Source organism: Sinorhizobium chiapasense (assembly GCF_036488675.1).
Lineage (GTDB): Bacteria > Pseudomonadota > Alphaproteobacteria > Rhizobiales > Rhizobiaceae > Sinorhizobium > Sinorhizobium chiapasense.
The window spans coordinates 513325-628321 of the sequence record NZ_CP133148.1; the positions used below are offsets into that span (position 1 = coordinate 513325).

The following is a 114997-nucleotide window of genomic DNA, read 5'->3' on the forward strand; positions in this document are numbered from 1 at the left end:
GATTTGAGGAAACATGCAGTAGGCAGGCAACAATCCGGATCAACGATAGAGGTATCGGAGAAAGACAATGGGAAGTTTTTCAATCTGGCACTGGGCGATCGTACTCGCTGTCGTCCTACTTCTGTTCGGCCGCGGCAAGATTCCCGAGCTCATGGGCGACGTTGCAAAGGGTATCAGGAACTTTAGGAACGGCATGGCCGACGAAGAGCAGCAAGGGGAGGCGGTCCATGCGATCCGATCGGCCAGGCCCTGAAAATCGTCGCCTCGGGAGAAATTCGCCGGCAACTCGGCCAGGCCTGAAGGAGGCCGAACTGGAAGAGAGTGGCGCCGCGGCAAGGAGGCTCGGCCTGCGTCCGGAAGTGCTGAAAACGTTCGATCCGGTCAGGATGCCTGCGGCGCCGGGCAGGCGGTTATTTCAGCAAACAAAAGGGGCCTGAAGCGCGTCGCGTTCAAGCGAGTGCCAGGGAGAGAAGGCGCGGCAGCCGCGTGCCGAACCGTTGCGCCCCGCGCGACGCGGCGTTCGCCAAGTTTGTGGCTGCCTCAAATAAACGTGGTTTGCCTCGGGAGCAGGTTGGAAGCAGCGGGCTTGTGAGGACGTCGCCAAAGGGTGAAATGCCGAAGTCGCACGACCGGAGCTGAATGGGCATGATGCGCCATGAGCGGTCAATTACGGGCTTCTTGAAAGCAGACGTTGCTGGAGCGGATGCTCTCAGAAAGCTGGTGACGTTCGTATCATCCCGCCGGCAATCCCATGGAGTTGTTCGAGCCGATCACTGGGATCCCTTGGATGGCGCGAAACTCATTGGCGGAAGACACCGCCTCCGCTAGACGTTCCCTGTGCGGACCGAGGACCGCCGCCCAGATGCTTGGCTGCTAAAGCGGAGATTGTCAGGAGTCTTGCCAAAAACTTCGACGTCACGGCATGGAGTCCAGCTTGACGATGATCGACGCCGTTTGACATAATAATCAGTTTGTACTAATCATAAGTCATGGCTGTTGATAGCGCTCAACTGACCGCCCTTGGCGACCCGACTCGCCGCACGATCTTCGAGCTGATCGCGGAGCGTCCGCGCTCGGTGGCCGAGATCACCCGGCAGGTTCCGGTCTCGCAGTCGGCCGTTTCGCAGCATCTGAGGGTGCTGCGCGAATCGCGGCTCGTTCGTTCCGAGCCGAAGGGTGCGAGCAACGTCTACCACATCGATCCGCACGGGCTTGGCCAGATGCGTGCCTGGCTCGACCGGTACTGGAGCAAAACGCTTGCGGCCTACAAAGTCGCCGTCGAGCAACCGCCAGAGGAGTCACGATGAACACCCGTGTACCACCCGCGCCGGTGAAGCAATCCATCGTAGTCGAGGCATCAATCGAGCGCGCCTTCAAGGTCTTCACCGAAGAATTCGGCAGTTTCAAACCCCCGGAGCACAACATGCTCGGCGTGGCGATCGCTGAGACGGTGTTCGAACCTTGGGTCGGCGGGCACATCTATGACCGGGGCACCGACGGCAGCGAATGCCGCTGGGCGCGCGTGCTGGCCTACCAGCCGCCGGACCGGGTGCTACTCAGTTGGGACATCAGCCCGCAATGGCAGATCGAGACCGATCCGGAAAAGACCAGCGAGTGGGAGGTACGGTTCACCGCCGAAACGCCGAACCGGACGCGCGTCGAGCTAGAGCACCGCAAGCTCGAACGTCACGGCGACGGCTGGGAAGGCGTGCGCGACGGTGTCGCCGGTGATCAAGGCTGGCCGCTGTATCTGCAGCGCTATGCCGACCTGGTTGCCCGTACGGTCTGACGGTCGCTCGCTGGGATTAGAGAGATATCACCTTCTGGGATGCCCTGTCCCGCTGTCATCGTGAGACCAAGCAGCGGAGATCACATGGAAGCCTACACCCTCAGCATCATCGGGCTGCTCGCGCTCTGTCTCCTGTCCATCCTTTTAGCGGTCTATTCGGGAGCGTCCAAAGGCCGTGCCGGGGCACTCTCAGGCCCAGTGCTCCCGGCCGACGACGGGAACCTGCTCTACCGTATAGACCGTGTGCACCTGAACTCCGTGGAGGCGCTGGCACCCTTCGTCGTGCCGGCCGTGCTGGCTATGATGATGGGTGTCGGGCCGACCACGCTGGCGGTGCTGGTATGGGTCCATGTCGCGATCCGGCTGATTCACATGGCGGTCTATTTGCGGGGCGGCAAAGCGGCCAAAGGCGGTAGCGTCAGAACCGTTCTCTATGTCTCAGGGGCGCTGGTCACCCTGGTTCTTATTGTGGTGACCGGTTGGGCAGCCGTCTACTGAGACTCGGACGGCACACTCGAATCCGCCTTCGGCCACCGCTTAGCAGTTGACCATCAGCTCGACACGGTCACTGCCGGCCCTCGGGTTGGTCATGTCCCTTGAGGCCGTCGCGACACTGGCGGCTGTCGCGCCCTGGCGTCTCGATGAAGGGCATGCCCCGAATGGACGGCGGCCGGGCGGTGGCTCCCTATTTGGTCAAACCAAAGGCCGTCTTGGACCATAAACTAACGGGTTACTCTTAGTGCCGGCTTCCGAGAAGCAGGTCGGATACGGACGCTGTGCAGAAGGGTCGAATCCGGATTGTCACACACCCCGCTTGTTAGGCGATCGGGAACAGGATGGGATGGGCTTTGATGAGCGAGCGCGAACTCAATCGGATTGTGGTTTTGTCGAAGGTCAACGACTGTCGTCATCGCCCGACGCGGCTCGATGGAAAGCCTTCCAAGCCCAGTTCATCGGATGTTATAGTCGGCCGAGCAACTCCGACTTCTTGGCCTCGAATTCCTGATCCGTGAGAATGCCTTTCGCGTGAAGTGCCGCGAGGCGTTCGATCTTGTCGAAGATGTCCTCATCCGACCGAACCGCCTCCGGCGCTGGATGTGCCCCTTGTTGCGGCTCGGCGGATCCCGGTGCGAATATCGACGGCGCAGCCGTGGCGGCGGATGTTCCCGTAGCCGGCGTGTCCGCCGGTTCCTTGCCGCCCTGCGGTACCACATCCAGTTCCGAAACTTTCACCAGCCCATGCTGAGAGGTAAAGCTCAGCGACTGGTCGCCGCTTTGCTGCTGCGAGAACCCGCCAATGCGATGGTCCTTCGTGTCATAGACCGTAACCCGGCCGCCGATATCGATCGCCAGCCGTCGGGTTGTCGGAAAAAAGGCATAGCGCAGGTCATTCTGCGCCCCGGTCGAGGCAGGATGGCCTAACTCCTCGGGCCACCAGTTCCCAGCCGTCAGCGCGCCAGGCACGAACAGGCTGACGCCGCCGCCCTGACCTTGATATTGGGACTGGCGCGACGTCTGCGGGCCTAGCAAATCCATGCCGCGCACCAAGGCCGCAAGCTCGGAACAAATCCCGGCCACCTTCGCCTTCAGCGCATTGTTGAACATGTCGCCGACCATGATCATGCCGCCCTGCGACCATTGCCCCATCCCACCCAGATCGGGATGGTTGAACTGGGCCTGTGTCGCCTGCCCGGCGATAATCGCCATCAGAAGGTGCTCCACCGCGTCGAAGCTGACCCCGTGCCGCTCTGCAATCCCTCCCAGGGTCCGTCGGCCCTCTTCACTGAGTTGTCTCATCGCGATCGCTTCCTTACTCCTCTCCGCTGAGGACGCATGTCTGTCCCGTTTCGTCTTTAGATGGAGACTCCGGCGTCGCGGAGTCCGTCCATCAGTCGATCGAGCAGATTGGGATCCCGGTAGGGTAAAGCCCGCTTGAGGTGATCGACAGAAAAGTTCGGGTTAACCTCCAGTACCTCACGCCAATAGCGCCGCGCTTCGTCGTGGCGCCCGATTCGACCATAGAGACAGGCGAGATAAAAGCGCGTCATGTCTGATCGCGGCGCAAGCGTTAGTCGACGCTTGAAGGCGATCTCGGCCTCGTTAAAGCGCCCGAGGCTCAATAGCGCCCTCCCCAGGAAATGCAGCGACAGGTCGAATTGCGGGTCAAGCCGGTGAGCCCGTGTATGGAGCGCGACGGCGTCTTCGTACCGGCCCTGGAATTCCCTTATGTTGCCAAGCCCGGTATAGGCGTCGGCGAGATTGGCGTTGAGCGCGACGGCCCGCTCTGCAGCACGCTCCGCCTCGTCCAGGCGCCGCATCCAGGAAAGGGCAAGCGCCAGCGAGATATGGGCCTGCGGCTCGGTGTCGTCTGCGTCGATCGCCTTCTGCGCCAGTTGCAAGGCCTGCCCCAGACTTTCCGGCGTCGCGCCGTTCCACTGATTAACGTATTCGGCAAAGGCGATGATCGACAGCCGGGCATAGGCGGCCGCCAGCCCCGGATCGACCTCGATGACGCGCTCCAGCATGGCGCGCGCTTCCCTTGACGATATGGCGCTGAGCTGCAGCATGGTCTGGCGCGATCGGACGAGCAGGTCATAGGCTTCCGGATCCACCTTGCCGCGGCTCTCGCGCCGCTCCTCTTCGCCGGCTGTCAGCTTCACCTTGAGCGCGCTGACGATGGTGCGGGTGACCTCGTCCTGAACCGCGAAGATATCCTCTATGCCGCGATCGTAGCGCTCGGCCCAGAGATGGCCACCGGTCGTACCGTCGATCATCTGGGCGTTGATGCGGATGCGGTCGGCGGCCCGGCGCACGCTACCCTCCAGTATGTAGCGGACGCCGAGTTCCCGACTAACCTTGCGGATGTCCGGCGCCTTGTCCTTGTAGGCGAAGGAGGAATTGCGAGCGATGACGAAGAGGCCGGAAACCTTGGAAAGATCGGTGATGATGTCCTCGGTGATGCCGTCGGCGAAGTAACCCTGCTCCGGATCGCCGGACATGTTGTCGAACGGCAGGACGGCTATCGAAGGCTTCTCTGGAATCCGCGGCTGGGCTTCCATGACTGTGCTGACGGCATCGCTGGTGCCGTTCGGCGACCAGTTCCAGACATGCACCGGGCGCTCGATGTTCTTGACCTCGTGATAGCCGCTATCGACGAAATCGATGCCGACGCGGCCATGCACATATTCGTGGACGCCATCCGAAATCGCTACGCCGCCGGGATTGGCGAGCGTCTCGAGGCGGGCAGCCACGTTGACCCCATCGCCGTAGAGGTCGCTGTCCTCGACCATGATGTCGCCCAGGTTGACACCGACGCGGAGAACGATGGCCCGGTTTTCCGGCATGTCTCTGTTGGCGGCCGCCATCGCCTGCTGAAGGGCCGCGGCGCACTCGACGGCGTTGACGGCGCTAGCGAATTCGACAAACACGCCGTCGCCGGTCCGCTTGAAGACGCGGCCCTGATGGATTGCGACGAGCGGCTCCAGCACCTCTTTCCACCGCGCCATGAGCAGCGTGTGGGTGCCTTTCTCGTCCCGCCCCATGAGCCGGCTGTAACCGACCACGTCAGCGGCCAAAATGGCAGCAAGCCGGCGTTTGATGGATTCGTTGGCCATATCCACTGGCGCCTTCCTAGCACCCGTTGGTCAAATTTTACTGGCGTCTTGCTTCCATGTCTATTTGGCTTGAGGCTGGCCTTGGTCGGCAACCAACATTAGTGCACAAACGTCCGCTTGTGCGGCGCGCTATCCCCGTTGAAGGGACGGACGGGAACTTCCGCTCTCCAACCGAGCCGGTCCTTCGACGTGGTTCTAGTGAAGCTGAGCGGATGCGCTCGTCACCTCAAATGCGCCGGAACCAGACCCTGCGTCGAGCAGAGCTCAGCTTTGCGCCAAAAGTCCCTGCACCAACGCTTGCCATTCCTCATCAAGCGTTAAGATTGACGGCGGGGCGCCACAGCGGCGATACCAATATTCTGCGTTCGATTGATCGCCTTCCTTGCGATGGAGGTAGGCATGCACACGCATGTTCGCCGCATCGTCGTGCTCCTGCGCGCGCTCGTGCGCCTTTTTCCAATTGCCCTTCGCATCCCACCACAGCGCCTGCAGGGCAGAGCTTAAGCCGGCGGGCGGCTGTGGCTTCGCAATCGAATCTCTGAAGGTCTGCAAATCCAATTTAGCCACCGGGTGAAATCCAGGACGCCGATAATACCCGCGCCAGCGGCCGAGCGGTAGCGTGCATCGGGCGATATCCGGAATGACCGCATCGGTCGAGAGCGGAGGCTGGCCGTTTCCGGGATAACTCCCGCTTTTGGCGCAAAGCAGCAAGTCGGCCGACACGCGCTGGCGTTCTGATTGCAGTCATCAGGCCTACTGGACGTCGTGATCACGAGCGCTACGTTGATGCCGCATGTGTAACGATTATGAGCAGCACATCAGATATGCCGAATACTGCAAGATGATGCAGGACCTCGCGCTCGACATCCCTTCACATCAAACGGAACTCGACCTGCCACAGGCGGACGACATCCGGATTGGTGATACCGGACCTGTAATGAGAACCGCAGGTGAAAACACAGTCGAAGTCGTGCCGATGGCGTTCGGCTTCCCGCCGCCGGAAGGACGCAAGGGCGGACCGATCTTCAACTTCCGGAGCGAAAGGCGCAGCTTTGCCGAGAGCAGGCGATGCCTCACACCGGCGTCGGCCTTTTCGAATTTACCGGTGCAAAGTATCCGAAGGCCAAGCATCGGTTCACGCTGAACGACGCGCCTTTCATGGCGATTGCCGGAAGCCTCCACGTCGAGGAGGTCAGGTCAGGCAGCGATTGATGATCGACCGATTGACATTCCCGTCCGAAGAGGCAGCTTTCGCATATTTCGACAAGCTGCATCCGGTGCCCGCGGTCGACCTGGTCGGCCTTTGGAAGGGAAGCGAAATCTCGACAGGACATCCGTTCGATGGAGTGCTCGAGAATCTGGGATGGTATGGAAAGCGCTTCCGCGCCGACATGCGCGCCGACGCCCTGTTGTTCAAGAAGGATGGCAACCGTCTCGTGCCGATCGATCCGTCGCCGATTCCGCTTGGACTTGCCTTTCGCTTCCATCGACTGGGCCGTACCGAAGCTGCCAGGAATCTGTTCTCCCACCTGATCAAGCATCTGCGCGCGACCGGCCCAGTCGCCTCGTTGCGAATGACGCGCTTCCGCGGCGAGGTTGGTGCGGCGATGATCTATGACAGTAAGCCTGTTGCTGACTATTTCAGAAAGATCGACACCGACACATTGGTAGGAGTCATGAGTGTGCAGGGATACGACCGGCACTTCTTCTTCCAGCTTGAGCGTGTCAAAGTACCTGAGCCCTCGCGTCCGGAGGCCGCCTAGGTCGTCACAACCTGTGCTGCCTTAGCGCCGATGGCACCGCCGGGGCGTATAGGCGAACTCAATCACGATATGCACTGGTTGAAGCGACCCGGTGCCTATGCTGCTACTGGTCATCCTTTAAATCGGCACCACAGCCCAGAGCGATCGATGCTTATATGTGTGCTGGAGTCGGCGTGGAGCGACCTGCCCGGATGGCCAGTCCGCGCCAAACCTAGCCGTGAGGCCAGTTGGACGGCGTGGTGAAACAAACGAGATTCCTCAGATGGATTGAGGAGAAAGACCATGCCGAAAACCAGCCTTGCCGACTTCTCTCGAGAGATAGCCGGCCTTGTCACCGCCACCGCTCCGGGCATCGCCGCCGTCCATGCCAGCCGCCATAATTCTTCGAGCGCCGTCTATTGGCGTGAAGGATTGTTCGTGGCCGCGAGCGAGGCGATCGAGACCGAGGAAGGCATCACTTTGACTTTGCCGTCCGGCAACTCCGCGGCGGCTGAGTTCGTCGGGCGCGACCCAACGACCGGGATCACGGTGCTGAAATCGGAAGTGCCTGATGGCGCGCCGGCTCTGAAACCGGCCGGGCGGACGGAGGCAGGGAATCTTGTCGTCGCTGTCGGCCGGGGGGAAGCTTCTACGCTGGCCGGCTTCGGCATTGTCAGCGAGGCCGGACCCGCTTGGCGCAGCATGCGTGGCGGCCTGATCGACCGGCGCATCCGCCTTTCCGCGAGCATCGACCCGCGCGCCGAGGGCGGTGCGGCGATCGATGCCGAGGGTGGCTTCGTCGGACTCGTCCTGTTCGGCCCCCACCGGCGCGCTCTTGTCATTCCGGCCGAAACGGTTGACCGGGTTGCGGCAACGCTCGCCGAAAAGGGACATATGCCGCGCGGATATCTCGGAGCAGGGTTACACCGGGTGCATCAGGAGAAGGCGCGGGGCGCAATGGTGATGAGCCTCGAGGCGGGCGGTCCGGCGGAGAAGGCCGGGCTGGTCGTCGGCGACATCATCACATCCTGGAACGGCGAGACGGTGGAAGGCGTGCGGGACCTGATCCGCCAGATCGGTCCCGACAGTGTCGGCAAAACGGTGGCACTCGGAATATTGCGCGGTGGTGAGGCGCGAAACCTCGACGTCGTCGTCGGCGCACGCCCGCGCTCCTGAACGACAGTGAGGATGGATGGCTGAGCGCCCGCTGACAGTGATGATAGCCCTGTCCGATCCGGAGCAAACGGAGGAATTGGAACATGCTCTGGGGGAGCGCGGTCATGTGGTCGTAGCGACGTCTTTCGATCTCGAGCAGCCGGAGGCTTTCGATGTGGTTGTGACCGATGGCGAAGCTCTCGATGCAGCGACGCCGCATATCGTGCTTGGTACAGCAGCCTCGGGTGGCAACATCCATGCTGTCCTGCCGCATTCCGCGGATGCCGCGCTTATCGCTGCCGCGACGACGGTCGTCGCGGCAGGATATCGCCTGTCAGCCGTTGATGCTGGAGATGCAAACGAGACCGCTGATACGGAAGAGGCAGTGCTGCCGAGAGACGCGCCTCACAATCTTTCACTCAGCCCCCGCGAAATGGAAACGCTTGCGCTGCTTGCTGACGGCGCCTCGAATAAGGTGATCGCCCGCCAACTCAAAATCTCGGTGCATACCGCGAAATTCCACGTCGCTGCAGTGCTCGCCAAGCTTCATGCGCAGAACCGCGCCGACGCTGTGGCCATAGCGCTGAGGCAAGGGCTGCTTTACTTATAACGCTCAGCCAATAAGTGTGAAAACCGCGACGGCAGCACCAGGTGCCCTCGGGTCATAGGGGTCGCGCCGCTCAACTGCCCGGCAGCACGATCAACTCGCCCACCATCGACGGCTGGTGAGTCCCACACCGAAACTCGAACACACCCGCCTTATCAGCAGTGAAGGTTACGGTAGTGAGCTGGCCGCGCTTGACGGTGAAGTTGATATCGTAGCCGACGATCATGCTCGGATGCTCCGCGCCGTTGACACCAAGGATCTCGAGCATGACCTCGTCGCCCTGGTTGACGATAATCTGATTGGGCTCCCAGCGGTAGGTCGATACCTCCCACCGGCCCTCGGCATTGGGAGCTTCGAGTTCGTAGCCCTTACCTTCCGGTAGGGCGGCGCTCGGGAACGGCTCCTTGTCGACGGTCGTCCCGCCCTTGGCCTCAACCGCGACCATGGTGATAATGCGTCTCATGCTGGCCGCCTCCGCGGAACCGGTCAACCCTGCTGTAGTCAGCGCCGCAGCCAGAGCAAGCCGGACTGCCGCTCCGCCGGCCGCGATGCTATGCCTGAACATTTGAAATCTCCCTGGGTAAGTTTGGCACTCCTCCACGAGGGCTGTTCCACGAGGGCTGTGCCATCGCTCAGCCCTCGGGCTGAGCGTCGTACAAGGGAGACACGCGAACGCTCCCGATTATTCACTGTGCACGCCGAAAATTGGATTCGAACATAGCGGTGATGCAGGCCGCCGCGTCTAGCTTCTATATGTTGCGGCGACTGGCGCGCGCCTTGACTCTTGGCCTGTAAGAACTTCGACGGGTCAATGCGCTGTTATTGGGCTTGCATTCAAGACGACGATCGTCCTTCGACACTGGATTCACTGGTCGACATCGTACGAGGTGTCTTGGCGTTGGCACTCGACCGGAGCTCAGCCGAGATTTCCCTGCAGATACGCCAGACCTAGGTATGTCGGCTTTTACTCTTTGGCGCGTTGTTGGACTCTCGGCTGCTGCGTCCACCACATTTGACGCGGGGGTTCCCACACCTACATATTCGTTGGAGAGAGTGGAGGCGGAGGTCCACTTGGAGCGATCGTTTTTCCTCGCCAGACTCCTAGGACCGACATTCGTTGCGGTTGCGCTCGGCATGCTGGTCAACATCGGCATGTACGAGAGAATGATTGCGGAAGCGCTGCATTTTGGCGTCCTGTTCTATCTTTTCGGTTTACTGTCGCTTCTCGCTGGCCTCGCAATCGTCAATCTGCACAATCGATGGCAGATGGACTGGCGGGTGATCATCACGGTGTTGGGCTGGCTGATGACAATCGGTGGCATCATCCGCATCGTGTTGCCGCAGGTCGCAATCGCGGCAGGTTCGACCATTTATGGCGGCCGCGCATCGACCATCATCGTGGCGCTGTTAGTCGGTGCGCTGGGCGCTTTCTTGAGCCTCAAGGGTTACGTTCGACGTGCCTGACGGCACGGATTGCCAGTCCTTCACCGTGAAATCAAATCTCGAACACGAAGAGAACTGCGATCACAGCATCTGCAAAAAATCGCAGTGCGTCGTAGGGAGGCATCTCGAATGAGAAGCGAATATTCCGATTTCTTCGAACTTGGCGGCACGAACTGGATCAACACCGCACATCAGGGCGCGCTCCCCTTGTGTGGCCCCTACGGCACGGGATTTTGTTGGCTGTCGCCGGGCATGTTTCGGCCGTCGCAGAGCCCGGCGATGGCAGACACGCTGCAAGCACTGCCAAGGTCTTGAAAGGGCTCAATCGGGCCTTTCGTTGTGCGTGTCGTCAATGACTGCAACGGGCCGAATCGAGCCATGCGCCGGCCGGCCTGCTGATGACAGCTTTTGGTGCACAGCGGAAGAATTTGCCTCTGACAAATTGGGTCCCCAGCCAGGTTTCATGCGATCGTAGATTGCGACATCGGCGTAGCGCGAAGCTGCGGCTACCCGCGCTGGAAACGCTAGCATGTAGCTGTAAAACCTGCAGAATTTTTGGAGACGATCGTCAGATCAGAATGAGGCGCTACATGCGTAAATTGTGCCTGCCTAGGGACCTTGGATTCTCACATGATTTCAATGGCTTATCGAAATCGCCTTGAAATTGCCTCTGTTTTTCCGATCGCGGGCGACCGTGGATGCCACCTTTGTGCCCTGGCTTTGGGCCGCAGTCAACATAAGGGTTGAGCGGCAATAATTTCCGCTTTTCGCAAATGCAGCCTCTGCATAAACGCTGCTCGCCTTGGGTGGAGGCTGTGTGAAAACACCCGCGCATGATAGCCTACCTCGAGTTGAGCGGGAGATTCGGCATGGCGGGTTTCATCGAGGGGAAGGACCGCCGAGAACAGTCGTTCTTGCCGGAATGCCTCGATGACTATGTCGCCGAAGACAACCCAGTCCGCGTTGTCGATGTCTTCATTGACGAACTGGACTGGAGCGGATTGGGCTTTGCAGCGCCAGCGGCGACAGGGCGGCCGGGCTATAACCCCGCGACGATGCTGAAGCTCTACCTCTATGGCTACCTCAACCAGGTGCAGTCGAGCCGACGACTGGAGCGCGAGGCGGGCCGCAACATCGAGCTGATGTGGCTGACGGGCAAGCTGGCTCCCGACTTCAAGACGATCGCTGATTTCCGGCGTGATAACGGTGAGGCGATCCGCGCCATCTGCCGCCAGTTCGTCGTGCTCTGCCGGCAGATCGGCCTCCTTGCCGGTGGCACAGTTGCGGTGGACGGCAGTCGCTTCAAGGCCGTGAACACGCGCGATAAGAACTTTACGTCCGGCGCGATCCGCCGCCGCATGGAGCAGATCGATGCCAGCATCGAGCGCTACCTGGCCCTGCTTGACACGGCCGATCGTCAGGAGGACGAGGTGGCGGAGATGCGCAGGGATCGCCTGACGGAGCGCCTCGAACGCCTGCGCCAGCAAATGCGCGATCTGAAAGCGATGGAGCGCGCCATCGAGGCAGCACCCGACCGCCAGGTCTCGCTGACCGATCCCGATGCTCGCGCCATGGCCACCAACGGCAAGGGCACCGGCCTTGTCGGCTACAACCTCCAGGCGGCGGTGGACACGAAGCATCATCTGGTCGTGGCGCATGAGGTCACCAATGTCGGTCACGACCGCACCCAACTCGCCAGCATGGGCCAGCAAGCGAAGGAGGCGACCGGCGCGGATGAGCTGACCGTGCTGGCCGATCGCGGCTACTTCTCGGGCGAGGAAGTGCTGGCCTGCGATGCGGCGGGCATAAAGGCCATCGTGCCGAAGTCGCTCACCTCAAGCGGCCTGAAGCGTGGCTTCTTCGGCAAGCAGGACTTCGTCTTCGACGCCGACCGGGATCTGTATGTTTGTCCGGCCGGACAGGAACTGACCAGAGGCAGGATCCGATCGGATCGCGAGTGCGACGTCATCTTCTATCGCCATCTGACCGCCTGTTCGAGCTGCGAACTGAAGTCCCGCTGTACGCCCGAGAAGCTTCGGCGCATCCGGCGCTGGGAGCATGAGCAGGTGATCGACGCCATGCAGGCCAGGCTCGACCGCATGCCCGATGCCATGCGGGTGCGGCGGCAAACGGTCGAGCATGTCTTCGGGACCATCAAGGACTGGATGGGCCGAGGCCACTTCCTCACCCGGCGGCTCCCCAACGTCGGAACCGAGATGAGCCTCCATGTCCTCGCCTACAACCTCAAACGGGCGATCGCCATTCTCGGAGTACCGATGTTGATGAAGGCAATGAGGGCGTGAGCCCCTCAGACCGTCTGCGCGCCACCCAGATCCACGGCAGCAGGCGTTTCCACACAGCCTCGGTGGTGAGCGGTCATCCGCCACGGCTAGGACGAACGGCCACCATGCAGGGGAAAGCCGCCCTTAAGTCGCCGAGGCTAGCGAGCTAGATTGGGAGGCTGTCAGGCCAACTCAAGCTGAGAGTCTTTCGCCCCTTGCGCGATCAACGGCGCGGGAGACTTCCTTTGCAGGTGGGAAGCGTTAAGTCGGCGCGCCACGATATCGTGGTTGAGCCACTGGATGGGGCCGGAGGGATCTGAGGACTCGCCAAAAATTAGCTGCCCGGTCGCCTCCACCACGAGAGCACTCAGGAGGTCGCTGATCATCGCCTTGCTGTCCCGATGCATCTGCGTGATCTCGTTGGACGTGCCGATGGTCAGATCGGACTGTGCTTGGCTGTTTGCCATGGGCCACGCCGAGAAGTCGTAAAACGGACGCATGACCTTGTTGGCCTGCATATCGGTAATTTTTTGGAACACATCCTTCATCGTGAAGCCGTCTGCCAGAAGCTGCTGGCATGCCTGCCATTGGTCCTCTGCCCATTGGCCACCGTTCTCTTTCTTCAAGGCGAGTAGCAGCGGTATCAGGGGAAGTTCGATACCCGTGAACACGTCGGACGAATTGGTTCGGATTTCGGGACAGTTATAGACGGTTGCCTTGACACCTGCTGCCCAGGCTTCTTGCGCGATGCATTCGAGCCGCATCTTGGCGTAACCTTGGGTGTAGTTGGTGTAGGTCTGCCAACGATAGCTCCCGTCAATCAGGACTGCCGTTCCATGGTAACCGTAGGCCGTATACCGCACCTGACCACCCGATGCCTCTACGCGCTCACGGATCGCCGCGCTGAACTCGATAAGATGTCGAAAGGTGATTGCGGAAACTTCGTCGAAATTCTGCAGGATGAGCTTGCCCATATCGCTGTCGAGCAGGGCTTGTGACGACATGTGGCGGGGACCAACACCCTTGTAGATTCGATTGGCAACGACCAGGAATACCTTCGCTTTCGGGATGCCTCCGGCCATTGTATGGGCGAAAAAAACATTGCGGCCGTCGGCGATCATTCCGTCGAGAACGGCCATGACCTGTGAAAGTGAATTCGTGAACCGCGCGGTGGCGATGTCCCGGCACTGTTCAATGTAGTCCCAGTCGAGCCTGTCATGCTGCCAGCTCTCCAGCGTCATCGTCGCAAGGAGATCAGTCGGAGTGGGGCCGCCTGGCGGAGCGTCGAGATCGAAGCCAGCCATGAGAGGTATGTTGACAATCCTGCCGCCCAATCGGCCTTCGGCGGCAGAGAGTTCCTCGGCGTTCAGAGGCCGCAGTGCGTTGTTCTCGTCGCGCCGCCCCACCGTGATTCCCACGATCTCCATTCCAGCCCGCCGGGCTTCGTCGAGCAAGCCAGTCGCGTATCCGCGACCGAATAGTTCGCCGAAGAGGACGAAAACATCACCTTTACGAAAGACGTTGTTTTCGGCAAGGCGATTCAATGCGATCGGGTTTTCCATGCTGTCAGCTCTTTGGTCCGTTGGTCGTCGAGCGGTGGCTCAGACGAGCTTCGATAATCACATGACCGTACTGACCCGTAATGGGAAGTCATTTTAAGTGACCGTTCATTTCAAAGCGTGAAGCCCCTTGGGACTTCTCGGTATCTCAACCGGATAAAGCAGGTAAATGCAGAGGCCATTGGAGGACGGCGTGCCGATACCGAAATCGAGTTCGCCGGAAACGCTTCCTCTAGGATATTTGCGGAGGCAACCGGCGCTGTCAAAGGCCCGCTGGTCGTTACGACCAGTCTCTGGGCCGGAGCGCTGGCTCCTCCCGCCAGGGCGGCGCCCGGGGTTGTCCTCAATTTCAGTTGGCGACGCGGCGCGCTTCTGCTTCCCGCAGCGAAATCAACTGTTGTGATGCTTCGTCCCACAGAATGAGCTTCACGCAGTTGAGACTCTCCTTGATCGTGATGCGTCCCAAGTCTCCCAGTTCAGGATAATCACGCAGAACCTCTGGAAGCCTGTAGAAAGGAACACGGCTCGAGAGGTGGTGGATGTGATGAATCCCGATATTGCCGGTTAGCCAACGCAAAGGGCGGGGCAAGTCGTAGTGCGAGGCGCCATGCATGGCCGCGTACTGGAAAGTCCACTCCGGGGGCCTCGACCAATGGGTGTCTTCGAACTGGTGCTGGACGTAGAACAGCCAGACACCTGCCGCTCCGGCAATGAGCACGATCGGCAGATGGATCACGAGGAACGGAACAGGGCCGGCTATCCAGACAAGCAGGGCGGCGAGCGCGGCGATGGCGGCATTCGTTGCCATCGTTGAGATCCATGGCAGCGCTCCCGACCTCATCATGCCGAACGGCAGCCTTTGCTTGAAAATGAAGAGCCAGGCGGGGCCGATGCCGAACATGACGAGTGGGTGCCGATAGAGGCGGTAGCCGAGCCGTTGCCAGCGCGTCGACCTCTCATATTCCGCGACGGTGAGCGTCGTGATGTCACCGACACCCCGCTCGTTGAGATTGCCGGCCGAGGCGTGGTGTTCCGCATGGGCGCGACGCCAGTAGTCGTATGGTGTCAATGTCAGCACGCCGATTGCCCGGCCCGTCCAGTCATCCAAGCGGCGCCGGCCGAAGAAGGAGCCATGGCCGCAGTCATGTTGCAGCATGAAGAGGCGCAAGAGAAATCCCGCCGCAGGAATGACGAGGATCATGCCCAGCCAAAAACCGAAGTGCATCGAGGCCCATGCGCCGGCCCACAGGAGAGCAAACGGAACGAGGGTCACGGCCAGTTCGAACGTGCTTCGGCCAAGATGGGGCTTGCGATAGGCGGATAGGATCTTAAGCCAGGTTTTTTCACGATCGGCGCCGTTGGGGGCGATTGCGTTCATCGAGTTCATCGGCAGGTAGCGTCTTCCGGTAATGTCCCGAGCGGCTGGGGAACAAAGTTGGTGCGTTCGGAAAGGTAAGGTTTCTTGGCAGATTTCATGTCTACCTGTGAAACTACATTCGTCGAGCTTTCCGGTTGGCGTAGCGCAGATCGCGTGCGGCCTCTCGCGCCGCCTCGTCCTCGATCACGCGTGCCACACGCTCCTTTTCCGCCTTCTCGTGGGCTTCCGCTTCTGCCAGCGCCGCAGCATGCGCAGCCGCTTGTCGCTCGGCCGCTTCCACTTCGGCACGTGCCTGCTCCTCCGGTTTTACGCGCGCGCTCGAGGCGTCGTTCCTCTCGAGCTGCGGCAACAGATGCTCGGGCTGGCTCGTCGGATATCCGTGCAGCATGGTAGGCTTTCAGCAGAGCTGCTTTCGCATCGGCTGCGGCCGCGCGACGGTCGGAAAGCTGGTTGTCTCTAGAGTTCTTCAAATCGTCGTCCTGACTATGATGGTATTGAGATGGTCCTAGCGTCTGGTCGCCATCCACAATACATGGCGGGCACCACCGTTCTTGCGGTTGGCGCGCACGCTCACTTCGTCGGTGGCGAAGCCAACCTCACGCAATCGGCGCGTGAAAGCGCGATCCGGCGCGGATGACCAAACGGCAAGCACACCGTTCGGGCGGAGGGCAGTCTTGGCGGCCCGAAGACCGTCGTGGCTATATAAATTGTCGTTGGAGGCGCGCGTCAGCCCATCGGGGCCGTTGTCGACATCAAGCAGAATCGCATCATATGCGGCCGTCTTCGACCGGATGAGCACGCCGACGTCACCGAGATGGATATCGACCCGTGGATCGTCGAGTGTGCCGTCGTGGAGATCTGCCAAAGGTCCGCGCGCCCATTCGACGACAGCGGGAACGAGTTCGGCGACAACGACATGGGCGTCTTGAGGAAGCTCGTTCAGAGCGGCCCGCAATGTAAACCCCATGCCGAGGCCACCAACGAGCATGCTGGGGTTTTTCCGGCGCGCAATCCGCTCGCAGCTAAGCGCTGCCAGTGCCTCTTCCGAACCGCTTAGCCTACTGTTCATGAGCTCCGTCGAGCCGAGCATGATCGAAAATTCGCTACCGCGCTGCTTCAGGCGCAGCTCGCCGACATCACCGGGAATGGCCGCGCGATTAAGGTGAATCCAGGGAAGCATTGGGGCATCTCATTGCGTTGTTCAGAGGCCTCGTACCATGGCGGTCGTGCCGAAGACATCACATTATCGGTGAATAGTAGAATTGAATGCAAACCGGCCGTTCAGGACGGGGTTTCTCGTTCCTCTCAGATTTGCGAGGGGAAGCCGCAGCCGACGAACATTGCCTTCGGTTTCCCCATCTCCGCCGGCATGCCCGGCATCATGGCCAGGGATTACCCGCGGGCGGCGGCGCCTGATCGCGCTAATAGGTGCCAGGGTACCGTCCAGCAAAAGGGGAGTTCAAGGTTTCCGTCAGTCGCATGAAGTGACCGTGCAATTGGTATAGAAACCCTCTGCCTTGATGGAGGGGACGAAGTCGGCCGGGATGCCGGCCCGAATTGCTGACGTTGATGTCCGCGCCGCCCACGCAGGGCTTTTCACGGTACGATCGACCGTGGAGCGCTAGTCGAGAACGATGATGGTGCCGGCCTTAATCACACGCAGCCGGGACAATCTCGCCTACGACTGCGAGCCTCTGATAAACAGGGTCCGCGGTTCGACTCCCTTCAAGACCGTGATTTGAAGGGTTACCGCGGCGCTGAAGTCAGTTAGGACGCTAGATCGGCGTGATGAGGGAGATACGAGCGCCAGGGGTCCGCCAGGCGCTCGGAGAATGTGTTAAAGCACGCGGACGTTTTCTGCCTTGGATTTGCCGGTCTTGCGATCCTGACCCAAGTCGTAGCTGACGCGCTGGCCGTCGCTCAGAGCGCCACCCTGCACTGCGGAAATATGGACGAACACGTCGCTTCCACCATTCTCGGGCGTGATGAAGCCGAACCCCTTGTCGTTGTTGAAGAATTTGACTGTGCCGTTCGCCATGATTTGATCTCCAGAATTCAGCGATGAACGATGGGCCGAAAACCTATAGGCGCGAGGCGGTGGCCGCAATGCCTCCGTTTGCTCTCGCGTCACGTGCCGTGGTCAGCTCGCCCTGATAGTTCGCCCGGATGGCATCGACATGTGAGGCGGGCACGCCGTTCTTGAGCAGGTAGGTCAGCCCAGGGCAGTCGACTTCGAGGCTGAGATCGGAGCGGGTCCCGAATTTCGCGAGGAGCTGATAGGCCCAGCCCGCCTCGAGATCGAGTTCCATCTCGACGACGTCTCCACCCCGCCCGTTGCGCTTGGCCATGGTGCTGACGTCATCGAGCCTCTCGAGTTCCTTGTCCCGCTCATGCTCGAACAGGATCTGGAGCTGCTGCTTGGTGGTCATGGCGTCCTTCGAATTCATCTTCAGTTCGGCCAGCCGGGTATTGAGCCTCCGGCCGATGATCTGAGCCTTTCTATGGTCGGAACAATGAAGGCTGAGTGAAAGCCGACTGCCGGGACGACAATGGACGAAGGCGGCGGGAATGCGCGGCCGCCAGTAGAAGATGTTTCCGCGACGGATAAGATTCTCGACCTCGTGGCGCACGGCCATGACGCATTCCCTGTCTTCGCCCGAAGGGTCGGCTGCGGCGCGCTAGCGCCTGGGCATCACCTCTGGGCTACAGTTCTAAGCATCAGGTCGCCAATGATGCCAAAACGATATCCGGCACGACTGGAAAATCAAGGAATTAAGGGCTTTTAGGGAGAATTGGCTGGGGAACCTGGATTCGAACCAGGACTAACGGAGTCAGAGTCCGCTGGTCTACCGTTAACCTATTCCCCAAGGTTCGCTGGCGAAGCATCGCCGCCGCGTCGGTGTGGCGGGCTTATAAACAAAACAACGCCCGATGCAAATACCCTTTGGCAAAAAAATGCGACTGGCCTGTGGCCGGCCAACCTTTTCCACGCGCCAGGGCCGGGCAGTGCGCGGAAGGCCGGGAACCTGGCGGCGACCTGTCCGCCCGTGAGCCTCGGAGCGAGCTCGGTTTACCGGCCTACGGCGCCGCGCGTCTTATCAGAAGCGCAAAGGACGCCGTAGCGCTTGGAATCGTTGCATGTTTTTGTCCTCAAATCGGTCAGGATTTGACAAAACAAGCAGCAGCCGCGACGTCAAAAAAGGTTTGGCGAAAAGGGTCGGCGCTGGTACAGTCGCCGCAACGTAAAATCGAGAGAGCGCCTTGAGCGGCCGCAAGGTCTTCGCCCGGCGCGATGGTTGAGACAAGTGAGAGACCCCGATCACGGCGCAAAGCCGTCTGAATCCGGGGCGTCGGCAGCAGGCCGCGGCGAGGGGCACAAGCATGTGCCGCGCGGTGGAAAAGGCAAGCGGAAACGGCGCAGGCCGTCCGGTTCGCCGTCTGCAGTTGCCAGCCAATCCGGCCAGGCCGGAGAAGCAGGGCGTCCCGCAGGACTGGATGTGGCGGAGCCGGCGCGCAAGCGCAAACGGCGCCGGCGCTCGAAAGCAGCAGCAAGACCGCAGGGCCAGGTCGCTGCCGCCGTTCCCGGCGGAGGCGTTGAGCTTTTCGATGCGGCGATCACCGACAAGAAGGGCCACAAGCGCAGCAAGAAGGCGCGGCATCGGCGCGGGCTTCAGGGCCGGCCGCTGGCGTCGAACGGCAAGCCGCATGCCGGCGAGCGACCGGGCGATCCACGCGGCGCCGAGGCCGGTGCTGCTTCGCAGCCGGCACAGACACCCCGGGCGGAAAATCTGCGCGCACCCTTTGTTGTGGCAGGCGAACCGCCGGTACCGCTTTACGCGGCGCTTGACCTCGGCACCAACAATTGCCGCCTCCTGGTCGCACAGCCGACCCGTCCGGGTCAGTTTCGCGTGGTCGATGCCTTCTCCCGCATCGTTCGGCTCGGCGAGGGCCTAGGCGCGAGCGGCCGCTTGTCGGACGATGCCATGGAGCGGTCCGTCGAGGCGCTCAAGATTTGCGCCGCGAAGCTCAATGCCCGTTCGATCCGCCGTCGCCGGCTGATCGCCACGGAGGCGGCGCGGTCGGCCGCCAACGGCGAAACCTTTTTGAGGCGGGTGGCGGAGGAAACCGGGCTCGAGTTGGAGATCATCGATCGCGAGACCGAGGCGCGGCTGGCTGTTTCCGGCTGCTCGTCGCTGGTGGATCGCGAGACGAGATCCGTCGTCCTCTTCGATATCGGCGGCGGCTCGTCCGAGATCGCCATCATCCGCATCGGTGACAACCGGTCGAGCCGGCTTGCCAACCACATCACCCATTGGACGTCGCTTCCCGTCGGGGTCGTCACGCTTTCGGAACGCCATGGCGGCGAGCATGTGACGCCGCATAGCTTCGAGGCGATGGTGCGCGAGGTCGAGGGCATGCTTGCCTGCTTCGATAGTCCCCCGGTCGAGTCTCTTGCGAATGGCGGCAACGGTTTTCATCTGATCGGAACATCGGGAACGGTGACGACGCTTGCCGGTGTCCACCTCGACCTGCCGCGTTACGACCGGCGCAAGGTCGACGGGCTGTGGCTGTCCGACGACGAAGTTTCGGCGATGCAGTCCCGCCTGCTTTCCTGGGATTTCGCAGCTCGCGCCGCAAATCCCTGCATCGGGCCGGATCGTGCCGATCTGGTGCTTGCCGGTTGCGCGATCCTCGAGGCGATCCGCCGCCGCTGGCCGTCGACGCGCATGCGCGTGGCCGACCGTGGTCTGCGGGAAGGCCTGTTGACCGATATGATGGCTGACGACGGTGCCTGGCGCCGCGCGCGCCCGCGCCGGCACCAGCGCAACTTCAATGGCGGACCGGCGAACCCCGAAGGAAACAAAGCCCACGAAGGGAACAGGACCCGCGAGGGGAACAAGGCCCACGAGGGGAACAAGGCATGACGAAATCGCCGATCGGCGGCAACCGCAGCGGCCGTAAGCTCGGCCAGAAGGTGAAGAAGGGCAAGCTCAAGGCTTCCTCGCGCCGCTGGCTGGAACGCCATATCAACGATCCCTACGTCCAGCGGGCACAGCTCGAAGGCTATCGCGCCCGGGCGGCCTTCAAGCTTCTCGAAATCGACGAGAAGCACAAGATCCTTGCCGGTGCCAGGCGCATCATCGACCTTGGTGCCGCACCCGGAAGCTGGTCGCAGATTGCCGCCAAGGTGACGAATTCGACCGACGCCGACCCGCGCGTGGCGGCGATCGACTTTCTTGAAATGGACCCGATCCCCGGCGTCCGCTTCCTGCAGATGGATTTTCTCGACCCTGAGGCGCCGGACAGGCTGAAGGAAGCGATCGGTGGAACCCCCGACCTCGTGATCTCCGACATGGCGGCGCCGACGACCGGCCATCGCCAGACCGACCATCTGCGGACGATGCACCTTTGCGAGGTCGCGGCGCATTTTGCCGTCGATGTGCTCGCCGAAGGCGGCCACTTCCTGGCAAAGACGTTCCAGGGCGGCACGGAGCGTGAACTCCTGAACATGCTGAAGCAGAATTTCCGTCAGGTCATCCATGTCAAGCCGGCCTCGTCTCGCGCCGAGTCGGTCGAGATGTTCCTGCTCGCCAAGGGCTTCAAGGGACGGCGGGCGACCGAGCCAGGGGAGCCGGCGGAAGACGCCGCAACGGAGTAGAACATGCTGCTTTACGTGACGCTCGGCACGAACGATCTCGACCGCGCAGGCGCCTTTTACGACAAGACGCTCGCGACGCTTGGTCTTGAGCGCCGGAAGCAGGACGAAGTCGAGATCGGCTATGGCGCCGAAAGCGATGTCCGCTGCCGCCTCTGGGTGGTGACGCCGTTCAAGCGCAAGGCGGCAACGATCGGCAACGGTTCCATGGTTGCGCTCGAAGCGGAAAGCCGCACTGCCGTCGATGCCTTCTACGCCGCCGCACTCGCCAATGGCGGCACCGACGAGGGCGCTCCGGGCTTAAGGCCGTTCCATCCGAATTTCTATGCGGCTTATGTCCGCGATCCGGACGGCAACAAGCTGTCGGCCGTCTGCGAGCGGCCGGAATAGAGCGGGACTGCAACGTCCCTTGCGCGACTGATAAGACGCGCGGCGCTGTAGCTAGAGCAATTCCAGGAAAAGTGTGTAACGGTTTTCCGTCCGGAATTGCGTAATTTCAAATAGTTAGATCATTTCACTGTTTCAAAGAAACAGTGAAATGATCTAACGAGCCTTCCTTATTTGCCGGCCGTCGTTTCGGCTTCGCGCATCTGCAGGCGGTGACCGGAAACGGAAGCGCCGGCATTCTTCGCCATCGTCAGGAACGGGATCGCTGCCAGCAGATTGGCGCCGGCGATGATCATGAAGGCGGTATGGAAGTCTTCCAGACCCAGCGGGCCGCCGCTGATCGCCGTTTGGATTTCAAGGATCGCGCCGGCGACGGCAACCCCCAACGCGAGGCTGATCTGCTGCAGCACGGCGCTCATCGAGGTCGCCTTGCTGGCATCCGCATCCTCAATATCCGCGAAGGAAAGCGCGTTGATGCTGGTGAAGAAGAACGACCGGGCGAAGCCCGCAAGCAGCAGGATGGAGATCATCACCAGGTAGGGGGTCGCCGGCGTGAAGAAGCCGTTGGCGAAGGTCAACAACCCGCCGACGACGGCCGCCACGATCAGCGTGGTGCGGAAGCCGGCAAGGGCGAGCACGCGGCGCGCGAGGAATTTGGTGGTAATGGCGCCAATCGCGCCGACGAAGGTGATGAGGCCGGACTCGAACGGATTGAGGCCGAAGCCGATCTGCAGCATCAGCGGCATCAGGAAGGGGATCGCGCCGACCGAAATGCGGAAGATGGTGCCGCCGATCGAAGCCGCCCGGAAGGCGCCGTTCCTGAACAGTTTCAGATCCAGCACCGGCGCCGGATGCCGGCGGGCATGGACGATGTACAGGAATGTGGCGGCGATGCCGGCGGAAACGGATGCGAAGCCGATCGACGTCGGCAGCGCCGGCAGGCTGATGACCGACAGGCCGAAGACGATGCCCGAGGCGGCGATGCCGCCAAGCAGGAAGCCGAGAATGTCGACCGGCGGCGGGTTTCGCCGCTCCATCTCGGGCAGGTAGATGCCGGAAAGCACGTAGCCGGCAATGCCGACCGGCACGTTGATCAGGAAGATCCAGTGCCAGGAAAAATAGGTGGTGATGAAACCGCCGAGCGGTGGGCCGGCGAGCGGTCCGACGAGCGCCGGGATAGTCAGCAACGCCATGGCCGAGACGAGCTCGCTGCGCGGCGCGCCTCGGACGAGAACGAGGCGAGCGACGGGCGTCATCATTGCGCCGCCCATACCCTGCAGGAAGCGTGATAGGACGAAGGCGATGAGGCTGTTCGAGACGGCGCAGAGCACCGAGCCGACGATGAAGACGAGAATCGCCGCACGAAAAATGCGCTTGGCGCCAAAGCGGTCGGCCATCCAGCCGCTCAACGGTATGAAGATCGCGAGCGCCACCATGTAGGACGTCAGCGCCAGTTTCAGCGTGATCGGGCCGACGCCGATGTCGTGGGCGATCGCCGGCAGTGAAGTCGAAATAACCGTGGAATCCATCTGCTCCATGAAGAGAGCTATGGCAAGGATCAACGGGACGATACGATTCATGCTGAAATGCCCTGGGCGTAAGTGGCGCGGGCGGCGCGACGGTGATGGCCTATAGCATAGTTCCTGCTGCATGATTGCTTAAATCGGGATCGATTTCAGGAATCACGTGTCGGCTAAACGCTACCGCAATCTTTTGGGCGTCTAAGAACACGAAAGTCATCGAAGCGCAAACCAAACCTGCGATTGCAGATCAAAAGCCCGTGATCCCGCCTGTCCTTTTCCTTCGGCACCCTACTTCCTGCCTGTCATGGCATGCCGTGGCAACGGCTTACTGCAGTTGGAGGAGGGACGAAGATGACATTTTCGCTAACGCGGCGAACGCTGTTTGGAACCGGAGCAGCGGGCGCTCTGGCGGCCCCGACCCTGTTGACGGAGTTCGCCAGGGCTCAGGAGACGACCGAACCCCTGGAACGACGAGCGGCACGGCGTTCAAGACGCTCAAGCTTGGCACCGCCAAGATCACCGTGATCAGCGACGGCACGCGCATGTCGGGAAATCCGCACGAGACCTACGGGCTCAATCAGCCGGCTGATGCGGTTTCGGCCCTGCTGACGGAAAATTTCCTGCCCGCCGACGGCTTCGTCAACGGGTTCACGCCGGCGCTGGTCGATACCGGAACCGATGTCGTGCTTTTCGATACCGGCTTTGGTGAGGCCGGCCGGGAGATGGGAACCGGTAAGCTTGTCGATGGGCTGAAAGCCGCCGGCTACGCGCCCGACCAGATCTCGGTGGTGGTGATCACCCACATGCATGGCGACCATATCGGTGGTCTCATGACCGCCGGAAAGCCGACCTTTTCGAATGCGCGCTACGTCACCGGGCAGGTCGAGTACGATTTTTGGAAGGACGAGGCGCGTGTCGGCACGCCGGCCGAAAACGGCCACAAGGCCGTGCTCGAAAAGGTCGTTCCGCTTACGGAAAAGACCACCTTCATCGCCGACGGTGCAGAGGTTGTGCCGGGCATCACGGCGCTCGCCGCTTTCGGCCATTCCCCGGGGCACATGGTGTTCCGGCTCGATTCCGACAACAAGGCGCTGATGCTGACGGCGGACACGGCCAATCATTATGTCCTGTCGCTGCAGCGGCCCGATTGGGAGACTCGCTTCGACATGGACAAGGCGCAAGCGACCACTGCGCGCCGCAACGTCTTCGACATGATCGCCACGGATCGTTTGCCCTTCATCGGCTATCACATGCCGTTCCCGGCGGTCGGCTTCGTCGAGCGGAGCGATCTCGGCTACCGCTTCGTGCCGGTTACCTATCAGTTCGATATCTGAGCGGCGGAGAAATGTTGCTCTGCAACAACAATTTCCTGAGCCCGGGAGATTTCCGGGCCTTGACTATTTCCATTCCGACATATCCGTGTTACGAGCCCTCGCCAACTTCCAAGACAAGCTTTGAAGTCACCCGGTGGACAAATCGCTGACGTCCCCGGGGATTTTCGTTTATTGAAGAGGAACTGGCCATGGCGCGTATCATCGAAACGGCAACCGGTCTGGAGGCTTTGACCTTCGACGACGTTCTGCTTCAGCCGGGACATTCCGAGGTCATGCCGGGTCAGACCAACATCTCGACCCGCATCGCGCAGGACATCGATCTCAACCTCCCCATTCTGTCATCCGCAATGGATACGGTCACCGAAGGTCGCCTGGCGATTGCCATGGCCCAGGCCGGCGGCCTCGGCGTCATTCATCGCAACCTAACCCCGGCCGAACAGGCCGAAGAGGTTCGCCAGGTAAAGAAGTTCGAGAGCGGAATGGTCGTCAACCCGGTCACGATCGGCCCGGATGCGACGCTCGCAGATGCGCTGAGCCTGATGAAGGTTCATGGCATTTCCGGTATCCCGGTCGTTGAAAACGGCGGTGCAGGCGGGCAGAAGCAGGGGCGCCTCGTCGGCATCCTCACCAATCGCGACGTACGCTTCGCCTCCGATCCGGCTCAGAAGATCTACGAGCTGATGACCCGGGAGAACCTGATTACGGTCAAGGAAAGCGTCGACCAGCAGGAAGCCAAGCGTCTCCTCCACAAGCACCGGATCGAGAAGCTCCTGGTGGTGGATCCGGACGGCCGTTGCGTCGGTCTGATCACCGTCAAGGACATCGAGAAATCGCAGCTCAATCCCAACGCATCGAAGGACGCGCAGGGCCGGCTTCGTGCCGCCGCCGCCGTCAGCGTCGGTGACGACGGTTTCGAGCGCGCCGAGCGGCTGATCGACGCCGGCGTCGACCTGATCGTCGTCGATACCGCGCACGGTCATTCGCAGCGCGTGCTCGATGCCGTTGGGCGCATCAAGAAGCTGACGAACTCCGTTCGCATCATGGCGGGCAACGTGGCCACTGCGGATGGCACCAAGGCGCTTATCGATGCCGGTGCCGATGCCGTCAAGGTCGGTATCGGTCCCGGCTCCATCTGCACGACGCGTATCGTCGCCGGCGTCGGCGTACCGCAACTTGCGGCGATCATGGCGGCCGTTGAGGCCGCACAGGCGTCCGGGATCCCGGTGATCGCCGACGGCGGCATCAAATTTTCCGGTGACATGGCGAAGGCCATCGCGGCCGGTGCCTCCGCCGTCATGATCGGCTCGCTGTTGGCCGGCACCGACGAGAGCCCGGGCGAAGTCTTCCTCTATCAGGGACGCTCCTTCAAGGCCTATCGCGGCATGGGGTCGGTCGGCGCCATGGCGCGCGGCTCGGCCGATCGCTACTTCCAGGCCGAGGTGCGCGACACGCTGAAGCTTGTGCCGGAAGGCATCGAGGGTCAGGTCCCCTACAAGGGGCCGGTAGCGGGCGTGCTGCATCAGCTCGCCGGTGGCCTCAAGGCTTCCATGGGCTACGTCGGCGGTGCGACGATCAAGGACTATCAGGAACGCGCGACCTTCGTGCGTATCTCCGGCGCTGGTCTTCGCGAAAGCCACGCGCACGACGTGACGATCACCCGCGAGAGCCCGAACTATCCGGGCACCGTCTGATATCCTCCAGCGGGACGCCATCCGGCGTCCCGCTCCACCCGAATATTCCCATCCGATGCTTTGACGCGGAGCACCGATGACAGGCTTCGAGATCTTCTGGCCGATGGTCGCCCATGCCGCGCTGGTTTTTGCGCTCTATGTGCTGCTTTCGGCGCGTCGCGTTTCGCTCGTCCGGGCCGGCAAGGTTGAGGCGTCGCAGTTCCGCGAAAACCGCCACGAGCCGGCCGAAAGCCTCGTCGTCCGCAACAGCATCGCCAACCAATTCGAATTGCCGGTGCTTTTCCATGTCTGCTGCGTGCTGTTCTACATCACCGAAGCCGACAACCTTGTCTCCCTCGGTCTCGCCTGGCTCTTCGTCGTACTGCGCTACGTCCATGCCGCCGTTCACGTCACTGGCAATAGGCTCCGTTATCGCCGCCCGTCGTTCATCGCCGGTTTCGTGACACTCCTCGTCATGTGGATCTGGCTCTCCGTCTGGATGGCGATGAGCTGACCGCCGTTTGCCGGCGTGACTGTTTCATATCTGCGACGATTTCTCCACCGAACGACCCTCCTTGATGTGCGTCAAGGGACCGCGGCCTGCTCTACCGCTAAGCTTTCGTCTGTCAGCGCCACCGGAGGAGCGTGCGCGCGATGCCGGCTGCGCCGGCACCAACATCGAGCATCGGAGGACATTGATATGACCATGAAAGCCGCTGTGGTACGCGAGTTCGGCAAGCCGCTTGTCATCGAGGAAGTGCCGATACCGAGGCCCGGGCCCGGCCAGGTCCTCATCAAGTATGAGGCGACGGGCGTCTGCCACACCGATCTGCATGCCGCGAAGGGTGATTGGCCGGTGAAGCCGAACCCGCCCTTCATTCCAGGCCATGAAGGCGTGGGATACGTCGCCAAGCTCGGCGCCGGCGTCAAGCGGCTGAAGGAGGGCGACCGCGTCGGTGTGCCGTGGCTGCATACTGCCTGCGGCTGCTGCACGCCCTGCCGCACCGGCTGGGAGACACTTTGCGGCAGCCAGCAGAATACCGGCTACTCGGTCGATGGCACCTTCGCCCAATACGGCCTCGCCGATCCGGATTTCGTCGGGCGGCTACCCGCCAAGCTCGAATTCGGTCCGGCAGCGCCTGTGCTTTGCGCCGGGGTCACGGTCTACAAGGGGCTGAAGGAGACGGAAGTGAACCCAGGCGAGTGGGTTCTCGTCTCCGGCATCGGCGGCCTTGGCCACATGGCGGTGCAGTATGCCAAGGCCATGGGTATGCATGTCGCGGCGGCCGATATCTTCGCCGACAAGATCGCGCTTGCCGAGAAGCTCGGCGCCGACCTCGTCATCGATGCCAGGTCGCGCGACGCCGTGGAAGAGGTGCAGAAGCGGACCGGGGGCGTCCACGGCGCGCTGGTGACAGCGGTTTCACCGAAGGCGATGGAGCAGGCCTACAACATGCTGCGTTCCAAGGGCACGATGGCGCTCGTCGGCCTGCCGCCTGGCCAGATCTGCCTGCCGATCTTCGATACGGTCCTGAAGCGCATCACCGTGCGCGGCTCGATCGTCGGCACCCGCCAGGATCTGGAGGAAGCGCTGGAATTTGCCGGCGAGGGCAAGGTCGCTGCCCACTTTTCCTGGGACAAGATCGAAAACATCAATGCGATCTTCCAGCGCATGGAGGAGGGCAAGATCGATGGCCGCATCGTCCTAGATCTCAACGGCTAGAGCATCCCGCTTTCAAGTGGAATCACTGAAAGCGGATAAGATGCTCTAGAATCAAAGTGCTAGAGCGTCCTTTGTGCGTTCACTTGAACGCACGGCGCTCTAGGACGCGAAACGGGACGGGGCGTTTCTTCGCCCCGTCGCCTGATCCAGTGCCGTCGGTAACGCAGTTTTGTACGTCATGCGCGCGCCGGTTGACCTATCTTGTCGGCGGGCGGCTTTCCTTCCGGTACCGCCTGCGGAGAGGATAGCCGAAGGAGGGCGCTATGAACGAACCCGTCATCACCCAAGCGATGATCGATGCCTACGACGAATATACGCATCTGACACTGGACCGCCGCCGTTTCATGGAGACGCTGACGGCACTGGCCGGTTCTGCCGCGGCCGCTGCGGCGATTGCGCCGATGCTGGCCGCAAACAGCGCCAAGGCGGAGATGATTGCCGACACCGATGGGCGCATCAAGGGCGAGGACATTACCTATCCGGGCGCCGACGGCGAAATGAAGGGGTACCTCGTCAGGCCTGCCGACGCCTCCGGCAAGCTGCCTACAGTGATTGTCATCCATGAAAACCGCGGCCTCAATCCGCATATTCGCGACGTCGCCCGCCGCATGGCACTGGAGGGCTTTGTCGCCCTTGCGCCCGATTTCCTTTCTCCCGACGGCGGAACGCCGAGCGACGAGGACAAGGCCCGCGAGATGATCGGTGCGCTTGATGCTGGCGCAACCAGCGAGAATGCAGTTGCAACCGTAACCTTCCTGAAGGGCCATGAAGGAAGCACCGGTAACGTCGGCGCCATCGGATTTTGCTGGGGTGGCGGCCTCGTCAACCGCCTCGCCGTAAACGCACCCGACCTCAAGGCAGGGGTCGCCTACTACGGTGCTCAACCGAAGGCCGAGGATGTTCCGAAGATCAAGGCAGCAATGCTGCTGCACTATGCCGGGCTCGACGAGCGCATCAATGCCGGCATCGAAGACTATCGCAAGGCGCTGGCGGCGAACGGCAAGGACGCCACGATCTACGTCTACGACGGCGTCAATCATGCCTTCAACAACGACACGTCGGCCGCCCGCTACGACAAGGCCGCGGCCGATCTTGCCTGGGGCCGGACGGTCGAGTTCCTGAAGGCAAAGCTCGCCTGATAAACGACATGCCGACAGGCTGAAGCGGTTTCCTGATTCCGGCCGGTCCGGGCAACGATCCATCGATAAAGGAAAGCCACGCCCCGGAGGCGTGGCTTTTTGTTCGAGGATCTGGAGTGTGCCGCTTACCAGCCGGGCAGCATGTGGCTCTGCCTGAGGCGCGGATAGCGCGGATAGCCCTTTAGATCGCCGTCGAGATCGTCGTTGACCGTGATCGGCGTGATGTTGTCGAGGCAGGCCGTGATGTGGTTGGTGATCGCGTTCGAGAGCGATGGCGAAAGGCCGGGGCGCTTCATGATGCCGATCTGCACCGGTGCCAGGGCCGGGAAGCCATCGGCCAGCGTCAGCACCTTCATGCCGGGTCTCAACGCCGATTCCGGCAGCACCGAAACCGCCATGCCGGCGAGCACGGCGGCGGCGACGACGGTCGACGACCAACTCGTGAACAGGATCTGATATTCCTTGCCCGTCGCGTCGAGTGCCGCGCAGGCGGCCTGCCGCCACTGACAGTCACGCCGGCCGACCGCGAGCGGAATCGGCGCGTTTTCCGGCAGCGGATGGTTGATCGAGCTCACCCAGCAAAGCGGTTCCGTCCGCACTACGTCAGAGGCTCGCGCCCTTGGATTGTGGGTGACGAGCGCGATGTCGAGATCGCCCTTTGCCATCTTCTCGGCGAGGTCGACCGAGGGCTCACAGACGATGTAGAGCTCGACGTTCGGGTGGGTCTTGGCGAAACGGACGATGATCTCCGGCATGTAGCGATCGGCGTAATCGTCCGGTGTGCCGATCCTCAGCGTGCCCTCGAGGCGGTTGTCGTCGAAGGAAGCAATCGCCTCGTTGTTGAGGCGGATCATCCGGCGAGCGAAATTCAGGAGCCGGTCGCCTTCGACGGTCAGCCGGTTGCCGCGTCCGTCCTTCATGAAAAGCGCCTTGCCGATGCGCTCTTCCAGACGCCGCATCTGCATCGAGACAGCCGACTGGGTCTTGAACACGCGGTCGGCAGCCTTGGTGAAGCTGCCCGTGTCTGCGATGGCAACAAAAGTTTGCAACTGGTCAATATCGAGCGGTGCTGACATGGCCGTAGTACCCATAAGATTGTTTGATGAATATCATTAAAAACATTCGTTGGACTGATCAATAAGCATTTGCGACTAATAGCGTGCAAATCACATCAAGTCCTGTCCGCGAAATCCCTCGCTGACCTTAAAAATTGCCGCCTGCCCCTGCGTATGACCTCCCCGCAGGGAGTGGGCTTCTTCGTGCCTGAAGAAGGAGTACCGCCATGCGCACGACCCAACACGCCTTCGATCTCGACCTCGTTGCAGGAAAGCAGTCGCTTGCATCCCGTACCGCAGGCGTGACCGGCGTGCTGACGGCTGTCTGGCGCCTGTTCCGTAACCGCTGCCAGATCGCACGCCTGCAAGACCTTGATGACCGGCAGTTGCTCGACATGGGATTGAAACGCGAAGACTTGCACGAGGCTTTGACCTCCTCGTTCTTCGACAATCCGGGGAGCTACCTGACCCGCGCGTCCCGTAACCGGGCGAACCTCTTTTACCGAGGGGTACGCCACGATTGATCCTTTGGCGCATCCCGCCGCCTTGGATGCGCCGATACGGCATGATCCGCGACCGGTTGCCGCCTTCGCGGATCATGCCGTCAAAATCCGCTTCACGGTGCGCCCACCCGCACCGAAACGTTCCCCGCAGGGTATGAGCCAATAGACCCTGCCGCTTGCCCGGTGCGTGACCAAGACATGCGCCGGGCTTTTTTGCGCGGTTCTACAAGGATGCTGTCGAAGCCGTCGAACGACGTTTGAAAACGACGCGTTTCATAGCAATTCCAGGAAAAGTGTAATGGTTTTCCGTTCGGAATTGCGTATCTACGCCTTGTTGCCTGAACTTTTCTTGTAGCTCTCGAACAGAGCGTCGATGTTCTTCTGGTATTCCTTCTGCATTTCGAGCCCGCTGTCGAACATCGTGTTCATCATTTCAGAAAACTGCCTGAAGGCCGGGTTTTCCACGGGTGCTTTTTCGGGTGCGCTCGCACCTCGTTGCATCATGTCCTGAAACGCCTTGAAGAAGGGGTTATCGGCGAAGATATCCGGCGTCTTCGGCTTCTCTTCCGTCTTTGCCATGCCGAAGAACCCCTGCATTGCCTGAACGAAGGGATTGTCGAAGGCGGTTGGGGCCGGGTCGGGCTTCCTGGCCAGCCCTGTCGCCTCCATCCATTGCTGCATCATCGCCATCATGGGATTGTTGGCAAAGGCATCGCCGGCCGCGCCCGTCGTTTGCTTGAACAGGCCGCCCATCAGCGTGCTCGCCATCACCGGCAGCATCTGCTTGTAGATCTCCTGGCCAATGCCCGTCATTTGCGCGGCTTGCGCGGCGATCGCGCGCGACATCTCCTTCGAGCCAAACAGCTGGCCGAGTATGCCGTTGCCATCGGCCATTCCCTGCGGCGTGAAGGCCTGGCTCATGTCCTCGAAATATTTCGCGTAGTTGCCGGTCGAAAGCGCGCCCATCAGCGCACCGAAATCATAGGGATTGGTGGTGTTGCGCTTGAAGGCTGTGGAGAAGGCGGGCAGAAGCGCCGCCGTCGCCTTCGTCATCTGTTCCTGGGCAAGGCCGAATTGCTTGGCCATCAACTCGATGGCCTTGCCGTTCTGCGCCTGGGCGAACATGTCAAAAAGCGGTGCCATCCCATTTCCTTCCCGGACGAACGACGCATCTCGCTGCACTATAACGGGAATTGGGGGACTGCAAACCGCCTTTTTAAGCGAGCGAATATCTCCGCGCGCTCATTCCTGGAATTGCTCTAGTACTGATATTCGGCGAAGACTGGCTCGACAGAACCGTTCCAGCGGCCGTTGTAAAGTGCCAGCAGGTCCTCGGCGAGCGTCGCCTTCTTCGCCAGCACTTCATCGAGAGGCGCCAGGAACTGGCTTTCGTCTATTCCATCGCCGTTCAGTCGATTGCGCCGCTGCAGGCCAGCGCGTGAAATCGTCAGAACTTCACGCGCGATGTCGAAGAGGGACGTGGCGCCGAGCTTCGCCGAGAGCGCCTGGGCGGGCACGGCATCGCGCAGCACCTGCACGTCCTCGTAGCTCCAGCCGCGGGTCAGCGCCTCGGCTGCCGCGAGCGCCTCGTCATCGTAGAGCAGGCCGACCCAGAAGGCCGGCAGCGCGCAGATCCGACGCCAGGGGCCGCCATCGGCGCCGCGCATCTCGAGGAAGCGCTTCAGCCGGACATCGGGGAAAAGCGTCGACAGGTGATTGGTCCAGTCGCCCATATTGGGCTGCCATTCGGCGATCTCGCCCTTGAGCGCGCCCGCCATGAATTGCCGGAACGTCACATGGGTACAGTCATGGTAGTGCCCGTCGCGTACGACGAAATACATCGGTACGTCGAGCGCCCATTCGACATAATCGGCAAAGCCGAAATTCGGCTTGAAGGCAGCGGTCAGCTGGCCGGCGCGCTGATTATCCGTGTCGCGCCAGATGTCGCCCCGCCACGAAAGAAGGCCGTTCGGCTTGCCGTCGGTAAAGGGAGAGCTTGCGAAAAGGGCGGTCGCGAGCGGCTGCAGTTTCATCGACACCTGCATCTTGCGCCGCATGTCCTCCTCGGAGGAGAAGTCGAGATTCACCTGGATGGTACAGGTGCGATACATCATGTCGAGGCCCTTGGTGCCGACCTTCGGCATGTAACGCGTCATGATGCCGTATCGCGATTTCGGCATGCGCGGCGTCTCGGCAAATGTCCATTTCGGACTGCCGCCGATGCCAAGGAAGCGAATGCCGAGCGGTTCGGCAATTTCCCGAAGGACGGCCAGGTGCTGGTTGGATTCCTTGCAGGTCTGATGCAGGTTTTCAAGCGGTGCGCCGGAGAGCTCGAACTGCCCGCCCGGCTCCAGCGAAATCGCGCCATTGCCGGAATGCTCGGCGAGCCCGATGATGTTTCCCTCGTCGAGGATCGCTTCCCAGCCGCTTTTCTCGGCCATCCCGTGCAGAAGCGCCTGAATGCTGGCTTCGCCGAAATAGGGCACGGGGCTGTTGTCCGCCTTGAAGAAGGCGAATTTCTCATGCTCCGTCCCGATCCGAAACTTCTCCTTCGGCTTCGATCCGGACTCCAGGTAGGCGGTCAGGTCAGCGACAGAGGTAACCGGCGTCTGGTCGGTGGTATCTCGGGCCATATGCGTCTTCTTTGTTTGAGCGGCCCCCGCCGGGCAGCAGGAGCGATGGTGGGTGCTTGAACCGTAATTACGTGCGGCGCAAGTGAATTTCTTTCAAGATCTCCTCAAAAAAACTCCGTGCTGCACGATTCCTTAAACGGGAGCCGGCTCAAGGGCAAATCATGCAGCAATTCAAAGTGCTACAGCGTCCTTTGCGCGTCTGATTTGACGCGCAAAGGACGCTGTAGAGGGCGCGTGAAAGGGCGACGGATCATCGCCAGTCGCCGACTGCCGCCTGGATAACCGCCATCGCGGCGACCGCCGCCGTATCCGCGCGCAGGATCCGGGGTCCGAGCGGGACCGCAGTCACAAAGTCGAGGCCGCGCAGCAGCGTCCGCTCGGCTTCGGAAAAGCCGCCTTCGGGGCCGATCAGCAACGCGAGCTTACGCTCGGTAATTGCTTGCAGGATCGGCAGCGGATTCTGGCTCTCGTTGCCCTCGTCGCAGAAGATGATACGGCGATCCCGCGGCCAGGCCTGAAGAAGATCTTCGAGCCTTTTCGGGGTATCGACAGGCGGAATGCCAAGCACGCCGCATTGTTCGGCCGCTTCGATCACATTCGCGCGCACCCGGTCGAGGCTGCCGATCTTGCCCTGAACATGCTGCGTCATCACCGGCTGCAGTCGGCCGGCCCCCATTTCGACGGCCTTCTGGACGAGGTAATCGAGGCGGCCGACCTTGAGCGGTGCGAAGAGATAGACGAGGTCGCAAGGAACTGGCTGCGGACGCGTCTGTTCGATCGCGGTAAGGAGGAGGCGCTTTCTGGACGGCAGCGAGAGTTCGGCCCGCCACTCGCCGTCGCGGCCGTTGAAGACAAGCAGCGACGCGCCCTCGTCGAAGCGCAGCACGTTGACGAGGTAGTTGTATTGTTCCTTGCTGGCCTCGTGTATCGAACCGGCATGAAGCGGGCTTTCAATGAACAGGCGTTGCATACGGAAGTCGGCACGCACTTCGGTCACCTTCAGAGGAAAAGGCCGGACAGGACGAGATAGACGAATGCGGAGAGCAAGGCGGACGCCGGCACGGTGATGACCCAGGCCGCAACAATCGTCAGGAAATGGGAGCGGCGCACCAGCCGGCGGCGACGCACCTCGGCGAAATTGGTTTCCGCCGACCTCATGAAATCCTCGTGCCCGGTCTTTTTCCGGACAAATTCCAGTCGGCGTCTGGAGCGGCGCGTGTACCATTCGCGGAAGAAGCCGACGCCAAAGACCGCGCCGACCGCCGTGTGCGTGGAGCTGATCGGCAGGCCAAGGGCGGAAGCGAGCAGCACGGTGACCGCAGTGGCAAGCGCGACGCAGAAGGCGCGCATGGGATTGAGGCGCGTGATCTCTTCGCCGACGACCCGGATCAGAAGCGGCCCGTAGAGCAAGAGGCCGAGCGAGATGCCGAGCGCGCCGATAAGCAGGACCCAAAAGGGTGCTCTCGAACTCTCTGTCGATACGGCGCCATTGACGGCGGAAACGATCGCCGAAAGCGGACCAATCGCATTGGAAACGTCGTTTGCGCCGTGTGCAAAGGAAAGCAGTGCCGCGGAGAATATCAGCGGCATCCGGAACAGCTTGCGCAGCGACTGGTTGCGGTTGTCGAGCCCTTCCGACTGGCGGTGGATCCACGGCTTGCTCGACGCGTAACAGACGATCCCCGCGAACAGTCCGATCAGAAGGCCGGTCAAAAGCGAAATGGCGGCCACGTGAACGAGCGCGAAAACCGCCACATATGCTGTGAAGGCGCCCGCCGTCACACCCAGGATGATCGGCATCCAGCGCCGTGCGGCCTCGATCTTGTCCTCGCGATAGATGATGAGTTCCTTGAGGAAGGCCAGGAAAATCGCTGCGATCGCGCCGCCAAGCAACGGTGATATCGACCAGCTTACCGTAATGCCGGCGAGCGCCCACCATTTGACACTGGAAAGGCCGGCGGCAGTCATGCCGGCACCGACGATGCCACCGATGATCGAGTGGGTGGTCGAGACCGGCGCACGCGAATAGGTGGCGATGTTGATCCAGGCTGCTGACGAGATCAGCGCGGCCATCATCACCCAGGCGAGCGCCTCAGGATCGACGAGCCCGCCTTCGACGATGCCGGCCTCGATCGTAAGCGTGACCTTTCGGCCAGCGATCAAGGCGCCGGCGATTTCGAAGATGGCAGCGATCGCCAAGGCCGTCGCCATCGTCATCGCCTTCGCGCCGACGGCAGCGCCGACGTTGTTCGTCACGTCGTTGGCGCCGATGTTCATCGCCATGTAGCCGGCAATCGCCGCCGCTGCGACGACAATAGCGGCACCCGATGAGCCGATCACATAGGTTGCCGCGAACGCCATGCTGAGAAGGAGAAAGAGCAGGGCCAGGCCAGGCGCAGCCAACCGGCGCATCACATGATGCGAGGCTTCCTCGGCAAGGCTGAGCTTGTCGAGGTCCTTGTCCAGGGTCAGCTTTTCCAGGCGCGGACGCGGCACAGGTCGATCTCCATTGTCATAATCGCCAGTAGCGGTACGGGCGAGCGCGTTCAAGCGGAATTGAGGGGAGAACGGCCGCAATGGCCGATGGACGACTTGTCAAGTATGGGCTGATGCCGTCCGCCGACGTTCCGCGTCAGCCGTTTGCGCTCTTGGGAACGGATGCGGGCGCCGCCGCCATCCGTTCGCCGAATGCCAGGATAAGGCTTTTCAGCGAGGGTTCGGCAACACGGCTTGCCGCCTCCTTGTAGTCGACCCATTCAAGGCGCCGCGTGCCCTTTTCAGGGAAGTTCTTGCAGAAGTCATCGACCTCGAGCGCATGCACCTGGACCTTGCAGGAGATCTTCAGGCCGTGGTTCATGCGCTTCTGGTAGACATAGGCGCCGATTGCGGTCTTCTGCGCCTTGCCTTTCACCCCGGCCTCTTCATAGGCCTCGCGTTCCGCGACCTCATGGGCCCGCTTGCCTTGCATCGGCCAGCCTTTGGGAATGACCCAGCGGCCGGTATCGCGGCTGGTGATCAGGAGGATATCGAGCGCACCCGTCTTCTTGCGGATCCGGTAACACAGCGCGGCATATTGCATGCGCGCGGGGCGACGCAGCATCAGATGCACATCAGCGGCTAACCGGTTCAAGAAGTTCAAGGGGTTCAATACTCCTTACGCGAATCAAAAGGCATTAGCAGTTCTGCAAGTATGACTCGCTCAGCTTGCCTGTAAATGACGTTGTACAGCCCATAAACGGCGAGATGACGGTGAGGTTCCGACAGGGTCATCGCTCGTTGCGACTATACATAACGCAGGGGACCCGATCCCGTTCCCACCCGGTTAAAGCGTTTCGATGAAATTGTGATGACGGGCCTTCAAGATCCGGCACGGTCCCGCTGCTGAAGCCGCAGCCGCGCGATGCGCGCCCATTCGCCCGTGCGTTCCGCTTCGTATGCCGCGGCGGCGACGAAGTCGATATGGCTTTGCGCTGCGGCCTTGGCGGCCTCCGGGTCGCGGGCCATGATGGCGGCGTAGATGGCCTCATGTTGCGCGAGCAGCCGATCGCGCGCGCCCGGAGCGCCGAACACCGATGTGCGGTGAAAGAATATCCCCTGGGTCAGAAGCCGATAGCAGGCGCGCAGCGTATGCAGCAGGATAATGTTGTGCGCACTCTCGCCGATCGCGTTGTGCAGCTCAACGTCGGCCGTGAGCTCCTCGTCGAAGTCGCCGTTGCGGTGGGCGGCCCGCATCCGCTCGATGACGCGTGTGAGGATGTCGCGGTCGAAGTCGGTGGCGCGGCTTGCCGCCAGCTCCGCCGTCAGGCCCTCGAGCTCCCGCCTGTACTCCAGGTAGTCCTGCGTCGCCTTGTGGTGGCGTCCGATGAGCTCGATCAGCGGTTTCGAGAAGATCTGGCCAACCACATCTGCAACGAATGTGCCGCCGCCATGGCGGCTTTCCAAAAGTCCGCGTGTCTCCAGCTCCTTGAGGGCCTCGCGCAGGATCGGTCTCGACACGTCGAAACGCTTCGATAGTTCCCGCTCGCCCGGCAACCGGTCGCCGTCGCGCAACACGCCTTCGAGGATCAAGAGTTCGATCTGCTGCACGACCTCGTCCGCCGTCCGGCTGTGGCTGATGCGTGCATAGAGGTCGAGCTGGTCTTCGGTCACAGCAATGTCTCCCGATGGAGGACGACCCTTCACGCCTTCTCCTCCATGCCGGCTGCAATCTAGCAGGCTCGGAAAAGTGGTCAAATTGATTGTCCACTTCGTGATCATCGCGACTGACAAAAGTCAAACTGCGTCAATGCGTCCTGTTCATTTTGCTCGACCGGTTGATAAGAAAGTGGTGATGAACGCGTGAGGGGGATGAAGCGCTTCATGGCAAAGGGCAGTTTCGCATTTCCGTCCGCGCCGCTGCGTGCGCAGGTTCTCGGTGAGGTTCACTCACGGCCCTATGCACTGGTGACGACGCCTCGCGTCATTTTTCAGCTTGCCTTCATGACCGAAGGGGGCTCGATCGTCGACCATGCCGTATTGTCCGAGCTGTCGCGCTCGCGCGGCATCGCGCCGCCCGGCGGTGACGCCAACCACCATGCAATGGCTTGGGGACAGGGCACGCTGCGCTGGGAGCGGCATACGGAGTTCTCCACCTATTTCTGGGATGCCCCGGCGCCAGACCATTTCGGCGGCGAGGTGCCGATCCACCCTTTCGGCGACGGGTTTTCGCCGCCGGGAACGCTGATTTCCGGCATTCGCCTCGAAATCCGGCCGGATACGCCGGAAACGCGTGAGGCGATCAAGGCCTTCGACCCGACCAGCCTCTGTTACAGCGAAACCAAGAACGGCCAGGCCGTACTCGTCACGGATTTTCGCCAGAACGGCGACGGGCTGACCCAGATTCTCGTGATCGACCGCGGCCTGACGGAAGCGGGCACGGGTGCGCTGGTGCAGCGCCTGCTCGATATCGAGACCTATCGCACGCTCGCCATGTTCGGCTTGCCGCTTGCGCAATCGCTGTCGCCGGAAATCCGCCGGACGGAAGACGGCCTGACCGGAATAACGCAGCGGATGAAGGAGAACGTCCGCGAAGAGGCCGATGAGATGCTCTCCGAAATCACCCGACTTGCCGCCGACGTCGAGGCCGGTGCCGCCCTCAGCCTCTATCGCTTCGGTGCCAGCCGCGCCTATTACGGTATCGTGCAGGAGCGCATTCGCACGCTGTCCGAGACGCCCGTGCCCGGCTACGAGACGATCGGTACGTTTCTCGAACGCCGGCTCGCGCCGGCGATGCGAACCTGTCAGTCGGTCGAGGAGCGTCAGGCGAATCTGTCGCGCAAGCTCGCGCGCGCCACGGCGCTCCTCAGAAGCTGGATCGATGTCGAACTCGAAAAGCAGAACAGCGCTCTGCTGAATTCGATGGATCGTCGGGCCAAGCTGCAGTTGCGCCTTCAACAGACGGTCGAGGGCCTGTCGGTTGCCGCCATTTCCTATTATGTCGTCGGGCTATTCGGCTATCTCGCCAAGGCCGTGAGCCACGAACTGCCGGTCGATCCCAACCTTCTGACCGGCCTTGCGGTCCCTTTTGCCGTCATAGGCGTCTGGTTCGTTGTCCGGCGCATCCGTCGCCATCACGAGGAAAGCGCACAGAAATAGCCTTCGGGTCGTCGAGCGGTTATTGCTCCCAGTAGGGCACTGGTCCGTACAGCGCGGCCAGGTAATCGATAAAAAGACGGACCTTGGCGGGCAGGAATTGACGGCTTGGATAGACGGCCGAGAGCGTCAGGTTGCGGGAGCCTTCCCACTGCGGCAGCACCTGAACCAGCTGTCCGGCGCGCAATTCCTTACCGATGTCCCAAGTGGAGCGCAGCGCGATGCCGGCGCCGGCGATCACCGCCTCGCGGATGATCTCCGACGAATTGGTGACGAGCGGTCCCTCCGGGCGATAGGTCAGACTGCCGCCGGGACCCCCCAGCTTCCAGTTGTCGTTGTTGTGGGCCGGCAGGCAGACATGGTTCGCCAGATCGCCGATTTCGCGCGGAAGGCCGTGCCGCGCGACATAGCTCGGTGCGGCGCACAAGAGGCGGCGGACGGGCGCAAGTTTGCGGGCGACGAGGCTTGAATCGGTAAGTTCGCCGATCCGCACAGCGAGATCGAAGCCATCCGCGACGATATCGGCGAAATCGTCGCTGAGAACGATGTGGAGTTTAAGGTCCGGATGATCCTTCATGAAGCCGGTCAGATGCGGTGCGATGTGCATGCGTCCGAAGGACGTCGGAGCGCTGATCCGGAGCGTGCCCTGGGCCTGCGACGAGCGGCCGGAGGCGTAGGCCTCGGCATCCTCGATACCGGCGAGGATGCCGAGGACGCGGTCGTAAAACCCCTGTCCCGCCTCCGTCAGCGAAATTTGTCGTGTGGTGCGCTGGAGAAGCCGCGTGCCGAGCCTGTCCTCCAGTCGCTTGACGCGCTTGGAGATCACCGCCGGGGACAGGCTCAGCAGGCGTCCGGCGGCTGACATGCTGCCGGACGAGACGACGCGCGCAAAGATCTCGAGATCGCCGAGATTTGTCATCAATCTTGACCATTATTGCCAAAAACGAAAAGCTCATTAGCATTTGCGGGGTGTCAATCCTAGAGCATCCCGCCTTCAGAACGCGGGCAAGATGCTCTAGATCCAAAGTTCTAGAGCGTCCTTTACGCGTTCATTTGAACGCGTGGCGCTCTAGTGGTAAACAAAAAATACCACTCTGTGGCCGTATTGCTTGGGAGGATCCTATGCCGGAGATGATCGGGTTTCTGAAACCGAAACAAGCCGTGCTGGATCGCCGGCAGGAGATTGTCGCCGATCTCAAGGATCTCCTGCCCAAGGGCTGCCTGATCAGCGAGGAGCGCGAGCTGAAACCCTTCGAGACCGATGCATTCCTCGCCTACCGGCGGGTGCCGCTTGCCGTCGCTCTGCCGGAAACGACGGAACAGGTGGCTGCCGTACTCAAATATTGCAGCCACTATAGCGTTCCGGTCGTGCCGCGCGGTGCCGGCACGTCGCTCTCGGGCGGCGCCATCCCGCAGGAGGACGCCGTCGTCATTGGTCTTTCGAAAATGTCGCGCATTCTCGACATCGACCTCTTTAACAGGACGGCCACGGTTCAGGCGGGCGTCACCAACCTCAACATCTCCGAGGCGGTCTCCGCCGATGGCTTCTTCTACGCGCCCGACCCGAGTTCGCAGCTCGCCTGCACCATCGGCGGCAATATCGGCATGAACTCCGGCGGCGCCCATTGCCTGAAATACGGAGTCACCACCAACAACCTGCTCGGCGTGAAGATGGTGCTTTTCGACGGCACCGTGATCGAACTCGGCGGCAAGGCGCTGGATGCGGCCGGATACGACCTGCTGGGGCTCGTCTGCGGTTCAGAAGGCCAGCTCGGCATCGTCACGGAAGCAACGGTGCGCTTGATCGCCAAGCCGGAAGGTGCGCGGCCGGTGCTCTTCGGCTTCGCCTCGTCCGAGGCGGCCGGTGCCTGCGTTGCCGATGTCATCGGAGCGGGCATCATTCCTGTTGCCATGGAATTCATGGACAAGCCGGCGATCGAGATCTGCGAAGCCTTTGCGCATGCCGGTTATCCGCTCGACGTCGAGGCTCTGCTGATTGTCGAGGTCGAGGGATCCGAGGCGGAGATGGACGCGATGCTTCAACGCATCATCGAGGTCGCCCGCCGTCACGGCGTCACCACGATCCGGGAGTGCCAGTCCGCATTGGAGGCGGCGCTGATCTGGAAGGGCCGAAAGTCGGCTTTCGGCGCGACGGGCCGCATTGCGGACTATATCTGCATGGACGGTACCGTGCCGCTCAGCCAGCTTTCGCATGTGCTGCGCAAGACCGGCGAGATCGTCGCTGGCTACGGCCTGCGCGTGGCGAATGTCTTCCATGCCGGCGACGGCAACATGCATCCGCTGATCCTCTACAACATAAACGATCCGGAGGATGCGGCGCGAGCCGAAGCGGCCGGCAACGACATCCTCAAGCTCTGCGTCGATGCCGGCGGCTGCCTGACGGGCGAACATGGCGTTGGCATAGAGAAGCGCGATCTGATGCTGCACCAGTACAGCCGGGCCGATCTCGACCAGCAGATGGCCGCGCGCGCGGCCTTCGATCCCGAGTGGATTCTCAATCCATCGAAGGTCTTTCCGCTCGAAGGGCGGCCGGCAGCATGATCGTCCACTTCGAACCGGCCAGTGAGGAGGGGATCGCCTCTGTCGTGCGCTCTGCAGCAGCAGAGCGCGTCACTCTGGCAATCGTCGGCGGCGGCACACGCGCGGGACTCGGCAATCCAGTGCGGACCGATCGGACGCTCTCGACGCGCCGCCTCTCCGGCATCGTCAGCTACAATCCGGCGGAAATGACCATGAGCACGCTCGCCGGAACGCCGCTTGCCGAGGTCGAAGCCGCGCTCCGCGCCAAAGGCCAGATGCTTTCCTTCGAACCGATGGATCATCGACCGATCTTTGCCACGTCGGGCGAACCGACGATTGGCGGTGTATTCGCAGCGAATGTTTCCGGCCCGCGTCGCTACGTCGCCGGCGCCGCGCGCGACAGCCTGCTCGGCGTGCGCTTCGTCAATGGCGCCGGCGAGCTGATCAAGGCCGGTGGCCGGGTGATGAAGAACGTCACCGGGCTCGACCTTGTCAAGCTCATGGCGGGCTCCTACGGCACGCTCGGGATCCTGACGGAAGTCACCTTCAAGGTGCTGCCCATTCCGCCGGCGGCAGCGACGGTGGTCGTTTCGGGGCTCAACGACGCCGAAGCTGCCGCGGCCATGGCCGAGACGATGGCGCAGCCGGTAGAGGCTTCCGGCGCGGCGCACCTGCCCGAGAGCGTGCGCGGGCGCTTCCTGGATGGCGCACTTCCCGACGGCGCCGCAACCGTGCTGAGGCTGGAGGGCTTGGCAGATTCCGTCGACCTGCGTGCCGAGAAACTCACCGCGGCTCTTTCCCGCTTCGGGCCGGCCTCACGCCTCGACGCCGAAGCAACGCGTCTGCTGTGGGGAGAAATTCGCGACGTGAAACCCTACGCCGACGGCACGAGGCGGCCGCTGTGGCGGGTTTCGCTAGCGCCGTCCGCCGGGCACCAGCTCGTCGCTGCGCTGCGTCTTCAAACCGGCGTTGATGCCTTTTACGATTGGCAGGGCGGGCTCGTCTGGCTGCGGATGGAGGCGGATGCAGAGGCGGAACTCGTGCGCCGCTATGTCGGTGCGCTCGGCGGCGGCCACGCAAGCCTCGTGAGGGCTGGCGACGACGTACGGGCCGGCGTTCCGGCCTTCGAGCCGCAGGCACCGGCCGTCGCTCAGCTGACGGAGCGCATCCGCGCTCGATTTGATCCGGCGCGGATTTTCAATCCGGGGCGGATGGCGGCAAACGCGTAGCCACGATCGCGATCCGTTCGAACGTGCCAAGGGGGAATTCGATGAGCGATACCGGTCCACGGACACCACTTTCCCGCCAGACCGATCACTGGCTGGAACCGGGCAAGGTCAATATTCAGATCATCTACGTGCTCTACTTGCTCGCATTTGTCATCGGCATCACCGCGCTCATCGGGATCGTGCTGGCCTATCTCAACCGCGATAAGGCGGAGCCATGGGCGAGAACCCATTATATCTGGGCGATCCGTACCTTCTGGATCGCCTTGCTTTTCTCTATCGTTTCGGCCCTGCTGACCGTTATGGTCATTGGCGTTCTAGGCTTTGTCGCCACGGCGGTGTGGATCGTCGTCAGATGTGTGATCGGCCTGCAGAGGGCGGCCCGGGAGGAGCCTATCACCGATCCCGAGAGCTGGATGGTCTAGCTTGGGACCTCGGGGCGAAATGCGGCAGGCGCTGGAGGTCTTCGCCCGCATTCCGCCCTAAGTTACAGGAATGGTTCGACGGTTCCAGATCAGCCCGATCCGAAATCGTTGCGGGCTACAGCGCCGCGCGTTTTATCAGACACGCAAAGGAGGCTGTAGCACTTTGAATTGCTGTATGTTTTGTCCTTAAATCGGCTACGATTTAAGGAAACATGCAGTAGGCGCCGCAAGGCCTGCCAAATGGAGTACTCGGTTGCAGACGAATTTCTCACCCGCGCAGCTCGCCGATCCGCATGTCGCCGAATCTGAAAAGATCCTGCGCAAATGTGTCCACTGCGGTTTCTGCACTGCCACCTGTCCGACCTACGTCGTCCTCGGCGACGAACTCGACAGTCCCCGCGGGCGGATCTACCTGATCAAGGACATGCTGGAAAACGGGCGGGCGGCGGATCGGGAGACCGTTACCCACATCGACCGCTGCCTTTCCTGCCTTTCCTGTCTCACCACCTGTCCGTCGGGCGTCGACTACATGCATTTGGTCGACCATGCCCGCATCCACATCGAGAAGACCTACAAAAGGCCGTTCAAGGATCGTTTCGCGCGTGCCGTTCTCGCCGGGGTGCTACCCTATCCCAAGCGGTTTCGTCTTGCGCTACGCGCGGCTCGCATTTCCCGCCCCTTGGCGGGGTTGGTGAAGCGGACCCCATGGCTGAAGACCTTTGGCGTCATGCTCGACCTTGCGCCGCATGCGGTTCCCCCGGCGTCCGCAGGGACAAGACCCGCGACTTACGCGACGAAGGGCGAGCGTCGTGGCCGGGTCGCGATGCTGACCGGCTGTGCGCAGCCGGTCTTGAAGCCAGAGATCAACGAAGCGGCAATCAGGCTTCTCACCGGGCAGGGGATCGAGGTTGTCGTCGCGGCCGGCGAGGGCTGCTGTGGCGCGCTGGTTCATCACATGGGGCGCGAGGAACAGGCGCTCGAGGCTGCGCGCCGCAACGTCGATATCTGGCTAAAGGCAGCCGAAGAAGACGGTCTCGACGCGATCGTCGTGACCGCCTCGGGCTGCGGCACCACGATCAAGGATTATGGCCATATGTTGCGGCTGGATCCGGGATATGCGGAAAAGGCCGCGAAAGTGTCCGCATTGGCAAAGGACATCACCGAATACCTGGCTGGGCTCGAACTCCCGCAACGGGAGGCGCGGGGGATGACCGTTGCCTATCATTCCGCCTGCTCGATGCAGCACGGCCAGAAGATTACGACGGTGCCCAAGGAGCTCTTGAAGCGAGCGGGTTTCACTGTTCGCGAGCCGGCGGAGGGCCACCTCTGCTGCGGATCGGCGGGCACTTACAACATCCTGCAGTCGGAGATATCGGAGAAACTCAAGGCGCGTAAAGTCCGGAACATCGAGGCGACCAAGCCGGACGTGATTGCGAGCGGCAACATCGGTTGCATCACCCAGATCGCGACCGGGACGGCGCTTCCGATCGTGCATACCGTCGAACTGCTGGACTGGGCCTATGGTGGCCCCAAGCCCGCAGGTCTCTCAGGTCTCTGAAGTCGAAACACAAATGCCGGCACCGATCGGTGCCGGCATTTGTCAGTTGCTGCCTTGATAACTCAGCCGCCGAAGATCTGGCGGAAAATGTCCACGCCGCGGTCGTCGTAGTTGACATCGCCGTGCTTGTTGCCCGGACCGATGACGATCACCTTCGTGCCGATGACGGCACGATCGTAAAGGTGCTCGACATCCTCGTTCATCAACCGGATGCATCCCGACGACATGTTCTGGCCGATCGTCCAGGGCTGGTTCGTTCCGTGGATACGGAAGATGGTGTCGCGGCCGCCCTGGTAGAGATAGAGCGCGCGGGCACCGAGCGGATTGTCGATACCGCCATCCTGGGTGATCGGCAGGATGCGGCCTTTCGCCCGTTCACGCACGCGCATCTCCGCCGGCGGAGTCCAGGTTGGCCACTCGGCTTTGCGGCCGACCTTGACGACACCGGACCAGCCAAAGCCTTCGCGGCCGACGCCGATGCCGTAGCGTGTCGCGCGGTTCGGGCCGTCGATGTAGTAGAGATACTTGTTGTTCGTATCGACGATAATGGTGCCGGGAGCCTCATTCGTCCGGAAACGGACCTTGGTGCGCCAATATTTTTGCGGCGGCCTCTTCTGGTGGGCGACCAACAGAACGTCGGAACGCTTGGCGGCGGCCTCCGGTGTGTTCGCCGGCGTGAACGCCGATGCATCTGTCACGGCAAACAGCGCCGTCGCCGCGGCAGCGAACGCCACCACTTTCTTGGCATGAAATTTCATTAACGATTCCCTCTCAACCCTTGATCGCGTGCAGGTTCGGTAAATTACCTGCAAGCAAAAGCCTGCGCCATATCTGATAGAGCACAGCCGCCGGGTTAACTTGTATCAATCGGAACAGCTGTTGCGTTTGCACCACTGTTCCCCCAGTGCAAACGCAACTTGTGCGCGGGTTATTCAGATAATATGCGCCTTTATATCACGATAACCTTGGCGCCGACATTCACCCGCTCATAGAGATCGACGACATCCTCGTTGCGCATGCGGATGCAGCCAGACGAAACGCCATAGCCGATCGTCCAGGGCGCGTTGGTGCCGTGGATGCGGTAGAGCGTCGAGCCGAGATACATGGCCCGGGCGCCGAGCGGGTTTGCGGGGCCTCCCTCCATGCGCGCCGGCAGATAATGTCCCTTCGCGGCTTCTCGCGCGACCATTTCCTGTGGCGGTGTCCAGCTCGGCCACTCTGCCTTCCGCGTAATCCGGTGCGCGCCGGCCCATTCGAAACCCGGCTTGCCGACACCGACGCCATAGCGACGGGCTTCACCCTTGCCGGTGACGAGATAGAGAAAGCGGTTGTTGGTGTCGATCACGATCGTGCCGGGTTTCTCCGGACCGCCATAGGCCACGATTTGCGGCAGGAACTGCGGATCGAACTTCGTCTTTACCGGCTTTTGCGCGCGCGCTGCCGCAACCGGGTGCACCAATGCCGGCCCGGACCTGCGGCTCACCTGACGTCGGTCGAACTGTTTTCGGGTGGCCGCCGGCACTTGCGGACGGTAAGCGACCGGACGCGCCTGTTGGCCGCCAAGCTGCATCACCCCAAGCTGCATCACCCAAGGGGCCGTCAGGTCCGGGCTGACGATGACCGGCGGCCGATTGTGATACCGGTCGCGGGCGCCGGCCTCGCCGGCAACGACACACAGGAGGGATAGGGCAATAAAAAGGGATTTCTTCATCATCGGGCAGACTCGCTACATTGCGCCAAAAATCTTCAAGGAATGGCTTCGCGGCCGGGAAAGCGACGTTTCACCGGCCTGGCGTGCCTGCTGCATGATCCTTAAATCGGAGCCGATTTGCGGACAAAAGCATGCAGCAATTCAAAGTGCTACAGCGTCCTTAGCGCGTCTGACGCGTGGCGCTGTAGTAATGGCCTGATCGTGGCACCGCGTTGCCACCGAAAGGTAAACGGCCATTCATTAAAATGCCGGCGCGTGGATAAAGCTCTGGGTAGGGTTATCGGCCACTTTATGAAAGTGGTTTCAGAGTGGTAAATGGAACAAAAGAGCAACTGAAGAGAGAAAGAAACAATGGCGGCGAAAGGCTTGATTACCGGAGATGATGGACTTGATCGTTGCGCCTGGCACGGCAATCTCGAAGACTACCGGCGGTATCATGACGAGGAGTGGGGCCGCCCGGTGACGGACGATCACCGACTGTTCGAGAAGATCTGCCTGGAAGGCTTTCAGTCGGGCCTGTCGTGGTTGACGATTCTGCGGAAGCGCGAAGCATTTCGCGCGGCATTCGCCCGTTTCGATTTCGACCGGGTTGCCGAATTCGGCGAGGCCGATATCGAGCGTTGCCTTGCCGACACCGGTATTGTGCGCCATCGCGGCAAGATCGTCTCGACCATCAACAACGCGCGGCGCGCCAAGGAACTGCGCGCGGAGTTCGGCTCGCTTGCCTCCTATTTCTGGTCCCAAGAGCCGGATCGGACCGAGCGCCCGCAGGTGGTGAGCTACGAAGCCTTGATCGCCAATCCGACGACAGCGACGTCGACGCGCATTTCGAAGGACCTGAAGAAACGCGGCTGGACCTTTGTCGGACCGACGACGATCTACGCTTTCATGCAGGCCATGGGCCTCGTCAACGACCATATCGAAGGCTGTTTTTGCCGGGCGCAGGTAGAGGAGATGCGGCAACAATTCAAAAGACCGGCGCGTCGGTCCGCCTGAACCGAGACGCCGGCCGGAGATCTCCTCCGCCCGCTACTCCGCTCTTTGCTCAGGAGCGGAGTGCCCTACAGCGCCGCGCGTCTTAACAGACGCGCAAAGGAGGCTGTAGCATTTTGAATTGCTGCATTTTTTTCCTTAAGTGGGCTGGGATCTAACACAGCATGCGGTGCGGAAGAGATGGTCTGCTTCGTCACCCGCCGTTCTTGGCGAGCCATTCCTTCATCAACTTGATCTCGCCTTCCTGGGCTTTGATGATGTCCTCCGCCAGCTTGCGGATTTCTTTGTCCTTGCCGTGTTCCAGCTCGACCTTGGCCATGTCGATCGCTCCCTTGTGATGGGCGATCATGCCGCGCACGAAGTCGAGGTCGGTCTTGCCGGTGAAGACGATGTCCATGTCTTTGTGCATCTTGGCGTTTGCCACGGCGAAGGCCTTGCTGGACGGCGATGTGTCGGCCGCCGTGTTTGCTGCTTCCATTGAGCCATGCATGTGGCCGCTTTCCTGTGCGAACGACGGGGCGGCGGCAAATGCTGCCAATATCAAGGCGCCGGCGATGGTTTTCAGGGACATGATGTTTTTCCTTTCAAAATTGGTCCGGCATTCGCGGGTGTTTGTCCGCGAGATGCGGGATTGTCCGTTTTCGGGCGGAGGCGACGAAAAACGGCGAGATGTTTTCAGACGTTCGGGACGCTCCTCGCGGGTAACCGCGGCGTCCTAGAGCATCCCGCTTTCAAGTGGAATCACTGAAAGCGGATAAGATGCTCTAGAATCAAAGTGCTAGAGCGTCCTTTGTGCGCTCACTTGAACGCACGGCGCTCTAGATCGAAAGGAAGGGCTTGGGCGGCGGAACCGGTGGACTTACGTCGGCGTCGTCGGGCACTGTGTAGCGCCGCAATGCAAGGCGGGTGGACGGAGTTTCCGGCGGCATTATTTTGGACGGTGCCGGGCTGATTGCCAGGCACGCTGCGCAAAGCACGGGATGCACGGGCTTCTTTGGAAGGTCGCAGCGCTCCGTCGCCTCGCAATCCACGTCACGGCCTGAAGCGTGATGGCCCGAAGCGGGATGCTCCGCGGCAACGGCCGCCAGATGATGATACCCCATGCCCGTGGCGGCGACATCCCGAGCCTGTGTCGCAGCTGAAAGGGCGCCGACCAAAGGCGCGGATAGGAACAGCAGAACGAGGGCGAGGCGGCGCAGCATGCAACTAAGATAGGTTAAGTTACCGCGAGTGGAAGAGGTGGCGGCCGCTGTCACGTCCCCAATGGTCCCGCGTTGCGGGGAAAAGCAAATATGCCCTCCAGCGTGCCGTCTCCAACTTCACCGGCAAGCGTCGATTTTCCGACGCAGCAAAGCGGAGAGGGCTGTCCGGATCGACCACGCACGAGCGTGGCAAAGCAGAAGGAAGAGGGTGTCCCGGTCGCCTGCTCCAGAATGCTCAGAACTATCGATCTGTCGTCTCCGTCGTGGGCGCGCAACAGGTCGACGATGCCACAGGGGTTCCGCGATACGCCGAGAAGCGCGAGCGTTTGCGGCCCCAGAAGGAAGGTGCCGCTGGCAAGGTGGCAGCGCCAGGGCTCGACGAGATAATCCTCTCTCTCCAGGTCGCGTGTCCAGCCTTCATGCGCTAGCAGATGAGCGGGCTTGATGGCGCCGTCACCGGGATTCACAAATTTCAGCATGCCGCCAAAATCTCCACTGAAACCTTTGCGTCGTTCACGGGCTCTTCTTCCGCGTCGACGTCTGTTCCGGCTTCCAAGCGGAGCAATGCCCTACTGCATGTTTCCTTAAATCGCAGCCGATTTAAGGATAAGAACATGCAGCACTTCAAAGTGCTACAGCGTCCTATACGCGTCTGATAAGACGCGCGGCGCTGTAGAGGCGCTGCCGGCGGTGTGCCGGATCGCACCGGATTGCCGGACAACCCGAGCGATCAGCGCTTAACCTATAGGAGAGTATTGCTCTTAGTACAATCACGGATTTGTTATTGATGGGGGCGTGCAGTGCGACAGAGCGCCGGAGAGCGGGGCACGCATTGAGAGGATCTCCCGCTTCCGCTATGCGCGCGCCCTTTATGGCCGCTGCCCTTGCCGCCCTTGATGTGATCCGGTAGGGAATGCACCGACCGAATTTGACAGCCCGGAATACTTTCCATGAACGAAAAGCAGAAGAAACCGCTGAAGCTCAAGGCGCGCCTGCCGCGTGGCTTTGTCGATCGTTCGGCGGCCGATATCCGCGCCGTCGACGAGATGATCGCCAAGATCCAGGAGGTCTATGAGTGCTACGGATTCGATCCGGTGGAAACGCCGTTGTTCGAATATACCGACGCGCTGGGAAAGTTCCTTCCCGACAGCGATCGGCCGAACGAGGGTGTCTTCTCGCTGACGGATGACGACGACCAGTGGATGAGCCTGCGCTACGACCTGACCGCGCCGCTTGCGCGACACGTGGCGGAGAACTTCAACGAGATCCAGCTTCCCTACCGGACCTATCGGGCGGGCTACGTCTTCCGCAACGAGAAGCCGGGCCCGGGCCGCTTCCGTCAGTTCATGCAATTCGACGCCGACACCGTCGGTGCGGCGGGTGTCCAGGCGGACGCCGAGATGTGCATGATGATGGCCGATACCATGGAAGCGCTTGGTATTGCGCGTGGCGACTATGTGATCCGCGTCAACAATCGCAAGGTTCTCGACGGCGTTCTCGAGGCGATCGGCCTCGGTGGCGACGAGCATGCGAATGCGCGTCTCACGGTTTTGCGTGCAATCGACAAGCTCGACAAGTTCGGCCCGGAAGGCGTGCGACTGCTGCTGGGCGAAGGCCGCAAGGATGAAAGCGGCGACTTCACCAAGGGTGCGGGTCTGAACAACGAGCAGATCCGCAAGATCCTGTTTTTCGTCGGCATCACCGATTACGCCAAGAGCGCCGCCGAACTCGCCGAGATCGTTGCCGGAACCGCCAAGGGCGGGGAGGGCGTCGAGGAGCTCACTACGATCCGCAGCCTGGTGCTTAGCGCGGGTTATGAAGCGGACCGCATCAAGATCGACCCCTCGGTCGTGCGCGGCCTCGAATACTACACCGGCCCGGTCTTCGAGGCCGAATTGCAGTTTGCGGTGACGAACGAGAAGGGCGAGAAGGTCGTCTTCGGCTCAGTCGGCGGCGGTGGTCGTTATGATGGCCTCGTCTCGCGCTTCATGGGACAGCCGGTGCCGGCAACCGGCTTCTCGATCGGCGTGTCGCGGCTGATGACGGCGCTGAAAAACCTTGGCAAACTCGGCACCGAGGACGTGGTTGCGCCGGTGGTCGTCTGCGTCATGGACCGTGACATCGAAAGCATGGGCCGCTACCAGCGCTTCGTCCAGGAACTGCGTCACTCCGGTATCCGCGCCGAGATGTACCAGGGCAACAAGAAGAACTTCGGCGACCAGCTCAAATATGCCGACCGCCGTGGCTCCCCGCTGGCGATCATCCAGGGCGGCGATGAACGCGCTTCTGGGGTCGTGCAGGTCAAGGACCTGATCGAAGGCAAGCGTCTCTCGGGCGAAATCCAGGACAACATCACCTGGCGCGAGGCGCGCGTTGCCCAGGTTTCCGTACCGGAAAGCGATCTGGTCCAGAAGGTACGGGAGATGCTGGCGGCACAGGCCGAGGACCGAACGAAGGCGAACTGACGGCGATGCCTCTGATCAACCTGCCCGCCTTTTCTGGCGACCTGCTTGCCGACTTCGAGCGGATGGGGACGTTGCGCGTCGACACGCCGGTGATCCAGCCGGCCGAGCCCTTTCTCGACATGGCCGGCGAAGACCTGCGGCGGCGCATCTTCCTGACGCAGAGCGAGACGGGCGAGAGCCTTTGCCTTCGTCCTGAATTCACGATTCCGGTCTGCCTTCGCCATATCGAGACGGCGACCGGCACGCCGCAACGCTATGCTTACCTCGGCGAAGTGTTCCGCCAGCGGCGCGAGGGGTCGAGCGAGTTCTATCAGGCCGGCATCGAGGATCTCGGCGAGCCGGACACCGCGCAGGCGGACGCCAGAGCCGTCGGCGACGCGATGCAGGTTCTTGCGAACAGATTGCCGGGACGGCGGCTCAAGGTGACGCTGGGCGACCAATCGGTGTTCGAAGCGGTGATTGCCGCCTGCGGGCTGCCCGCCGGCTGGCAGAAGCGGCTGATTCATGCTTTCGGCGAGCCGAAGCAGTTGCAGAAACTTCTGGCGGAACTCGCCGATCCGAAATCCGCGGGCGTCTTCGGCCATGAGGTCGAGCGGCTTGCCATCATGGGCATGCTGGAGGACGAGAGTCGGTTCGTCGCCCACATCGGCCAGACGATGGAGGCAACCGGCTATTCCACCAATGCCAGCCGGTCGCCCCGCGACATCGCTCGCCGTCTCAAGGAAAAAATGGAACTGGCGAACACGCGGCTGGACAAGGCCACGCTCGCCGTCATGCGCGAATTCCTGACGCTGGACCTGTCGCTTGCCGACGCACCGGCGGCGCTCTTCCGCTTCGCCGCGAAGTCCGGGTTGAAAATCGAAGCCGCATTGTCGCTTTTCGACGCGCGCGTCGCGGCTCTTTCTCGGGCGGGCGCTGACATCGATCTCATCCGCTATCGCGCGGCCTTCGGCCGTCCACTCGACTATTATACCGGCCTGGTCTTCGAGATAGAGGTCGAAGGGACGGCCGCTGTTCTCGCCGGTGGTGGACGCTTCGACCGCCTGCTGACGCTTCTCGGCGCCCGCGAACATATTCCGGCGGTCGGCTTCTCCCTCTGGCTTGACCGGATCGAGCAGGCGGTTGCCGCAGGGGGCGCGAAATGACGGTTACGATTGCACTGCCTTCGAAGGGGCGGATGAAGGACGACGCTTCGGCGATCTTCGAACGCGCCGGAATGAAGATCGTCGCCGTCGGCAACGACCGCTCCTATCGCGGCCGTGTCGAGGGTTGGGACGACGTTGAGATCGCCTTTCTCTCGGCCTCGGAAATCTCCCGCGAGATCGGCAGCGGCGCTGTTGATTTCGGCGTCACCGGCGAAGACCTCGTTCGCGAGGGCCTCGCCGATGCCGATGCGCGCGTGGAGTTCTGCGCGCGGCTCGGCTTCGGGCATGCCGACGTCGTCGTGGCCGTGCCGGAAGTCTGGTATGACGTCGACACCATGGCGGACCTTGGTGATGTCGCTGCCGATTTCCGTGCCCGTCATGGGCGCAGGCTGGCGATCGCCACAAAATACTGGCGCTTGACCCAGCAGTTTTTCTCCGGAAGTCACGGCATCCAGCTCTACCGCATTGTCGAAAGCCTGGGCGCGACCGAAGGCGCGCCGGCTTCCGGTTCCGCCGACATCATCGTCGACATCACCTCGACCGGCTCGACGCTGAAGGCGAACCATCTCAAGATCCTCTCGGACGGTGTGATCCTGCGGTCGGAAGCCTGCCTCGTCAGGGCGCGGAAGGCTGTCCATCAGGGCAATCCTGTCGTCGACCGGATCATGGCAGCCGTCCGCGCGACGCTCTGACACGCACTTCCGGGAGAAACGACGGTTCGACGCGATCGCTCGCGGAAATTTTGCCTCGGGTGCTGACAAATGGAATCGCGACGACCTATGTAGGGGCGGCACGTCCCACCCTCAGCATCCCACTTCGAGGCATCCTTATGGCTGATCTTTCCTCTTTTCCGATCACGACCCGCTGGCCGGCAACCAACCCGGATATCATCCAGCTCTATTCACTGCCGACCCCGAACGGCGTGAAGATTTCCATTGCCCTGGAAGAGCTGGGCCTGCCCTACGAGCCGCATCGCATTGCGTTCGACGCCAACGAACAGAAGTCGCCCGAATTTCTGTCGCTCAACCCGAACGGCCGCATCCCGGCGATCATCGACCCGAACGGACCCGGCGGAAAGCCGATCGGTCTTTTTGAATCCGGTGCGATCCTGGTTTATCTCGCGGAAAAGACGGGAAAGCTTATCCCGGCGGATGCCGCCGGCCGCTACGAGACGCTTTGCTGGGTGATGTTCCAGATGGGCGGCGTTGGCCCGATGCTCGGCCAGTTCGGGCATTTCTTCAAGTTCGCGGCCGAGAAGGTTGCCAATAATTCCTATCCGGTGGAGCGCTACCGCGATGAATCGAAGCGCCTTCTCGGCGTTCTTGAGACACGGCTGAAGGGTCGGCAATGGCTGATGGGCGACGAGTACACGATCGCCGATATTGCCACCTATCCGTGGGTCGAGGGTGCGCGCAGATTCTATGGCGGCGCCGAAGTGCTCGAATACGAGAGCTTCCCGAACGTCATGGCTTGGGTCGATCGCGGCCTTGCGCGGCCGGCCGCGCAGAAGGGGATGGAAATCCCGCGTAAGCCCTGATCCCTTGGCGGGCTTACCGTTCCGCCCGAGTTGACGAGGCTCGGGCGGAGAGGGTACGGCTTGCTAAAACAGTGCCTACAGCGCCGCGCGTCTTTTGAGACGCGCAAAGGGTCGCTGTAGCACTTTGATTCGCTGCATGATTTTATCCTCAAATCGATTCCGGCTTGAGGAATCATGCAGCAGAGACGGGGAGAGCAGGTGTCGGGAAGACTTGTTGTTGTCGGCGGCGGTCAGGCCGCGTTCGCCTTGGTTGCCAAACTTCGCGCTTTGAAGGACGAGCGGCCAGTGACGATCGTTGCCTCGGAGGCAAGCCTTCCCTACCAGCGGCCGCCCCTCTCCAAGAAATATCTGCTCCGCGAAACGACACTCGATCGGCTGCTCTATCGGCCAGAGGCCTGGTATTCGGAGCACGACATCGACATTCGCCTTTCGACGACCGTCACACGCATCGACCGTGGGCAGAAACAGGTAACTTTGAGCGACGGATCGGTGCTCGGCTATGAGACGCTTGCCTTCGCGACCGGGGCGACTCCGCGTCGACTGCCCGCCTCGGTCGGTGGCGATCTGGCCGGCGTCTACGTCGTACGGGACTTCAAGGATGCCGACGTGCTGGCCGAGGAAATGCGGCCCGGGCGCCGCGCGCTGGTGGTGGGCGGGGGCTATATCGGTCTTGAGGCTGCCGCGGTCGCCCGCACCTGCGGCATGGAAGTAACCGTCATCGAAATGGCGGACCGCATCCTGCAGCGGGTCGCCTCGGCCGCGACCTCCGAGATTGTTCGAGAGATCCATCGCTCGCGCGGGGTCGACATTCGCGAGCGCACGGGCCTCCATCGCCTTATCGGCGAGGACGGGCGTGTCATGGGGGCCGAGCTCGCCGACGGCTCCGTCATTCCCGTCGACATCGTGATCGTCGGCATCGGGGTGGCGCCGAACGATGCACTCGCACACGATGCCGGCCTCGAAACGGCGAATGGCATCATCGTCGACAGCCACGGCCGAACCTCCGATCCGGCGATCTTTGCCATGGGCGACTGCGCGGTCTTGCCGTGGCAGGGCATGCGGATCCGCCTGGAATCGGTTCAGAACGCCGTCGACCAGGCGGAGGCGATTGCTGCGATCCTCGCCGGCAGCTCAGAGCCCTACGATCCGAAGCCCTGGTTCTGGTCGGACCAATACGACGTGAAGCTCCAGATCGCCGGCTTCGGTCTCGGCCACGACGAAACACTTGTCCGTCCGGGCCAGCGTGAAGGCAGCGTATCGGTCTGGTATTTCCGCCAGGGCAGGTTCATCGCCGTCGATGCCATCAACGACGCCAAGGCCTATGTGACGGGAAAGAAGCTGCTCGAAACCGGCACAACGCCGGATCGCGCGAAACTCGCCGATCCTGACACCGACCTCAAGTCGCTGCTCGTATAGGCGGCGCCATCGCTCGGAATTCGGAGACTGTTAACGACGAAAGCACTGTTCCGTTTCGGAATGGCGCTTTTCGGCGGATCTTCACGCTTCCTTAAACGGCCAAACGTCAACAGATGGCAACCGAGCGGAAGCAGGTGTCCTGCGCCCCCCGCACTGCTTATTTGGGCGATCTGTGATGTTCAAGATCCTGACATGCCTCGTGGTGGAACACGATCCGCGACTGGTCGTACTGGCAGCGTTGATTTGCTTCCTGTCGAGTTTTGGCGCTGTCACTTTGCTTCAGCGTGCGCGTACGTCGGACGGCTGGCCGCGGGCGACTTGGATCGCCGCCGCCGGCATCGCCAGCGGCTTCGGGATCTGGGCCACCCACTTCATCGCCATGCTTGCCTATGACCCGGGTGTCGTGGTCGGCTATAAGGTAAACCTCACGACCCTTTCGCTGGCGGTGGCAATCGTCCTGACGACATCGGCCCTCGGCATCGCGACCTATGTGACGGGACGTGCCGGCTTTCTGTTCGGCGGGCTGGTACTTGGCGCCGGCGTCGCCTCGATGCATTTTCTCGGGATGACCGCGCTTGACGTCTCCGGGGCTATCCGCTGGGATGCGACGCTTGTCGTCTTTTCGATCCTTGCCGGATCGCTGTTCGATGTGGCAGCGCTCTTTGCGGTCGCCCGCAGCGAACAGCCGCAGGCGGCCAAGTTGCTTGCGACATCTGCAATGACGCTTGGCATCGTGGTGCTGCATTTTACGGCGATGGGCGCGGTGACGATCGAAGCCGGGCCAGGGGCCGAGGAGAACGGCGGCATGATGCAGCCGCATCTCTTGGCTTTCGTCATTGCCGGAACGGCATTCTTCCTGCTGTCGATCGTTCTGATTGCCGCCGGTTTCGCCCGTCAGGCGGAATCTCTGGCGGCCGCCTCGGAAAAGGAGTTTTCCCGCTTCGTCCGGAGCGTCAAGGACTATGCGATCTGCATGCTCGACATTGATGGCCACGTGACCAGTTGGAATGCCGGCGCCGAGGCGAACAAGGGGTACACGGCCGAGGAGATCATCGGCAAGAATTTTGCCTGCTTCTACGCACCGGATGAGAGGCAGGCCAACCTGCCGCAACAGGCGCTTCGCCTCGCCCTTCTCGACGGAAAATACGAGGCGGAAGGTTGGCGCTATCGCAAGGATGGCACGCCCTTCTGGGCGCATGTGGTGATCGAGCCGATCATCGATGAAGCCGGACGGCACGCCGGCTTCATCAAGATCGCCAAGGACATCTCCAAGGAAAAGGCCAACGCCGACCGCATCGCCGAGGTCAGCAAGAATCTCGACATTGCGTTGGAGAACATGACACAGGGCATATGCCTGTTCGACAAGGCCGACCGCCTGCTGATTTCGAACAGGCGTTGCCTCGAGATCTTCAATCTCTCCGAATCGATGGCCGGCAAAGGACTGACATTCCGGGAAATTCTCGAACGGGCTTTTGCCAGCGCCTATCCCGACCCGGCGATCGCCGGGGCCAAGGCTGACGCGGCCTATCAGAAACACCGCGTAGACATTGTCGGCAAGGGCGGAGCCGACCTCGTCGAGAAGCTGCCGAACGGGCGTTCGATCCTGACGAAGCACCGCATGTTGCCGGACGGCGGCTGGGTTTCCACCTATGAAGACATCACCGAGCGACTGGACTCCGAGGAACAGATTTCGTTCCTCGCCCGACACGACAGCCTCACGGGGCTACCCAATCGTCTGCAGTTCAACAGCTATCTCGAAGAAGAGCTCGATGCCGCTGCCTGGTTCTCGCGGAAGGTGGCCGTCATCGGCATCGACCTGAACAAGTTCAAGGAAGTCAACGATTTGCACGGCCACGCGGCGGGCGACTTCGTGCTGGTCACGATCGCGCAGCGGGTGAAGGCGCATCTTCAGGAGGGCGAGTTCATTGCCCGTTTCGGTGGCGACGAATTTGCGGCGGTGAAGCGTTTCGAGGAACTTGCCGAGCTCCACGATTTCCTGCAGCGCATTGAAAATTGCCTGCATGAGGAAATGCGTTTCGGCGATTTCGAGCTGAAATCCGGCGGCAGCATGGGCGTCGCGATCTATCCGCAGGACGCAGAAACCGCCGACACGCTGATCAACAATGCCGATCTCGCCATGTATCGCGCCAAGGCGGCACTGAACCAGACGGTCTGCTTCTACGAGGTTTCAATGGACGAGGCGGCGCGCAAGCGCCGGGCACTCGCCAACGACCTCTGGGACGCGGTCGACAAGGGGCAACTGGCGCTTCACTATCAGGTGCAGAAATCGGTGATGACCGGCGATGTCACCGGCTATGAAGTGCTGCTGCGCTGGCATCATCCTGAGCGCGGCATGGTTCCGCCGAACGAATTCATCCCGCTGGCCGAAGAATGCGGCGCGATCCTGCCGATCGGTGAATGGGTCTTGCGCGAGGCCTGCCGCGAGGCGGCCGGATGGGACAGCCAACATAAGATTGCCGTCAATATCTCGCCGGTGCAGTTGGCCAATGGCGACATCGTCAGCCTCGTCCAACAGGTGCTCGTGGAAACCGGGCTCAACCCGAGGCGGCTCGAACTGGAAATCACCGAATCCACCATCATCGACGACAAGGAGCGCGCGCTGCTGACGCTCCGCCGGATCAAGGAACTTGGCGTCACTATCGCCATCGACGACTTCGGCACCGGTTATTCGTCGCTCGAGACATTGCGGTCGTTCCCCTTCGACAAGATCAAGCTCGACAAGAGCTTCATGTGGGAGGTCGAAGGCAGCCCCCAGGCCAAGGCGATCGTCCGGGCCATCCTCGCCCTCGGACAAAGCCTTTCCGTGCCGGTCCTCGCCGAGGGCGTCGAAACGCAAAAGCAGCTCGACATTCTTCAAGCGGAGGGTTGTGACGAGGCGCAGGGCTACCTCCTCGGGCGACCAGCACCGATCGCCACAGCCGCGGGCACTCGAGCCGCCGTCGCTTGATGCGGCTGCGGCGGTGGGGCCAGGGGCCGAAGGGAGTGGGTGACGTCAGGAGTTGCGCAGTTTCATAGAGTTAGGCCACTGCTTCAATGAAACCATGAAACGACCTATTGCCTCAGCATCGCCTGCGCGCCCTCGACCAGAAAACGCGGGAAGAAGAAGACTCCCAGCATCGAGCCTGAATAGCGCTCTTCCAGGCCGGACGACTCGCCGATGCAGAAGAGCGGCTGCCTTTGCCCCGTTTCGAGGATGATCGTCGTGGAAAAGCAGAAGGTCGAGGAGGACGTTGCCGCCTGCTCGAAAAGCTCGAGGACGTGATTGCGATCGGCCGGATCGTAACAGCGGACGAAATTGAGCAATCCGCACTCGTTCTCGCGCAGACCGTGAATGGCTGCAGCCTTGTCGCCGAGGACGAAGAGGCCTGTCGTGAGATCGCCGGACCAGCCCTCGGAAACGCAGAATTGCCCAGGTATATCCTGATACGGGAGGCCGTGAACGCCGGAGGAGAGGGAATTTGCTCTTGCGATCTTAAACACGGCCTACCCCAGAATATGCCCCGGCGACCCGTCCGTACCTAAACCCGGACAGACGCATTCCCAAAAAAGACCGCTCTCTACTGCCTGCCCGGAGGACGAACGCACTCGCAGGGCCATGCTGATCTCCTTGTGGATCGGTCCGACGCAGAAATGACCGCCCGCCAAGCGAAGTCATTTCGCAAGAAGGTCGGCTATGTTGCGATCAACTATTCTATAAGCTTTGGTGATGATGTTCTCTGCGGGAACCAGGTACACAAACCGGGCATCGAAAATCGAGCAATGCGCGCTCAGTTGTGTTTGCTTTCTGGTCTCGCGTGAATCTGGCGTTCACTTGCGGCGCTGTTATAATTCGTTTTTTTCCGACTTCAACGGTTTTTTCCGCAATTTTGAGCGGTGGTTTCTTTTTCCCGCGCGTTGTTCGGGATCGGTCACTTGGTTTGACAAAAAGCAAAAGGGGCGGCTCGAAAGCCGCCCCTTCAGTTCCGGTACCGGAATGACTCACGCGATGCTTTGAGCATCACTGTGATAAGGCTTGCGCCTTATCACATCATGTCCATGCCGCCCATGCCGCCCATGCCGCCCGGCATTGCCGGAGCGTCCTTCTTCGGCAGCTCGGCGATCATGGCTTCGGTGGTGATCAGCAGCGAGGCAACCGAAGCTGCGTCCTGCAGAGCGGTGCGAACGACCTTGACCGGGTCGATGATGCCCATGGTGATCATGTCGCCATATTCGCCGGTTTGCGCGTTGTAGCCGAAGTTGTCGGTGTTCTTCTCAAGGATCTTGCCGACGACGATCGAGGCTTCGTCACCGGCGTTCTCGACGATCTGGCGGGCCGGAGCCTGCAGAGCGCGGCGAACGATGTTGACACCGGCGTCCTGGTCGTCGTTTTCACCCTTGACGGTCAGCTTGGAAGCCGAACGCAGCAGGGCAACGCCGCCGCCCGCTACGATGCCTTCCTGAACGGCAGCGCGCGTCGCGTTGAGGGCGTCGTCGATGCGGTCCTTCTTTTCCTTCACTTCGACTTCCGTCGCACCGCCGACGCGGATGACGGCAACGCCGCCAGCGAGCTTGGCAAGGCGCTCCTGCAGCTTCTCGCGGTCGTAGTCAGAGGTGGTTTCTTCGATCTGGGCTTTGATCTGGGCAACGCGGCCTTCGATGTCGGCCTTCTGGCCGGCGCCGTCGACGATCGTCGTGTTTTCCTTGGAGATCGAAACCTTCTTCGCACGGCCGAGCATGTCGAGCGTGACGTTTTCGAGCTTGATGCCGAGGTCTTCCGAGATCACCGTGCCGCCCGTCAGGATGGCGATGTCTTCGAGCATGGCCTTGCGGCGATCGCCGAAGCCCGGAGCCTTGACGGCGGCAATCTTCAGGCCGCCACGCAGCTTGTTGACGACGAGCGTTGCGAGCGCTTCGCCTTCGACGTCTTCGGCGATGATGAGGAGCGGCTTGCCGGTCTGGACGACGGCTTCGAGAACCGGGAGCATGGCCTGGAGGTTCGAGAGCTTCTTCTCGTGCAGGAGAACGAAAGCGTCTTCGAGGTCTGCGACCATCTTTTCCGGGTTGGTGACGAAGTAGGGCGACAGGTAGCCGCGGTCGAACTGCATGCCTTCGACGACTTCGAGTTCGGTTTCGGCGGTCTTGGCTTCTTCAACCGTGATGACGCCTTCGTTGCCGACCTTCTGCATCGCTTCAGCGATGTCGAGGCCGATCTGCTTTTCACCGTTTGCGGAGATCGTGCCGACCTGGGCAACTTCGTCCGAGGTGTTGATCTTCTTGGACTTGGCGAGCAGGTCCCTGACGACTTCGGCAACGGCGAGGTCGATGCCGCGCTTCAGGTCCATCGGGTTCATGCCGGCAGCAACTGCCTTGGCGCCTTCGCGAACGATCGCCTGAGCGAGAACGGTCGCAGTGGTCGTGCCGTCGCCGGCGATGTCGTTGGTCTTCGAAGCGACTTCGCGGACCATCTGGGCGCCCATGTTTTCGAACTTGTCTTCGAGTTCGATTTCCTTGGCGACCGAAACGCCGTCCTTGGTGATGCGCGGAGCGCCGAAGGACTTGTCGATAACGACGTTACGACCCTTCGGGCCGAGCGTTACCTTGACTGCATCGGCGAGGATGTCGACGCCGCGCAGCATCTTTTCGCGCGCGGTACGGCCGAACTTGACTTCTTTAGCTGCCATTTTTGAAAGCTCCTGGTTTCGAAGTTCCGGGACGGGCCCGGTTTCAAATTACGGAAGTTGGAGGGTGCCGGCCGATCAGCCGATGATGCCCATGATGTCGGCTTCCTTCATGATCAGAAGGTCTTCGCCGTTGATCTTGACTTCGGTGCCGGACCACTTGCCGAACAGGACGCGGTCGCCAGCCTTGACATCGAGCGGAACGACCTTGCCGCTTTCGTCACGGGCGCCCGAACCGACAGCCACGATTTCGCCTTCCTGCGGCTTTTCCTTTGCGGTGTCCGGAATGATGATGCCGCCCTTGGTCTTTTCCTCAGACTCGACGCGGCGGACGACAACGCGGTCGTGCAGCGGACGGAAGTTGGTGCTTGCCATTGTCTAATCCCTCGATCAAATGACATTGCGGATCGTTCATCGACCCGGTGGATGGTGTTAGCACTCATATCTTAGGAGTGCTAGCGCCGCCGAAATAGGACCGCGCGCTGAACGAGTCAAGGATCGGCCGAGAGATTTTTTGCTGCTTCGTGATCGTCGACATGGGGCGGGCTTTTCTTTCTGACGATCGCCGCTGCCGCCTTGCTGTTGTGGTGGAAGCGCGGAATTTACCAGACCTTGGCCATCTGCGCCGCTGCTCAGATCTTTCTGACGCAGTCGGCTACATTGTGCGGCCGAATTCTTGGGAAGCGCGGCGTTTTTCTGAGCGCGAGACTTGTATTCTTTGCCCTTCCTTGCGATGTGAGCCGAGAAGCCGAGTTTGCGGGAAGCCAATATGGCCGTAAGGATCAACAGTTTTCGGGAAATCACCAGCCGATACGACGTGGTGCTCTGCGATGTCTGGGGCGTTCTTCACAATGGCGTCCAGGCCTTCGCCTCGGCTTGCGAAGCGCTGGCGGAGGCGCGCGCGCGCGGCCTGACTGTCGTCCTCATCACCAATTCGCCGCGGCCTCATCCCGGCGTCAAGGTGCAGATCCGCGGCCTCGGTGTTGCGGACGAAGCCTACGACCGCATCGTTACGTCTGGCGACGTCACGCGGGCGTTGATCTCGGCGGCTGCGAAACGCATCTTCTTCATCGGGGCCGAGCGCGATCTTCCGTTGCTCGAAGGTCTCGGCACCGAGATCGTTGCGGCGGAGGATGCGGAGACGATCGTCTGCGCCGGCTTTTATGACGATGAAACCGAAACGCCCGAACATTACCGCGCAACGTTGACGGGGCTCGCCAAGCGAAAGATCCCGTTCATCTGCGCCAATCCCGACCTCGTCGTGGAGCGCGGGCATCGGCTGATCCCCTGTGCCGGTGCCATCGCCAAGCTCTATGAGGAACTGGGCGGCGAGGCCCGCATTGCGGGCAAGCCCTATATCGCGATCTACCGCGCCGCCCTGGCTGAAGCGAAGGCCGCGCGCGGTGCATTCGACCTGTCGCGTGTCATCGCGATCGGCGACGGCATGCCGACCGATGTGAAGGGCGCGCAGGACGCGGGCTTCGACCTGCTCTATATCAGCGCAGGCATTCATGCGCAGGAATACATGCATGAAAGCCGCACCGACGAGGCGAAACTTGCTGCCTTCCTGAAAAGGGAAGGGGCTGCGCCGAAGTGGTGGATGCCGCGGCTTGGCTGACGGGAAGACGGATATGACGGTTTTTCATCGCAACGAAACCCGTGATCCGCTTCCGGAGCGCCTGCGCGGCGGCGTCATCGCAATCGGCAATTTCGATGGCGTTCATCGCGGCCATCAGTCGGTCTTGAACAGGGCGCTGGAAGAAGCGGCAATACGCGGCGTTCCGGCGCTTGTCCTGACTTTCGAGCCGCATCCGCGCACCGTCTTTAGGCCGGACACGCCGGTCTTTCGTCTGACACCCGCGCCGCTCAAGGCCAGCATCCTCGAAGGCATGGGTTTTGGCGCCGTCATCGAATACCCCTTTGACCGAACCTTCTCCCAGCTTTCCGCGTCCGACTTCATCCATCGCATTTTGCGCGAATGGCTGCATGCGTCCCATGTGGTCACCGGCTTCGACTTCCATTTCGGCAAGGGGCGCGAAGGCGGCCCGGCATTCCTGATGGCGGCCGGCGAGCGGGAGGGGTTTGGCGTCACGCTCGTCGATGCCTTCCGCGATGAAAATGCCTCAGTGATATCGTCGAGCTTCATCCGTTCGTTGCTCGCCGAAGGCGACGTCGTGCACGCTGCCGGACTCCTTGGCTATCGCTATACCGTCGAAGCGGAAGTGATCGGCGGCAAGCAGCTCGGCCGCGCGCTCGGCTTTCCGACCGCCAACATGAGGCTGCCGCCGGAAGCGGAGCTCAAGAATGGCATCTACGCCGTGCGGTTCCGTCGTCCGGACGGTTCTCTCTACGGCGGCGTCGCAAGCTTCGGCCGCCGCCCGACTGTCGACAGCGATGGCGAACCGCTGCTCGAGACCTTCGTCTTCGACTATTCCGGTGACCTTTACGGCGAAGTCTGCAGCGTTTCCTTCTTCGGTCACCTCCGCGACGAGCTCAAGTTCGATGGGTTGGAGCCGCTGATGGCGCAGATCAAGCGCGACGAGGAAGAGGCGCGCCTGCTCCTTTCCGGCGTGCAGCCCTTGAGCGAGATCGACCGGAGGCTCAATTTTGCCTGAGTGCTGATGGGAGGACGCTCGTCCTTTCCTGAGCCAAAGAATTCGGCCCAGCGACGCTGGCGGACCTTTTCAAAAGGCTGAAAACGCCTTAAAGAACCGGGCACTATGACCCGGCACCGTCGATTGATCGTCGATCAGCGAATTATTGGCCCGGCCCTCCGCGCGCGCTAGACCGCCGGCGGGTCCGGGATTTTGGCGTTTTTCACGCCCCCCAAGTCATCTTTGAGACAGAGACCCGTTCCGCATGCGTGACAATACCCGCGCGGAAAATACGAACGCAAAGACCATGACAGAGACCGCTGAAAAGATCGATTATTCCTCCACCCTCTATCTGCCGCAGACGGAGTTTCCGATGCGCGCCGGTCTGCCGCAGAAGGAGCCGGAGACGGTTGCCCGCTGGCAGAAGATGGGCCTCTACAAGAAGCTCCGCGCTTCCGCCGCTGGCCGCGAGAAGTTCGTCCTGCATGACGGCCCGCCCTATGCCAACGGCAACATCCATATCGGCCATGCGCTCAACAAGATCCTCAAGGACGTGATCAACCGCTCGTTCCAGATGCGCGGCTTCGACGCCAACTACGTGCCGGGCTGGGACTGCCACGGCCTGCCGATCGAATGGAAGATCGAGGAGAAGTACCGCGAGAAGGGCAAGAACAAGGACGAGGTTCCGGTCAACGAGTTCCGCAAGGAGTGCCGTGATTTCGCCAGCGGCTGGATCGAGGTTCAGACCGAGGAGTTCAAGCGCCTTGGCATCGAAGGTGATTTCGAGCGGCCCTACACGACGATGAACTTCCACGCGGAAGCGCGTATCGCAGGCGAGTTGATGAAGATCGCCAAGGCCGGCCAGCTCTATCGTGGTTCGAAGCCGGTCATGTGGTCGGTTGTCGAACGCACCGCGCTCGCCGAGGCCGAGGTCGAGTATGCCGATGTCGAAAGCGACATGATCTGGGTAAAGTTCCCGATCACAGAAGGCCCGGATGCATTGGCCGGTGCCTTTGTCGTGATCTGGACCACCACGCCCTGGACGATCCCCGGCAATCGTGCGATCGCCTATTCGTCCCGTTACGCCTATGGCCTCTATGAGGTCGCGACGGCCGAAAACGACTACGGCCCGCAACCGGGCGAAAAGCTGATCTTCGCCAAGCGTCTTGCCGAGGAGTCGGCTGCCAAGGCGAAGGTGACGTTCAACTTCGTCCGCGACGTCGAAGCAGACGAGCTCGGGGCGATCACCTGCGCCCATCCGCTCCACGGTCTCGGTGGCGGCTATGCCTTCCATGTGCCGTTGCTCGACGGGGATCACGTGACGGACGATGCCGGCACTGGCTTCGTTCACACGGCCCCCGGCCACGGCCGCGAAGACTTTGACGCCTGGATGGACAGCGCCCGCGCACTCGAAGCGCGCGGCATCTCCTCTGCGATCCCGTTCACGGTCGACGATGCCGGCTATTTCACCGCCGATGCTCCCGGCTTCGGCCCGGATGCGGAAGGTGGCGCAGGTCGCGTCATCGACGACAAGGGCAAGAAGGGCGATGCCAACGATCGCGTGATCAAGGCGCTGATCGCCCGCCACACGCTCTTTGCTCGTGGCCGCTTGAAGCACTCCTATCCACATTCCTGGCGGTCGAAGAAGCCGGTCATTTTCCGCAACACGCCGCAGTGGTTTGTCTACATGGACAAGGACTTCGGGGACGGCACGACGCTGCGCTCGCGTGCCTTGAAGGCGATCGACGGCACCCGCTTCGTGCCCGGTGCCGGCCAGAACCGTCTGCGTGCGATGATCGAGCAGCGGCCGGACTGGGTGCTTTCGCGCCAACGCGCCTGGGGCGTGCCGATCGCGATCTTCGCCGACGACCAGGGCGAAATCCTCATCGATGACGCCGTTAACGCGCGCATCCTCGAGGCCTTCGAAAAGGAGGGCGCCGACGCCTGGTTCGCCGAAGGCGCCAAGGAGCGTTTCCTCGGCAACGATCATGACCATGCCAAGTGGCATCAGGTCATGGACATTCTCGATGTCTGGTTCGATTCCGGTTCGACCCATACCTTCACGCTGGAGGATCGTCCCGACCTGAAATGGCCGGCCGATGTCTACCTCGAGGGCTCCGACCAGCACCGCGGCTGGTTCCACTCGTCGCTGCTTGAAAGCTGCGCGACGCGCGGCCGTGCGCCCTACAACGCCGTCGTCACCCATGGCTTCACCATGGATGAGAAGGGCGAGAAGATGTCGAAGTCGAAGGGCAACACCGTCACACCGCAGGAGGTGATGAAGGATGCCGGTGCCGACATCCTGCGGCTCTGGGTGATGACGACGGATTATTGGGAGGATCAGCGTCTCGGCAAGACGATCATCCAGACTAACATCGACGCCTATCGCAAGCTCAGGAACACCATCCGCTGGATGCTCGGCACGCTCGCTCATGACAAGGGCGAGGCGATCGCCCTTTCCGACATGCCGGAACTCGAACAGTTGATGCTGCACCGGCTGGCCGAACTGGACCGGCTGGTGCGCGAAGGCTACGACGCCTTCGACTTCAAGCGGATCGCCCGTGCGCTTATCGATTTCTCGAATGTCGAACTGTCGGCCTTCTACTTCGATATCCGCAAGGACGCGCTCTACTGCGACGCACCGTCCTCGGTCCGCCGCCGCGCCGCACTGCAGGTCATCCGCACGCTGTTCGATTGCCTGGTGACCTGGCTCGCTCCGATGCTGCCCTTCACCACCGAGGAAGCCTGGCTCTCTCGCAACCCGGAAGCCGTCTCGGTGCATCTGGAGCAGTTCCCGACCGTGCCGGCGGAGTGGCGCAACGATGCGCTTGCCGAGAAGTGGCGCAAGATCCGTGAAGTGCGCAAGGTCGTGACCGGCGCACTCGAAATCGAGCGCAAGGACAAGCGTATCGGCTCGTCGCTGGAAGCGGCGCCTGTCGTGCACGTTGCGGATGCGGATTTGCGCCAGGCGCTCGACGGCCAGGATTTTGCCGAGATCTGCATCACGTCGGCGATCGAGGTCGTTGGCTCCGAGGGGCCGGCCGATGCCTTCGCGTTGCCGGACGTCGCCAAGGTCAGCGTCGAGCCGAGGCTGGCCGAGGGCGAGAAATGCGCTCGCTCCTGGCGAATCACCACGGATGTCGGCTCCGATCCGCTCTATCCGGACGTTTCCGCTCGCGACGCGGCCGCCCTGAGAGAGCTTGGATTCAAGCCTTGACGCATCGTTTTGCCGGGTGAATTGCGCTTGCCGCGTTCATCCGGTACAACCTGCCCGAAATTTGGCGGATTTTTCGGCCAAGGGGGCGCTGAGTGGCCGCGGCATGTGGGGTGCGGCTGGCTGGAAGGAAATTCATGGAAATGACGCGAGAGTTGCGAGTTGTCGCCAGCATTGCCGCTATCGTGGCCGGCGGCTTGGTGCTTTCGGGCTGCATCGGCGGTCCAACCTATGGTACGGACAAGACGGCCGGCGAACATCTGCTCGACGACCTTGGCAGCGCTGTGAGCCTTGCCCCGCCGAAGCGCGATCCGGTCAAATATCAACCCCGCCCGGCGCTCGTGCTGCCGCCGCAGGGGCAGCAGACGGCTCTCATCGAACCGCAGCAGTCGCTGGCGAGCCGCGAGACCAATCCGCAGTGGGTCGAGTCGCCTGAGGAAACGCGCGAGCGCCTGCGTGACGAGGCCGACGCCAACAAGAACGATCCCAACTATGTCTCGCCATTGGCGAAGGCGAGCGCCAATGGCCGCCGTCTTTCGGCCAAGGAACAGCAGGAGGCGTATCGGGAGGCCCGCAAGATCGAGATGGGCGCGTATTCGGACAAGCGTCGCTTCTTGAGCGATCCGCCGCTCGATTATCGCCGCCTTCCGGAGGGCGCCGAAACGGACCTCGGCGAGCCGGAAAAGGTGAAGGAGCGCCGCCGCAAGAAGGACGCGCAGATCGCAAACAGCGGCACCAAGTGGTGGTGGCCGTTCTAAGCCATGGCAGCCAGCATTCGCAACGCCGTGCCGGAAGACGCAGAGACGATTCTGCGCTTCATCACCGAGCTCGCGATCTACGAAAAGGCGGGGCATGAGGTCGAGGCGACCGTCGAGCGCTTGCAAGCGTCGCTTTTCGGTCCGGACGCCATCACCCATGCGGTTATCTGCGAGGTCGACGGCGTGCCTGCCGGCTTCGCCATCTGGTTCTACAGCTTTTCCACCTGGCAAGCGCGCAAGGGTCTTTATCTCGAAGACCTCTATGTCACGCCCGAATACCGCGGTTCGGGCGCCGGCAAACTGCTTCTGAAGCATCTCGCGCGCATCGCCATTGCGGAAGGATGCGGCCGCTTCGAATGGAGCGTTCTCGATTGGAACGAGCCGGCTATCCGTGTTTACGAGGCAGTCGGCGCGGAGCCCATGTCGGAATGGAAGCGCTATCGGCTTGCAGGAGCCGCGCTGAAGGCGCTTGCTGACGATTAACCGCTGCGCCGGTCAGCGCTTGCCGGCAAAGAAATCGCGAAGGATATCGGCGGCTTCCCGTTCGGCAAGGCCGGAATAGACGTCCGGGACGTGATGGCACGTGGGCGACGCATAGAACCTGACGCCGCTGTCCACCGCGCCGCCCTTCGGGTCCTCCGCGCCGTAATAGAGGCGGCGTATTCGGGCGAAGGAGATCGCCGCGGCGCACATAGTGCAGGGTTCCAGCGTGACGTAGAGGTCCGCACCCACCAGCCGTTCGTCGCCGACGCGGGCGGCGGCCTGGCGGATCGCCTCGATCTCGGCATGGGCGGTAACATCGTTCAGTTCGCGCGTGCGGTTTCCGGCAGCGGCGACGATCTTGCCGTCGAGCACGACGACGGCGCCGATCGGCACTTCGCCGCGTGCTGCCGCTTTCCGGGCCTCTTCGAGGGCCGCATCCATGAAGCGTGTCGTATCCGTCATCGCTCGATCAATAATTTCTCTTAACCCACGGCGCTTGACCTGATAGGACAGCCGCAAAAGGCAGGCAACACAAATGACATCCAAAGACAAGTCCACGCGGCCCGGCGGCAAGACCAACGGCCGGGAAAAGAAACCTCGTTCCGGTGACAAGAAGGCCGGCGCCACCGCGTCCGCCAAGGCCCGGCCGGCTGTAGCCGCGCCCGGTGCGGATGAGCCGCAGCGCATCTCGAAGATCCTCTCGCGCGCCGGCGTTGCCTCCCGCCGCGACGTCGAGCGGATGATCATGGAAGGGCGCGTCAAGCTCAACGGTGTCGTGCTCGACACGCCTGTCGTCAACGCAACGCTTGCCGACAGCATCGAGGTCGACGGTCATCCGATCCGCGGCATCGAGCGCACGCGTCTCTGGCTTTATCACAAGCCCGCCGGGTTGGTGACGACCAATGCCGATCCGGAAGGCCGACCGACGGTTTTCGAGAACTTGCCGGAAGGGCTGCCGCGCGTGCTTTCGATCGGCCGCCTCGACATCAACACCGAAGGCCTCCTGCTCTTGACCAATGATGGCGGCCTTGCTCGCGTGCTCGAGCTGCCCTCCACCGGCTGGCTGCGTCGATATCGCGTGCGCGCGCACGGCGAGATCGATCAGGAAGCGCTCGACCGGCTGAAAGATGGCATCGCGGTCGACGGCGTGCTCTACGGGGCAATCGAAGCGACGCTCGATCGGGTTCAGGGATCAAACGTCTGGATCACCATGGGCCTGCGAGAAGGCAAGAACCGCGAGATCAAGAACGTGCTCGGCGCGCTTGGTCTCGATGTCAATCGACTGATCCGCATTTCCTATGGCCCCTTCCAGCTGGGCGACCTGCCGGAAGGCCATGTTCAGGAAATTCGCGGCCGCACACTGAGGGACCAACTCGGCCCGCGCCTGATCGAGGACGCGAAGGCGAATTTCGACGCGCCTCTCTACAATGATCAGCCGGCGGCCGAGAGGGACCATCACGACGAGGCTGCGGAGGATGCCGGCAAGCCGGAGCGCGCCGGGAGGCGAGAAAGGCCCGAGGACAAGCGCGAGCGCGCGCTTGCGCGTCTCGACACGCGTCGCGACGAAGGCCGCTCCCGCGATCGTGGTGAGCGTCCCGCCGGCAGGTCCGCCGACCGTCCGGCTCGGGTTCCGGCAAAACGCAGCCGCACCGCCAATGTCTGGATGGCGCCGGGCGCACGCCCGATAGCCGAAAAGAAGCCAAAGTCGGCGGATGAGCCATCGGCGACGCCCGTTCGACGCGAGCGTCCGGAAGGCGCACCGAAGACAAAACGCTATGGCCGCACCAAGGACGGCCTGGCGACGAAGACATCGGGAAAGTTCGATCCCGACCGCAAAGGCGCCGCAGCCAAGGGCGCTGCCCGCCCGGAGCGCGCTCCGCGGCCGTCCGTCAGGCGCGGGGATGAAGATGGGGACTGGATCAGCGCGAGCGAGCCGGTGCGCCGCAAGGACGACACGCGCGACGCTGGCTTCGACCGACGTCGGCCCTTTGACGCAGGAGAGCGGAAATCGCGCGATCACGGCGATCGGCCACCGCGGCGCGAAAGCAGTGAACGCACGCGCGCGGAGCGCCCGGCACGCGCCGGCGGCGAGAATCGCGCATTCTCCGGAAAACCGCGGACAAGCCGCAGCGAAGGCGATCGACCTCAAGGTCGCGAGGGCGGCAACCGCCCCTCCGGTGACCGGCCTCGCGGAAAGCCCGCCGGCAAGCCCAGTGTAGGGAAATCGCCCGGCCAGCGCTCCGGCGGCCCTCGTGGCGGCAAGCCGGGCGGTGGCAAGCCAGGCGGCCGCCCTGGCGGCGGCAAGCCGCGAGGCAAGGGAAAGTAATTGGCCGTGCGCATCGTCGGGGGAGAGTTTCGCGGCCGCGCCCTGGCCACGCCGAAATCCAACGATATCCGTCCGACCACCGATCGGACGCGTGAAAGCCTGTTCAATATCTTGAGCCACGCCTATGCGGAAGCGCTCGATGGCACCCGTGTACTCGATCTCTTTGCCGGCACCGGCGCTGTCGGGCTCGAAGCCTTGTCGCGCGGCTGCAGGCATGCGCTCTTCGTCGAGCAGGCCGTCGAGGGCAGGGGGCTGCTTCGGACCAATATCGAGACGCTCGGACTTCAGGGGCGCGCCAAGATATTCCGTCGCGACGCCACCGATCTCGGGCCGGTCGGGACGATGGAGCCGTTTCACCTGGTTTTCGCGGATCCGCCTTATGGCAAGGGGCTCGGCGAGCGCGCACTTGCAGCCGCCGCGGCGGGCAAGTGGCTCGTCCCGGGCGCACTGGCAATTCTGGAGGAACGCGCCGACGTTGAGCCGCGGCCGCCGGTCGAGTTCGAGCCGCTCGATGTGCGCGCATTCGGTGACACGCGGATGCATTTCTACCGATTCCGCGGCGATTGACTACTGCATGATTCCTTAAATCGGAATCGATTTAAGGACAAAATCATGCAGCAATTCAAAGTGCTACAGCGACCTTTGCGCGTCCGATTGGACGCGCGTCGCTGTAGACCCGCGTGCGGCGACCGATCGAGTGCCCGTCGGATGAATGGAGACGAGCGTGATGAGGAAGGATACCCTTTCTGAAATCGCGAAGCCTTCCGCGAGGCGAAGCCCCTCGGTTGCGCTCGCGCTCGGAGGCGGGGGCGCACGGGGGCTTGCGCATATCCACATCATCGAAGCCCTCGACGAGATGGGTATTCAGCCCGTCGCGATCGCCGGCTCGTCGATCGGAGCACTCATGGGCGCCGGCATGGCGGCGGGGATGCGCGGGGAAGAGATACGGCATCATGTTCTGTCGACCGTCGGCCATCGCGGCGAAGTGCTTAACCGGCTGTGGCAGCTGCGGCCGGCCAGTCTTGCCGAGGCGATGTCGAGCGGCTTCCGCTTCGGCCAGTTCAACATCGAGCGGGTCCTGAAGGCCTTTCTGCCCGAGGCGATCCCGAGCCGCTTTTCCGATCTGCTGATCCCGTTGAAAGTCATGGCGACGGACTACTATGGCCAGACGGAACGCGTTTGTGAAAGCGGTGACCTTCACAGGGCGCTTGCCGCCTCCGCTGCCCTGCCGGCCGTGTTCACGCCGGTGAAAATCGATGGCCGCGTGATGATCGACGGCGGCATCTACAATCCGATCCCGTTCGACCACTTGCGCGGCCTGGCCGACATCGTCGTCGCCATCGATGTCGTCGGCGGCCCGGACGGCGACGGGCGAACCATACCGAGCCGTATCGACAGCCTGTTCGGCGCAAGCCAACTGATGATGCAATCCATCATAGCGATGAAGATGAAAAACGGCGCACCCGACCTACTGCTGCGCCCCGATGTCGGGCGCTTCCGTGTCCTCGATTTCTTGCGCGCCTACGAGGTCCTCGCCGCGACGGCGGGTACCAAGGAGCAATTCAAGCGTGCGCTTTCCGAGCGGATCGAGAGCTGGAACGACTAAGGCGGGTCCGCCCTTTGAAATTGCGTATTTCCGGACGGAAAACCCTTACACACTTTTCCGACAGCGCCGCGCGTCTTATGAGACGCGCAAAGGACGCTGTAGCACTTTGAATTGCTGCATGTTTTTATCCTCAAATCGGCTACGATTTAAGGATACATGCAGGAGAATTGCTTGTAAGCGAGGCCTCTGTCAGTCGCTCTGCGCCAACGTTTCGTCCTGCTGCCGATCTTCCGCCGGAAGGGTCGGCAGGATCCGCTCCTCGGTGTCGGCGGAGTGGTTCACTTCACGTTTTGGTTTGACCAACGGCTCCGGCCTGACCGGCCGCGAGTGCAGCATGTCGCGGCCCGCGGTGATGCCCTCGGCTTCCTGCAGAACGAGCCGCGCTTCGTCGCGACGGCGGATATCGTCCATGATGGCGATTGCATCTTCGTTGCCGACACCCAGCGCTTCCAGCGTCTTGCGACCAAAGAGAAGTCCGGATTCGAAGGTTTCGCGCAGTTCGTAGTCGACGCCCCGTGCGCGCAGTTCCAGCGTGTGCAGCCGGTCGTAGGAACGGGCGAAGATACGGGCGTTCGGGTACTCGGCCTGGACGAGACTGATGATCCTGTCCGTCGTTTCCTTCTTCTGCGTGCAGACCGCGACGAGCTTTGCGCGCTCTATGCCGGCCGCCCGCAGTACGTCAAGCCGGGTGCCATCGCCGAAATAGATGCGAAAGCCGAAGGTTGCGGCCTGGCGCACGCGCGCGGCGGAATGATCGATGATGGTCACGTCGCGGCCGCCGGCGAGCAGGATCTGTGCGGCGATCTGGCCGAAACGGGAGAAGCCGATCATCAGCACGTCGGCGCCGGCACCTTCGAAGTCCTCCTCGATCTCGTCGGCCATTTCCTCCTGCTCGTGCATCAGCCGCTTCGAGAGCATGGCTGCGACAGGTGTCAGCGCCATCGAGAGCGTCACGATGGCGACGAGCAGCGACGAGGTTCCCTGTGAAAAGACCCCCGCCGCAGCCGCCGCGGTGAAAAGCACGAAGCCAAATTCGCCGCCCTGGGGCAGAAGAAGGCCGATGCGGAGCGCATCGTTGTGGCGCGAGCCGGTGATGCGGCAGAGCCAGTAGAGCACGAGGCTCTTCACCAGCATCAGCAACGGCACCGCGACGATGATCAGCAGATAGTTTTCAACGATGACGTCGAGTTCCAGCGATAGGCCGACGGCCATGAAGAACAACGCCTGAAGAATGCCGCGAAAGGGTTCGATGTCGGCTTCGAGTTCATGGCGATAGGACGATTCCGCCAGAAGCACGCCGGCGAGAAAGGCGCCCATCGCCATGGAAAGACCGGCAAGCTGCATCATTGTCGCCGCACCCATGACGACGAGAAGGGCTGCCGCGATCATGACATCGCGAGCTCCGGTGCGGGCGATCACCTGGAAGAGCGGATTGAGCAGATAACGGCCCGCGAAGAAGAGAACGGCGACGGCGCTGACCGCAATCGCGAAGTCCTGAAACGGCGTCGTCGCGTCTTCCGGTGCCTGCGCTGCCATCAAGGGGATCAGGGCGAGCAGCGGAACGATCGCCAGGTCCTGCAGCAGCAGGATGGAAAAGGCGCGCTGGCCGTATCGCGTATTCGTGTCGTTGCTCTCGTCGAGGATCTGCATTGCAAAGGCCGTCGACGAGAGGGCAAGCCCGAAGCCGGCAATGATGCTTCCCCTCCATTCGAGAAGGCCGGCGAATGCGATCACGAAGGACAGAGCGAGACCGGTCAGGACAACCTGTGCAGCACCCAGCCCAAAAATATCGCGCCGCATTTGCCACAGGCGCGATGGCTTCAATTCAAGGCCGATGACAAAGAGCAGGAACACGACGCCGAGTTCCGAAACGTGCAGGATCTCCTCGCCATCCCTGATCGTCTGCGCGACCGGGCCGATCAGGATGCCGGCTGCAAGGTAGCCGAGAATCGTGCCGAGCCCCAGGCGCTTGAAGACTGGCGCCGCGATCACGGCGCCGCCGAGCAGCATTAGCGCCTGGGTATAGAGAAACGATGTCGTTTGCATGCTCGATGCTCTCGCTGTCACGGCTGCGGCAGGCCCCGCACGCAGGGCCTTCCGCCGGATATCATTTGGATGCTGGGACGGGAATCACGAAGATACCCTTGATGCATGGTTCAGTGCACAATAAATGGGGCAGGAATGAAAGGCCAAATCATGTCTGAGATGATCGATTCCGCTGCGCTGGAGAAGCAAGCCGCCGAACTCGTCGACCTTGCCCGCCGGGCCGGCGCGGAAGCCGCGGATGCGGTGGTCGTACGCGGCCGCTCCCGTTCCGTTTCTGTCCGCCTTGGCAAGGTCGAAGCGACGGAGGCCTCCGAAAGCGATGATTTTTCGCTCAGGGTCTTCGTCGGGCGCCGGGTCGCAAGCGTCTCGGCCAATCCTGGCTTCGATCTGAAGGTGCTTGCGGAGCGCGCGGTCGCGATGGCCAAGGCGTCGCCGGAGGACCCGTATGCGTCGCTCGCGGACGCCGACCGGCTTGCGACATCCTACCCGGACCTTGATCTGTTCGATGGCAGCGCCGTATCGACCGAAGCGTTGACCGAGGCTGCGCTTGCCGCCGAGGAGGCGGCCCTTGCCGTGTCGGGCGTCACCAACTCAAGCGGTGCCGGTGCCTCGGCCGGCATGGGCGGGCTCGTTCTGGCCACCTCGCATGGCTTCTCGGGCTCCTACATGGCAACCCGTTTCGGTCGCTCCGTCAGCGCCATCGCCGGCCAGGGCACAAAGATGGAGCGCGACTACGATTTCGATAGCCGCCTCTATTTCGATGATTTGCGAACGGCCGAGGACATTGGCCGCGTCGCCGGCGAAAGGGCGGTTGCGCGCCTCAACCCGCGCCAAGTTCCGACCGCGAAAAACGTCACCGTCGTTTTCGACCCGCGCATTGCACGCGGTTTCGTCGGTCATCTGGCCGGTGCGATCAACGGCGCGTCGGTGGCACGCAAGACGAGCTTCCTGCGTGACATGATGGGCAAGCAGATCATGAAGGCGGGCATTGAAGTGACCGATGATCCGCTGATCGTCCGTGGCGCTTCGTCGCGCCCCTTCGATGGCGAAGGAGTGAGCGGCGCGAAACTGTCGATAGTCGAGGACGGTGTGCTGCAGCACTGGTTCCTGTCGACCTCGGCGGCCAAGGAACTGGGTCTTGAAACCAATGGTCGCGGCGTTCGGGGCGGCCCCACGGTCAATCCCGCCTCGACCAATCTCGCCCTTGAGCCAGGAACGATCTCGCGCGACGATCTGATAAAGAGCGTCGGAACCGGTTTCTATGTCACCGAGCTCATCGGCCAGGGCGTGAACATGGTGACGGGGGAATACAGCCGCGGCGCTTCCGGTTTCTGGATCGAGAACGGCGAAATCACCTTCCCCGTATCCGAGGTAACGATCGCTTCCAATCTCAAGCAAATGTTCATGGCCTTGACGCCTGCCGACGATATCGACAGGAAATTCGGCATTGCCGCGCCGACCCTTGCCATCGAAGGCATGACGCTCGCCGGAACCTGATCGCGGGCGGCGTGTTCCACCAACATTGAGGCGCGCGGGCCGGTTCCGCGCGTATGGAGTTGAATGTCAGAAACAGCCCGACCGCTCGCGCCCGCCTGGAGCGAGGACCTTGAGCTGATCCTCGCTGCGGCGATCGCCGCAGGCGACACGGCGCTCGGATATTTTCGCAAGACCTTTGACGTGCACTGGAAGAACGAGGGCCGTTCTCCGGTGAGCGAGGCGGACCTCGCCGCCAACGACATCCTCAAGGGAAGGTTGCTTGGTGCGCGCCCCGACTATGGCTGGCTCTCCGAGGAGACCGATGACGACGAAAGCCGCCTCTCCCGGGAGAGCGTCTTCGTGGTCGATCCCATCGATGGGACACGCGCCTTCATCGCCGGCCGCGACCTTTGGTGTGTGAGCGTCGCCGTCGTCCAGCGCGGCCAGCCTGTCGCGGCCGTGCTCTATGCGCCGGCGCTCGACGAGGTATTTCAGGCGACCCGCGATGGCGAGGCGCGAAAGAATGGCGCCGTGATCGCTGTGCGCGTGCCCGAGCGTCAGCAGACTCTGAAGGTCGCGATGGCCGAGGACCTTGTCGGCAAGTTGGCTTCGCCCTATCGCGAAGAAATCGCGCGGATCCCGCATGTGCCGTCGCTTGCATACCGGCTGGCGATGATCGCGGATGGACGGATCGACGGAACGATCGTCAAAAAGAACTCGCACGACTGGGACCTCGCCGCTGCCGATCTCATCCTTGCCCGGGCGGGCGGTGCGCTCTGCGGGCTCGACGGCCTGCCTTTGTCCTATAATCGCCCCATTGTTACGCACGGCATTCTTAGCGCTGCCTCGAAGCCGGCACTGCCGGCCTTGCTGGCCGCCTCCCGCCCGTTGGAGCCCCATTGACCTTTGGAGGCGAATGCCGCAAATCAACACGCTTCAAGACAAAATGGAATTACGATGGCTCAAGACTCCGCGAAAAAGCAACGTTTGCACCTCGTCTTCGGCGGCGAGCTGACAACGCTTACCAACGTCCAGTTCCGCGATCTGGAAAAGCTCGATATCGTCGGCATATTTCCCGACTACGACAGCGCCCATGCCGCCTGGAAGGCCAAGGCGCAGATGACGGTCGACAACGCCCATATGCGCTATTTCATCGTCCATATGCATCGCCTGCTCGATCCGGAAAACGATTGATGTCGGTGTCGTTGGGACGCACGCGGCGTGCCTGCGCCCAGGCTGTGCATGATGTCGGTATGAGCTGGCACGTGGGCGGGGCGGTTTCATGAGCAGCCTTCGTGCACGGTTTGCGCTTTCCAGCTATCGCTGGATCGGGACGGCGATCTATCCCTTGGTCTGGTCCTATCTCGCCATACGCGCAGCGAAAGGCAAGGAGGACCCGACGCGCCGCCGCGAGCGCTACGGCTATGCGAGTGCACCGCGCCCGCAAGGACCGCTTGTCTGGTTTCATGCCGCCAGCGTCGGAGAGACGACGGCCGTCACACCGCTGATCAAGGAAATCCGCCGCCGCGGCATCGCCGTGGTGCTGACCACCGGTACGACGACGTCGGCCCGGGTAGCCGTTGAGCGACTGGGTTCTGCCGTCGTTCACCAATATGTGCCACTCGACTTCAAGCCTGCAGTGAGCCGTTTTCTCGACTATTGGGAGCCGGATCTGGCGATCATCGCGGAATCGGAAATCTGGCCGATGACCATCGTCGAGCTCGGCAGCCGGCACATTCCGCAGGTCCTGGTGAACGGTCGCCTTTCGGACCGGACCTTCGCGCGCTGGAAAAAACGGCCCTCGCTCGCCGAGGCGCTCTTCGAGAACCTCGCGCTCGTCATCGCGCAATCCGACGTGGACGCGGAGCGCTTTCGCACGCTCGGCGCGCTCCCGGTCATGGTTTCCGGCAATCTCAAGGTCGATACCGATGCCCCGCCGCATGACCCGAAGGCGCTCAAGGAGTATCGCCAGCAGATCGGCGCGCGCAAGACCTGGGCGGCGATCTCCACCTTCGAGGGCGAGGAGAATGCCGCGGCGACCGTTCACCGCGCATTGAAAGACCGGACCGGTCTCTTGACGATCGTCGTCCCGCGCCACCCCGAGCGATGCGACGCGATCGAGGCAGCGCTGGTCGCCAAGGGCCTGAAGGTCGCGCGCCGGACGCGCAATGATCCGCTGACGCCGGACGTCGATATTTTCCTCGGCGACACGATCGGTGAAATGGGTCTCTATCTACGCCTGACCGAGGTTGCCTTTGTCGGTCGCTCGCTCTTTGCTGAAGGCGGGCAGAATCCGCTGGAGCCGGCCATGCTCGGCTGCGCCGTACTTTCCGGTGGCAATGTCCAGAATTTCCGCGAAACCTATCAGATGCTTGCCAAGAACGGCAGCGCCAAGATCGTGCGCGATGTCGAGATGCTGGCCAAGGGCGTCAACTACCTGCTCGGCAACGACGACATGCGTCGCTCGATGATCGACGCCGGTCTCGAAAGCGTGCAACAGATGCGCGGCGCGCTGACGGCGACGATCAAGGGGCTCGAGCCCTATATCAACCCGCTGGTGGTGAAGGCGCGGCTGGAGCCGCGTGTCGAAGGCTGAAACGTCAATTGCGGATCGGACCATGGTTGCATCGAAGACCATCATCGGCATCTTGTTCGACAAGGACGGGACGCTTCTCGACTACGTGAAGAGCTGGGTGCCGGTGAACTACGAATTGGCGCGCATCGCAGCGAAGGGCGACGAGGAACTCGCGAGAGTGCTGCTTCAGGTGGGTGGAATGGACCCGGACAGCGGGCATGTTGCGCCCGACAGCCTGCTTGCCGCCGGCAATACGGTGGAAATCGCCACAGGTATGGTTGGCGCTGGCGCGCCCTTCACGGTCGAGGAATTGACGACGCTCTTCGACGGCCTTTTTGCGCGGTCCGCCGACCATGCCGTTCCGGTGACGGATCTCGGCGCCTTCTTTGCCGGCCTTCACGCGAAAGGCTATCGCCTCGGTGTCGCCTCGAGCGACAACGAACGGTCGATCCGGGAAACCGCCAGGCGCTTCGGCTTCGATGGTTACCTGCACTACGTTGCCGGCTACGATAGCGGCCATGGCGTCAAGCCGGAGCCAGGCATGGTGTTGGGTTTCTGCGCGGCGACGGGGCTTCAGCCGCATCAGGTGGCGGTCGTCGGCGACAACAATCACGACATGCATATGGGGCGTAGCGCCGGCGTCGGCCTGACGGTCGCCGTGCTGACCGGCACAGGCTCGCGCCAGTCTCTCGCCGCTGCCTCGGACCATTGCCTGGCCGACATCACGGAACTGGAGGCAGTGCTGTAGGTCTACGGCGCCGCGTCTTTTCAGACGCGCAAAGGTCGCCGTAGCACTTTGAATTGCTGCATGTTCTTATCCTTTAATCGTCTACGATTTAAGGACACATGCAGTAGCCACCGACCGGCTTGCCTTTTTTCCCGTTCTGACGTTCTTTGTTCATCGCATCGTTCAGTCCAGCGCGGCTGCGTGGGGCTAATGCAGCAATTCAAAGTGCTACAGCGACCTTTGCGCGTCTTTTGGACGCGCGGCGCTGTAGGGGTCGCGTTCCTGGCCGGTTTGGGGGCAGGGCAGGTCGTGGAGGCAGATTAGGCAGCATGGTTTCTGAAGCGCCACCGTTCTGGTGGACCAAGGCCGATTGGCGCGCCTATGCGCTTTGGCCGGTTTCCTGGGTTTATGGCCGCATCACCGGAATGCGCATGGACCGAGCCCGCCGCGCCTCGGCGCCGGTGCCACTCATCTGTGTCGGCAATTTTACAGTCGGAGGAGCCGGCAAGACGCCGACCGCCATCGCGCTTGCACGCGCCGCCAAGGCGAAGGGGTTGAAGCCGGGCTTCTTGAGTCGCGGTTATGGCGGCTCGCTGGACGTCACAACTGTCGTCGATCCGCATCACCACCGTGCCCGCGACGTCGGCGATGAGCCGCTGTTGCTCGCCCGCGAAGCCTTGACCGTCGTCTGCCGCCGTCGTGTCGAGGGCGCGCGCAAGCTCGCTGCCGAAGGCGCGGACATCATCATCATGGACGACGGCTTCCAGAGCGCGCGACTTGCATTCGACTTCGCCCTGCTTGTGGTCGATTCCGGGCGAGGCATCGGCAATGGACACCTGGTCCCCTCGGGGCCGGTTCGCGCGCCAATCGGCGACCAGCTTCGCCACGCAACCGCGCTCCTCAAGATCGGCAGCGGATCCGCGGCCGACCCTCTGGTCCGCCGGGCCGCACGGGCGGGCAAGCCTGTCTACGCGGCGGAAACGATCCGGATCGACGGCGGTCAGCTCGCAGGCGTCAAGGTTCTTGCCTGGGCCGGTATCGCCGATCCGGAGAAGTTTTTCCGGACCGTTCGCGAGACGGGCGCGTTGATCGAGGAGACGCGGAGCTTTCCTGATCATCACCACTTCTCCGATGATGAAATTGCCGACCTGCTCGAGCGCGCCGCGAGCCAGGGCTATACGCTGGTCACCACGTCGAAGGACATGGTCCGTCTCGAACCTGGCCATGGCCGGGCAGGAGAACTGGCGGCCAGGAGCAAGGTGATCGAAATCGACGTGCGCTTCGACGACCCGTCGGTGCCTGGCAAAGTCATCGATCGCACGCTTGCCGCGGCGCGAGCGCGCAAGCTGCGGGAGGCCAAGGCAATCACTTCGTGACGGGGTATGTTTTTGTCCTTAAATCGATCCCGATTTAAGGGAACATGCAATAAATCAGCGTCGCTGATTGGGAAGCGTACCGGCGCGTTTTTCCGCGTCGAGGGAGGCAGCGGCATCGACATAGGGCTCCTGCCGAACAACGCTCCAATAGCGCAATTCGTCCACGGGGATCGCTTTGCCCGTCATGGCACAGACGACGTGTGATCCGGCAAGCACGATCTGGAAGTCGCCGTCGAGATAACGGATTTTCGCCTCGCGCGAGGGACTTCCTTCAAATCGATTCATCATTGCCTGTGTCTGCCTTCTCACTTCGATCGCTTCTTGATCTATCGCAGTGCCCAGTAAAACTCCAGTGCCGGCAAGACGCCAGAGTAATTCGGCGGAACGACCGCTCGTCAGCTGCGGCCGAAGAGACGTTCGATGTCCGAAAGCTTCAGCTCGATGTAGGTTGGCCGGCCATGATTGCATTGGCCGGAGCCAGGTGTTGCTTCCATCTGGCGAAGCAGCGCGTTCATCTCCTCCGTCCGCATCCGGCGGCCTGAGCGAACCGAGCCGTGGCAGGCCATTGTCGCAGCGAGATATTCGAGCCGCCCCGCAAGGCCGTTGGCGGTATCCCATTCCGCAAGCTCGTCGGCAAGCTGCCGCACCAGGCCGACCGCATCCATTTCGCCCAGCATCGCCGGCGTCTCGCGTACTGCGATCGCCCCCGGCCCGAAGCGTTCGATCGCGAGACCGAGACGGGCGAATTCCTCCGCATGCGCCATCAGCCGATCGCAGTCGTCCTCGGGAAGGTCGACGATCTCCGGGATGAGCAGGCTCTGCGCGGGCACCGGGCGGGAATGGAGCGCCGTCCGCATCGTCTCGAAGACAAGGCGTTCGTGCGCGGCGTGCTGATCGACGATAACAAGGCCATCATTCGTCTGCGCGACGATGTAGTTTTCATGAAGCTGCGCACGCGCAGCGCCAAGCGGAAAGGATGGCGGGGTTACGTCAGAAACGCTTGTTTCTTCGGCCAGAGCGGTGGAGCGCGCCGACGGCTGCGAGAATTCCGCAAAGGCTCGCTGTGGAGCCTCCGCGAAGCCGTTCGCAGTCTGGCTGAAATGCATCGGCCGGTAGGGCGAAGCTGCAGGCGTCCACGGTTGCGCTGGCCTCTGCATCTCCGGCCGGAAGGCACGCATCATCCCATTTGCGCCGGTCGTCGCAGCGCGGTCTCCACCGCGCGCGAGCGCCTCGCGGATCGCGCCGATAAGCAGCCCTCGGATCAGGCCCGGATCGCGAAACCGGACGTCCGACTTCGCCGGATGGACATTGACATCGACAAGCGCCGGATCGAGTTCGATCGACAGGACGGCAACCGGGTAGCGTCCTTGGGGGATGGTTTCGGCATAGGCGGCACGAATCGCAGACAGGATGAGCTTGTCCTGCACCGGTCGGCCATTAACAAAGACATATTGCTGAAGCGAGTTGCCGCGATTGAAGGTCGGCACGCCGGCAAAGCCCGTAAGCCGGGCATCCTCCCGTTCGGCGTCGATCTCGATCGCATTGTCGCGGAAATCCTTGCCGAGCACCTGCGCCATCCGCGCCAGCCGGTCCTCGCCGGTGGCGGGGAACTCGAGCGTCGTGCGATCGGAGCCGGAAAGCACGAAGCGCACCTTCGGGAAGGCGATCGCCATGCGGCGGACGACCTCGGAAATCGCGGCAGCCTCGGCCTTTTCCGATTTCATGAATTTGAGCCGCGCGGGGGTCGCGAAGAAAAGATCGCGCACCTCGACGACGGTGCCGACATTGGCCGGTGACGGGCGCACGGCTTCGGTCTTGCCGCCTGCGATTGCAATCGCCGCGCCCTCATTGGCGCCGGCCGTTCGCGTCGTGATCGACAGGCGCGCGACCGATCCGATCGAGGGCAGGGCCTCGCCGCGAAAGCCGAGGGTCCGGATATCCGTGAGGCTATCGCTGACCTTGGAGGTGCAATGGCGCTGAACCGCCAGGGCGAGATCGGCGAGCGACATGCCGCCGCCGTTGTCGGTTACCCTGAGCAGCGTCTTGCCGCCGCCGGCGGTCGCGATCTCGATCCTGGTCGCACCCGCGTCGAGCGCATTCTCGATCAATTCCTTGGCAGCGCTGGCAGGCCGCTCGATGACCTCACCGGCGGCAATCTGGTTGATGAGCGTTTCTGAAAGTTGCTTGATGACCATGACTCATTTTCCCGGATTCGGCGCGCGAGGGAAAGGGGTGTTTGCGATTGGTCCGCCGCGGTAAGGGCGGTCATGGGGCGATAAGCCTCCGGAAAAATGAGACCGTGACTTAATTCCCCTTTAACGTTCTGCTGCGATTTTCCACAACAACCTGAATGAGCACGGGTTTTGTCTTTGGAGCCGGCGGCGTTGCTGGACGCCGCCCCGCATTCCGCCCGAAGAGACGCCTTCGGAGGCCAGCCAGCATGTCCCGGAATGAAACCGCCGCGCCGGTGCCGCGGGTCTTTTCAGACGCGCAAGGGCCGCTGTGAAACTTTAGATTGCTGCATCATGCAGACGGCGAAATGAGGACAGCGCAATGAGCGATGTGGCGTCGGGCGGCGCAGACATCAACAGGATCATTCTCGAGTCGAGCTGCGATGCGCTTGGCCTCGCTTTGCTTGTCTGCGGTCGAGACGATACGATCCTGTTCGCCAGCCCCTCGATCCTGCAATTCTTCCCGGTACCAGCCCGCCTGTTGACGCCCGGCACTCGCCTCCGCGACTTTCTCGGCGCAGTCTACGATACCGGTGTGCGTCCTGGGACGTTGCCTGAGAACAGCCGCAGGCGAGCGAACAGGGAAGACTGGATCGCCGAGCACATGGCGCTTCATTGGCGCGAGCGCTACGAGAGTGTCGAGCGGGCCGGTCGGACGCGCTGGGTCTCATTGCGCAAGCGCCGACTGTCGAGCGGTATCGGCATATTGTCCGTCACCGATGTTTCCGAACAGAAGAAGCGCGACGAACAGCTTCAGACCGACCTCGAACGCGTGGAATTGACGGAAGAAATCCTCGACGCGCAGCCCAATCCAATCTGCGTCAAAGATCGAAACCTCAACTACATCGCCGTCAACAAGGCGTTCTGCACGATCCATGAGCTTTCCCAGGAGGCGATCCTCGGGCGCTCCGCGTGGGACCTCGTCGACGCTGAACTGGCGGAGCGGTTCGAACAGTCGGACCGATCGGTGCTCGAAACCGGCAAGCCACACTCGGAGGCCGAACATATCGTTCGCGCCGACGGCAGCGATCTCTGGGTCGTGACACGCAAATATCGCATCGGCATGCCCGGCCGTCATTTTGTCGTGACCTGCATGAACGACGTTACCGATATCGCGGCCTGGTATCACGGTACGGGCGACAACACGGGTAGCAGCGGCCTTCAGATTCTGGACTACAGCATCTTTGCGCCTGCGCAGAATTTCTACGATCCCTTCCGCGCGTTGAATGTTCAGCAGCTGGTCGAGGCGGGTTCGATGATCGAGACCCTGCCCGCGCGCGGACTGCGCGTGCTGCTTGCGACGGGCGACCGAGGCGCGGAGGAACGGCTCGTGGCGCGTCTGCGCGGTTCCGGTCTCGACGCCTGCGCCGTGCGAAACAGCAACGAGCTCCAGGCTTTCGCGCTGGCCGCCGAGCGTTCCGGGGTAAAGCTCGATATCCTGGTGCTCGACGGCGCGTTCCGGGACGTCGAGCGTGTCCTTGCGGGCTGGCATGCAAGCCCTGTGCTCAAGATCTCCGACGGCATCGACGCAGGCAACCTGCTTGCGGAGATCTTTCGCGTTTGCGCCGAGCGTCCGCAGCCGCGGTCGTCGCTTTCGCAGGCGGACTGGGGGATCTCCTTCGAAGGCGACGTTGCGCCCGGGACGCATGCGCCCGAGATCGAAGTGCTGGTCGCCGAGGACAACCAGATCAATCAGTTCGTCTTCGCCCAGATACTGGAGGGGCTCGGGGTCTCCCACCGGATCGCCGCGAATGGCAGGGAGGCAGTGGAACTCTGGCACGAACTTCAGCCGGCATTGGTTCTCATGGACATATCGATGCCGGTGATGAACGGCTTTGACGCCGCAGTCGCCATTCGCGACGCCGAAAAGGGGACAGGGCGGCGGACGCCGATCATCGCGGTGACCGCGCAGGCGCTGGACATCGACCTCAGGCAATGCGAAGCGTCGGGGATGGATGACCACATCATGAAACCGGTCAGCCCGGACATGATCGAGGCGGTGCTCAGAAAATACATGCCCGCCGGGAACATGCGCGCCGCCGGCTAAAGCTTCAATCCTGTCAATTCGCCAGAATTGGGGAGGCTGGCGAAAGATTTGATAGTGCGCCGATATGGGATTGTTAACCCCCGATTGTCATCGTCTGCGTCGAACTGCCAGAAAGTGTAGAGTCTCGCAGCAATGAATGCGCTTCGCCCAGCCGCCCAGCCCCTACCTCCCCCGATGCGAGAGATCCGTCTCCACCGGCGAGAGCCGCGGCGCCACGGCTGTTTCGCAACGCTTGCGCCAGTCTGCAGCGGGAGCTTGCGGCCATGATGTGGAGGCAGGTCGCCAGTCATGAGATCATTGACGCGCCGCACCCGGTGCCCCTCCTGGATCAATTGACAGGGCTGGGTAACGGCCGGCATCTGCGCCAGAAGGTCTGCGAACTTGCCGCGGAACGTGCGAGCGACCCGGCGCCGTTTACCATCGGCCTTGCCAATCTCGATGGCTTCAAGCCGATCAACGACCTGTTCGGGCCGGAAGCCGGCGATCAGATCCTCCGCCAGGTCGCGCACCGTCTGAAAGCCTGCGTTCCGGAAGGTGCGACCGTGACGCGCACCGCCGACGACGAGTTCGCCTTCGTGCTGCCGCTGATCTTCGAGCGCAAGGGCGCGGAAAAACTGGGCCGGGTCCTGAAAGAGGTGCTGTCGGCTCCCTTCGATCTTGGCGACCGCAACGTCCGGCTCTCTGCGTCCTTCGGTTTTGCGGTCTACCCTTTCGCAGGCAGCAGCTTTGAAGACCTGCTGAAGAGCGCCGACACCGCGCTTTATCGGTCGAAGCGGCGCGGGCGGGGCCAGATCACCGTCTATTCGCAGGAGATCGCCCAGGAAATGAAACGCGCGACGCAGATTGAACAGGCGTTGCGCAACGCGATCATCGCCGACCAGGTCGACGTACATTTCCAGCCCATCGTCGACCTTCGCAGCGATACGGTGGTCGGCTTCGAAGCACTGGCGAGATGGTGCGACGCGGACCTCGGCTACGTCTCGCCCTCGGTCTTCGTGCCGCTTGCCGAAGAGCGCGGCTTCATCGAGTCGCTGGCGGAAACGTTGCTGCGCAAGGCGGCGCAGGCCGCCCTTTCCTGGCCGAAGGAACTCTTCCTTTCCTTCAACCTGTCTTCGGCGCAGCTGATGGATCCGGCGACCAGCTCGCGCCTGCTGTCGATCATCCACCAGGTCGGGCTCGACCCTCGTCGCCTGGAACTCGAGATTACCGAGACGGCAGTAATGGCGGACGCCGATGTGGCGCAGAGGATCGTTTCCGACTTGCGGGCGGCCGGCGTGCGCGTGTCGCTCGACGATTTCGGCACAGGGCAATCGAGCCTCGGCCGCTTGCGCGATTTTTCCTTCGACAAGGTGAAGATCGACCGCGCCTTCGTTTCCCGCATCTCAGCCGATCGCGCATCGGAGCATATCATCAAGGCCATCGTTTCGATGTGCGAGGGACTGGAGCTCGAGGTCGTCGCCGAAGGCATCGAGGATTTCGCTGAAGCGCTGAAGTTGAAAGCGCTTGGCTGCGGCATGGGGCAGGGCTATTTCTACGGAAAGCCGGCGGACGCCGTTGCGACGATGCGTTATCTTTCGGATCGCTATCGCGAGGTCGCGGCCTCCCGCTGACGATCGGCTTCGGCCACTTCCGCCTCGGACCGATCACGCAACCCCTCGTCCAATAGCCAATCCCTGATGCGACGCGCCTGGCTGTTGAGTTCGCGCGATCGCGGCCAGACGACGTAGAATGCGTGCCCGGTCTTCAAGACGTGCCCGCCGACCGGCACAAGCGTAGCGGAGCGGACCTGCCGCTCGATCAAGTGTTCCCAGCCGAGTGCGATTCCTTCTCCGGCAAGCACCGCCTGGATCACGAGCACGTAGTCGTTGATCGCCAGCCGTCGTCCCTGGGCTGGGTAGGAAAGGCCCGCACTCGCGAACCACTCTGTCCAGTCGCAGGCGCGCCGGACGGGTTCCTCGAGATGAATGAGATTGTGTCGCAACAGGTGGGCCGGCGTCTCCGGCAGGCCGTGCGCCTCGATATAGGCGGGCGTCGCGACGGCATTGACCACTTCCTCGGCCAGTAGTGCGGCATGATAGCGTGGCCAGTGACTGGGATCACCGCCGCGGATGCCCAGGGGGATCGGCTCTTCGTCGAGGTCGAGATCGCGCACGCTGGTCTGGATGCGAAGATCGATTTCCGGCAAGTCTTCGCGCAGCCGGTTCAGCCGTGGAAGCATCCACATCGAGGCGAAAGCGGTGGAAGCCGCAAGGGTAACATTCGTCTCGCGGCCCTTCGAGCGAATATCTTCGGCTGATTTCTGGATCCGCGACAGGCCGACCGAGACGTCCGCATGGAATTTCTCGCCGGCCTCCGTCAGTTCGACCGCCCGGTGCACACGGTGAAACAGCGGCACGCCAAGTTGGTCCTCTAGACCCCGGATGGCGTAGGATACCGCAGCTTGCGTCATCCCGAGCTCGTTGGCGGCGCGGGTAAAATTCTGATGGCGGCCGGCCGCCTCGAAAACGATGAGGCTGGCGGCGGAGGGAAGGAGGCGGCGCAGGTTTTCCATAAACGCAGCTTATAGCATGCGTCGAATTTTTCCACCGTTACAACGATCTTGATCGTCACTAGCATCACTGCAAATGATGGGAGGATGCAATGGAATCGACGTCGGGAGCAGCGGTTGAGGCGCCTCGCAGAACACGAGGCACGAGAGCACAGCGACGGGAAGGGGGCAGCAATCTCGGCGTTCCCTACATCGTCCGCAACATACCGAACTACGATATTCTCGGCGAGGAAAGCCTGCAGCGCGTCGAGCAGACCGCGGATCGCATCCTCGCCGAAGTCGGCATCGAGTTTCGCGACGATCCTGCGGTAATCGACCATTGGAAGCGCGCCGGCGCGAAAGTCGATGGCGTCCGCGTGACCTTCGAGCCCGGCATGCTGAAGGAGATCGTCCGTTCCGCACCGTCGCAGTTCACCCAGCATGCGCGCAATCCCGCCCGCAGCGTCGAGATCGGCGGCCGCAACGTCGTCTTTTCGCCGGCCTATGGTTCCCCCTTCGTCATGGACCTGGACAAGGGCCGGCGCTACGGCACGATCGAGGATTTCCGCAATCTGATCAAGCTCGCCCAGTCGAGCCCGTGGCTGCACCATTCCGGCGGAACGATCTGCGAGCCGGTCGACGTGCCGGTCAACAAGCGCCATCTCGATATGGTCTACAGCCACATCAAGTATTCCGACCGTGCCTTCATGGGCTCGATCACGGCCGAGGAGCGCGCCGAGGATTCGATCGATATGGCGCGCATTCTCTTCGGCACCGATTTCGTCGACAAGAATTGCGTCATCCTCGGCAATGTCAACGTCAATTCGCCGCTCGTCTGGGACGGAACGATGACGAAATCGTTGCGCGCCTATGCGCGCGCCAATCAGGCGGCGGTCATCGTGCCCTTCATCCTGGGCGGGGCCATGGGGCCTGTGACCAATGCCGGCGCCATCGCCCAGTCCTATGCCGAAACGCTCGCCGGCTGTGCGCTGACGCAGCTCGAACGAAAAGGGGCGCCGGTGATCTTCGGCAACTTCCTGTCGTCAATGTCGCTTCGCTCCGGCTCGCCCACTTTCGGCACGCCGGAACCGGCGATCGGCAGCATGGTCGTCGGTCAGCTTGCCCGTCGGCTGGGCTTGCCGCTGCGTTGCGCCGGCAACTTCTCGAATTCGAAGCGGCCGGATGCGCAGGCGATGCAGGAGGGCGTCATGTCGATGCTATCGGCGGTGCACTGCGGCGCGAATTTCATCCTGCATTCGGCCGGCTTCGTCGATGGCCTGCTCGCCATGTCATACGAGAAGTTCGTGATGGATACAGATTTCTGCGGCGCGCTCCATTCCTACCTCGCCGGCGTTGTCGTCGATGACAATGCGCTCGCCATGGACGCCTTTCTGGAGGTCGGACCGGGCAGCCATTTTCTCGGCTGCGACCACACGATGCGCAATTATCAGACCGCTTTCTGGGACAGCGCGCTTTCGGACAACGAACCGTTCGAGAAGTGGGTGGAGCAGGGCGAGACGGACATGGCGGAACGGGCCAACCGAAGCTGGAAGAAGACGCTTGCCGAATATGAAGCGCCGCCTCTGGATCTAGCAATCGACGAGGCTCTGGTGGACTATGTCGCCAGACGAAAAAACAGCATGCCCGACGCCTGGTACTGACCGGCGTGGAAGCCTCAAGGACTGTTGAATGACCCTGTCGAAGGACCCGCTGCTCCAGCCATATCGTCTAAGGCATTTGACACTCAAGAACCGGATCATGTCGACGGCCCATGAGCCGGCCTATTCGGAAGACGGTATGCCGAAGGACCGCTATCGGCTCTACCATCTGGAAAAGGCCAAGGGCGGAATAGCGCTGACGATGACGGCCGGCTCGGCGATCGTTTCCGAGGACTCTCCGCCGGCTTTCGGAAATCTCCATGCCTATGCCGATGAAATCGTGCCATGGCTCAAGAAGATCGCCGACGACTGTCACGAGCACGGCACCGCCGTGATGATCCAGTTGACCCATCTCGGCCGCCGCACAAGCTGGAACAAGGGCGACTGGCTGCCGGTGTTGAGCGCTTCTCCCGTCCGTGAACCGGCGCACCGGTCCTTTCCGAAGGAAATCGAGGAGTGGGACATCGAGCGGATCGTGAGCGACTATGCAGCGGCCGCCAGCCGCATGCAGGCCGCCGGTCTCGACGGTATCGAAATCGAGGCCTACGGCCATCTGATCGACAGCTTCTGGTCGCCAGCCACCAATCATCGTGACGACGAATATGGCGGCTCGCTCGACAATCGCCTGCGCTTCATGAATCTGGTGGTTGACGCCGTGCGCCAGGCGGTTGGTCCGGATTTCATCGTCGGCACGCGCATGGTCGCGGACGAAGACTGGGACAAGGGCCTGTCAAAGGAAGAAGGTGTGGAGATCGCGAGGCGACTCGCCGGTTCCGGCAAGATCGACTTCCTGAACATCATTCGCGGCCATCTCGAGCACGACGCCCCGCTCACCAAGGTGATCCCGATCCAGGGCATGGCTGCCTCGCCGCATCTCGATTTTGCCGGAGAGGTTCGGGCAGCGACGAAGTTTCCGGTCTTCCATGCTGCACGCATCGCAGATGTGGCGACGGCGCGGCATGCGATCGCCGAGGGCAAGCTCGATATGGTCGGCATGACGCGCGCCCATATCGCCGATCCCTATATCGTCAGGAAGATCGAAGAGGGGCGCGAGGCCGAGATCCGTCCCTGCGTCGGCGCGACATACTGTCTCGACCGCATCTATGAAGGCGGAGGCGCGCTCTGTATCCACAATGCGGCCACCGGACGCGAGGCGATCGTGCCGCACGTCATCTCGAAAAGCGATGGCCCCCGCCGGCGTGCGGTTGTCGTCGGGGCAGGACCCGCCGGCCTCGAGGCGGCGCGCGTGCTCGCCGAGCGTGGTCACTCGGTCGAGCTTCTGGAGGCAACCAGCGAAGCCGGCGGCCAGATCCTGCTGGCGGCACGCAACCCGCGCCGCAAGGAAATGATCGGCATTGTCGACTGGCGGCTTTCCGAACTCGAACGGCTCGGCGTTCCGATCCATTACAATGTCTTTGCAGGCGTAGAGGACGTGCTGGCCCGGGAACCGGATCTCGTCGTCGTTGCCACCGGCGGCATCGCCCAGAATCCCGCGCTTGAGACAGGCGACGAACTCGTCGTTTCGAGCTGGGACATCATCGCGGGTGCTGTAAAACCCGAGGGACCGGTTCTGCTCTTTGACGACAACGGCGCGCACAGCGGCATGACCGCTGCCGAACTGATAGCCAGAGCGGGCATCGAACTCGAAATCGTTTCGCCAGAGCGCATGTTCGCGCCCGAGATCGGCGGCATGAACCATGTTCCCTATGCGAAGATCTTCGCCGAGAAGAATGTGCGGGTAACGATCAACACGCGGCTGAAATCGGTAAGACGCGACGGCAATTCGCTGGTTGCGACCTTGTGTTCGGATTTTTCGGAGACCGCTTCGATCGAGCGTCGGGTGGCGCAGGTAGTGGTCGAGCATGGCACGGTGCCGATGGCCGAACTCTATCTCGAGCTCAAGCCACTGTCCCGCAACCTTGGCGCAATCGACTACAAGGCTCTCATCCGTCGCGAAAACCCGATTGCCGTGCGCAATCCCGAGGGGACGTTCGACCTGTTTCGGATCGGCGACGCGGTGGCGAGCCGCAATATCCACGCGGGCATCTACGATGCATTGAGATACGGCGTTCTGTTCTGAGGCCAAAAAAAAGCGGCGCATCGCGCCGCTTTTCAGGCTGGGAGCGGGCTGTCCCGCTCTATGTTCAGCTCACTACTGCTGAGGTGCCGGCTGCGTCGGGGTTGCCGGTGCCGTACCGGTCGACGAGGTTGTCGATGTGTCAACCGGCTGCGCGGCCTGACGCTCGGCCATCATCTGCGCCTTCGTCTTGAACTCCGGCGCTGCCTTCAGCGTGTCAGCGGTTTCGGTCGTGGTCAGCTTCAATGCTGACGTGTCGGCTTGCTCAGAAATCTCGATCCGGTCGAATGGGACCGCGACGTTCTTCTCACCGATTCCGAGGAAGCCGCCGACGCCGATCACGGCCGCTTCGACTCCGCCGTCCTTCTTGATGATCAGATCGTTGATGTTGCCGATGCTTTCATCGGCGGCATTGTAAACCGACTGGCCTACATAAGTGCTGGTAGCGATCTGGTCGTCTGCCTGCTCGGTCAGATAGTCCGATTTGGCCATTTTATCCGCAGGTGCTTCGCCAGCGGGAGGAGGAGTCTGGGCCTGGTCAGCCGGAGGCTCCGTGGCAGGCGGTGTCGTGCCGCCCGGCTGCATCTGCGTGGGCGCTGCCGGGTCGGCCGGAGGCGGGGTTGTTGTCTGCTGCGCGAAACTTGTCGGGGCGAAGGTAACGCCCACGAGAAGCGCGCCAGCCGCAACGGAAGATACAAGTTTCTTTGTCATATCAGACTGCCTTTCGTTGACGTTGTCGATCACCCCGCGGCGTTGGCGAGCGGCCTGCCCCCGCCGCGTTGGTGATACTCAAGCAACGTCCGGCAGCGAAATCTGTTCCGTAAAAAATGCAAGCGTCCGCCCTAGGCAATGACGACGATTCTACCTTGGGACGCTTTGTCTTGGCAGGATCAATCGGACGGTCACTGTATTTCGCAAAGTCGGCTAGTAAAGTTGTTGCTTTGTTTAGGTGTGGCTAAATCTAAGCCCGCGGGCAGGTGTTCTCAGGCCACCTTTGGGTAATACTTTGAGAGAGCGACGAAATTCGCATTATAGATCCCGGACGGAGATTGATCCGGGATCTTCGAGTTTTACTGTAAATGGGTCGAAGTGGCGGCGTCCGATAAGAACCTGGATCACGTCGATTTTGGGTCGAATCGATGCCAAAGTCATCAATGTGATCGATCTTACAGGTCAGAGCGGGATGCGCGCGGAAAACCGCACGCGCTCTAATGGCTCTCGCGTTGCACGTCGCTGCCGCTCTTGCCGACGAGGAAGTCGAGGTCGGCGCCCTTATCGGCCTGAAGTACGGTCTCGTGATAGAGCTTGTAGTAGCCGCGTTGCCATTTCCGCTCCGGTGGCCGCCAGGCGGCCATGCGAGCCGCGAACTCCTCCTCGCTGATCAGGAGGTTCAACTCGCCCTTCATGGCATCGAGACGGATTCGGTCGCCGGTCTTGACGATCGCAAGCGGACCGCCGGCATTGGCTTCCGGGCTGACGTGCAGGACGACGGTGCCGAAGGCGGTGCCCGACATGCGCGCATCCGAAACGCGCACCATGTCGCGAACGCCCTTTTCGACGAGCCGGCGTGGGATCGGCATGTTGCCGACTTCCGCCATGCCGGGATAGCCCTTCGGGCCGCAGCCCTTGAGCACGAGGATCGTATCCTCGGTTACCGGCAGGTCCGGATCGTCGATCTTGGCCTTTAGGTCTTCGATTGTCTCGAAGACGTAGGCCGACCCCTCGTGCACGAGCAGGTGCTCGCTCGCAGCCGATGGCTTTATCACCGCGCCGTTCGGGGCGAGATTGCCCTTCAGCACGCGAATGCCGGCGGCGGCACGCAACGGGTTGTCGAGCGGACGGATGACGTCGTCATTGTAGACTTCGGCACCTTCCCAATATTTGCTGATCGGCACGCCAAAGACCGTCGGCGCGTCTGCATGGAGCAGATGCCGGATGCGGTTCATCACTGCCGGCAGGCCGCCCGCATAGGCGAGATCCTCGATGAGATACTTGCCCGACGGCATGCAGTTGACGATGCAGGGGACCTGGCCGCCGACGCGATCGAAGTCTTCAAGACAGAGGTCAACCCCGGCGCGTCCGGCAATCGCTAGCATGTGCACGACAGCATTCGTCGATCCGCCGACGGCGGCGTTTGCGATGATGCCGTTCTCGAAGTTCTTCTTCGTCAGGATTTTCGACAGCCGGAGATCCTCGTGCACCATCTCGACGATCCGCTTGCCGGTCATGTGTGCGAGCGCCATGCGGCGCGCGTCGACGGCAGGAAGGGCCGCGTTGGTGGGAAGCGAAAGGCCCATCGCTTCCACCACCGAGGCCATCGTGGTTGCGGTGCCCATCGTCATGCAGACGCCGGGCGAACGCGACATTCCGCTTTCGGCGGCCATGAATTCCTGCAGGCTCATTTCGCCGGCCCGCACGGCTTCCGAGAATTTCCAGACATCCGTGCCCGAGCCGATGTCCTTGCCCTTCCATTTGCCGTTCAGCATCGGCCCGGAGGAAACCACGATCGTCGGCAGGTCGACGGAGGCGGCGCCCATCAACTGCCCCGGGGTCGTCTTGTCGCAGCCGCCGAGCAGCACCACGCCGTCGATCCCGTGGGCGCGGATTGCCTCTTCGACGTCCATCGCCAGAAGGTTGCGGAAAAGCATGGCGGTCGGGCGCATCTGCGTTTCGCCGAGCGAGGAAACAGGGAACTCGACCGGGAACCCCCCGGCCTCCCACACGCCGCGTTTGACGCCTTCTGCCAATACGCGCAGGTGGCTGTTGCAGGGGGTGAGCTCGGACCAGGTGTTGCAGATGCCGATGATCGGGCGCCCGTCGAAAACGTGATCCGGGAACCCCTGGTTTTTCATCCAGGACCGATGGATGAAGCCGTCCTTGTGAGTTCCGCCATACCAGTGGCGGCTCCTCAGTTCCTTTTTCTTTTCGCTCATCCGAGCCCTCCCTTCCCATGGCGATTCATCGCATGGAGAAATTGTATGACTTTTTGGCGGCCCGATACCAGTATTTGTTATCTTGTCAGAGCAGAAACGCGGGCTCGAAACGGCCCTTGACCTCGATGCCGAGGTCGAAAGTCTTCCCGGCATTGGGATCGGCGGCCCGCGCGGTCTCGTCCATCCCCTGCCAGGCGGAGGTTATCAGCAGCCGGTCAGCCTTCGCCCCGATGAAGGCGGGGCAGCTTGGTTGCGTCGCGGGTACGGCGTAGCGGGCGACCTTTTGGCCGTCCGGCTTGTAGACGTCGACGGAACTCGCGCCCCATCGGGCGTTCCAGATCAGCCCGTCGGCATCGCAGACCGAGCCGTCGAGGCCCCCGGGCAAAGTGCTCTCGTCGGAAAGAACGACGGCGTCGCCGGTCGGAAGGGCAGTGGCGGGATCGATGTCGACGCGCATCAGACGGTTGACGACCGTATCGGCGAAATAGGCCGTGGCTCCATCGGGTGAGAAACAAATTGCGTTTGGAATGCTGATGTTGCTGTAGAGCTTGGTCACGCGGTTGCCGGCGACATGGTAGATCGAACCCGAATGCCTTTCGGCTTTCCGTCCCATCGTGCCGATCCAGAGAGCACCGGACGGATGGACGCGACCGTCGTTGGAGCGGTTGACCGGCTTGTCCTCGAGCGTGGCGAAAAGGGAGAGCTTGCCGCTTCCCGTATCGCGAAGGAAAAGCCCCTGGTCCGACGCGATCAATTGCCGGGCGGGATCGATGACGGCAAGCACGCTGCCAAGAAAGGGCAGGGTGTGAACCGTCTTTCGGCCGCTTTCGACATGCAGCTCATGCAGTTCCCGGCCGGTGATATTGAACCACCAGGCGGTGCCGCTGCCGGGATCGAAGGTCGGACCTTCACCGAGCTCGGAGCCGAGGTCGCAGAGAACGCGGCCGGAGAAGGGAACGGGATCTGTCATCACTGGCCTCCATAAACAGTGTCATAGGCTTCGAGCGTCGCCTTCGCCCGCTGTTCAACCTCCGCGGCACTCATGCCGGGCTTGTAGAGGCTCGAACCGAGGCCGAAGCTGCGAATGCCAATCTTGGCATAGTCGGCGAAGTTGCTCTCCGACACACCGCCGACGGCTGCGATCTCGATATCGGCTGGAAGAACGGTGCGGATCGCCGCAATGCCCGAAGGGCCGAGGACGCACGCAGGAAAGAACTTGAGACCGGTCGCACCCGCGCCCGCTGCGGCCAGCGCCTCGGTCGGCGTGAACACGCCCGGCATCGTTACCATGCCTTTCGCCGCGGCAAGCTTGATCACCGACGGTTCGACGTTGGGGCTCACCATCAGCCGCCCGCCGACGTCGGCGAGTTGCTCCACCTGCGCCGTCGTCAGCACCGTTCCTGCGCCGATCAGGCAGCCGGCCGGCGCCATCTTCACGGCGATTTCGATGGAACGAAACGGGTCCGGCGAGTTCAGCGGGATTTCGATTGCGGTGAAGCCCGTCTCGATCAGCGCGCCGACGACGCCTTCCGTTTCTGCAGGCTTCAACCCACGCAAGATGGCTATCAGCGGATATTTCATCGGTGGCAAGGGAATGCGGTTCATCTTCTTCTTTCCGTCAAAGGGGCCAGATCGCGCAGGCGGCCGTGGAAAGGCCGGCCCGCACAGCATCGTCGGCGTCGACATGCTGAACTTTGAGGCCCTGGCTTTCCAGGGCCGCACGATAAAGTGCCCCAAGCGGGCCTGATGCGACGAGGCAGATTCCGTCGATCGATCCGGCTGTGGCAAGTGCGCCGGCGATCTCGATGCCGATCAGGGTGCCGGAGAGCCGCGCCTTGGCGTCGGTGGCGCTGATCGCGTGAAGAAGCTGTCCCGCTCGCACTGAAAAAAGCAGGTTCGTGGCGAGAGCCGGATTCCGCGTCGCCTCCGACACGGCTTCGAGAAAGGCCGGATCACTGCCGCCGAACGCGCCCCCGTCCGATACGGCATGGCTGAGAATTGAGTGACGCGAGACGACATCGAACAGTTCGCCGGTCATGAAGGTCGAAAAGCCGTCGACCGTCTCGCCGCTCAAGCGGACCCATTTGCTGTGCGTGCCCGGCATGCACACGAGGTGCCGCCCGGTGCCGAGCGCACCGGCGGCGCCCAGAAGCTGGGTTTCTTCGCCGCGCATCACATCCGGATGGCGCATGTCGCGCTGGGCGAGGCCGGGAAGGATCCGGATATCGCGGTCGACGTCCGGGACGGAAATAGCGCTGCTGGCAATCGCGGTAAGGGCGGCCGGTGTATCGAGGTAACCGGCCTCCCTCCAGCCCTGGCGGGCACCGGCCATGCCGCAAACGATGATCGGAAGATGGCCGGGAGCGTCCGTCGCGGCGAGATGGGCGTCGAGAACCGCGTGGAAGCCGACCTTCGCCGCCGTTGTCATGCCCTCAGCACTGCGGCGTTCCGCAAGGACGGCGCCATCTTCCCCGATGATCCACAGCCGGAAACTCGTGGTTCCCCAATCGACCGCGGCATAATAGCCTGCCGTCATCAAAATACGCCTCCATCGATGATCATGGTCTGGGCCGTCATCGCCGCCGAGCAGTCCGAAGCCAAATAGAGGCAAGGCCCAACGAGGTCTTCGGCGATCAACATGCGTTTCAGGCACTGTCTCTCCTGCATCCGCGCGATCGCATCATCGTCCAGCCATAGCCGCTTCTGCCGTTCGGTGACGATCATGCCGGGCAGAATCGCGTTGACACGAATATTGTCCGGGCCGAGTTTCCCGGCGAGCGACTTTGTGAGGCCGACGATGCCGGCTTTAGCGGTCGCATAGGCGGGTACATCCGGCATGTTGAGCATGAAGGCGATGGAGGAGAAGTTGACGATCGACCCGCCGCCGGCGCGCCGCATGTGGGGCGTCACTGCCTGACACATGAAGAAGAGGTGCCTGAGATTGACGGACAGGCTTTCGTCCCAGCTCTCCTCCGTGACCGCTTCCAGCGGCTGCCGGTCGTCACGTGCGGCATTGTTGACGAGCACACGGATCGAGCCGAGCGCGTCGACAGCGGTATCGACGGCCGATTTCAAGCTCGGGATACGCCTGAGATCGGCAGGAATGAATTGAGGCCTACTTCCCGTTTCGGCGGCCAGCTTCTCGCAAAGGGCAAGGCTCTCTTCCTCTGCGATGTCAATGAAGGCCACGCGCGCACCGTGCCGCAAGAAAGCTTCCACCAGGGCGGCGCCTATGCCCGACCCGCCGCCGGTTATCAGCACACCGTTGTTTTGCAGGTCGGGAAACTGACCGCTCGGTAATGGCATGGCTTCCCCTGTGCTGGTATTGGGATGGTAGTTCCATTATGTGGAACTATGTTTTATTATCTGGAATTATCGCGCCATTGCGTTTATCCTGTCAAGGCACGATGCCGCTGACCGAAGTCTGATGATATGAACGAAACCAACACAACCGACGCAGAGACTGAAATCGCCGGAACCGGCACACTCGGCAAGGCCATGGCGGTCCTCGAGGCGGTTGTGACGGCCGGCAGCCGGCAGCGGTTCACGGATATCGTTCAGTCCGTCGGTCAGCCTCGCGGTACGGTGCATAGGCTGCTTAGTCACCTGGTCGAGGAGGGTCTGCTCGTCCAGGGGCGTGATCTGGCTTACGAGCCGGGCCTGCGTCTGTTGAAGCTCGCCTATCGTTCCTGGTCCGGCAACCGCTTCCGTGACATCGCTGAGCCGCATCTGCTACGTTTGCATGAACTCACCGGCGAGACGGTTCACCTCGGTGTCCTGCAGGAAACGGAGATCATCTATGTCGACAAGGTCGAGAGCCGGCAGACGGTGCGGATGAGCTCGCAGATCGGCAAGGCGTCGCCGGCCTATTGCACGGGCATCGGCAAGGCGGCGTTGTCGTCGCTGTCGCAGCCGGAATTGATGCGCATTGCCGCAAAAACGAAATTTCACCCGTTCACGGCCCATACGCATCGCTCCGCAGCCGGCCTGCTTGCCGAAATCGACGAAATTCGCCGAGATGGGCACGCGTTCGACCGGGAGGAGCACGAGGCGGAGATCTGCTGCGTCGCCGCGCCGATCTTCGTCCCGGAACACGATTTGGTTGCGGGCGTATCCGTCACCGGGCCTGCCTATCGGGTCAATATGGTGCAGTTAGCGGTCTGGGCCGAGGTCGTACGGGGGACGGCAGGAAAGATCGAGGAGGAAGTCCGAATGCGCCTCGGTCCTGGGCGCAATGGACGTTAAGTCCGCTTTACGGTAAATTAGGAACTTCGACTGGACGTGATGTTTCGAGATCGTTAGCTTGCGATATATCAGGCAAGCCGCTACGGCCGGTTGCAGGCGCCTGAAGCGGAATTTGATTTTTGGCGGAAGTTTTGACTTAGTTTTATCACGGCGAAAGCGGCCTCGCTCGATCGGGCGCGGGATGTAGGAGACGAGCGGGTGGTAGATTTCAGCGCAGCTATATCCTCATTGATTCTCCCCGGCGGGCGGTCAGTCGCGGGAGCGCTGGGCAACGAAGACGATATCAAGCGGGTTCTTGGTCAGATATCGGACGCTTATGGCTTTCGCGGATTCCTGGTTTTGTCGATCCCTGATGCGGGATGCCACAGCCTGGCCGCGCAGGCGCTGATGACGACCTGGCCATCGGAGTTCCTCAGGCGCTACGACAGCGCACGACTGATCGATGGCAGCCCCGTCGTCCAGCGACTGCGCCGGAGCACGATTCCGTTCACCTACGATGCCCACCAGCTTGCGCGCAGGCGGCTCGACGGCAAGGGCGATGCCGCGGCTTGCGTTTTCGAAGCGGCCGGTCTGCCGCGTGGTCTTTATTTGCCGGTTCATGACGCATCGGGACGCCGCGCCGCTATCGCTTTTGGCGGGAGCAGAGAGCTGGCGTCCAACGACGAGATGCAGGCGCTCAACCTCTGGGCAGGCCTTCTCTACAGCCGGCTGAACGAAGTGCGAGGACGCGACAGGCGGGGACCCGGCAGCCTTTCTCGTCGCGAGATCGAGTGCCTGCGCTGGGCGGCCGCGGGCAAGACGACCATGGAGATGGCGAGAATTATGGCGCTTTCCGAATATACGGTGAATCATTACCTCAATCGCGCGACGCGCAAACTGGATTCCGTCAACCGTGTTCAGACCGTTGCCAAGGCCATGCGTGCCGGGCTGATCAACTGAGTTTCGTTTTCGGAGAGGCTGGACGGAATATGCGGCTCGCAAAGCAGGGAAATACACAGCCTTTTGCGCAAGAATAGCGCCGAACGTCGATCATCTGTTGGCATTGGTCGACTGCTCGGGCTATTTGATTATTGATGAATGCCATGGAACGCGCGAATGCAAGATACGATGACGACCGGGATGACTGACACCGATCTGCCCCGGGGCGGTGATTTCGCGTCTGAAATCGCAAGGCTTGAGACCCAGTTCGATATCATCCGCTACATGCGACGGGTCACGCAGCTCTTCGGTTTCAAGGTTTTTCTCATCTGTTCGATTCCAGCGATCGAGGTGGAAAGGCTGGCGGCAACGACCGTCATTTCCAACATGCCGGCCGAGCTGCTCAACAAATACGACAGCCTGTCGATGCTGCGCTTCAGCACCGGCGTGCGTCGCTTGAGGGAGACCACAACCCCGTTCCAGATCACGCTCGAAGACTGGGAAAACGAGGGCGGCAAGCCGACATCGGCTGCAGACTACATCGCCATGTTGCGCGAGAACGGCATTTTCCAGGCAAACTACTTCCCGGTCCACGACGCCGAAGGCGGTCGCGGTGCAGTCATTCTCATGGGACCCGTGATGGACTTGCCGATGACGGCGGCGATGGAATTGCAGATGATCGCGATCCACGTCTACAATCGATTGGCGGAGATCGGCTCCGTCTGGAAGAATACCAATACAGCCCTGTCCGAGCGGGAAATCCAGTGCCTGAGCTGGACGGCGGCCGGCAAGACCAGCGCCGAAATCGCAGGTATCCTCGGTCTCTCCGAGCATACCGTCAATCACTACCTCAATCACGTTACCAAGAAGCTTGACGCGGTAAACCGCACGCAGGCGGTCGTGAAGGCGATGAAGAAGGGCTACATCAGCTGATCGCCAGCGCTGCAGCGCCGCGCGTCTTTTCAGACGCTCGAGCGTGTGCCTCATGCAACGCGCACAAAGTTTGCTGTCTGCGCGTCTCGTATTTGTGCGCAAATAGTATGCTTGCTCAGAAATAGTGCAGCCACCGGCGCCTGCGTTTCCAATGCGCATAACTCTCATCTAATTGAAATGACTGGATTTTTCAGCAAGGCGCGAATCTGGCACGCGTTGTGCATATGTGTTGTCGTGTCCAGAGGGGACTACAATAAAACAGCGCCCAAGAAGGTTGCGAGGAAGCAGGGCCGCCGCCAGTCGTTTGTGATCCCGGATGTACGGACACGACGATCGGCTGGCGGCCCTGTTTTTCCTAATCTGTCGCATTGGCGAACCGCTCCGCCTCGACTATCTACTGCATAATTCCTTAGATCGGGTCAGATTTGGGGATAAATTGCCTACGGCGCGCGTGTCTAGTCAGGCGCGCAAAGGACGCTGTAGCACTTTGAATTGCTGCATATTTTTATCCTTAAATCGTATACGATTTAAGGATAAGTGCAGTAGTGGTTCAAAGTGTTGCCGCCTGAACGACTTCTCCAGGCGCCGTAACGAAGACAGATGAAGAGGGCGGCATGCCGGACGTAACCAGGGAAACGGTTCTTGAAAAGCTGCGGAGCGTGCGCGGCCCGGACATGGAGGGCAATATCGTCGATCTCGGTCTTGTCTCCGATGTCTTCATTTCCGACGGCAAGGCCTATTTTTCGATCACCGTGCCGGCCGATCGGGCGAAGGAGCTGGAGCCGATGCGCGCCGCGGCGGAGAGGGTCGTGCGCGAAATACCCGGCGTCAAGGCGGCGATGGTCGCGCTGACGGCCGATCGCAAGGCAGCACCGCAAGCGGCGCCGGTTCAAACACCGCGGCAGGTTCCGCCGGCGGGTCGTGGGCACAGTCAGCGTCCGGCCGGTGGCGCTCCGGCAAAGGCGGGTATACCCGGAGTCGGCGCCATCATCGCCGTTGCTTCCGGTAAGGGCGGCGTCGGCAAATCGACGACATCTGTGAACCTGGCACTCGCACTGCAGGCGAACGGCTTGAAGGTCGGTCTGCTAGACGCCGATATCTATGGCCCGTCCATGCCGCGCCTTCTGAAAATCAGCGGCCGGCCGCAACAGATCGAAGGGCGGCTCATTCGCCCGATGGAAAACTACGGGCTGACGGTCATGTCGATGGGATTCCTCGTCGACGAGGAGGTTGCCATGATATGGCGCGGTCCGATGATCCAGTCGGCCCTGCTGCAGATGCTGCGCGAGGTGGCCTGGGGCGACCTCGACATTCTCGTCGTCGACATGCCGCCCGGCACCGGTGACGCGCAACTGACCATGGCCCAGCAGGTGCCGCTGGCCGGCGCCGTCATCGTCTCGACGCCGCAGGACCTCGCACTCGTCGATGCGCGCAAGGGCCTTACGATGTTCCGAAAGGTGGAAGTCCCGGTTCTCGGCATTGTCGAGAACATGAGCTATTTCGTGGCTCCCGACACGGGCCATCGTTACGACATCTTTGGGCATGGCGGCGCGCGCAAGGAGGCCGAGCGCATCGGTGTGCCGTTCCTCGGCGAGGTACCTTTGACCATGGGCATTCGCGAAACATCCGACGCGGGAACGCCGCTGGTGGTTTCGGAACCCGAGGGCGAGGTGGCGCGCATCTACCGGAAGATCGCAGCGAATGTCTGGGAGCAGCTTTCGGCGGCTCGCCAGAGCAAGAGCAGGACGATGCCCGATATCGTCTTCGAATAGATTTGCGTAGCTCGTCCGAGCAGGCTAGGTTGCGCCGAAATGAAATCCTGCGGGGACAGGCATGCGCAAGGGAGCATTGATTTTGCGTACGCGTTGCGCCATATGCCTTGCCGCCCCTGTGCAGGGTGATCGGCTCAGCGCCTCTCGCCGGAGACTATCGCCTCCCGCGACAAACGATTGAGGATTTGTCGTGCAGGGCGGACGCTTCATCTGATGAATCTGCATTATGGAAATCGTGTGGCGGTTGATCGCTTCAGAGACTCGTGGGTTGTTTTTGTCGGCCGCATGAAAAGGGCAGCGGCATGATCACGGGATACTGTACGAACGGTGACGCCGTTGCCTTGTCGGCGGCAGAGCCGCCGGCGTCCCTGCGGCCTGATGTCGTCTGGGTCGATCTCGTCGAGCCGAGCAAGGCGGAAGATCTGATGATGGAGGAATTGCTGGGGATCTCCATCCCGACGCGGGACGACCTGAAGGATATCGAGCCGTCAAGCCGCCTCTATACCGAGAACGACACCGTGTTCATGACGGTGTCGCTGGTCTATCGCAGCGACACGGAAATTCCCGGCCTGACCGATGTCGGCTTCATTCTTTCTGGCGGCCGGCTGGTGACGATCCGTTACGCGGAACCCAGGGCGTTCGGCCTGTTCAAAGCCGGCATGCATCGGATTCCCGGCGGCTGCCGCAACGGCGCCGTGCTTCTCATCCGGCTGCTCGAGACGATCGCCGATCGGACGGCGGAAATCCTGGAACAGGCCGTGGACAAGATAGACGACCTGTCGATCGAGGTTTTCGGCGACAAGGCGGCGGCCAGACGTCGGCCGCCGCACTTGCTCGAGGCACGGCTACGCGATGTCGCCGGTCACCACAGGCTCGTCGCCAAAACGCGTGACAGCCTTGCTTCGCTTTCAAGGCTCCTGACCTTTGTCTACACTGTACCCGTCGTGCAGGAAGACAAGGACAGCCGCGAGCTCTGCCGCTCGATATCTCGGGACATACAATCGCTCTCCGAGCACGCGGCGTTCATTTCGGGAAACATCACGTTTCTGCTGGATGCCTCGCTTGGTCTTATCAATGTCGAGCAGAATGCGATCATCAAGATCTTCTCGATCGCGTCGGTCGTCCTCTTGCCGCCCACCCTCGTGGCTTCCATTTATGGAATGAATTTCCGCGTGATGCCGGAGCTTGAATGGCAGCTCGGCTATCCGTGGGCGCTGGCGGCGATGGTGATTTCGGCCGTGATACCCTTCTTCTTCTTCCGTTGGAAAGGCTGGCTTTAAGAGCCTGTTGGACACGTATGTCTCAATTGTCTGCCCCTGCCGTACACGGGTCCGAGAATATGCGCCGCCTGCTCGTCCTCGGGCTCGGATCGATCGGCGTCGTCTATGGCGATATCGGCACCAGCCCGCTCTACGCGTTCCGCGAGGCGCTGCGGCCTGTTGCACGTGACGGCGTCACCGACGTCGAGATCATCGGCTTGATCTCGTTGATGCTCTGGACGCTGACGATCATCGTCACGATCAAATATGTGCTCTTCCTGTTGCGCGCAGATAACCAAGGGGAGGGCGGCACGCTCTCCCTGCTTGCTCTTTTGATGAAGACCGCCAATGGACACGCCGCGATACTTTTCTTCATGGGGATCGCCGGAGCGGCCCTTTTCATCGGTGATGCAATGATCACACCGGCGCTGTCGGTGCTCTCGGCCGTCGAGGGTCTGAAGCTGGTGACGCCTGCGCTGACGGATTATGTCGTTCCGATCGCCGTGGTCATCATGCTGCTGCTATTCGCCGTGCAGTCGAAAGGCACCGCTGCGGTTTCCAATTTCTTCGGGCCGATCACCCTCGTCTGGTTTATGGTGATGGGCGCGGTCGGTCTGATGCACATCGCCGACGATCTGTCGATCTTCGCTGCGTTCAATCCGCTCTATGCGGCCACGTTCATGCTGAACGAAGGCTTTGTCGGCATCATCGTGCTCGGCGCGGTCTTTTTGACCGTGACCGGGGCGGAGGCGCTCTATGCCGACCTCGGCCATTTCGGTCGCCGGCCGATCCAATGGGCGTGGTTCACCGTCGTCTTTCCGGCACTGACCCTGAACTACCTCGGTCAGGGTGCGTTCGTGCTCAAGAACCCGGAAGGGATGTCCGATCCCTTCTTCCTGATGTTTCCGAAATGGGCGCTGCTTCCAGCCGTGATCCTGGCGACGGCAGCGACGATCATCGCCAGCCAGGCCGTGATCACCGGCGCTTTTTCACTGACGCGACAGGCGATCCATCTCGGCTTCCTGCCGCGCATGGCGATCTTCCATACATCCGAGACCCACACCGGCCAGATCTATCTGCCGAACGTCAACACGCTGCTGATGTTCGGCGTCATGGCTCTGGTCTTCGTGTTCGGTTCTTCCGAGGCCCTGGCGACCGCCTATGGTATCTCCGTCACCGGTGCCATGGTCGTGACGACGATCCTTTCCTTCGAGTTCCTGCGTGCCCGCTGGAACTGGTCGGCCTGGTGGGCAGCCGGCGCGCTGCTGCCGCTTTTCACGCTGGAGTTCTTCTTCCTCGGCGCCAACATGCTGAAAATCCATGATGGCGGCTACGTGCCGATATTGATCGCAGCGACCTTCATCATAATCATGTGGACCTGGAAGCGCGGCACGGAACTACTGCATGCCAAGACACGGCATATCGACATTCCGCTGGCGAGCTTCATCAAGTCGATCGAACGCAAGAGCGAGCATGCGCCGGTGGCCGTGCCCGGGACTGCGATCTTCCTGACAAGCGACCCGGAGTCGACGCCGGCGGCACTGCTTCACAACATCAAGCACAATCACGTGCTGCACATGCAGAACTTCATCCTGACGATACGCACGGCCAATACACCGAAAGTGCCCAAGGAGGAGCGGGTCAGCATGAAACCTCTGTCCGAGCGCTTCGCGCTGCTCGAGATGAAGTTCGGTTTCATGGAGACCCAGAACGTCTCCCAGGCGCTGGGTCTCTTCCGCAAGTCGGGGCTGAAATTCGACATCATGTCGACGTCGTTCTACCTCGGTCGCCGCAAGCTTGTGCCCGACGCCCAGTCCGGCATGCCGCACTGGCAGGATCGTCTGTTCATTGCGCTCGCCAGCGCGGCGATCGACCCGTCGGACTATTTCCGTCTGCCGACCAACCGCGTGGTCGAGCTCGGCTCTCACGTGATCATCTGAGCGCCCTCGGGAAAGCATCTTCCTCCGACAGAAACATCACAGCCGCATTAACCAAACATCAAGGTTAATGCTTCATTTTCAAGGCTCGAACGAGGCGGTTCCGGGGTGCTGTCCGACCGCTTCCAAATCTTAGCTTCCTGCACGGAATCTTGGAGCTGGCCCTTCGCCGGCTTGCGAGAACGCGTGCCCGAGTACGTGTTGCGTGGAGCCGGTCGGTGCGTCAGAGCCACAAGTTGCGTTGCAAGTCTCGTATGTCTTTGCCGGCCTGGGCTGCGCCCGCGTTGATCGGCATCGCCCTTTTTCTCAGCTGCCCGTCAACGGTCGCCTATTCCGACCTGGCGACCTTCCTGTCGGGCATCAACCGCGGTGGCGAGCGCTGGCGGATGTATCTCACGCAATCGCCTGCGGGTTCGCTGCACGAGGTCGAGATGGTATTCGCCGATCCGATCACCACCGGCGCCCTGGATGGCGGTGCCGGCGTCACCATGCCCGATGGCAGCCACGTGGCGCTGACCGCGGAAACCAAGAACAAGGGCGCGACGCCCGACGAAGACCGTGTGACCCGCAAGCTGAAGAGGGGTCGGATCGTTGCTGTCAGCCCCGTGACCCCGCCGAAGGACTTTACCGCCGGTTCGATCCTCCAGCGTACGAGTTCGCTGATGGAGCCGGACTTCGACGGGGCCGAGAAGATGGTATTTGCCAAACCGCGCATCAAGGGCAAGGAGATCGAGATCGCCACGGCCTTCTACCGAAAGAAGCCGCCGAAGGCCGATCCCGGCGTCTCGCCAATGCTCGCCAAGCTGATTACCAACAACAAGGCCGATATTCTTGCGACCGCCTATGTCCGGCCCGAGCCGGACTATGCGCGTGAGTCGCCCTTCGATTCGATCCTCCGGGAAGACAAGAACGGGGGGCGCTTCATTCCGGACATCGCACCCGACGACCATGCCTGGGCGGCAACCGCGTTGCCCGCCACGGTCTTTAGCAAGGAGGAGCAGACTTGCCTTGCCGAGGGGATCTACTTCGAGGCTCGCAGCGAGTCGGTGAAGGGCCAGGCAGCGGTGGCCCAGGTCATTCTCAATCGCGTGCGCAATCCGACTTACCCGAAGGCGATTTGCGGAGTTGTCTACCAGAACAAGGCCTGGCGCAACCGCTGCCAGTTTTCGTTCGCCTGCGACATGATCCGCGACCTGATATATTCGCGCTCGCACTGGAAGACCGCCAAGGAGGTCGCGCTGGCCGTCACCGCCGGCAAGATCTGGCTGCCGGAAGTGGGGTCGGCAACGCACTATCACGCGGCCTATGTGAAGCCGGCCTGGGCTAAAACCATGAAGCGCGTCGGTAAGATCGGCCTGCACATCTTCTACCGCACCTATGGCGGCGGCTGGAGCTGATCGACAGCCTCGATTCCGTTGGATGACTTCGCGCCGAACGGCCGGTCAAGACCGTTCGGTCGCTGCCGATTCCCCTTGCCGCTTTGCCGCAGCTTGCCAAAAATATGGCTAAGCCTCTGAAATTACGAAAAAATATTGTCCACGCCCAAGGTGCTCCCATGCCTTGACTATACGGGTGCCTAAAACTATGTTGCGCGCGACTTCAAATGGGGCCGAAGCGTGGCTTGAACACCGGCCGTTTGTATGACCGAGATCGCGTTTAAGACCGCGTGGGGGCTGCAAAGGGGAGCCATGTGACGGAGAAGCCGGAAGAAAGTCTGGAAGCGCGGCTGAAGCGCCTTGGCGACGACATCGCGTCCAAGCGGACGGACAAGTCGGACGACGTCGAGGCGCGCGCCGCGGAAAGCCGGCAAGGTTACGCGGCGGCGATGAAGCTCTCGAGCGAGTTCATCGCCGGGATCGTTGTCGGGGCGTTTCTGGGCTATCTTTTGGACCATTTTGCGGGTACAGGGCCGTGGGGCATGATCATCTTGCTCCTCCTGGGGTTCTGTGCCGGCGTCTTGAATGTGCTGCGGTCGGCCGGGCTGGTGGCGACGCCGGATCAGGGACGACGTAGTCCTGGAAATGACAAGAAGGACGGGGATGGCGCCTGAGGCGCCGCCCGAAAGAACACGGTTTCCGCTTGCGGGCGGGCAAAATGAAAGAGAAGCGCGGTGTCAAACGATCCGACCCACCAGTTCCTGGTCAACAAGATTGTCCCGATCGAAATTGGCGGAATTGACTTTTCCTTCACCAATGCGTCGCTGTTCATGGTTGCGACCGTCGGCGTGGCCGCCGGCTTTCTCTATCTGACCACGTCGCAGCGCGGGCTGATCCCGACGCGCCTGCAGTCGGTTTCGGAAGTGTCCTACGAGTTCATTGCGTCGATGCTTCGCGAAGGGGCAGGCAGCCACGGGATGAAATTCTTCCCGATGGTGTTCTCGCTGTTCATGTTCATCCTGACGGCAAACCTGCTCGGCATGTTTCCCTACTTCTTCACGGTAACGAGCCAGATCATCGTCACCTTCGCTCTGGCCGTGTTCGTCATCGGTACCGTCATTCTCTATGGTTTCTACAAGCACGGTCTGGGCTTTTTGAAGCTTTTCGTGCCGCACGGCGTGCCGGGGGTTTTGCTGCCGCTGGTCGTTGCGATCGAAATCATTTCGTTCCTTTCCCGTCCCATCAGCCTCTCGGTCCGTCTGTTCGCCAATATGCTGGCCGGCCACATCACGCTGAAGGTCTTCGCGGGCTTCGTCACCTCGTTGAGCGCCCTTGGCGCGCTCGGCATCGGCGGTGCGATCCTGCCTCTCATCATGACCGTCGCCATTACCGGTCTTGAGTTCCTCGTTTGCTTCCTTCAGGCCTATGTCTTTGCGGTGCTGACCTGCATGTACCTCAACGACGCCGTCCATCCGGGAAGCCACTAAGGAATAACAGTCGCTGGCTTCCGCCCGGGTCCTCCGGCGGAAGCACAAATCCTAGCCGCAACACCATTTCGAAGGAGTTCAATCATGGAAGCGGAAGCAGCAAAGTTCATCGGTGCAGGTCTTGCATGCCTCGGTATGGCCGGCACGGCTCTCGGCCTCGGCAACATCTTCGGCAGCTACCTGTCCGGCGCGCTGCGCAACCCGTCGGCTGCTGACGGCCAGTTCGGCCGCCTCGTATTCGGCTTCGCCGTTACGGAAGCTCTGGGCATCTTCTCGCTGCTCGTAGCCCTGCTCCTCCTCTTCGCCGTCTAATACCGACCGAAGTTTTGGCCGCGGCCTCGCTCAGAGGCCGCGGCCGCGCATATTCTTGAGTGCACCTGGAGGTGAGCATGTTTGTGACCGCGGCTTATGCCCAGTCAACCACCACTGAAGGCGAAGCACACGATCCCGCTGCGGCCGGCGAGGTGCACACCGAAACGGGTGTGGCCCCCGAAGGCGAACACGGCACGGGCGTGTTCCCGCCTTTCGATTCGACCCATTTCGCATCGCAGTTGCTCTGGCTCGCGATCACGTTCGGCCTCTTCTATCTGCTGATGTCGAAGGTCATCATTCCGCGCATTGGCGGCATTCTCGAAACCCGCCACGACCGGATCGCTCAGGATCTGGATGAAGCGTCGCGCCTTAAAGGCGAAGCTGACGCTGCCATCGCGTCCTACGAGCAGGAACTGGCAAGCGCCAGGGCCAAGGGGCATTCGATCGCCGACACGGCGCGCGAAGCTGCCAAGGCCAGGGCAACTGCCGACCGGACCGCGGTCGAGGGCGATCTTGCGAAGAAGATCACCGCCGCCGAAACGCGCATCGCCGATATCAAGTCCAAGGCGCTTGCCGATGTCGGCGCCATTGCCGAGGAAACGGCCACCGCCGTCGTCAAGCAACTGATCGGTGGAACCGTCACCAAGGCCGAGATCGCTGCCGCCGTCAAGGCATCGGCAGGCAACTGAGGAGCAATGAACGATGGCTCTTGATGCGACTTTCTATGCCCTTATCGGCCTGATCCTCTTCCTTGCTCTCATCGCCTATCTCAAGGTTCCGGGCATGATCGCCAGCGCGCTCGACGCACGCGCCGACAAGATCGGCAACGAACTGGCGGAAGCCAAGCGCCTGCGCGAAGAGGCCCAGAGCTTGGTCGCTGAATATCAGCGCAAGCGCAAGGACGCCGAGGCCGAGGCCGCCAGCATCGTTGCCGCTGCGCAGCGGGAAGCGGAAATGCTGACGGCGGAGGCCAAGCAGAAGACCGAGGAATATGTGGCGCGCCGCACGGCACTTTCCGAACAGAAGATCAAGCAGGCTGAAAGCGACGCGATCAATGCGGTCCGCTCGGCAGCCGTCGATCTGGCGATTAGCGCGGCAGAGAAGGTCTTGTCAGCCAAGACCGATGCCGGTGCGCAGGATACGCTGTTCAAGAAGGCGCTCGGCGAGGTCAAGTCTCGGCTCAACTGAGACGGCGACGGTCTGAAATCCGAAAGAAACCCGCCCCGCAGGCTGTGTGGAAACGAATGGAGGCTCCGGTTTAACCGGGGCCTCTTTTGCATTTCGGCGTTGTCCATGCCGGCGTCGGTTTCATGTTGATGGTGCGCAGGATGTTGTACGCGAGCACCGACAGCGCCATTTCGGTCTTGGTGCCCTTGAGGTTTTTGGTGAGGAAGCGGCGCCTGCCATCGCTCCCTTGACGGTGCCGAAGGGATGCTCGGCGGCGCAACGTCGGTTGCGCATATTCTCCGGCGTGGCCCGGTCATTCGTTCAGGTAAGTGCGCCTTCGTCGAAGTGCCTCTGGACGAACCGTCGGGCAGCCGTCGTGCATGGGGCTTGAGTGGGCAGATGACGCGGTCGCTCGGCTTTGCCACATGGAGCACGCAACGGTCCTTGTCCGTGACCTGAAGGCGCTCGAGAAACTGGTATTTCAGCGAGGGATAGGCTGCGCGTACAAGATGTCACGCGCGCCGTGACCGGCCGACGCGCCTGCCGTTCTCAGGCCGAATGCGCACGGGGCGTCAAACCTGGCGAAAGGGACGGAAACTCATTCGGTGCAGCGAGCAGGGGCCATGGTTGCCGATCGCGTTTCGGTGCATTGCGGTGGCATAGCCGGCATGAATGGCGAAGCCATAGGCGGGGAACGTGACGTCGGCGCGCGCCATCATGCGATCGCGGGTCACCTTGGCGACGATCGATGCGGCGGCGATCGACATCGATCGGGAATCGCCTTTGACGATCGCTTTGGCGTGGCAGGAGATGCCCGGCGGAACATCGCGGCCATCGACGAGTACGAAACGCGCGGTCGTGGAAAGACCATCGACGGCCCGCCGCATCGCGTCGAGACTCGCCTTGAGGATATCGGTCGTGTCGATACGTGTCGCCGAAGACGAGGCGATCGACACCGTCGCCGTCGCGAGAATTTCCTCAAACAACGCTTCGCGCTGTTCCGCGCTCAGGAGCTTGCTGTCGTTGAGACCGTTCGGAATGGCGTCCGGATCGAGAATGACCGCGGCAGCAACGACCGGACCAGCCAACGGACCCCGCCCCGCCTCGTCCGCACCGGCAACAGGCCAAAAGCCATCCCGGCGAGCGGCAAGCTCGAAGCCGAAATCGGGGACTGGCAGTTCGATGGGAAAAAGCGGGGAATCGGGCGATTTGCGAGGTGACATGCAGGGGACACTTGCATATTCGCCCGATTCCCTTCAAGCCCCCCGGTACGAGTGCGGCGGTGACCGGGAGGAAAACCAGCGCCACCCTGAGGCGGGGAGGGCGCCGGAACCGAGGATTTGCATGAACGATGCTATCGAACTCCTGTCACAGAGGAGATCGGCTTGTATTTGGCGGGAATTCTCAGGAGTGCGGAGATCCTAAAGCAGTGACAGTTGCACCCCCATTCCGAGCGGCGGCACGAAGACATCATTCCTGAGTTGCCGGCGCGTCAGGTTTAGCCCCAGGCGCTTGGCAGCAAGTTCGAAGCGCCGGCCGATCTGCCAGGCATAAGGACCGGCCCCTTTCATGCGCTTGCCGAACTCGGCGTCATAGTCCTTGCCGCCCCGCATGGAGCGGATCAGCGACATGACGTGGCGGTAGCGGTCCGGATAATTGCGCAGCAGCCAGTCGCGAAAGAGGGGGCTTACTTCGAGCGGCAGCCGCAGCAGCACGTAGCTCGCTTCCGACGCGCCCGCCGTCTTCGCCGAATCGAGCACGCGTTCGATCTCATGGTCGTTCAGCGCCGGAATGATCGGTGAAACCAGAACACCGGTGGGGATGCCCGCATCCGAGATGGCGCGGATCGCCTCGAGCCGCTTTGTCGGCGTCGATGCCCGCGGCTCCATCGTGCGCGCCAGTTTTCGATCGAGTGTGGTTACCGAAATGCCGACCCGCGCGAGACCCATTTCCGCCATCGGGGCAAGCAGATCGATGTCGCGGGTCACCATGGCCGACTTGGTGACGATCATCACCGGGTGGTTTGCCGCCTTCAACACTTCGAGAACCTGGCGCATGATCCGCCATTCCTTCTCGATAGGCTGATAAGGATCGGTATTGGTGCCGATGGCAATCGGGCGAACCTTGTAGTCTGGCCTTGCCAATTCGCGCTCCAGCAAACGCGGGGCGTCCGGCTTGGCGAAAAGCTTGGACTCGAAATCGAGGCCCGCCGAGAGGCCCATATAGGCATGGGTGGGGCGGGCAAAACAATAGATGCAGCCGTGCTCGCAGCCGCGATAGGGATTGATCGAACGGTCGAAACCAATGTCCGGAGACTCGTTGCGCGTGATAACCGCGCGGGGCTTCTCGACCTGGACCTCCGTCTTGAAGGGCGGCAGTTCCTCGATGCTCTCCCAACCGTCGTCGAAGACCTCGCGTGTTTGCGGTTCGAAGCGACCCGACATGTTGAGGCCGGCGCCGCGGCCGCGCCGGCGATCGATGTCGATCCTCAGGCCCGTTCCCTTGATCCTTGCTTCGGCCATGTCCGCGGTGTTGGCGGGCGCAAGGGCGCCCTGCCTCAATTGAGACAGCTCGGTCATCGATATCTCCTCGGAAACAGACGGGCTCCGTTTCGTTGCTGATTATTTTCCTATCGCAGAAGGCGGAACAAAGCAAGAACAAACTTGAGCATCTGAGCGATAGGAGATCACCACCGAGCATGCCGAACCGGGCAAGCCCGGTGCCTGTAGCATTTGTGAGTGCAATGCGGTAGGAACGACTATGCTGACGATCATCATGGAAACACGGGACAACGAGGCCGAACTCGCGCAGACGCTGTCGGTGCTTGTTGCCGGCGCCGTGGAGGGCCTCGTCAGTGACGTCATCATTCTCGATCACGGTTCGAAAGACGGTTCGCTGCGTGTCGCTGATGCTGCTGGCTGCCGTTTTTGCGTCGATTGGGACCTGGGCGACATTGTCCGTTCGGCACGCGGCCAATGGTTGATGTTCCTGGAGCCGGGCGCACGGCCTACAGGGCGCTGGGTGGACGAGCTTCTTGAATATGTGTCGCTCAACAGAAATCCGGCGCGGTTCTCTCCCTCACGAATGCATCGCCGCCCGCTGTTAAGTCGCCTCTCGCGCAGGGCGCGCCCACTTGAGACAGGCTTCCTGATGCAGAAGTGCGATGCGATCGCCGTCGCCCGCGCGAACATGCGGCTGAGCGACATGGTCAATATTCGTGCCGCGCGCAAACTGGTGACTGAGCTTGTTCCCGCCTGGGTAGCGGCCGGCAAGCGACCGGCAGCGGAGTAGTCGCTGGCTACTGGATGTTTCCTTAAATCGTAGCCGATTTAGGGTTAAAGATATGCAGCAATGCAAAGGTCGCTGTAGGTATCGATCGCAAGAATGGGGTGCCTGTCTTGTTCGCGGCACCCCCCGAAGCGGCTCTCAAATGACCTTGCTAGCGAAAATGGCTTGCCATGCAATCCAAGGGACGGCATGTCGTATGCATCCTGCTCTTCCCCCGCCCGTGTCGTGGGATGATTTGTCTTCGCTGCGCTTGAGGATGGATGATCGGTCTTGCCTTCGGCCACCCCGCGCCGGCTGACGAGGTGGAATTTAGCAAGTGACTGTGACGCCGGCTGTTTCGCGGGGAACAACCTGAAGCAGGATGCGGAATAATTTGCGGCCGCTGCCGAACGCGCCAGATCACGTTCATGATTTTAGGTCGGATCGACCTAAAATCATGAACGTGATCGATTCTAACAAGTCGAGACGCGGGATGCGGGCGGAAAACCGCACACACCTTTCCTCATCCCGCTCTAGCCGCGTTTGAGATGCTCGTCCAACCGCGGCATTATTTCAACGAAATTGCAGGGCATGTGCCGATAGTCGAGCTGCTGCTTCAGGATGCCGTCCCAGGCGTCCTTGCAGGCGCCCGGCGATCCGGGCAGGACGAAGATGAACGTGGCATTGGCGACACCGCCCGTGGCTCGCGACTGGATCGTCGACGTGCCGATCTTCTCGTAGGAGATCCTGTGAAACACTTCGGAAAAGCCGTCCATGCGCTTTTCGAAAAGGGGCTCAAGCGCCTCCGGCGTCACGTCGCGGCCGGTGAAGCCGGTGCCTCCGGTGGTAATGACTACGTCGATCGCATCGTCCAGCGTCCAGGCCCTCACTTGATCGTAGATCTTCTGCCGGTCGTCCGGGACGATCGCCCTTGCTTCGAGCCGATGGCCGGCCTCACGGATGCGCGCCTCAAGCGTGTCGCCTGACCTGTCGTCAGCGCGCGTGCGCGTGTCGGATACCGTAAGAACGGCAATGCCGACGGGAATGAAGGAGCGGCCTTCGTCGATGCCAGGCATTGGGTGCTATCCTCTCCCTCTGCTGCATGATTCCTTAAATCGGAATCGATTTAAGGAATCATGCAGCAATTCAAAGTGCTACAGCGACCTTTGCGCGCCTGATCGGATGCGCGGCGCTGTGGTTCGCGCGGCGCAAACGTACCATTCCGGATGGCTGGCGGAAATACGCTCGGCGGCCCGATGCGCCCTTTCGTCGCTGTCGAACAGGCCGAAGCAGGTGGCGCCGGAGCCGGACATGCGTACAAGCGTGCCGCCCGCCGCCTTCAGGCAGCCTGATACCTCCTCGATCGCAGGAACGAGCCCCCGCACGGGGCCCTCCAGATCATTGCGCATATCGGCCATCGCCGACAACCATTCCGCCGCTGTGTTCACACCTTTCGGCAGGACGAGCGGTGGATTCGTCTTGTTGACGAGCGACCGGAAGATCATCGGTGTCGAAACGGCGACCAGCGGATTGACGAGGACGATCGCGAAAGACGGGAGATCGGGAAGGGCGGTGATCTTCTCGCCAATTCCCGCGGCCAGAAGCGGCCCGCCGTCGAGGCACATCGGCACGTCCGCGCCGAGTTCGAGCGCGACGGCATCGAGCTTCGCCGGCTCCACGGACCCGCCCCACAGCATAAGGAGACCCCGAAGGGTTGCCGCCGCGTCCGCCGAGCCGCCGCCAATGCCGGAGGCCACGGGCAGGTTCTTTTCGAGATGGAGGTGGACGGGACCGGCGGCGATGCCTCGTGAGGTCAGTTCGCTCCGCAACAGGTCGCGCGCGTGCAACACCAGATTGCCGCCCCTGCTTTCCGCTGAAAGCGGCAACTCGTCCGAGAAGCGTCCGGACACGGTGAAGCGGTCGCCATCAGCCAACGCAAGACCGATCCGGTCGCCGCAGTCCGCGAAAGTAACAAGGCTTTCCAGAAGATGGTGGCCGTCGGCGCGCTGGCCGACGACATGCAGCGCGAGATTGATCTTGGCGGGCGCCGCGCATGTCAGCGCGAAGCCCGGAATGCCGTCCTGATGCATATTCTCAGGATTTCTTGTCCGGCGTCGCGGGGCCTGTCTTCTTCGGCAACTCCTTGGCGTCGGCCGCGGCCGGAACTTGCGGCTTGATGGGCGGCAAGCCGTCTTCGATCTTCGCCTTGATCTTCGGAATTTCCGCTTCCTCGGGCTTCAACTCCAGTGCCTGATTCCACTGGAATACCGCCTCGAGCTTGCGTCCGACACGCCAGTAGGCATCGCCCAGGTGATCGTTGATCGTGGCGTCGCCCGCCATCAATTCGGCCGCGCGCTCGAGTTCAGTCACGGCCTCGTCGAACCGGTTCATGCGGAAATAGGCCCATCCGAGCGAATCGACGATGTAGCCGTCATCAGGCTTGAGCTCGACCGCCTTGCGGATCATGTCGAGGCCTTCGTCAAGGTTGATGTTCATGTCGACCCAGGAATAGCCGAGATAGTTCAGGACCTGCGGCTGATCCGGATTGAGCTCCAGGGCCTTGCGGAAGTTCGGCTCGGCCTTCTCCCAGATCTTCTGTCGCTCGTAGGCGATGCCGCGCTGGAAGAATACTGTCCAGTCGCCGCGCTTCGGGACGGGACCGATGGCGGCAACGGCCCGGTCGTAGAGCTCGCCCATCTCCTTGTAGTCCTTCGCGTCCGACAGCACGCTGCCATAGGCGAGATAGTTGCGGATATTCTTGGGATCGACGTCGATCAACGCTCTCAGGTGCTTCTTGGCCTCTTCGACCTTGCCGATGCTGGCTAGGCTGAGGCCAAGCTGAAGCTCGGAGAGGCGGCGCATCGGCGAGTTTTCCGGCACGCTCTTGTAAAGCGCAATCGCCTCCTCTTCCTTTTTCAGGTTTTCGGCAATCCCGCCGAGCATGACGAGG

Annotated in this window: 102 protein-coding genes, 1 tRNA gene and 4 pseudogenes (1 of these 107 cut by a window edge); 63 read left to right on the plus strand and 44 right to left on the minus strand. The window is 61.9% G+C overall.

What is annotated here, in order from left to right:
* Positions 1–67 precede the first annotated feature (67 nt).
* The 4 genes from RB548_RS02370 (at position 68) to RB548_RS02385 (ending at position 2287) form a co-directional block, all read left to right on the plus strand.
* Positions 68–253, plus strand: coding sequence for a twin-arginine translocase TatA/TatE family subunit (locus RB548_RS02370; protein ID WP_331373463.1), 186 nt, complete (start codon positions 68–70; stop codon positions 251–253).
* Between the two features lie 736 nt (positions 254–989).
* Positions 990–1307, plus strand: coding sequence for an ArsR/SmtB family transcription factor (locus RB548_RS02375; RefSeq protein ID WP_331373464.1), 318 nt, complete (start codon positions 990–992; stop codon positions 1305–1307).
* A complete protein-coding gene (locus RB548_RS02380) occupies positions 1304–1789 on the plus strand; it encodes an SRPBCC family protein (RefSeq protein WP_331373465.1) in 486 nt (161 codons plus the stop codon). Before RB548_RS02375 ends, RB548_RS02380 begins: the two co-directional genes overlap by 4 nt.
* 84 nt (positions 1790–1873) lie before the next feature.
* Positions 1874–2287, plus strand: coding sequence for an MAPEG family protein (locus RB548_RS02385; RefSeq protein WP_331373466.1), 414 nt, complete (start codon positions 1874–1876; stop codon positions 2285–2287).
* A 462-nt stretch (positions 2288–2749) separates the two neighbouring features.
* Here RB548_RS02385 and RB548_RS02390 read toward each other — a convergent pair whose 3' ends face one another.
* The 3 genes from RB548_RS02390 to RB548_RS02400 form a co-directional block, all read right to left on the minus strand.
* Entirely contained in the window at positions 2750–3586 is an 837-nt protein-coding gene (locus tag RB548_RS02390; RefSeq protein ID WP_331373467.1) for an SHOCT domain-containing protein, read from the minus strand.
* A 56-nt stretch (positions 3587–3642) separates the two neighbouring features.
* The gene (locus RB548_RS02395; protein WP_331373468.1) at positions 3643–5403 is read right to left on the minus strand and encodes an adenylate/guanylate cyclase domain-containing protein; all 1761 of its coding nucleotides are present in this window, start codon (positions 5401–5403) and stop codon (positions 3643–3645) included.
* Between the two features lie 264 nt (positions 5404–5667).
* Positions 5668–5970 (minus strand): hypothetical protein, encoded by a 303-nt coding sequence (locus RB548_RS02400; RefSeq protein WP_331375050.1) that lies wholly within the window; start codon positions 5968–5970, stop codon positions 5668–5670.
* Between the two features lie 226 nt (positions 5971–6196).
* Between RB548_RS02400 and RB548_RS02405 the strand changes: the two are divergent.
* From RB548_RS02405 to RB548_RS02420, 4 genes and pseudogenes are all read left to right on the plus strand, one after another.
* Positions 6197–6576: pseudogene (locus tag RB548_RS02405) on the plus strand (SOS response-associated peptidase family protein); the annotation flags it as partial.
* Between the two features lie 38 nt (positions 6577–6614).
* A complete protein-coding gene (locus RB548_RS02410; RefSeq protein ID WP_331373469.1) occupies positions 6615–7166 on the plus strand; it encodes a DUF4334 domain-containing protein in 552 nt (183 codons plus the stop codon).
* 282 nt (positions 7167–7448) lie between these two features.
* Positions 7449–8321, plus strand: a complete 873-nt coding sequence (locus tag RB548_RS02415) for a S1C family serine protease (protein WP_331373470.1) — start codon at positions 7449–7451, stop codon at positions 8319–8321.
* Positions 8322–8337: 16 nt separating this feature from the next.
* Positions 8338–8910: a helix-turn-helix transcriptional regulator gene (locus RB548_RS02420; protein WP_331373471.1), complete on the plus strand. Its 573-nt coding sequence runs from the start codon at positions 8338–8340 to the stop codon at positions 8908–8910.
* A 70-nt stretch (positions 8911–8980) separates the two neighbouring features.
* Here RB548_RS02420 and RB548_RS02425 read toward each other — a convergent pair whose 3' ends face one another.
* Positions 8981–9472: a cupredoxin domain-containing protein gene (locus tag RB548_RS02425; RefSeq protein WP_331373472.1), complete on the minus strand. Its 492-nt coding sequence runs from the start codon at positions 9470–9472 to the stop codon at positions 8981–8983.
* Between the two features lie 569 nt (positions 9473–10041).
* Here RB548_RS02425 and RB548_RS02430 point away from each other — a divergent pair.
* The 3 genes from RB548_RS02430 to RB548_RS02440 all read left to right on the plus strand — a co-directional run bounded on the left by RB548_RS02430 (position 10042) and on the right by RB548_RS02440 (position 12653).
* Positions 10042–10371 (plus strand): hypothetical protein, encoded by a 330-nt coding sequence (locus tag RB548_RS02430; RefSeq protein WP_331373473.1) that lies wholly within the window; start codon positions 10042–10044, stop codon positions 10369–10371.
* A gap of 108 nt (positions 10372–10479) precedes the next feature.
* The gene (locus RB548_RS02435) at positions 10480–10665 is read left to right on the plus strand and encodes a hypothetical protein (protein WP_331373474.1); all 186 of its coding nucleotides are present in this window, start codon (positions 10480–10482) and stop codon (positions 10663–10665) included.
* A gap of 554 nt (positions 10666–11219) precedes the next feature.
* A complete protein-coding gene (locus RB548_RS02440; RefSeq protein ID WP_331373358.1) occupies positions 11220–12653 on the plus strand; it encodes an IS1182 family transposase in 1434 nt (477 codons plus the stop codon).
* Between the two features lie 161 nt (positions 12654–12814).
* Here RB548_RS02440 and RB548_RS02445 read toward each other — a convergent pair whose 3' ends face one another.
* The 7 genes and pseudogenes from RB548_RS02445 to RB548_RS02475 all read right to left on the minus strand — a co-directional run bounded on the left by RB548_RS02445 (position 12815) and on the right by RB548_RS02475 (position 18436).
* Positions 12815–14194 (minus strand): enoyl ACP reductase FabMG family protein, encoded by a 1380-nt coding sequence (locus RB548_RS02445; protein WP_331373475.1) that lies wholly within the window; start codon positions 14192–14194, stop codon positions 12815–12817.
* A gap of 346 nt (positions 14195–14540) precedes the next feature.
* Positions 14541–15569 (minus strand): fatty acid desaturase, encoded by a 1029-nt coding sequence (locus tag RB548_RS02450; RefSeq protein ID WP_331373476.1) that lies wholly within the window; start codon positions 15567–15569, stop codon positions 14541–14543.
* Positions 15570–15681: 112 nt separating this feature from the next.
* Positions 15682–16039, minus strand: a pseudogene (locus RB548_RS02455) (DUF6481 family protein).
* A 35-nt stretch (positions 16040–16074) separates the two neighbouring features.
* Positions 16075–16749, minus strand: coding sequence for a spermine/spermidine synthase domain-containing protein (locus RB548_RS02460; protein WP_331373477.1), 675 nt, complete (start codon positions 16747–16749; stop codon positions 16075–16077).
* Between the two features lie 657 nt (positions 16750–17406).
* Positions 17407–17607 carry a cold-shock protein gene (locus RB548_RS02465; RefSeq protein ID WP_331373478.1) on the minus strand — a complete coding sequence of 67 codons (201 nt, stop codon included), beginning with the start codon at positions 17605–17607 and terminating at the stop codon, positions 17407–17409.
* Between the two features lie 43 nt (positions 17608–17650).
* On the minus strand, positions 17651–18205 hold the full coding sequence (locus RB548_RS02470) for a DUF6538 domain-containing protein (protein ID WP_331373479.1): 555 nt from the start codon (positions 18203–18205) through the stop codon (positions 17651–17653).
* Between the two features lie 157 nt (positions 18206–18362).
* A tRNA-Gln gene (locus RB548_RS02475) sits at positions 18363–18436 on the minus strand.
* A gap of 438 nt (positions 18437–18874) precedes the next feature.
* Here RB548_RS02475 and RB548_RS02480 point away from each other — a divergent pair.
* The 3 genes from RB548_RS02480 to RB548_RS02490 are packed head-to-tail and all read left to right on the plus strand — an operon-like array spanning position 18875 to position 21615.
* On the plus strand, positions 18875–20494 hold the full coding sequence (locus RB548_RS02480; protein ID WP_331375051.1) for a Ppx/GppA phosphatase family protein: 1620 nt from the start codon (positions 18875–18877) through the stop codon (positions 20492–20494).
* Positions 20491–21228 (plus strand): RlmE family RNA methyltransferase, encoded by a 738-nt coding sequence (locus RB548_RS02485; RefSeq protein WP_331373480.1) that lies wholly within the window; start codon positions 20491–20493, stop codon positions 21226–21228. The genes RB548_RS02480 and RB548_RS02485 overlap by 4 nt, the downstream gene beginning before the upstream one ends.
* 3 nt (positions 21229–21231) lie before the next feature.
* Positions 21232–21615, plus strand: coding sequence for a VOC family protein (locus tag RB548_RS02490; protein WP_331373481.1), 384 nt, complete (start codon positions 21232–21234; stop codon positions 21613–21615).
* 167 nt (positions 21616–21782) lie between these two features.
* Here the strand turns inward: RB548_RS02490 and RB548_RS02495 are convergent, their stop codons facing one another.
* A complete protein-coding gene (locus RB548_RS02495) occupies positions 21783–23192 on the minus strand; it encodes a DHA2 family efflux MFS transporter permease subunit (RefSeq protein WP_331373482.1) in 1410 nt (469 codons plus the stop codon).
* Between the two features lie 294 nt (positions 23193–23486).
* On the opposite strand from RB548_RS02495, the pseudogene RB548_RS02500 reads away from it, so the two are divergent.
* The 5 genes and pseudogenes from RB548_RS02500 (at position 23487) to RB548_RS02520 (ending at position 29001) form a co-directional block, all read left to right on the plus strand.
* Positions 23487–24469, plus strand: a pseudogene (locus tag RB548_RS02500) (MBL fold metallo-hydrolase).
* A gap of 188 nt (positions 24470–24657) precedes the next feature.
* Entirely contained in the window at positions 24658–26160 is a 1503-nt protein-coding gene (gene guaB / locus RB548_RS02505; protein WP_331373483.1) for an IMP dehydrogenase, read from the plus strand.
* 76 nt (positions 26161–26236) lie between these two features.
* Positions 26237–26653, plus strand: coding sequence for an MAPEG family protein (locus RB548_RS02510; protein ID WP_331373484.1), 417 nt, complete (start codon positions 26237–26239; stop codon positions 26651–26653).
* A gap of 186 nt (positions 26654–26839) precedes the next feature.
* Entirely contained in the window at positions 26840–27862 is a 1023-nt protein-coding gene (gene adhP / locus RB548_RS02515; protein WP_408642394.1) for an alcohol dehydrogenase AdhP, read from the plus strand.
* A gap of 263 nt (positions 27863–28125) precedes the next feature.
* Positions 28126–29001 (plus strand): dienelactone hydrolase family protein, encoded by an 876-nt coding sequence (locus tag RB548_RS02520; protein WP_331373485.1) that lies wholly within the window; start codon positions 28126–28128, stop codon positions 28999–29001.
* Positions 29002–29126: 125 nt separating this feature from the next.
* On the opposite strand, the gene RB548_RS02525 is transcribed toward RB548_RS02520, so the two are convergent.
* The gene (locus RB548_RS02525; RefSeq protein WP_180940268.1) at positions 29127–30077 is read right to left on the minus strand and encodes a LysR substrate-binding domain-containing protein; all 951 of its coding nucleotides are present in this window, start codon (positions 30075–30077) and stop codon (positions 29127–29129) included.
* A 206-nt stretch (positions 30078–30283) separates the two neighbouring features.
* Here RB548_RS02525 and RB548_RS02530 point away from each other — a divergent pair, with 206 nt between their 5' ends.
* Positions 30284–30580, plus strand: a complete 297-nt coding sequence (locus tag RB548_RS02530; protein WP_331373486.1) for a DUF1127 domain-containing protein — start codon at positions 30284–30286, stop codon at positions 30578–30580.
* A 303-nt stretch (positions 30581–30883) separates the two neighbouring features.
* Here the strand turns inward: RB548_RS02530 and RB548_RS02535 are convergent, their stop codons facing one another.
* The 6 genes from RB548_RS02535 to RB548_RS02560 form a co-directional block, all read right to left on the minus strand.
* Positions 30884–31702, minus strand: a complete 819-nt coding sequence (locus RB548_RS02535; protein WP_331373487.1) for a DUF937 domain-containing protein — start codon at positions 31700–31702, stop codon at positions 30884–30886.
* Positions 31703–31818: 116 nt separating this feature from the next.
* Positions 31819–33192, minus strand: a complete 1374-nt coding sequence (locus tag RB548_RS02540) for a glutamate--cysteine ligase (protein WP_331373488.1) — start codon at positions 33190–33192, stop codon at positions 31819–31821.
* A gap of 250 nt (positions 33193–33442) precedes the next feature.
* Complete coding sequence (locus RB548_RS02545; protein ID WP_331373489.1) at positions 33443–34180, minus strand: 16S rRNA (uracil(1498)-N(3))-methyltransferase; 738 nt, start codon at positions 34178–34180, stop codon at positions 33443–33445.
* A gap of 11 nt (positions 34181–34191) precedes the next feature.
* Positions 34192–35688, minus strand: coding sequence for an inorganic phosphate transporter (locus RB548_RS02550; RefSeq protein WP_331373490.1), 1497 nt, complete (start codon positions 35686–35688; stop codon positions 34192–34194).
* A gap of 136 nt (positions 35689–35824) precedes the next feature.
* Positions 35825–36331: an NUDIX hydrolase gene (locus tag RB548_RS02555; protein WP_331373491.1), complete on the minus strand. Its 507-nt coding sequence runs from the start codon at positions 36329–36331 to the stop codon at positions 35825–35827.
* Between the two features lie 218 nt (positions 36332–36549).
* Positions 36550–37341, minus strand: coding sequence for a FadR/GntR family transcriptional regulator (locus tag RB548_RS02560; RefSeq protein ID WP_331373492.1), 792 nt, complete (start codon positions 37339–37341; stop codon positions 36550–36552).
* Positions 37342–37551: 210 nt separating this feature from the next.
* Between RB548_RS02560 and RB548_RS02565 the strand changes: the two genes are divergently transcribed.
* Complete coding sequence (locus tag RB548_RS02565; RefSeq protein ID WP_331373493.1) at positions 37552–38826, plus strand: DUF3422 family protein; 1275 nt, start codon at positions 37552–37554, stop codon at positions 38824–38826.
* Positions 38827–38845: 19 nt separating this feature from the next.
* Here RB548_RS02565 and RB548_RS02570 read toward each other — a convergent pair whose 3' ends face one another.
* Positions 38846–39742: a LysR family transcriptional regulator gene (locus tag RB548_RS02570; RefSeq protein WP_331373494.1), complete on the minus strand. Its 897-nt coding sequence runs from the start codon at positions 39740–39742 to the stop codon at positions 38846–38848.
* A 203-nt stretch (positions 39743–39945) separates the two neighbouring features.
* Here RB548_RS02570 and RB548_RS02575 point away from each other — a divergent pair, with 203 nt between their 5' ends.
* The 4 genes from RB548_RS02575 to glcF all read left to right on the plus strand — a co-directional run bounded on the left by RB548_RS02575 (position 39946) and on the right by glcF (position 44573).
* Positions 39946–41385: an FAD-linked oxidase C-terminal domain-containing protein gene (locus tag RB548_RS02575; RefSeq protein ID WP_331373495.1), complete on the plus strand. Its 1440-nt coding sequence runs from the start codon at positions 39946–39948 to the stop codon at positions 41383–41385.
* A complete protein-coding gene (gene glcE, locus RB548_RS02580; protein ID WP_331373496.1) occupies positions 41382–42593 on the plus strand; it encodes a glycolate oxidase subunit GlcE in 1212 nt (403 codons plus the stop codon). Before RB548_RS02575 ends, glcE begins: the two co-directional genes overlap by 4 nt.
* Positions 42594–42634: 41 nt before the next feature.
* Positions 42635–43015 carry a DUF4870 family protein gene (locus RB548_RS02585; protein WP_331373497.1) on the plus strand — a complete coding sequence of 127 codons (381 nt, stop codon included), beginning with the start codon at positions 42635–42637 and terminating at the stop codon, positions 43013–43015.
* Between the two features lie 253 nt (positions 43016–43268).
* Entirely contained in the window at positions 43269–44573 is a 1305-nt protein-coding gene (glcF, locus tag RB548_RS02590; protein ID WP_331373498.1) for a glycolate oxidase subunit GlcF, read from the plus strand.
* A gap of 62 nt (positions 44574–44635) precedes the next feature.
* Here the strand turns inward: glcF and RB548_RS02595 are convergent, their stop codons facing one another.
* Entirely contained in the window at positions 44636–45331 is a 696-nt protein-coding gene (locus RB548_RS02595; protein ID WP_331373499.1) for a L,D-transpeptidase, read from the minus strand.
* A 191-nt stretch (positions 45332–45522) separates the two neighbouring features.
* Positions 45523–46287 carry a L,D-transpeptidase gene (locus RB548_RS02600; RefSeq protein WP_331373500.1) on the minus strand — a complete coding sequence of 255 codons (765 nt, stop codon included), beginning with the start codon at positions 46285–46287 and terminating at the stop codon, positions 45523–45525.
* A gap of 348 nt (positions 46288–46635) precedes the next feature.
* Between RB548_RS02600 and RB548_RS02605 the strand changes: the two genes are divergently transcribed.
* Entirely contained in the window at positions 46636–47280 is a 645-nt protein-coding gene (locus RB548_RS02605; protein ID WP_331373501.1) for a DNA-3-methyladenine glycosylase I, read from the plus strand.
* A 190-nt stretch (positions 47281–47470) separates the two neighbouring features.
* On the opposite strand, the gene copM is transcribed toward RB548_RS02605, so the two are convergent.
* Together copM and RB548_RS02615 are read right to left on the minus strand one after the other, a co-directional pair.
* Complete coding sequence (copM, locus tag RB548_RS02610) at positions 47471–47848, minus strand: CopM family metallochaperone (protein WP_331373502.1); 378 nt, start codon at positions 47846–47848, stop codon at positions 47471–47473.
* Positions 47849–48529: 681 nt separating this feature from the next.
* The gene (locus RB548_RS02615) at positions 48530–48958 is read right to left on the minus strand and encodes a hypothetical protein (RefSeq protein WP_331373503.1); all 429 of its coding nucleotides are present in this window, start codon (positions 48956–48958) and stop codon (positions 48530–48532) included.
* A gap of 471 nt (positions 48959–49429) precedes the next feature.
* Here RB548_RS02615 and hisS point away from each other — a divergent pair, with 471 nt between their 5' ends.
* From hisS to RB548_RS02645, 6 genes are all read left to right on the plus strand, one after another.
* Entirely contained in the window at positions 49430–50944 is a 1515-nt protein-coding gene (gene hisS, locus RB548_RS02620) for a histidine--tRNA ligase (protein WP_331373504.1), read from the plus strand.
* A gap of 5 nt (positions 50945–50949) precedes the next feature.
* On the plus strand, positions 50950–52089 hold the full coding sequence (locus RB548_RS02625; protein WP_331373505.1) for an ATP phosphoribosyltransferase regulatory subunit: 1140 nt from the start codon (positions 50950–50952) through the stop codon (positions 52087–52089).
* The gene (gene hisG, locus RB548_RS02630; RefSeq protein ID WP_331373506.1) at positions 52086–52781 is read left to right on the plus strand and encodes an ATP phosphoribosyltransferase; all 696 of its coding nucleotides are present in this window, start codon (positions 52086–52088) and stop codon (positions 52779–52781) included. Before RB548_RS02625 ends, hisG begins: the two co-directional genes overlap by 4 nt.
* 137 nt (positions 52782–52918) lie before the next feature.
* A complete protein-coding gene (locus tag RB548_RS02635; RefSeq protein ID WP_283964446.1) occupies positions 52919–53626 on the plus strand; it encodes a glutathione binding-like protein in 708 nt (235 codons plus the stop codon).
* A 174-nt stretch (positions 53627–53800) separates the two neighbouring features.
* Complete coding sequence (locus RB548_RS02640; protein WP_331373507.1) at positions 53801–55042, plus strand: NAD(P)/FAD-dependent oxidoreductase; 1242 nt, start codon at positions 53801–53803, stop codon at positions 55040–55042.
* Positions 55043–55217: 175 nt separating this feature from the next.
* The gene (locus tag RB548_RS02645) at positions 55218–58010 is read left to right on the plus strand and encodes a bifunctional diguanylate cyclase/phosphodiesterase (RefSeq protein WP_331373508.1); all 2793 of its coding nucleotides are present in this window, start codon (positions 55218–55220) and stop codon (positions 58008–58010) included.
* 104 nt (positions 58011–58114) lie between these two features.
* On the opposite strand, the gene RB548_RS02650 is transcribed toward RB548_RS02645, so the two are convergent.
* From RB548_RS02650 to groES, 3 genes are all read right to left on the minus strand, one after another.
* Entirely contained in the window at positions 58115–58543 is a 429-nt protein-coding gene (locus RB548_RS02650; RefSeq protein ID WP_331373509.1) for a hypothetical protein, read from the minus strand.
* A gap of 542 nt (positions 58544–59085) precedes the next feature.
* Positions 59086–60723 (minus strand): chaperonin GroEL, encoded by a 1638-nt coding sequence (gene groL, locus RB548_RS02655; RefSeq protein WP_331373510.1) that lies wholly within the window; start codon positions 60721–60723, stop codon positions 59086–59088.
* A 75-nt stretch (positions 60724–60798) separates the two neighbouring features.
* A complete protein-coding gene (gene groES, locus RB548_RS02660) occupies positions 60799–61095 on the minus strand; it encodes a co-chaperone GroES (protein WP_012706990.1) in 297 nt (98 codons plus the stop codon).
* 394 nt (positions 61096–61489) lie between these two features.
* Between groES and RB548_RS02665 the strand changes: the two genes are divergently transcribed.
* The 5 genes from RB548_RS02665 (at position 61490) to RB548_RS02685 (ending at position 67769) form a co-directional block, all read left to right on the plus strand.
* The gene (locus RB548_RS02665; RefSeq protein ID WP_331373511.1) at positions 61490–62338 is read left to right on the plus strand and encodes a TIGR01459 family HAD-type hydrolase; all 849 of its coding nucleotides are present in this window, start codon (positions 61490–61492) and stop codon (positions 62336–62338) included.
* A gap of 13 nt (positions 62339–62351) precedes the next feature.
* Complete coding sequence (locus RB548_RS02670) at positions 62352–63335, plus strand: bifunctional riboflavin kinase/FAD synthetase (protein ID WP_331373512.1); 984 nt, start codon at positions 62352–62354, stop codon at positions 63333–63335.
* Between the two features lie 286 nt (positions 63336–63621).
* Positions 63622–66531: an isoleucine--tRNA ligase gene (gene ileS / locus RB548_RS02675; RefSeq protein WP_331373513.1), complete on the plus strand. Its 2910-nt coding sequence runs from the start codon at positions 63622–63624 to the stop codon at positions 66529–66531.
* A 134-nt stretch (positions 66532–66665) separates the two neighbouring features.
* Positions 66666–67286: a hypothetical protein gene (locus tag RB548_RS02680; RefSeq protein WP_331373514.1), complete on the plus strand. Its 621-nt coding sequence runs from the start codon at positions 66666–66668 to the stop codon at positions 67284–67286.
* Positions 67287–67289: 3 nt separating this feature from the next.
* A complete protein-coding gene (locus RB548_RS02685; protein ID WP_331373515.1) occupies positions 67290–67769 on the plus strand; it encodes a GNAT family N-acetyltransferase in 480 nt (159 codons plus the stop codon).
* Positions 67770–67781: 12 nt separating this feature from the next.
* On the opposite strand, the gene RB548_RS02690 is transcribed toward RB548_RS02685, so the two are convergent.
* Positions 67782–68231: a nucleoside deaminase gene (locus RB548_RS02690; protein WP_331373516.1), complete on the minus strand. Its 450-nt coding sequence runs from the start codon at positions 68229–68231 to the stop codon at positions 67782–67784.
* 73 nt (positions 68232–68304) lie between these two features.
* Here RB548_RS02690 and RB548_RS02695 point away from each other — a divergent pair, with 73 nt between their 5' ends.
* The 3 genes from RB548_RS02695 to RB548_RS02705 all read left to right on the plus strand — a co-directional run bounded on the left by RB548_RS02695 (position 68305) and on the right by RB548_RS02705 (position 71701).
* Positions 68305–70095, plus strand: coding sequence for a pseudouridine synthase (locus RB548_RS02695; protein WP_331373517.1), 1791 nt, complete (start codon positions 68305–68307; stop codon positions 70093–70095).
* A 6-nt stretch (positions 70096–70101) separates the two neighbouring features.
* Positions 70102–70662, plus strand: a complete 561-nt coding sequence (gene rsmD, locus RB548_RS02700; RefSeq protein WP_331375053.1) for a 16S rRNA (guanine(966)-N(2))-methyltransferase RsmD — start codon at positions 70102–70104, stop codon at positions 70660–70662.
* A 160-nt stretch (positions 70663–70822) separates the two neighbouring features.
* Positions 70823–71701: a patatin-like phospholipase family protein gene (locus tag RB548_RS02705; protein ID WP_331373518.1), complete on the plus strand. Its 879-nt coding sequence runs from the start codon at positions 70823–70825 to the stop codon at positions 71699–71701.
* A 189-nt stretch (positions 71702–71890) separates the two neighbouring features.
* On the opposite strand, the gene RB548_RS02710 is transcribed toward RB548_RS02705, so the two are convergent.
* Positions 71891–73747 (minus strand): monovalent cation:proton antiporter-2 (CPA2) family protein, encoded by a 1857-nt coding sequence (locus RB548_RS02710; RefSeq protein WP_331373519.1) that lies wholly within the window; start codon positions 73745–73747, stop codon positions 71891–71893.
* 150 nt (positions 73748–73897) lie between these two features.
* Between RB548_RS02710 and RB548_RS02715 the strand changes: the two genes are divergently transcribed.
* The 6 genes from RB548_RS02715 to lpxK all read left to right on the plus strand — a co-directional run bounded on the left by RB548_RS02715 (position 73898) and on the right by lpxK (position 79901).
* Positions 73898–75244: a TldD/PmbA family protein gene (locus RB548_RS02715; RefSeq protein WP_331373520.1), complete on the plus strand. Its 1347-nt coding sequence runs from the start codon at positions 73898–73900 to the stop codon at positions 75242–75244.
* Positions 75245–75307: 63 nt separating this feature from the next.
* Positions 75308–76126, plus strand: coding sequence for a 3'(2'),5'-bisphosphate nucleotidase CysQ (locus RB548_RS02720; protein ID WP_331373521.1), 819 nt, complete (start codon positions 75308–75310; stop codon positions 76124–76126).
* A 54-nt stretch (positions 76127–76180) separates the two neighbouring features.
* Positions 76181–76417 carry a DUF4170 domain-containing protein gene (locus RB548_RS02725; protein ID WP_331373522.1) on the plus strand — a complete coding sequence of 79 codons (237 nt, stop codon included), beginning with the start codon at positions 76181–76183 and terminating at the stop codon, positions 76415–76417.
* Positions 76418–76505: 88 nt separating this feature from the next.
* Positions 76506–77819 (plus strand): lipid IV(A) 3-deoxy-D-manno-octulosonic acid transferase, encoded by a 1314-nt coding sequence (gene waaA, locus RB548_RS02730; protein WP_331373523.1) that lies wholly within the window; start codon positions 76506–76508, stop codon positions 77817–77819.
* Positions 77820–77841: 22 nt separating this feature from the next.
* The gene (locus RB548_RS02735) at positions 77842–78546 is read left to right on the plus strand and encodes an HAD family hydrolase (protein ID WP_331373524.1); all 705 of its coding nucleotides are present in this window, start codon (positions 77842–77844) and stop codon (positions 78544–78546) included.
* A gap of 308 nt (positions 78547–78854) precedes the next feature.
* Positions 78855–79901, plus strand: coding sequence for a tetraacyldisaccharide 4'-kinase (lpxK, locus tag RB548_RS02740; RefSeq protein ID WP_331373525.1), 1047 nt, complete (start codon positions 78855–78857; stop codon positions 79899–79901).
* A 54-nt stretch (positions 79902–79955) separates the two neighbouring features.
* On the opposite strand, the gene RB548_RS02745 is transcribed toward lpxK, so the two are convergent.
* Both RB548_RS02745 and mutL read right to left on the minus strand, forming a co-directional pair.
* Positions 79956–80189 carry a DUF2093 domain-containing protein gene (locus tag RB548_RS02745; protein ID WP_331373526.1) on the minus strand — a complete coding sequence of 78 codons (234 nt, stop codon included), beginning with the start codon at positions 80187–80189 and terminating at the stop codon, positions 79956–79958.
* 107 nt (positions 80190–80296) lie between these two features.
* Positions 80297–82096 carry a DNA mismatch repair endonuclease MutL gene (gene mutL, locus RB548_RS02750; protein WP_331373527.1) on the minus strand — a complete coding sequence of 600 codons (1800 nt, stop codon included), beginning with the start codon at positions 82094–82096 and terminating at the stop codon, positions 80297–80299.
* Positions 82097–82454: 358 nt separating this feature from the next.
* Between mutL and RB548_RS02755 the strand changes: the two genes are divergently transcribed.
* The gene (locus RB548_RS02755) at positions 82455–84179 is read left to right on the plus strand and encodes a response regulator (RefSeq protein WP_331373528.1); all 1725 of its coding nucleotides are present in this window, start codon (positions 82455–82457) and stop codon (positions 84177–84179) included.
* Positions 84180–84445: 266 nt separating this feature from the next.
* Positions 84446–85789: a putative bifunctional diguanylate cyclase/phosphodiesterase gene (locus RB548_RS02760; RefSeq protein WP_331375054.1), complete on the plus strand. Its 1344-nt coding sequence runs from the start codon at positions 84446–84448 to the stop codon at positions 85787–85789.
* Here RB548_RS02760 and RB548_RS02765 read toward each other — a convergent pair.
* Positions 85762–86730 (minus strand): LysR substrate-binding domain-containing protein, encoded by a 969-nt coding sequence (locus tag RB548_RS02765; protein ID WP_331373529.1) that lies wholly within the window; start codon positions 86728–86730, stop codon positions 85762–85764. The genes RB548_RS02760 and RB548_RS02765 overlap by 28 nt on opposite strands.
* A gap of 89 nt (positions 86731–86819) precedes the next feature.
* On the opposite strand from RB548_RS02765, the gene RB548_RS02770 reads away from it, so the two are divergent.
* The gene (locus tag RB548_RS02770) at positions 86820–88367 is read left to right on the plus strand and encodes a trimethylamine methyltransferase family protein (RefSeq protein WP_331373530.1); all 1548 of its coding nucleotides are present in this window, start codon (positions 86820–86822) and stop codon (positions 88365–88367) included.
* 28 nt (positions 88368–88395) lie between these two features.
* Entirely contained in the window at positions 88396–90444 is a 2049-nt protein-coding gene (locus RB548_RS02775; RefSeq protein ID WP_331373531.1) for an NADH:flavin oxidoreductase, read from the plus strand.
* 72 nt (positions 90445–90516) lie between these two features.
* On the opposite strand, the gene RB548_RS02780 is transcribed toward RB548_RS02775, so the two are convergent.
* The 6 genes from RB548_RS02780 to RB548_RS02805 all read right to left on the minus strand — a co-directional run bounded on the left by RB548_RS02780 (position 90517) and on the right by RB548_RS02805 (position 96680).
* Positions 90517–91152, minus strand: coding sequence for a PRC-barrel domain-containing protein (locus RB548_RS02780; protein WP_331373532.1), 636 nt, complete (start codon positions 91150–91152; stop codon positions 90517–90519).
* 497 nt (positions 91153–91649) lie between these two features.
* Entirely contained in the window at positions 91650–93374 is a 1725-nt protein-coding gene (locus RB548_RS02785; protein ID WP_331373533.1) for an IlvD/Edd family dehydratase, read from the minus strand.
* A gap of 85 nt (positions 93375–93459) precedes the next feature.
* A complete protein-coding gene (locus RB548_RS02790) occupies positions 93460–94344 on the minus strand; it encodes an SMP-30/gluconolactonase/LRE family protein (protein WP_331373534.1) in 885 nt (294 codons plus the stop codon).
* On the minus strand, positions 94344–94979 hold the full coding sequence (locus tag RB548_RS02795; RefSeq protein WP_331373535.1) for a 2-dehydro-3-deoxy-6-phosphogalactonate aldolase: 636 nt from the start codon (positions 94977–94979) through the stop codon (positions 94344–94346). Before RB548_RS02795 ends, RB548_RS02790 begins: the two co-directional genes overlap by 1 nt.
* A 13-nt stretch (positions 94980–94992) precedes the next feature.
* Positions 94993–95910 (minus strand): 2-dehydro-3-deoxygalactonokinase, encoded by a 918-nt coding sequence (locus tag RB548_RS02800; protein WP_331373536.1) that lies wholly within the window; start codon positions 95908–95910, stop codon positions 94993–94995.
* A complete protein-coding gene (locus tag RB548_RS02805; RefSeq protein ID WP_331373537.1) occupies positions 95910–96680 on the minus strand; it encodes an SDR family NAD(P)-dependent oxidoreductase in 771 nt (256 codons plus the stop codon). The genes RB548_RS02800 and RB548_RS02805 overlap by 1 nt, the downstream gene beginning before the upstream one ends.
* 126 nt (positions 96681–96806) lie before the next feature.
* Here RB548_RS02805 and RB548_RS02810 point away from each other — a divergent pair, with 126 nt between their 5' ends.
* The 12 genes from RB548_RS02810 to RB548_RS02865 all read left to right on the plus strand — a co-directional run bounded on the left by RB548_RS02810 (position 96807) and on the right by RB548_RS02865 (position 108801).
* Positions 96807–97619, plus strand: a complete 813-nt coding sequence (locus RB548_RS02810) for an IclR family transcriptional regulator (RefSeq protein ID WP_331373538.1) — start codon at positions 96807–96809, stop codon at positions 97617–97619.
* Between the two features lie 198 nt (positions 97620–97817).
* Entirely contained in the window at positions 97818–98558 is a 741-nt protein-coding gene (locus RB548_RS02815; RefSeq protein WP_331373539.1) for a helix-turn-helix transcriptional regulator, read from the plus strand.
* Positions 98559–98696: 138 nt separating this feature from the next.
* Positions 98697–99470 (plus strand): LuxR family transcriptional regulator, encoded by a 774-nt coding sequence (locus tag RB548_RS02820; protein ID WP_408642395.1) that lies wholly within the window; start codon positions 98697–98699, stop codon positions 99468–99470.
* A gap of 614 nt (positions 99471–100084) precedes the next feature.
* The gene (apbC, locus tag RB548_RS02825; RefSeq protein ID WP_331373541.1) at positions 100085–101242 is read left to right on the plus strand and encodes an iron-sulfur cluster carrier protein ApbC; all 1158 of its coding nucleotides are present in this window, start codon (positions 100085–100087) and stop codon (positions 101240–101242) included.
* A 302-nt stretch (positions 101243–101544) separates the two neighbouring features.
* On the plus strand, positions 101545–102522 hold the full coding sequence (locus RB548_RS02830) for a magnesium transporter CorA family protein (protein ID WP_331373542.1): 978 nt from the start codon (positions 101545–101547) through the stop codon (positions 102520–102522).
* 17 nt (positions 102523–102539) lie between these two features.
* On the plus strand, positions 102540–104441 hold the full coding sequence (locus tag RB548_RS02835) for a potassium transporter Kup (protein ID WP_331373543.1): 1902 nt from the start codon (positions 102540–102542) through the stop codon (positions 104439–104441).
* 251 nt (positions 104442–104692) lie between these two features.
* The gene (locus RB548_RS02840) at positions 104693–105835 is read left to right on the plus strand and encodes a cell wall hydrolase (protein ID WP_331373544.1); all 1143 of its coding nucleotides are present in this window, start codon (positions 104693–104695) and stop codon (positions 105833–105835) included.
* A gap of 293 nt (positions 105836–106128) precedes the next feature.
* A complete protein-coding gene (locus RB548_RS02845; protein ID WP_331373545.1) occupies positions 106129–106488 on the plus strand; it encodes an AtpZ/AtpI family protein in 360 nt (119 codons plus the stop codon).
* Between the two features lie 60 nt (positions 106489–106548).
* The gene (locus RB548_RS02850) at positions 106549–107301 is read left to right on the plus strand and encodes a F0F1 ATP synthase subunit A (protein ID WP_331373546.1); all 753 of its coding nucleotides are present in this window, start codon (positions 106549–106551) and stop codon (positions 107299–107301) included.
* 84 nt (positions 107302–107385) lie between these two features.
* Entirely contained in the window at positions 107386–107613 is a 228-nt protein-coding gene (locus RB548_RS02855) for a F0F1 ATP synthase subunit C (protein ID WP_012707029.1), read from the plus strand.
* A gap of 77 nt (positions 107614–107690) precedes the next feature.
* A complete protein-coding gene (locus tag RB548_RS02860) occupies positions 107691–108302 on the plus strand; it encodes a F0F1 ATP synthase subunit B (RefSeq protein ID WP_331373547.1) in 612 nt (203 codons plus the stop codon).
* 13 nt (positions 108303–108315) lie between these two features.
* Positions 108316–108801, plus strand: coding sequence for a F0F1 ATP synthase subunit B (locus RB548_RS02865; protein ID WP_331373548.1), 486 nt, complete (start codon positions 108316–108318; stop codon positions 108799–108801).
* Between the two features lie 70 nt (positions 108802–108871).
* On the opposite strand, the pseudogene RB548_RS02870 reads toward RB548_RS02865, so the two are convergent.
* From RB548_RS02870 to RB548_RS02880, 3 genes and pseudogenes are all read right to left on the minus strand, one after another.
* Positions 108872–109074 (minus strand): annotated as a pseudogene (locus RB548_RS02870) (hypothetical protein); the annotation flags it as partial.
* A gap of 278 nt (positions 109075–109352) precedes the next feature.
* Entirely contained in the window at positions 109353–110003 is a 651-nt protein-coding gene (locus RB548_RS02875) for a ribonuclease HII (RefSeq protein WP_331373549.1), read from the minus strand.
* Positions 110004–110201: 198 nt separating this feature from the next.
* Positions 110202–111359, minus strand: coding sequence for a PA0069 family radical SAM protein (locus RB548_RS02880; protein ID WP_331373550.1), 1158 nt, complete (start codon positions 111357–111359; stop codon positions 110202–110204).
* Positions 111360–111540: 181 nt separating this feature from the next.
* Here RB548_RS02880 and RB548_RS02885 point away from each other — a divergent pair, with 181 nt between their 5' ends.
* The gene (locus tag RB548_RS02885) at positions 111541–112071 is read left to right on the plus strand and encodes a glycosyltransferase family protein (protein ID WP_331373551.1); all 531 of its coding nucleotides are present in this window, start codon (positions 111541–111543) and stop codon (positions 112069–112071) included.
* Positions 112072–112580: 509 nt separating this feature from the next.
* Here RB548_RS02885 and moaB read toward each other — a convergent pair.
* From moaB to RB548_RS02900, 3 genes are all read right to left on the minus strand, one after another.
* Complete coding sequence (moaB, locus tag RB548_RS02890; RefSeq protein ID WP_331373552.1) at positions 112581–113123, minus strand: molybdenum cofactor biosynthesis protein B; 543 nt, start codon at positions 113121–113123, stop codon at positions 112581–112583.
* A gap of 78 nt (positions 113124–113201) precedes the next feature.
* On the minus strand, positions 113202–114137 hold the full coding sequence (locus RB548_RS02895; protein ID WP_331373553.1) for a 4-(cytidine 5'-diphospho)-2-C-methyl-D-erythritol kinase: 936 nt from the start codon (positions 114135–114137) through the stop codon (positions 113202–113204).
* A 4-nt stretch (positions 114138–114141) separates the two neighbouring features.
* Positions 114142–114997: the 3' portion of a tetratricopeptide repeat protein gene (locus RB548_RS02900; protein ID WP_331373554.1), read on the minus strand. 968 nt of this gene lie beyond the right edge of the window; 856 of the gene's 1824 nt are visible here — the last part of the coding sequence; its start codon lies off the right edge, out of view — the gene reads right to left on this strand; it ends in the stop codon at positions 114142–114144.

Excerpts from the sequence above, each read along its gene's own strand:
- RB548_RS02370 (WP_331373463.1), top strand. The coding sequence starts at position 68 with ATGGGAAGTTTTTCAATCTGGCACTGGGCGATCGTACTCGCTGTCGTC.
- RB548_RS02375 (WP_331373464.1), top strand. The coding sequence starts at position 990 with ATGGCTGTTGATAGCGCTCAACTGACCGCCCTTGGCGACCCGACTCGC.
- RB548_RS02380 (WP_331373465.1), top strand. The coding sequence starts at position 1,304 with ATGAACACCCGTGTACCACCCGCGCCGGTGAAGCAATCCATCGTAGTC.
- RB548_RS02385 (WP_331373466.1), top strand. The coding sequence starts at position 1,874 with ATGGAAGCCTACACCCTCAGCATCATCGGGCTGCTCGCGCTCTGTCTC.
- RB548_RS02390 (WP_331373467.1), bottom strand. The coding sequence starts at position 3,586 with ATGAGACAACTCAGTGAAGAGGGCCGACGGACCCTGGGAGGGATTGCA.
- RB548_RS02395 (WP_331373468.1), bottom strand. The coding sequence starts at position 5,403 with ATGGCCAACGAATCCATCAAACGCCGGCTTGCTGCCATTTTGGCCGCT.
- RB548_RS02410 (WP_331373469.1), top strand. The coding sequence starts at position 6,615 with ATGATCGACCGATTGACATTCCCGTCCGAAGAGGCAGCTTTCGCATAT.
- RB548_RS02415 (WP_331373470.1), top strand. The coding sequence starts at position 7,449 with ATGCCGAAAACCAGCCTTGCCGACTTCTCTCGAGAGATAGCCGGCCTT.
- RB548_RS02420 (WP_331373471.1), top strand. The coding sequence starts at position 8,338 with ATGGCTGAGCGCCCGCTGACAGTGATGATAGCCCTGTCCGATCCGGAG.
- RB548_RS02425 (WP_331373472.1), bottom strand. The coding sequence starts at position 9,472 with ATGTTCAGGCATAGCATCGCGGCCGGCGGAGCGGCAGTCCGGCTTGCT.
- RB548_RS02430 (WP_331373473.1), top strand. The coding sequence starts at position 10,042 with ATGCTGGTCAACATCGGCATGTACGAGAGAATGATTGCGGAAGCGCTG.
- RB548_RS02435 (WP_331373474.1), top strand. The coding sequence starts at position 10,480 with ATGAGAAGCGAATATTCCGATTTCTTCGAACTTGGCGGCACGAACTGG.
- RB548_RS02440 (WP_331373358.1), top strand. The coding sequence starts at position 11,220 with ATGGCGGGTTTCATCGAGGGGAAGGACCGCCGAGAACAGTCGTTCTTG.
- RB548_RS02445 (WP_331373475.1), bottom strand. The coding sequence starts at position 14,194 with ATGGAAAACCCGATCGCATTGAATCGCCTTGCCGAAAACAACGTCTTT.
- RB548_RS02450 (WP_331373476.1), bottom strand. The coding sequence starts at position 15,569 with ATGAACGCAATCGCCCCCAACGGCGCCGATCGTGAAAAAACCTGGCTT.
- RB548_RS02460 (WP_331373477.1), bottom strand. The coding sequence starts at position 16,749 with ATGCTTCCCTGGATTCACCTTAATCGCGCGGCCATTCCCGGTGATGTC.
- RB548_RS02465 (WP_331373478.1), bottom strand. The coding sequence starts at position 17,607 with ATGGCGAACGGCACAGTCAAATTCTTCAACAACGACAAGGGGTTCGGC.
- RB548_RS02470 (WP_331373479.1), bottom strand. The coding sequence starts at position 18,205 with ATGGCCGTGCGCCACGAGGTCGAGAATCTTATCCGTCGCGGAAACATC.
- RB548_RS02485 (WP_331373480.1), top strand. The coding sequence starts at position 20,491 with ATGACGAAATCGCCGATCGGCGGCAACCGCAGCGGCCGTAAGCTCGGC.
- RB548_RS02490 (WP_331373481.1), top strand. The coding sequence starts at position 21,232 with ATGCTGCTTTACGTGACGCTCGGCACGAACGATCTCGACCGCGCAGGC.
- RB548_RS02495 (WP_331373482.1), bottom strand. The coding sequence starts at position 23,192 with ATGAATCGTATCGTCCCGTTGATCCTTGCCATAGCTCTCTTCATGGAG.
- guaB (WP_331373483.1), top strand. The coding sequence starts at position 24,658 with ATGGCGCGTATCATCGAAACGGCAACCGGTCTGGAGGCTTTGACCTTC.
- RB548_RS02510 (WP_331373484.1), top strand. The coding sequence starts at position 26,237 with ATGACAGGCTTCGAGATCTTCTGGCCGATGGTCGCCCATGCCGCGCTG.
- adhP (WP_408642394.1), top strand. The coding sequence starts at position 26,840 with ATGACCATGAAAGCCGCTGTGGTACGCGAGTTCGGCAAGCCGCTTGTC.
- RB548_RS02520 (WP_331373485.1), top strand. The coding sequence starts at position 28,126 with ATGAACGAACCCGTCATCACCCAAGCGATGATCGATGCCTACGACGAA.
- RB548_RS02525 (WP_180940268.1), bottom strand. The coding sequence starts at position 30,077 with ATGTCAGCACCGCTCGATATTGACCAGTTGCAAACTTTTGTTGCCATC.
- RB548_RS02530 (WP_331373486.1), top strand. The coding sequence starts at position 30,284 with ATGCGCACGACCCAACACGCCTTCGATCTCGACCTCGTTGCAGGAAAG.
- RB548_RS02535 (WP_331373487.1), bottom strand. The coding sequence starts at position 31,702 with ATGGCACCGCTTTTTGACATGTTCGCCCAGGCGCAGAACGGCAAGGCC.
- RB548_RS02540 (WP_331373488.1), bottom strand. The coding sequence starts at position 33,192 with ATGGCCCGAGATACCACCGACCAGACGCCGGTTACCTCTGTCGCTGAC.
- RB548_RS02565 (WP_331373493.1), top strand. The coding sequence starts at position 37,552 with ATGGCAAAGGGCAGTTTCGCATTTCCGTCCGCGCCGCTGCGTGCGCAG.
- RB548_RS02570 (WP_331373494.1), bottom strand. The coding sequence starts at position 39,742 with ATGACAAATCTCGGCGATCTCGAGATCTTTGCGCGCGTCGTCTCGTCC.
- RB548_RS02575 (WP_331373495.1), top strand. The coding sequence starts at position 39,946 with ATGCCGGAGATGATCGGGTTTCTGAAACCGAAACAAGCCGTGCTGGAT.
- glcE (WP_331373496.1), top strand. The coding sequence starts at position 41,382 with ATGATCGTCCACTTCGAACCGGCCAGTGAGGAGGGGATCGCCTCTGTC.
- RB548_RS02585 (WP_331373497.1), top strand. The coding sequence starts at position 42,635 with ATGAGCGATACCGGTCCACGGACACCACTTTCCCGCCAGACCGATCAC.
- RB548_RS02595 (WP_331373499.1), bottom strand. The coding sequence starts at position 45,331 with ATGAAATTTCATGCCAAGAAAGTGGTGGCGTTCGCTGCCGCGGCGACG.
- RB548_RS02600 (WP_331373500.1), bottom strand. The coding sequence starts at position 46,287 with ATGATGAAGAAATCCCTTTTTATTGCCCTATCCCTCCTGTGTGTCGTT.
- RB548_RS02605 (WP_331373501.1), top strand. The coding sequence starts at position 46,636 with ATGGCGGCGAAAGGCTTGATTACCGGAGATGATGGACTTGATCGTTGC.
- copM (WP_331373502.1), bottom strand. The coding sequence starts at position 47,848 with ATGTCCCTGAAAACCATCGCCGGCGCCTTGATATTGGCAGCATTTGCC.
- RB548_RS02615 (WP_331373503.1), bottom strand. The coding sequence starts at position 48,958 with ATGCTGAAATTTGTGAATCCCGGTGACGGCGCCATCAAGCCCGCTCAT.
- hisS (WP_331373504.1), top strand. The coding sequence starts at position 49,430 with ATGAACGAAAAGCAGAAGAAACCGCTGAAGCTCAAGGCGCGCCTGCCG.
- RB548_RS02625 (WP_331373505.1), top strand. The coding sequence starts at position 50,950 with ATGCCTCTGATCAACCTGCCCGCCTTTTCTGGCGACCTGCTTGCCGAC.
- hisG (WP_331373506.1), top strand. The coding sequence starts at position 52,086 with ATGACGGTTACGATTGCACTGCCTTCGAAGGGGCGGATGAAGGACGAC.
- RB548_RS02635 (WP_283964446.1), top strand. The coding sequence starts at position 52,919 with ATGGCTGATCTTTCCTCTTTTCCGATCACGACCCGCTGGCCGGCAACC.
- RB548_RS02640 (WP_331373507.1), top strand. The coding sequence starts at position 53,801 with ATGCAGCAGAGACGGGGAGAGCAGGTGTCGGGAAGACTTGTTGTTGTC.
- RB548_RS02645 (WP_331373508.1), top strand. The coding sequence starts at position 55,218 with ATGTTCAAGATCCTGACATGCCTCGTGGTGGAACACGATCCGCGACTG.
- groL (WP_331373510.1), bottom strand. The coding sequence starts at position 60,723 with ATGGCAGCTAAAGAAGTCAAGTTCGGCCGTACCGCGCGCGAAAAGATG.
- groES (WP_012706990.1), bottom strand. The coding sequence starts at position 61,095 with ATGGCAAGCACCAACTTCCGTCCGCTGCACGACCGCGTTGTCGTCCGC.
- RB548_RS02665 (WP_331373511.1), top strand. The coding sequence starts at position 61,490 with ATGGCCGTAAGGATCAACAGTTTTCGGGAAATCACCAGCCGATACGAC.
- RB548_RS02670 (WP_331373512.1), top strand. The coding sequence starts at position 62,352 with ATGACGGTTTTTCATCGCAACGAAACCCGTGATCCGCTTCCGGAGCGC.
- ileS (WP_331373513.1), top strand. The coding sequence starts at position 63,622 with ATGACAGAGACCGCTGAAAAGATCGATTATTCCTCCACCCTCTATCTG.
- RB548_RS02680 (WP_331373514.1), top strand. The coding sequence starts at position 66,666 with ATGGAAATGACGCGAGAGTTGCGAGTTGTCGCCAGCATTGCCGCTATC.
- RB548_RS02685 (WP_331373515.1), top strand. The coding sequence starts at position 67,290 with ATGGCAGCCAGCATTCGCAACGCCGTGCCGGAAGACGCAGAGACGATT.
- RB548_RS02690 (WP_331373516.1), bottom strand. The coding sequence starts at position 68,231 with ATGACGGATACGACACGCTTCATGGATGCGGCCCTCGAAGAGGCCCGG.
- RB548_RS02695 (WP_331373517.1), top strand. The coding sequence starts at position 68,305 with ATGACATCCAAAGACAAGTCCACGCGGCCCGGCGGCAAGACCAACGGC.
- RB548_RS02705 (WP_331373518.1), top strand. The coding sequence starts at position 70,823 with ATGAGGAAGGATACCCTTTCTGAAATCGCGAAGCCTTCCGCGAGGCGA.
- RB548_RS02710 (WP_331373519.1), bottom strand. The coding sequence starts at position 73,747 with ATGCAAACGACATCGTTTCTCTATACCCAGGCGCTAATGCTGCTCGGC.
- RB548_RS02715 (WP_331373520.1), top strand. The coding sequence starts at position 73,898 with ATGTCTGAGATGATCGATTCCGCTGCGCTGGAGAAGCAAGCCGCCGAA.
- RB548_RS02720 (WP_331373521.1), top strand. The coding sequence starts at position 75,308 with ATGTCAGAAACAGCCCGACCGCTCGCGCCCGCCTGGAGCGAGGACCTT.
- RB548_RS02725 (WP_331373522.1), top strand. The coding sequence starts at position 76,181 with ATGGCTCAAGACTCCGCGAAAAAGCAACGTTTGCACCTCGTCTTCGGC.
- waaA (WP_331373523.1), top strand. The coding sequence starts at position 76,506 with ATGAGCAGCCTTCGTGCACGGTTTGCGCTTTCCAGCTATCGCTGGATC.
- RB548_RS02735 (WP_331373524.1), top strand. The coding sequence starts at position 77,842 with ATGGTTGCATCGAAGACCATCATCGGCATCTTGTTCGACAAGGACGGG.
- lpxK (WP_331373525.1), top strand. The coding sequence starts at position 78,855 with ATGGTTTCTGAAGCGCCACCGTTCTGGTGGACCAAGGCCGATTGGCGC.
- RB548_RS02745 (WP_331373526.1), bottom strand. The coding sequence starts at position 80,189 with ATGATGAATCGATTTGAAGGAAGTCCCTCGCGCGAGGCGAAAATCCGT.
- mutL (WP_331373527.1), bottom strand. The coding sequence starts at position 82,096 with ATGGTCATCAAGCAACTTTCAGAAACGCTCATCAACCAGATTGCCGCC.
- RB548_RS02755 (WP_331373528.1), top strand. The coding sequence starts at position 82,455 with ATGAGCGATGTGGCGTCGGGCGGCGCAGACATCAACAGGATCATTCTC.
- RB548_RS02760 (WP_331375054.1), top strand. The coding sequence starts at position 84,446 with ATGTGGAGGCAGGTCGCCAGTCATGAGATCATTGACGCGCCGCACCCG.
- RB548_RS02765 (WP_331373529.1), bottom strand. The coding sequence starts at position 86,730 with ATGGAAAACCTGCGCCGCCTCCTTCCCTCCGCCGCCAGCCTCATCGTT.
- RB548_RS02770 (WP_331373530.1), top strand. The coding sequence starts at position 86,820 with ATGGAATCGACGTCGGGAGCAGCGGTTGAGGCGCCTCGCAGAACACGA.
- RB548_RS02775 (WP_331373531.1), top strand. The coding sequence starts at position 88,396 with ATGACCCTGTCGAAGGACCCGCTGCTCCAGCCATATCGTCTAAGGCAT.
- RB548_RS02780 (WP_331373532.1), bottom strand. The coding sequence starts at position 91,152 with ATGACAAAGAAACTTGTATCTTCCGTTGCGGCTGGCGCGCTTCTCGTG.
- RB548_RS02785 (WP_331373533.1), bottom strand. The coding sequence starts at position 93,374 with ATGAGCGAAAAGAAAAAGGAACTGAGGAGCCGCCACTGGTATGGCGGA.
- RB548_RS02790 (WP_331373534.1), bottom strand. The coding sequence starts at position 94,344 with ATGACAGATCCCGTTCCCTTCTCCGGCCGCGTTCTCTGCGACCTCGGC.
- RB548_RS02795 (WP_331373535.1), bottom strand. The coding sequence starts at position 94,979 with ATGAACCGCATTCCCTTGCCACCGATGAAATATCCGCTGATAGCCATC.
- RB548_RS02800 (WP_331373536.1), bottom strand. The coding sequence starts at position 95,910 with ATGACGGCAGGCTATTATGCCGCGGTCGATTGGGGAACCACGAGTTTC.
- RB548_RS02805 (WP_331373537.1), bottom strand. The coding sequence starts at position 96,680 with ATGCCATTACCGAGCGGTCAGTTTCCCGACCTGCAAAACAACGGTGTG.
- RB548_RS02810 (WP_331373538.1), top strand. The coding sequence starts at position 96,807 with ATGAACGAAACCAACACAACCGACGCAGAGACTGAAATCGCCGGAACC.
- RB548_RS02820 (WP_408642395.1), top strand. The coding sequence starts at position 98,697 with ATGCCATGGAACGCGCGAATGCAAGATACGATGACGACCGGGATGACT.
- apbC (WP_331373541.1), top strand. The coding sequence starts at position 100,085 with ATGCCGGACGTAACCAGGGAAACGGTTCTTGAAAAGCTGCGGAGCGTG.
- RB548_RS02830 (WP_331373542.1), top strand. The coding sequence starts at position 101,545 with ATGATCACGGGATACTGTACGAACGGTGACGCCGTTGCCTTGTCGGCG.
- RB548_RS02835 (WP_331373543.1), top strand. The coding sequence starts at position 102,540 with ATGTCTCAATTGTCTGCCCCTGCCGTACACGGGTCCGAGAATATGCGC.
- RB548_RS02840 (WP_331373544.1), top strand. The coding sequence starts at position 104,693 with ATGTCTTTGCCGGCCTGGGCTGCGCCCGCGTTGATCGGCATCGCCCTT.
- RB548_RS02855 (WP_012707029.1), top strand. The coding sequence starts at position 107,386 with ATGGAAGCGGAAGCAGCAAAGTTCATCGGTGCAGGTCTTGCATGCCTC.
- RB548_RS02860 (WP_331373547.1), top strand. The coding sequence starts at position 107,691 with ATGTTTGTGACCGCGGCTTATGCCCAGTCAACCACCACTGAAGGCGAA.
- RB548_RS02865 (WP_331373548.1), top strand. The coding sequence starts at position 108,316 with ATGGCTCTTGATGCGACTTTCTATGCCCTTATCGGCCTGATCCTCTTC.
- RB548_RS02875 (WP_331373549.1), bottom strand. The coding sequence starts at position 110,003 with ATGTCACCTCGCAAATCGCCCGATTCCCCGCTTTTTCCCATCGAACTG.
- RB548_RS02880 (WP_331373550.1), bottom strand. The coding sequence starts at position 111,359 with ATGACCGAGCTGTCTCAATTGAGGCAGGGCGCCCTTGCGCCCGCCAAC.
- RB548_RS02885 (WP_331373551.1), top strand. The coding sequence starts at position 111,541 with ATGCTGACGATCATCATGGAAACACGGGACAACGAGGCCGAACTCGCG.
- moaB (WP_331373552.1), bottom strand. The coding sequence starts at position 113,123 with ATGCCTGGCATCGACGAAGGCCGCTCCTTCATTCCCGTCGGCATTGCC.
- RB548_RS02895 (WP_331373553.1), bottom strand. The coding sequence starts at position 114,137 with ATGCATCAGGACGGCATTCCGGGCTTCGCGCTGACATGCGCGGCGCCC.